This is a genomic window from Pseudomonas sp. PDM17, assembly GCF_014851985.1.
Taxonomy (GTDB): Bacteria; Pseudomonadota; Gammaproteobacteria; order Pseudomonadales; family Pseudomonadaceae; genus Pseudomonas.
Window position 1 is genome coordinate 286576 of sequence record NZ_JACVAT010000006.1, and the last position, 113414, is coordinate 399989.

The 113414-nt window shown below is 63.9% G+C and carries 108 protein-coding genes and 1 pseudogene (2 of these 109 only partly in view); 64 read left to right on the forward strand and 45 right to left on the reverse strand.

The window, feature by feature from the left end:
- Together IB256_RS22435 and dapC are read left to right on the forward strand one after the other, a co-directional pair.
- Window positions 1-252, forward strand: partial view of a [protein-PII] uridylyltransferase gene (locus tag IB256_RS22435; RefSeq protein ID WP_192210123.1) — the 3' end only. 2448 nt of this gene lie to the left of the window's left edge; only the last 252 of its 2700 coding nucleotides appear in the window; the start codon falls outside the window, past its left edge; its stop codon occupies window positions 250-252.
- 39 nt (window positions 253-291) lie between these two features.
- Window positions 292-1488 carry a succinyldiaminopimelate transaminase gene (dapC, locus tag IB256_RS22440; RefSeq protein WP_192404101.1) on the forward strand — a complete coding sequence of 399 codons (1197 nt, stop codon included), beginning with the start codon at window positions 292-294 and terminating at the stop codon, window positions 1486-1488.
- A 137-nt stretch (window positions 1489-1625) separates the two neighbouring features.
- On the opposite strand, the gene IB256_RS22445 is transcribed toward dapC, so the two are convergent.
- The gene (locus IB256_RS22445) at window positions 1626-3290 is read right to left on the reverse strand and encodes a Na+/H+ antiporter (protein WP_192289355.1); all 1665 of its coding nucleotides are present in this window, start codon (window positions 3288-3290) and stop codon (window positions 1626-1628) included.
- A gap of 172 nt (window positions 3291-3462) precedes the next feature.
- Here IB256_RS22445 and IB256_RS22450 point away from each other — a divergent pair, with 172 nt between their 5' ends.
- From IB256_RS22450 to IB256_RS22470, 5 genes are all read left to right on the forward strand, one after another.
- Window positions 3463-3813 (forward strand): ArsC family reductase, encoded by a 351-nt coding sequence (locus IB256_RS22450; RefSeq protein ID WP_192289357.1) that lies wholly within the window; start codon window positions 3463-3465, stop codon window positions 3811-3813.
- Window positions 3814-3824: 11 nt separating this feature from the next.
- A complete protein-coding gene (locus IB256_RS22455; RefSeq protein WP_192404103.1) occupies window positions 3825-4451 on the forward strand; it encodes a LysE family translocator in 627 nt (208 codons plus the stop codon).
- Between the two features lie 42 nt (window positions 4452-4493).
- Window positions 4494-5528, forward strand: a complete 1035-nt coding sequence (gene dapD, locus IB256_RS22460) for a 2,3,4,5-tetrahydropyridine-2,6-dicarboxylate N-succinyltransferase (protein ID WP_192404105.1) — start codon at window positions 4494-4496, stop codon at window positions 5526-5528.
- A 94-nt stretch (window positions 5529-5622) separates the two neighbouring features.
- Window positions 5623-6828, forward strand: coding sequence for an aminotransferase class V-fold PLP-dependent enzyme (locus tag IB256_RS22465; RefSeq protein ID WP_192404107.1), 1206 nt, complete (start codon window positions 5623-5625; stop codon window positions 6826-6828).
- On the forward strand, window positions 6825-7232 hold the full coding sequence (locus IB256_RS22470) for a SufE family protein (RefSeq protein WP_192289363.1): 408 nt from the start codon (window positions 6825-6827) through the stop codon (window positions 7230-7232). The genes IB256_RS22465 and IB256_RS22470 overlap by 4 nt, the downstream gene beginning before the upstream one ends.
- A gap of 93 nt (window positions 7233-7325) precedes the next feature.
- Here the strand turns inward: IB256_RS22470 and tcdA are convergent, their stop codons facing one another.
- On the reverse strand, window positions 7326-8132 hold the full coding sequence (tcdA, locus tag IB256_RS22475) for a tRNA cyclic N6-threonylcarbamoyladenosine(37) synthase TcdA (protein ID WP_192404109.1): 807 nt from the start codon (window positions 8130-8132) through the stop codon (window positions 7326-7328).
- 301 nt (window positions 8133-8433) lie between these two features.
- Between tcdA and IB256_RS22480 the strand changes: the two genes are divergently transcribed.
- The 5 genes from IB256_RS22480 to IB256_RS22500 all read left to right on the forward strand — a co-directional run bounded on the left by IB256_RS22480 (window position 8434) and on the right by IB256_RS22500 (window position 13651).
- Window positions 8434-11034, forward strand: coding sequence for a glycosyltransferase (locus IB256_RS22480; RefSeq protein ID WP_192289367.1), 2601 nt, complete (start codon window positions 8434-8436; stop codon window positions 11032-11034).
- A gap of 83 nt (window positions 11035-11117) precedes the next feature.
- Window positions 11118-12275, forward strand: a complete 1158-nt coding sequence (gene dapE / locus IB256_RS22485; RefSeq protein ID WP_192289369.1) for a succinyl-diaminopimelate desuccinylase — start codon at window positions 11118-11120, stop codon at window positions 12273-12275.
- The gene (locus tag IB256_RS22490; protein WP_081517874.1) at window positions 12272-12466 is read left to right on the forward strand and encodes a hypothetical protein; all 195 of its coding nucleotides are present in this window, start codon (window positions 12272-12274) and stop codon (window positions 12464-12466) included. The genes dapE and IB256_RS22490 overlap by 4 nt, the downstream gene beginning before the upstream one ends.
- The gene (locus IB256_RS22495; RefSeq protein WP_192404111.1) at window positions 12460-13269 is read left to right on the forward strand and encodes a putative RNA methyltransferase; all 810 of its coding nucleotides are present in this window, start codon (window positions 12460-12462) and stop codon (window positions 13267-13269) included. The genes IB256_RS22490 and IB256_RS22495 overlap by 7 nt, the downstream gene beginning before the upstream one ends.
- Before the next feature lie 10 nt (window positions 13270-13279).
- The gene (locus IB256_RS22500) at window positions 13280-13651 is read left to right on the forward strand and encodes a hypothetical protein (protein WP_192289373.1); all 372 of its coding nucleotides are present in this window, start codon (window positions 13280-13282) and stop codon (window positions 13649-13651) included.
- A 66-nt stretch (window positions 13652-13717) separates the two neighbouring features.
- Here IB256_RS22500 and IB256_RS22505 read toward each other — a convergent pair whose 3' ends face one another.
- Together IB256_RS22505 and IB256_RS22510 are read right to left on the reverse strand one after the other, a co-directional pair.
- Complete coding sequence (locus tag IB256_RS22505) at window positions 13718-13927, reverse strand: cold-shock protein (RefSeq protein WP_045209986.1); 210 nt, start codon at window positions 13925-13927, stop codon at window positions 13718-13720.
- Between the two features lie 556 nt (window positions 13928-14483).
- The gene (locus IB256_RS22510) at window positions 14484-14954 is read right to left on the reverse strand and encodes a YMGG-like glycine zipper-containing protein (protein ID WP_192289375.1); all 471 of its coding nucleotides are present in this window, start codon (window positions 14952-14954) and stop codon (window positions 14484-14486) included.
- Between the two features lie 169 nt (window positions 14955-15123).
- Between IB256_RS22510 and plsB the strand changes: the two genes are divergently transcribed.
- The 24 genes from plsB to IB256_RS22630 all read left to right on the forward strand — a co-directional run bounded on the left by plsB (window position 15124) and on the right by IB256_RS22630 (window position 41147).
- Window positions 15124-17634 carry a glycerol-3-phosphate 1-O-acyltransferase PlsB gene (plsB, locus tag IB256_RS22515; protein ID WP_192404113.1) on the forward strand — a complete coding sequence of 837 codons (2511 nt, stop codon included), beginning with the start codon at window positions 15124-15126 and terminating at the stop codon, window positions 17632-17634.
- Between the two features lie 92 nt (window positions 17635-17726).
- Complete coding sequence (locus IB256_RS22520) at window positions 17727-18173, forward strand: low molecular weight protein-tyrosine-phosphatase (RefSeq protein ID WP_192404115.1); 447 nt, start codon at window positions 17727-17729, stop codon at window positions 18171-18173.
- A 149-nt stretch (window positions 18174-18322) separates the two neighbouring features.
- A complete protein-coding gene (locus IB256_RS22525; RefSeq protein ID WP_192289381.1) occupies window positions 18323-19375 on the forward strand; it encodes a glycosyltransferase family 4 protein in 1053 nt (350 codons plus the stop codon).
- Window positions 19376-19713: 338 nt separating this feature from the next.
- Window positions 19714-20160: a low molecular weight protein-tyrosine-phosphatase gene (locus IB256_RS22530; protein ID WP_192289383.1), complete on the forward strand. Its 447-nt coding sequence runs from the start codon at window positions 19714-19716 to the stop codon at window positions 20158-20160.
- 19 nt (window positions 20161-20179) lie between these two features.
- Window positions 20180-22426, forward strand: coding sequence for a polysaccharide biosynthesis tyrosine autokinase (locus tag IB256_RS22535; protein WP_192404299.1), 2247 nt, complete (start codon window positions 20180-20182; stop codon window positions 22424-22426).
- A gap of 36 nt (window positions 22427-22462) precedes the next feature.
- Window positions 22463-22960, forward strand: coding sequence for a transcription/translation regulatory transformer protein RfaH (rfaH, locus tag IB256_RS22540; RefSeq protein WP_192404117.1), 498 nt, complete (start codon window positions 22463-22465; stop codon window positions 22958-22960).
- A gap of 174 nt (window positions 22961-23134) precedes the next feature.
- A complete protein-coding gene (locus IB256_RS22545; RefSeq protein WP_192404120.1) occupies window positions 23135-24460 on the forward strand; it encodes a UDP-glucose dehydrogenase family protein in 1326 nt (441 codons plus the stop codon).
- Window positions 24461-24495: 35 nt separating this feature from the next.
- Window positions 24496-25794: a flippase gene (locus IB256_RS22550; RefSeq protein WP_192404122.1), complete on the forward strand. Its 1299-nt coding sequence runs from the start codon at window positions 24496-24498 to the stop codon at window positions 25792-25794.
- Window positions 25791-27002: a polysaccharide pyruvyl transferase family protein gene (locus IB256_RS22555; RefSeq protein ID WP_192404124.1), complete on the forward strand. Its 1212-nt coding sequence runs from the start codon at window positions 25791-25793 to the stop codon at window positions 27000-27002. Before IB256_RS22550 ends, IB256_RS22555 begins: the two co-directional genes overlap by 4 nt.
- Window positions 26995-27846 carry a glycosyltransferase family 2 protein gene (locus IB256_RS22560; protein WP_192404126.1) on the forward strand — a complete coding sequence of 284 codons (852 nt, stop codon included), beginning with the start codon at window positions 26995-26997 and terminating at the stop codon, window positions 27844-27846. Before IB256_RS22555 ends, IB256_RS22560 begins: the two co-directional genes overlap by 8 nt.
- On the forward strand, window positions 27846-29273 hold the full coding sequence (locus IB256_RS22565) for a hypothetical protein (RefSeq protein WP_192404128.1): 1428 nt from the start codon (window positions 27846-27848) through the stop codon (window positions 29271-29273). Before IB256_RS22560 ends, IB256_RS22565 begins: the two co-directional genes overlap by 1 nt.
- Entirely contained in the window at window positions 29200-29643 is a 444-nt protein-coding gene (locus IB256_RS31030; protein ID WP_192289396.1) for an oligosaccharide biosynthesis protein Alg14, read from the forward strand. Before IB256_RS22565 ends, IB256_RS31030 begins: the two co-directional genes overlap by 74 nt.
- On the forward strand, window positions 29640-30134 hold the full coding sequence (locus IB256_RS22575) for a glycosyltransferase (RefSeq protein ID WP_192404131.1): 495 nt from the start codon (window positions 29640-29642) through the stop codon (window positions 30132-30134). Before IB256_RS31030 ends, IB256_RS22575 begins: the two co-directional genes overlap by 4 nt.
- Window positions 30135-30156: 22 nt before the next feature.
- Complete coding sequence (locus IB256_RS22580; RefSeq protein ID WP_192289400.1) at window positions 30157-31572, forward strand: undecaprenyl-phosphate glucose phosphotransferase; 1416 nt, start codon at window positions 30157-30159, stop codon at window positions 31570-31572.
- 176 nt (window positions 31573-31748) lie between these two features.
- Entirely contained in the window at window positions 31749-32855 is a 1107-nt protein-coding gene (locus IB256_RS22585; RefSeq protein ID WP_192289402.1) for a polysaccharide biosynthesis/export family protein, read from the forward strand.
- A gap of 9 nt (window positions 32856-32864) precedes the next feature.
- Window positions 32865-33521, forward strand: coding sequence for a YjbF family lipoprotein (locus tag IB256_RS22590; protein WP_192289404.1), 657 nt, complete (start codon window positions 32865-32867; stop codon window positions 33519-33521).
- Window positions 33518-34291 (forward strand): capsule biosynthesis GfcC family protein, encoded by a 774-nt coding sequence (locus IB256_RS22595; RefSeq protein ID WP_192289406.1) that lies wholly within the window; start codon window positions 33518-33520, stop codon window positions 34289-34291. The genes IB256_RS22590 and IB256_RS22595 overlap by 4 nt, the downstream gene beginning before the upstream one ends.
- Window positions 34288-36387 (forward strand): YjbH domain-containing protein, encoded by a 2100-nt coding sequence (locus IB256_RS22600; RefSeq protein ID WP_192289408.1) that lies wholly within the window; start codon window positions 34288-34290, stop codon window positions 36385-36387. The genes IB256_RS22595 and IB256_RS22600 overlap by 4 nt, the downstream gene beginning before the upstream one ends.
- Window positions 36388-36467: 80 nt before the next feature.
- Window positions 36468-37526 carry a dTDP-glucose 4,6-dehydratase gene (rfbB, locus tag IB256_RS22605; RefSeq protein WP_192289410.1) on the forward strand — a complete coding sequence of 353 codons (1059 nt, stop codon included), beginning with the start codon at window positions 36468-36470 and terminating at the stop codon, window positions 37524-37526.
- A complete protein-coding gene (gene rfbD, locus IB256_RS22610; RefSeq protein ID WP_192404132.1) occupies window positions 37523-38428 on the forward strand; it encodes a dTDP-4-dehydrorhamnose reductase in 906 nt (301 codons plus the stop codon). The genes rfbB and rfbD overlap by 4 nt, the downstream gene beginning before the upstream one ends.
- Entirely contained in the window at window positions 38425-39306 is an 882-nt protein-coding gene (rfbA, locus tag IB256_RS22615) for a glucose-1-phosphate thymidylyltransferase RfbA (protein ID WP_192404134.1), read from the forward strand. Before rfbD ends, rfbA begins: the two co-directional genes overlap by 4 nt.
- Entirely contained in the window at window positions 39306-39854 is a 549-nt protein-coding gene (gene rfbC, locus IB256_RS22620) for a dTDP-4-dehydrorhamnose 3,5-epimerase (RefSeq protein WP_192404136.1), read from the forward strand. Before rfbA ends, rfbC begins: the two co-directional genes overlap by 1 nt.
- 105 nt (window positions 39855-39959) lie before the next feature.
- Entirely contained in the window at window positions 39960-40361 is a 402-nt protein-coding gene (locus IB256_RS22625; protein ID WP_192289418.1) for a YbaY family lipoprotein, read from the forward strand.
- 108 nt (window positions 40362-40469) lie between these two features.
- Complete coding sequence (locus IB256_RS22630; protein ID WP_081517852.1) at window positions 40470-41147, forward strand: DUF4197 domain-containing protein; 678 nt, start codon at window positions 40470-40472, stop codon at window positions 41145-41147.
- A 76-nt stretch (window positions 41148-41223) separates the two neighbouring features.
- Here IB256_RS22630 and IB256_RS22635 read toward each other — a convergent pair whose 3' ends face one another.
- Together IB256_RS22635 and IB256_RS22640 are read right to left on the reverse strand one after the other, a co-directional pair.
- Complete coding sequence (locus IB256_RS22635; RefSeq protein WP_192289420.1) at window positions 41224-44292, reverse strand: efflux RND transporter permease subunit; 3069 nt, start codon at window positions 44290-44292, stop codon at window positions 41224-41226.
- A 6-nt stretch (window positions 44293-44298) separates the two neighbouring features.
- A complete protein-coding gene (locus IB256_RS22640; RefSeq protein WP_192404138.1) occupies window positions 44299-45402 on the reverse strand; it encodes an efflux RND transporter periplasmic adaptor subunit in 1104 nt (367 codons plus the stop codon).
- A gap of 97 nt (window positions 45403-45499) precedes the next feature.
- Between IB256_RS22640 and IB256_RS22645 the strand changes: the two genes are divergently transcribed.
- Window positions 45500-46132: a TetR/AcrR family transcriptional regulator gene (locus IB256_RS22645; protein WP_138212639.1), complete on the forward strand. Its 633-nt coding sequence runs from the start codon at window positions 45500-45502 to the stop codon at window positions 46130-46132.
- Window positions 46133-46171: 39 nt separating this feature from the next.
- Here the strand turns inward: IB256_RS22645 and IB256_RS22650 are convergent, their stop codons facing one another.
- The 8 genes from IB256_RS22650 to ppc all read right to left on the reverse strand — a co-directional run bounded on the left by IB256_RS22650 (window position 46172) and on the right by ppc (window position 54189).
- On the reverse strand, window positions 46172-46954 hold the full coding sequence (locus tag IB256_RS22650) for a class I SAM-dependent methyltransferase (RefSeq protein ID WP_192289424.1): 783 nt from the start codon (window positions 46952-46954) through the stop codon (window positions 46172-46174).
- A 54-nt stretch (window positions 46955-47008) separates the two neighbouring features.
- Entirely contained in the window at window positions 47009-47701 is a 693-nt protein-coding gene (locus IB256_RS22655) for an extensin family protein (RefSeq protein WP_225601900.1), read from the reverse strand.
- Between the two features lie 3 nt (window positions 47702-47704).
- Window positions 47705-48532, reverse strand: coding sequence for an isocitrate lyase/PEP mutase family protein (locus IB256_RS22660; RefSeq protein WP_192404140.1), 828 nt, complete (start codon window positions 48530-48532; stop codon window positions 47705-47707).
- Window positions 48533-48606: 74 nt separating this feature from the next.
- Window positions 48607-49467 (reverse strand): DUF72 domain-containing protein, encoded by an 861-nt coding sequence (locus tag IB256_RS22665; protein WP_192290627.1) that lies wholly within the window; start codon window positions 49465-49467, stop codon window positions 48607-48609.
- Entirely contained in the window at window positions 49464-49811 is a 348-nt protein-coding gene (locus tag IB256_RS22670; RefSeq protein WP_192289430.1) for a hypothetical protein, read from the reverse strand. Before IB256_RS22670 ends, IB256_RS22665 begins: the two co-directional genes overlap by 4 nt.
- Before the next feature lie 67 nt (window positions 49812-49878).
- A complete protein-coding gene (tsaB, locus tag IB256_RS22675) occupies window positions 49879-50553 on the reverse strand; it encodes a tRNA (adenosine(37)-N6)-threonylcarbamoyltransferase complex dimerization subunit type 1 TsaB (RefSeq protein ID WP_192289432.1) in 675 nt (224 codons plus the stop codon).
- 103 nt (window positions 50554-50656) lie between these two features.
- Window positions 50657-51304: an adenylate kinase gene (adk, locus tag IB256_RS22680; RefSeq protein ID WP_081517842.1), complete on the reverse strand. Its 648-nt coding sequence runs from the start codon at window positions 51302-51304 to the stop codon at window positions 50657-50659.
- Between the two features lie 248 nt (window positions 51305-51552).
- Window positions 51553-54189, reverse strand: a complete 2637-nt coding sequence (ppc, locus tag IB256_RS22685) for a phosphoenolpyruvate carboxylase (RefSeq protein ID WP_192404142.1) — start codon at window positions 54187-54189, stop codon at window positions 51553-51555.
- A 205-nt stretch (window positions 54190-54394) separates the two neighbouring features.
- On the opposite strand from ppc, the gene IB256_RS22690 reads away from it, so the two are divergent.
- Window positions 54395-54730, forward strand: coding sequence for a pilin assembly protein (locus IB256_RS22690; protein WP_192289436.1), 336 nt, complete (start codon window positions 54395-54397; stop codon window positions 54728-54730).
- A 322-nt stretch (window positions 54731-55052) separates the two neighbouring features.
- Here the strand turns inward: IB256_RS22690 and cadR are convergent, their stop codons facing one another.
- Window positions 55053-55520, reverse strand: a complete 468-nt coding sequence (cadR, locus tag IB256_RS22695; RefSeq protein ID WP_192404144.1) for a Cd(II)/Pb(II)-responsive transcriptional regulator — start codon at window positions 55518-55520, stop codon at window positions 55053-55055.
- Window positions 55521-55607: 87 nt separating this feature from the next.
- Here cadR and IB256_RS22700 point away from each other — a divergent pair, with 87 nt between their 5' ends.
- From IB256_RS22700 to IB256_RS22715, 4 genes are all read left to right on the forward strand, one after another.
- Entirely contained in the window at window positions 55608-57944 is a 2337-nt protein-coding gene (locus IB256_RS22700) for a heavy metal translocating P-type ATPase (protein WP_225601901.1), read from the forward strand.
- Between the two features lie 189 nt (window positions 57945-58133).
- A complete protein-coding gene (locus tag IB256_RS22705) occupies window positions 58134-58553 on the forward strand; it encodes a DUF4398 domain-containing protein (RefSeq protein ID WP_192289438.1) in 420 nt (139 codons plus the stop codon).
- 37 nt (window positions 58554-58590) lie between these two features.
- Window positions 58591-59382 (forward strand): OmpA family protein, encoded by a 792-nt coding sequence (locus IB256_RS22710; protein ID WP_192404146.1) that lies wholly within the window; start codon window positions 58591-58593, stop codon window positions 59380-59382.
- A gap of 166 nt (window positions 59383-59548) precedes the next feature.
- Window positions 59549-59998 carry a hypothetical protein gene (locus IB256_RS22715; protein WP_192404148.1) on the forward strand — a complete coding sequence of 150 codons (450 nt, stop codon included), beginning with the start codon at window positions 59549-59551 and terminating at the stop codon, window positions 59996-59998.
- An 18-nt stretch (window positions 59999-60016) separates the two neighbouring features.
- On the opposite strand, the gene IB256_RS22720 is transcribed toward IB256_RS22715, so the two are convergent.
- From IB256_RS22720 to IB256_RS22790, 15 genes are all read right to left on the reverse strand, one after another.
- Entirely contained in the window at window positions 60017-60526 is a 510-nt protein-coding gene (locus IB256_RS22720; protein ID WP_192381862.1) for an O-acetyl-ADP-ribose deacetylase, read from the reverse strand.
- 38 nt (window positions 60527-60564) lie between these two features.
- On the reverse strand, window positions 60565-60891 hold the full coding sequence (locus IB256_RS22725) for a hypothetical protein (RefSeq protein WP_081517833.1): 327 nt from the start codon (window positions 60889-60891) through the stop codon (window positions 60565-60567).
- Window positions 60888-61826 (reverse strand): alpha/beta hydrolase, encoded by a 939-nt coding sequence (locus IB256_RS22730; protein WP_192404150.1) that lies wholly within the window; start codon window positions 61824-61826, stop codon window positions 60888-60890. The genes IB256_RS22725 and IB256_RS22730 overlap by 4 nt, the downstream gene beginning before the upstream one ends.
- Before the next feature lie 162 nt (window positions 61827-61988).
- Window positions 61989-63293: a flavohemoglobin expression-modulating QEGLA motif protein gene (locus tag IB256_RS22735; RefSeq protein WP_138212624.1), complete on the reverse strand. Its 1305-nt coding sequence runs from the start codon at window positions 63291-63293 to the stop codon at window positions 61989-61991.
- Window positions 63290-63853, reverse strand: coding sequence for a hypothetical protein (locus IB256_RS22740; RefSeq protein WP_138212623.1), 564 nt, complete (start codon window positions 63851-63853; stop codon window positions 63290-63292). The genes IB256_RS22735 and IB256_RS22740 overlap by 4 nt, the downstream gene beginning before the upstream one ends.
- 107 nt (window positions 63854-63960) lie before the next feature.
- The gene (locus tag IB256_RS22745) at window positions 63961-64677 is read right to left on the reverse strand and encodes a TetR/AcrR family transcriptional regulator (RefSeq protein WP_138212622.1); all 717 of its coding nucleotides are present in this window, start codon (window positions 64675-64677) and stop codon (window positions 63961-63963) included.
- A 316-nt stretch (window positions 64678-64993) separates the two neighbouring features.
- Window positions 64994-66499, reverse strand: coding sequence for a lysine--tRNA ligase (gene lysS / locus IB256_RS22750; protein WP_081517829.1), 1506 nt, complete (start codon window positions 66497-66499; stop codon window positions 64994-64996).
- A gap of 82 nt (window positions 66500-66581) precedes the next feature.
- Window positions 66582-67677 (reverse strand): peptide chain release factor 2 gene (gene prfB, locus IB256_RS22755; protein ID WP_138212621.1). Its coding sequence is split into 2 segments (ribosomal slippage): window positions 66582-67604 and window positions 67606-67677, totalling 1095 coding nucleotides; the frame shifts between segments, so codons are not numbered across the junction.
- Between the two features lie 119 nt (window positions 67678-67796).
- Complete coding sequence (locus tag IB256_RS22760; protein ID WP_139791560.1) at window positions 67797-68807, reverse strand: response regulator; 1011 nt, start codon at window positions 68805-68807, stop codon at window positions 67797-67799.
- Window positions 68808-68845: 38 nt separating this feature from the next.
- On the reverse strand, window positions 68846-69853 hold the full coding sequence (locus IB256_RS22765; RefSeq protein WP_081517827.1) for a chemotaxis response regulator protein-glutamate methylesterase: 1008 nt from the start codon (window positions 69851-69853) through the stop codon (window positions 68846-68848).
- Window positions 69850-72120, reverse strand: a complete 2271-nt coding sequence (locus tag IB256_RS22770; RefSeq protein WP_192404152.1) for a hybrid sensor histidine kinase/response regulator — start codon at window positions 72118-72120, stop codon at window positions 69850-69852. The genes IB256_RS22765 and IB256_RS22770 overlap by 4 nt, the downstream gene beginning before the upstream one ends.
- On the reverse strand, window positions 72117-72818 hold the full coding sequence (locus tag IB256_RS22775; protein ID WP_192289452.1) for a chemotaxis protein CheW: 702 nt from the start codon (window positions 72816-72818) through the stop codon (window positions 72117-72119). Before IB256_RS22775 ends, IB256_RS22770 begins: the two co-directional genes overlap by 4 nt.
- Window positions 72811-74046 (reverse strand): CheR family methyltransferase, encoded by a 1236-nt coding sequence (locus IB256_RS22780; protein WP_192289454.1) that lies wholly within the window; start codon window positions 74044-74046, stop codon window positions 72811-72813. Before IB256_RS22780 ends, IB256_RS22775 begins: the two co-directional genes overlap by 8 nt.
- Window positions 74043-74555 carry a chemotaxis protein CheW gene (locus IB256_RS22785; RefSeq protein ID WP_192289456.1) on the reverse strand — a complete coding sequence of 171 codons (513 nt, stop codon included), beginning with the start codon at window positions 74553-74555 and terminating at the stop codon, window positions 74043-74045. Before IB256_RS22785 ends, IB256_RS22780 begins: the two co-directional genes overlap by 4 nt.
- Entirely contained in the window at window positions 74530-76149 is a 1620-nt protein-coding gene (locus IB256_RS22790) for a methyl-accepting chemotaxis protein (RefSeq protein WP_192404153.1), read from the reverse strand. Before IB256_RS22790 ends, IB256_RS22785 begins: the two co-directional genes overlap by 26 nt.
- Window positions 76150-76352: 203 nt before the next feature.
- On the opposite strand from IB256_RS22790, the gene IB256_RS22795 reads away from it, so the two are divergent.
- From IB256_RS22795 to IB256_RS22805, 3 genes are all read left to right on the forward strand, one after another.
- Window positions 76353-76790: a YqaA family protein gene (locus IB256_RS22795; protein ID WP_192224887.1), complete on the forward strand. Its 438-nt coding sequence runs from the start codon at window positions 76353-76355 to the stop codon at window positions 76788-76790.
- 156 nt (window positions 76791-76946) lie between these two features.
- A complete protein-coding gene (locus tag IB256_RS22800) occupies window positions 76947-78569 on the forward strand; it encodes a methyl-accepting chemotaxis protein (RefSeq protein ID WP_192404155.1) in 1623 nt (540 codons plus the stop codon).
- A 118-nt stretch (window positions 78570-78687) separates the two neighbouring features.
- Window positions 78688-79080, forward strand: a complete 393-nt coding sequence (locus IB256_RS22805) for a hypothetical protein (RefSeq protein WP_192289462.1) — start codon at window positions 78688-78690, stop codon at window positions 79078-79080.
- A 301-nt stretch (window positions 79081-79381) separates the two neighbouring features.
- Here the strand turns inward: IB256_RS22805 and IB256_RS22810 are convergent, their stop codons facing one another.
- A complete protein-coding gene (locus IB256_RS22810; protein WP_081517818.1) occupies window positions 79382-79666 on the reverse strand; it encodes a hypothetical protein in 285 nt (94 codons plus the stop codon).
- Between the two features lie 266 nt (window positions 79667-79932).
- Here IB256_RS22810 and IB256_RS22815 point away from each other — a divergent pair, with 266 nt between their 5' ends.
- From IB256_RS22815 to IB256_RS22845, 7 genes are all read left to right on the forward strand, one after another.
- Window positions 79933-80523, forward strand: coding sequence for an amino acid synthesis family protein (locus IB256_RS22815; RefSeq protein ID WP_192289464.1), 591 nt, complete (start codon window positions 79933-79935; stop codon window positions 80521-80523).
- Between the two features lie 23 nt (window positions 80524-80546).
- On the forward strand, window positions 80547-81380 hold the full coding sequence (locus IB256_RS22820; protein WP_081517816.1) for an alpha/beta fold hydrolase: 834 nt from the start codon (window positions 80547-80549) through the stop codon (window positions 81378-81380).
- The gene (locus IB256_RS22825; RefSeq protein ID WP_192289466.1) at window positions 81377-82858 is read left to right on the forward strand and encodes an aldehyde dehydrogenase; all 1482 of its coding nucleotides are present in this window, start codon (window positions 81377-81379) and stop codon (window positions 82856-82858) included. Before IB256_RS22820 ends, IB256_RS22825 begins: the two co-directional genes overlap by 4 nt.
- Before the next feature lie 13 nt (window positions 82859-82871).
- Entirely contained in the window at window positions 82872-83360 is a 489-nt protein-coding gene (locus IB256_RS22830) for a flavin reductase family protein (protein WP_192289468.1), read from the forward strand.
- A gap of 172 nt (window positions 83361-83532) precedes the next feature.
- The gene (locus tag IB256_RS22835; protein ID WP_081517813.1) at window positions 83533-83922 is read left to right on the forward strand and encodes a carboxymuconolactone decarboxylase family protein; all 390 of its coding nucleotides are present in this window, start codon (window positions 83533-83535) and stop codon (window positions 83920-83922) included.
- 82 nt (window positions 83923-84004) lie between these two features.
- Complete coding sequence (locus tag IB256_RS22840; protein ID WP_081517812.1) at window positions 84005-84757, forward strand: GntR family transcriptional regulator; 753 nt, start codon at window positions 84005-84007, stop codon at window positions 84755-84757.
- 4 nt (window positions 84758-84761) lie between these two features.
- On the forward strand, window positions 84762-85325 hold the full coding sequence (locus tag IB256_RS22845; RefSeq protein WP_192404157.1) for an NUDIX hydrolase: 564 nt from the start codon (window positions 84762-84764) through the stop codon (window positions 85323-85325).
- Between the two features lie 192 nt (window positions 85326-85517).
- Here the strand turns inward: IB256_RS22845 and IB256_RS22850 are convergent, their stop codons facing one another.
- From IB256_RS22850 to ribBA, 5 genes are all read right to left on the reverse strand, one after another.
- Window positions 85518-86660 carry an ABC transporter ATP-binding protein gene (locus IB256_RS22850; RefSeq protein WP_192404159.1) on the reverse strand — a complete coding sequence of 381 codons (1143 nt, stop codon included), beginning with the start codon at window positions 86658-86660 and terminating at the stop codon, window positions 85518-85520.
- 17 nt (window positions 86661-86677) lie between these two features.
- Window positions 86678-87487 (reverse strand): ABC transporter permease, encoded by an 810-nt coding sequence (locus IB256_RS22855; protein WP_081517808.1) that lies wholly within the window; start codon window positions 87485-87487, stop codon window positions 86678-86680.
- Between the two features lie 3 nt (window positions 87488-87490).
- Complete coding sequence (locus tag IB256_RS22860; protein ID WP_192289474.1) at window positions 87491-88441, reverse strand: ABC transporter permease; 951 nt, start codon at window positions 88439-88441, stop codon at window positions 87491-87493.
- Entirely contained in the window at window positions 88426-89451 is a 1026-nt protein-coding gene (locus IB256_RS22865) for a polyamine ABC transporter substrate-binding protein (protein WP_192224884.1), read from the reverse strand. The genes IB256_RS22860 and IB256_RS22865 overlap by 16 nt, the downstream gene beginning before the upstream one ends.
- 322 nt (window positions 89452-89773) lie before the next feature.
- A complete protein-coding gene (gene ribBA / locus IB256_RS22870) occupies window positions 89774-90883 on the reverse strand; it encodes a bifunctional 3,4-dihydroxy-2-butanone-4-phosphate synthase/GTP cyclohydrolase II (RefSeq protein WP_081517805.1) in 1110 nt (369 codons plus the stop codon).
- Between the two features lie 88 nt (window positions 90884-90971).
- On the opposite strand from ribBA, the gene IB256_RS22875 reads away from it, so the two are divergent.
- Window positions 90972-91265: a DUF1330 domain-containing protein gene (locus tag IB256_RS22875; protein WP_081517804.1), complete on the forward strand. Its 294-nt coding sequence runs from the start codon at window positions 90972-90974 to the stop codon at window positions 91263-91265.
- Window positions 91266-91843: 578 nt separating this feature from the next.
- On the opposite strand, the gene IB256_RS22880 is transcribed toward IB256_RS22875, so the two are convergent.
- On the reverse strand, window positions 91844-93241 hold the full coding sequence (locus tag IB256_RS22880; protein ID WP_081517803.1) for a purine-cytosine permease family protein: 1398 nt from the start codon (window positions 93239-93241) through the stop codon (window positions 91844-91846).
- A 334-nt stretch (window positions 93242-93575) separates the two neighbouring features.
- Here IB256_RS22880 and IB256_RS22885 point away from each other — a divergent pair, with 334 nt between their 5' ends.
- Window positions 93576-94061: a flavin reductase family protein gene (locus IB256_RS22885; protein WP_151186231.1), complete on the forward strand. Its 486-nt coding sequence runs from the start codon at window positions 93576-93578 to the stop codon at window positions 94059-94061.
- A 276-nt stretch (window positions 94062-94337) separates the two neighbouring features.
- On the opposite strand, the gene IB256_RS31035 is transcribed toward IB256_RS22885, so the two are convergent.
- Both IB256_RS31035 and IB256_RS31040 read right to left on the reverse strand, forming a co-directional pair.
- A complete protein-coding gene (locus IB256_RS31035) occupies window positions 94338-95066 on the reverse strand; it encodes a methyl-accepting chemotaxis protein (RefSeq protein ID WP_405306969.1) in 729 nt (242 codons plus the stop codon).
- 129 nt (window positions 95067-95195) lie between these two features.
- Window positions 95196-96329 (reverse strand): annotated as a pseudogene (locus IB256_RS31040) (cache domain-containing protein); the annotation flags it as partial.
- Between the two features lie 157 nt (window positions 96330-96486).
- Here IB256_RS31040 and IB256_RS22895 point away from each other — a divergent pair.
- Window positions 96487-97530 (forward strand): LLM class flavin-dependent oxidoreductase, encoded by a 1044-nt coding sequence (locus tag IB256_RS22895; RefSeq protein ID WP_192289481.1) that lies wholly within the window; start codon window positions 96487-96489, stop codon window positions 97528-97530.
- A 283-nt stretch (window positions 97531-97813) separates the two neighbouring features.
- Here the strand turns inward: IB256_RS22895 and IB256_RS22900 are convergent, their stop codons facing one another.
- The 3 genes from IB256_RS22900 to IB256_RS22910 all read right to left on the reverse strand — a co-directional run bounded on the left by IB256_RS22900 (window position 97814) and on the right by IB256_RS22910 (window position 101731).
- Entirely contained in the window at window positions 97814-98152 is a 339-nt protein-coding gene (locus IB256_RS22900) for a DUF5713 family protein (RefSeq protein ID WP_192404163.1), read from the reverse strand.
- A gap of 150 nt (window positions 98153-98302) precedes the next feature.
- Entirely contained in the window at window positions 98303-99940 is a 1638-nt protein-coding gene (locus IB256_RS22905; protein WP_192289485.1) for an MFS transporter, read from the reverse strand.
- Between the two features lie 126 nt (window positions 99941-100066).
- Window positions 100067-101731, reverse strand: coding sequence for a GMC family oxidoreductase (locus tag IB256_RS22910; RefSeq protein ID WP_192404165.1), 1665 nt, complete (start codon window positions 101729-101731; stop codon window positions 100067-100069).
- Window positions 101732-101855: 124 nt separating this feature from the next.
- Here IB256_RS22910 and IB256_RS22915 point away from each other — a divergent pair, with 124 nt between their 5' ends.
- Window positions 101856-102761 carry a LysR family transcriptional regulator gene (locus tag IB256_RS22915; RefSeq protein WP_192404167.1) on the forward strand — a complete coding sequence of 302 codons (906 nt, stop codon included), beginning with the start codon at window positions 101856-101858 and terminating at the stop codon, window positions 102759-102761.
- A 95-nt stretch (window positions 102762-102856) separates the two neighbouring features.
- On the forward strand, window positions 102857-103585 hold the full coding sequence (locus IB256_RS22920) for a WGR domain-containing protein (RefSeq protein ID WP_192404169.1): 729 nt from the start codon (window positions 102857-102859) through the stop codon (window positions 103583-103585).
- Between the two features lie 195 nt (window positions 103586-103780).
- On the opposite strand, the gene eco is transcribed toward IB256_RS22920, so the two are convergent.
- The 3 genes from eco to IB256_RS22935 all read right to left on the reverse strand — a co-directional run bounded on the left by eco (window position 103781) and on the right by IB256_RS22935 (window position 106122).
- Entirely contained in the window at window positions 103781-104263 is a 483-nt protein-coding gene (gene eco, locus IB256_RS22925; protein ID WP_192404171.1) for a serine protease inhibitor ecotin, read from the reverse strand.
- 109 nt (window positions 104264-104372) lie between these two features.
- Window positions 104373-105110: a tellurite resistance TerB family protein gene (locus tag IB256_RS22930; RefSeq protein ID WP_192289495.1), complete on the reverse strand. Its 738-nt coding sequence runs from the start codon at window positions 105108-105110 to the stop codon at window positions 104373-104375.
- Between the two features lie 289 nt (window positions 105111-105399).
- Window positions 105400-106122 carry a tellurite resistance TerB family protein gene (locus IB256_RS22935; protein WP_192289497.1) on the reverse strand — a complete coding sequence of 241 codons (723 nt, stop codon included), beginning with the start codon at window positions 106120-106122 and terminating at the stop codon, window positions 105400-105402.
- 245 nt (window positions 106123-106367) lie between these two features.
- Between IB256_RS22935 and IB256_RS22940 the strand changes: the two genes are divergently transcribed.
- The 7 genes from IB256_RS22940 to IB256_RS22970 all read left to right on the forward strand — a co-directional run.
- Window positions 106368-107279, forward strand: a complete 912-nt coding sequence (locus IB256_RS22940) for a LysR family transcriptional regulator (RefSeq protein ID WP_081517787.1) — start codon at window positions 106368-106370, stop codon at window positions 107277-107279.
- A gap of 277 nt (window positions 107280-107556) precedes the next feature.
- The gene (locus IB256_RS22945; protein WP_412547971.1) at window positions 107557-109011 is read left to right on the forward strand and encodes a gamma-aminobutyraldehyde dehydrogenase; all 1455 of its coding nucleotides are present in this window, start codon (window positions 107557-107559) and stop codon (window positions 109009-109011) included.
- 119 nt (window positions 109012-109130) lie between these two features.
- Window positions 109131-110276: a putative ABC transporter substrate-binding protein YdcS gene (gene ydcS / locus IB256_RS22950; protein ID WP_138212586.1), complete on the forward strand. Its 1146-nt coding sequence runs from the start codon at window positions 109131-109133 to the stop codon at window positions 110274-110276.
- Window positions 110277-110469: 193 nt separating this feature from the next.
- Window positions 110470-111498: an ABC transporter ATP-binding protein gene (locus IB256_RS22955; RefSeq protein ID WP_192224872.1), complete on the forward strand. Its 1029-nt coding sequence runs from the start codon at window positions 110470-110472 to the stop codon at window positions 111496-111498.
- 1 nt (window position 111499) lies between these two features.
- The gene (locus tag IB256_RS22960) at window positions 111500-112450 is read left to right on the forward strand and encodes an ABC transporter permease (RefSeq protein WP_192210090.1); all 951 of its coding nucleotides are present in this window, start codon (window positions 111500-111502) and stop codon (window positions 112448-112450) included.
- Window positions 112440-113261, forward strand: coding sequence for an ABC transporter permease (locus IB256_RS22965; RefSeq protein ID WP_192289502.1), 822 nt, complete (start codon window positions 112440-112442; stop codon window positions 113259-113261). Before IB256_RS22960 ends, IB256_RS22965 begins: the two co-directional genes overlap by 11 nt.
- 104 nt (window positions 113262-113365) lie before the next feature.
- Window positions 113366-113414, forward strand: the beginning of a protein-coding gene (locus IB256_RS22970) for a gamma-aminobutyraldehyde dehydrogenase (protein WP_192404175.1). It continues 1376 nt past the right edge of the window; the window shows 49 of its 1425 coding nt (coding positions 1-49); its start codon is at window positions 113366-113368; its stop codon lies off the right edge, out of view.

Consider the following 113414-nt stretch of genomic DNA (forward strand, 5'->3'; position numbering starts at 1 on the left):
CTGGAAGTCACTGCGCCGGATCGCCCCGGCCTGCTGGCGCGTATCGGCGGATTGTTCCTGGACTTCGACCTGTCGGTACAGAACGCCAAGATCGCCACCCTGGGCGAGCGCGTGGAGGACGTGTTCTTCGTCACCGATGCGCACAACCAGCCGCTCTCCGACCCGGAGCTGTGCAAGCGCATCCAGACGGCCCTGGTGGACATCCTCTCGGATGGCGGCCAGCCGAGCATGCCGGTCCGTATCAGCATCTAGCCCGCTATTCAGTCAGAATCAGAAAGAAAGAGCCTTGCCATGAACCCTGCCCTCGACTCGCTCCAGCCCTACCCCTTCGAGAAGCTCCGCGCCCTGCTGGCCGGCGCCCAGCCGCCGGCTGAGCTGAAGCCCATCGCGCTGTCCATCGGCGAACCCAAGCACCGCTCGCCGGACTTCGTCGCCAAGGCCCTGGCCGACAGCCTCGACCAATTGGCCGTCTACCCGACCACCCTGGGCATCCCCGCCCTGCGCGAAGCCATCGCCGCCTGGTGCGAGCGCCGCTTCAAGGTGCCGGCCGGCTGGCTGGACGCCGCGCGCCACGTGCTGCCAGTGAACGGCACCCGTGAAGCGCTGTTCGCCTTCACCCAGACCGTGGTGGACCGCAACGCCAAGGGCCTGGTGATCAGCCCGAACCCGTTCTACCAGATCTACGAAGGCGCAGCCCTGCTGGCCGGCGCGGAGCCGCACTACCTGCCCTGCCTGGAAGACAACGGCTTCAACCCGGACTTCGACGCCGTCCCGGCGGACGTCTGGGCGCGCTGCGAGATCCTCTTCCTCTGCTCGCCGGGCAACCCCACCGGCGCGCTGGTTCCGCTGGAAACCCTGAAGAAGCTGATCGCCCTGGCCGACGAGCACGATTTCGTGATCGCCGCCGACGAGTGCTACAGCGAACTGTACTTCGACGAACAGAACCCGCCGGCCGGCCTGCTGACCGCCTGCGCCGAACTGGGCCGCTCGGATTTTGCGCGCTGCGTGGTGTTCCACAGCCTGTCCAAGCGCTCCAACCTGCCGGGTCTGCGTTCGGGCTTCGTCGCTGGCGACGCCGAAGTGCTGAAGAAATTCCTCCTGTACCGCACCTACCACGGCTGCGCCATGCCGGTTCAGACCCAACTGGCCAGCGTCGCGGCCTGGAACGACGAAGACCACGTGCGCGCCAACCGCGACCTGTACCGCGAGAAGTTCGACGCAGTACTGGACATCCTCGGCGGCGTGCTCGACGTGCAGCGCCCGGACGGCAGTTTCTACTTGTGGGCGAAAACCCCGGTGGCCGACACCGAGTTCTGCCGCGGCCTGTTCGACCAGCAGCACGTCACCGTGGTGCCGGGCTCCTACCTGTCCCGCGAAGTGAACGGCGAGAACCCTGGCGCCAACCGGGTGCGCATGGCGCTGGTGGCCCCGCTGGCCGAATGCGTGGAAGCGGCCGAGCGCATCAGGCAGTACGTGCAGAGCCTGTAAGTAGCAATCGTAGGGCGCATAACGCGCCAGCGTTATCCGCCGCGCAGGTTACGGCGGATAACCTGTGCCAGGTTATCCGCCCTACAGCCCAACGCCATCCTGTAGGAGCGAGCTTGCTCACCCCTACGAAGAGCTCGTCACACCCAGCGTCCCGCCTTGCTGGTCACCCAGGCCTCCTGGTTATCCAGCTCGCCCAGCACCTCGCGCATGGTCTCGTCGTCGATCTCGTGCTCGCGGCGCATCCGGTACAGCTCCAGCCGCTGTGCGCGCAGGGCCTTGATCCGCAGCGCCTGATCAGCCAGTTCCAGGGCGCGAGCGCGCTCGCGGGCCTCCTTGCTGTCCGGTGCCGGGTCCAGCTCGTGGCGATACTCGGCCATCAGCCTGGCCTTCATCTCCGCCAGCCGTGCCGTCTCATCGGCATCGCCGCCACCCTCGCTGGCAGGCACCTCCTCGCTCTCCAGCATGTGAATGGCCGCTGCCGCGGTCTTGCGCCAGACCCCCTGCACCTCCAGCTCGCGCTGGTCGTTGCTGGCCGCCGGCAAGCCACGCAACAGGATCGGCAGGCCAATGGTGGCCGCAATCAGCGACACCAGGATCACCCCGGCAGCGATGAAGATGATCAGGTCACGCTGCGGGAAGGCCGAACCGTCCAGCAACAGCAAAGGAACCGACAGCACACCGGCCAGGGTCACCGCCCCGCGCACTCCGCTCAGCGCGGAGATCGCCGACAGCCGCAGCACTGGCTCGCCCGGCTTGCCGCCCAGCTCGATACCCCACCACTGCTCGAAGCGCACGGAAATCTTCCAGTAGCACCAGACCCAGCCAAAACGCAGCGCGAGCAGCACGGCGAATACCGCGAACACGTAGAAGGCCAGCAGCGACGAGCGCCACATCACGTCGTCGGCGTGATGCGCGACGGACTTGAGGATGTCCGGCAGTTGCAGGCCCAGCAGGAGGAACACCACGCCGTTGAAGGTGAACTCCAGCATCGACCAGACGCTGCGGTTGAGCAGGCGGGTGTTGGTCTGCCGGGGTAGCAGGTCGACCCAGCTCTGCATCATGCCCGCCGCCACCGCCGCGAGGATGCCGGAGACGCCCAACTCCTCGGCGATCATGTAGCAGGCGAAGGGCAAAAGCAGCATCAGCACCACGTGGGTGGCCGGGTCGTCCCAGCCACGACGGATCATCCAGGCGCGGATGCGCCCCAGCAGCCAGCTGAGGAACACGCCGCTGGCGAGGCCGCCGATGGCTACCAGGAGGAAGTTCAGGCTGGCGTCCATCAGCGAGAAGGTGCCGGTCAGGGCCGCGGCGATGGCGAACTTGAACGCCACCAGGCCGGAAGCGTCGTTCATCAGCGCCTCGCCCTGCAGCACGTGCATCAGGCGCTTGGGCAGGCGGTTCTGGGCAATGGCCGAGACCGCCAGCGCATCGGTGGGCGACAGCACTGCCGCGAGGGCGAAGGCCGCGGCCCAGGGAATCTCCGGGATCAGCAGGTGGATGAACACGCCGCCGCCGACCACGGTGAACAGCACCAGGGCAAAGGCCAGGGTTAGGATCGGCCAGCGCATCTTCCAGAACTCGCCCTTGGGCATGCGCCAGCCATCGGCGAACAGCAGTGGCGGGATGAACAGGAACATGAACAGTTCCGGGTCCAGGCCGACATGCAGCCCCAGGCTCGGCCACGCCAGCATCGCGCCGGCGGCGATCTGGATCAGCGGCAACGGCAGCGGAATCAGCTGCGCCGCAAGCCGGGTCCCGCCCACGACCAGCAGCAGGATGAGTACGGTGTAAACGGTTTGCATCGACGAACTCCCAGCACAGCTCTCCATTGAAGCACCCGTAGCGCGGCGGATCAGCCCCGCATCGGGCAAAAAACTGTTGCAATCCACCGACCTCCCGGCGGCGTCCCGCAAGCGCTGCGGAAATGGCATAATCCCGCGCCTGAAAAAAAGCATCGAAAAGGAGTAGCGCCCCGTGAGTGAGCGGACGCTGTATGGAATCAAGGCTTGCGACACCATGAAGAAAGCCCGCGTATGGCTGGAAGAGCATGGCGTCGACTACGCCTTCCACGACTACAAGAGTAGCGGCATCGACCGCGAACACCTGCGCCAGTGGTGCAACGAGCATGGCTGGGAAACCGTCCTGAACCGCGCCGGCACCACCTTCCGCAAGCTGGAAGATGCGCAGAAGGCCGACCTCGACCAGGACAAGGCCATCGAACTGATGGTCGCGCAGCCGTCGATGATCAAGCGTCCGGTGCTGGACCTGGGTGACCGTACCCTGGTCGGCTTCAAGCCCGACGCCTACGCCGCCGCGCTGGCCTGAGCAGTACCACGATGAGCATCGCCTGGGCCCTGTTCCTCCCCGCCTGCTTCGCCCTGAATATGGCGCCGGGACCGAACAACCTGCTGTCGCTGAACAACGCCGCACGCTTCGGCCTGCTGCGCGCCACCGTCGCGGGCGGCGGCCGGCTGGTCGCCTTCGCCGGCATGCTGGCACTGGCCGCCTCCGGGCTGGCGCTGGTGCTGCAGGCCTCGGCGTGGCTGTTCCTGGCGATCAAGCTGGTGGGCGCCGGTTACCTGTTGTGGCTGGCCGTACAGCTGTGGCGTGCCCCGACGGCGAACTTGTCGGTGGACGGCACCCCGGCTCCCGCCACCAGCCTGTGGCGCCTGGCTCGCCAGGAGTTCTGGGTGGCCGCCGGCAATCCCAAGGCAATTCTCATCTTCACCGCTTTCCTGCCGCAGTTCGTCGATCCGCGTCAGGCCGTGGGCGCCCAGTTCGCCCAACTCGGCGCAGCCTTCCTGCTTCTGGAATGGCTGGCCATCGCCCTTTACGGGCTCGCCGGGGTCCGCCTCGGCAAGCTGCTCGCCGGCGCACGCGCCCGGCGCCTGTTCAACCGTGGTTGTGCCGCGCTGCTGGGCAGCGCCGGGCTGGGCCTGCTGCTCAGCCGCCGTCCGGCCTGACCGAATTCGCTATTCGAGAATCTCTTTCAAGGAATCCCCCACATGTCGAAATCCCTGTTCAGCATCGCCTTCGGTGTCGGCACCCAGAACCGCCAGGGCAACTGGCTGGAAGTCTTCTACGCGCAGCCGCTGCTCAACCCCAGCGCCGAACTGGTCGCTGCCATCGCCCCGCTGCTGGCCTATGAAGGCGGCAACCAGGCGATCGCCTTCACCGCTCACCAGGCCTACCAGCTGGCCGACGCCGTCGAGACCGTCGACGCCGCCCAGGCAGCCCTGCTGAACCGCCTGGCCGAGAGCCAGAAGCCGCTGGTCGCCACCCTGCTGGCCGAAGACGCCGCCCCCAGCTCCACCCCGGAGGCGTACCTGAAGCTGCACCTGCTGTCGCACCGTCTGGTCAAGCCCCATGGCCTGAACCTGACCGGCATCTTCCCGCTGCTGCCCAACGTCGCCTGGACCAACCAGGGCGCCGTCGACCTGGCCGAACTGGCCGAGCTGCAACTGGAAGCGCGCCTGAAGGGCAAGCTGCTGGAAGTCTTCTCCGTCGACAAATTCCCGAAGATGACCGACTACGTGGTCCCGGCCGGCGTGCGCATCGCCGACACCTCCCGTGTACGCCTGGGCGCCTACGTCGGTGAAGGCACCACCGTGATGCACGAAGGCTTCGTCAACTTCAACGGCGGCACCGAAGGCCCGGGCATGATCGAAGGCCGTGTCTCCGCGGGCGTGTTCGTCGGCAAGGGTTCGGACCTGGGCGGCGGCTGCTCCACCATGGGCACCCTGTCCGGCGGCGGCAACATCGTCATCAGCGTCGGCGAAGGCTGCCTGATTGGCGCCAACGCCGGTATCGGCATTCCGCTGGGCGACCGCAACATCGTCGAGGCGGGCCTGTACGTCACCGCCGGCACCAAGATCGCCGTGCTGGACGACCAGAACAACCTGGTGAAAGTGGTCAAGGGCCGCGACCTGGCCGGTCAGGCCGACCTGCTGTTCCGCCGCAACTCCCAGACCGGCGCAGTCGAGTGCAAGACCAACAAGACTGCCATCGAGCTGAACGAGGCGCTGCACGCGCACAACTAAGCTGGGCGCCCCGCTCCCGCGGGGTACGCACTAAGCTTTGAGAAGCGGGGGCTGCGGCCCCCGTTTTCCATTCTCCACAACCGGCCGCACGCCCATGTCCATTCCCTCGCCCTGGCGCACCGACTTCCCGGCCCTCGCCGCTTTCGAGGCCGAAGGCCAGACCTACCTCGACAGCGCCGCCACCGCGCAGAAGCCGCGCGCCATGATCGACGCCCTCGCCGGCTACTACGCCAGCGGCGCCGCCAACGTGCACCGCGCCCAGCACCTGCCCGGCGAGCGCGCCACCCGAGCCTTCGAAGCGGCCCGTAACCTGGCCGCCCACTGGCTCAATGGCGGCAGCCCGGCGCAGATCATCTTCACCCGCGGCGCCACCGAAGCGCTGAACCTGCTGGCCTACGGCCTGGAAGGTCAGTTCCAGGCGGGCGACGAGATCGCCGTAAGCGCGCTGGAGCACCACGCCAACCTGTTGCCCTGGCAGCAACTGGCGCAGCGCCGCAGCCTGAAGCTGGTGGTGCTGCCGCTGGACACCGACGGTCGTATCGACCTGAACCGCGCCGCCAGCCTGATTGGCCCGCGCACCCGCCTGCTCGCCGTCAGCCAGCTGTCCAACGTGCTCGGCACCTGGCAGCCGCTGCCGGAACTGCTGCGGATGGCCCGTCGGCATGGCGCTCTGAGCGTGGTCGATGGCGCCCAGGGCGTGGTCCACGGCCGACACAACCTGTCGGCGCTGGGTTGCGACTTCTACGTCTGCTCCAGCCACAAGCTCTATGGCCCGGAAGGCCTCGGGCTTCTCTGGGGCCGCCCGGAAGCGCTGGAGCGCCTGGCGCACTGGCAGTTCGGCGGCGAGATGGTGCGTGTGGCGGACTACTTCGACGCACAGTTCCATAGCGCGCCCATGGGCTTCGAGGCCGGCACCCCGCCCATTGGCCCGGTGATCGCCCTGGGCGCCACGCTGGAATGGCTGGCCAGCCTGGACAGCGCCGAAGTCAGCGCCCACGAGGACTTCCTCCATGCCCGCCTGCTGGCCGGCCTGCGCGCCCGTGACGGTGTGCGCGTGCTGGGCGAGCCGGAAGTGGCGCTGGTCAGCTTCGTGGTCGAGGGCGTGCACGTCTCCGACCTCGGCCACCTGCTCACCGAGCAGGGCATCGCCGTGCGCGCCGGGCACCACTGCGCCATGCCGTTGATGAAGACCCTGGATGTCGCGGGCGCCCTGCGCGTTTCCCTCGGCCTGTACAACGACGGTGCGGATATCGAGCGCTTCTTCGGCGCGCTGGACAGCGCCCTGGAACTGCTGCGATGAGCCTCCCCATCGCTGCCGCCGAGGCGCTGGAGGCCTTCACCGCCCTGCAGGGCTGGGAACAACGCGCCCGCCTGCTGATGCAGTGGGGCGAACGCCTGGAGCCGCTGGGCGAAGCCGAACTGGGCGACGAGCAGCGCGTGCAGGGCTGCGAAAGCAACGTCTGGCTGGTGGCGGATCGTCGTGACGAGCGCTGGCACTTCCGCGCCTACAGCGATGCGCGCCTGCTGCGGGGGCTGCTGGCGTTGCTGCTGGTGCGGGTGGAAGGCTTGCCGGTGGACGAGCTGTCCACCATTGATCTGCCGGGCTGGTTCGAACAACTGGGGCTGGGCCGGCAACTGTCGCCGTCGCGCAGCAACGGCCTGAACGCAGTCCTGAAGAAGATGCGGGATTTGATCTCTGCCTGAAGCAGTTGCCTATGCGCAGGAGCGGACTTCGTCTGCGATAGGTCCGCATCGCGCCGGAGACCATCGCGAACAAATCCGCGCCTACAGATGCCGTCAGCTTGCGGTGCGTTCCGAAGGCCGCCGCGCCCCGGCAATGATCTTGTCCACAGCCCGCGCCGCCGCGACCATCCCGAAGGTCGCGGTGACCATCATCACCGCGCCGAAACCACCGGCGCAGTCGAGTTTCACCCCCTCGCCGACAAAGCTCTTGGACTGGCATACGGTGCCGTCCGGCTTGGGATAGCGCAGCTGCTCGGTGGAGAACACGCACTGCACGCTGTAATGCCGGCCCGGCGTACGGGAGAAGTTGTAGTCGCGACGCAGCGTGGAGCGCACCTTGGCCGCCAGCGGGTCGTTGAAGGTCTTGTTCAGGTCGGCGACCTGGATCTGCGTCGGATCCACCTGCCCACCCGCACCGCCGGTAGTGATGATCTGCAGCTTGCGGCGCTTGCACCAGGCGATCAGCGCGGCCTTGGCGGCGACGCTGTCGATGCAGTCGATCACGCAGTCCAGCTCGGGGGTGATGTAGTCCGCCATGGTTTCGCGGGTGACGAAATCGGCTACGGCGTGCACGACGATGCCCGGGTTGATCGCCTTCAGGCGCTCAGCCATGACCTCGACCTTGGGCTTGCCCACGGCGCCCTGGATGGCATGCACCTGACGGTTGGTGTTGGTGACGCAGACGTCGTCCAGGTCGAACAGCGAGATCTCACCCACGCCGCTGCGCGCCAGAGCCTCGGCCGCCCATGAGCCTACGCCGCCGATCCCGACCACCGCCACATGGCTGGCCGCCAGCCGCTCCAGGCCCTCACGGCCGTAGAGCCGCGCGATTCCGCCGAAACGCTGTTCATCCAGTTGCATCGCCCACACCTCATCTCGAAACGACCGGCATTCTATAACGACCGGGCCCCTGTAACGACCGCGCCCCTTTAACAATCGGTCTGGGCCCGCCTGCAACAAAGCCCGATTGCCGCAGTCTCAGTCACGCGCCTGCCACACATTCTAAACTGTCGGGAAATGCCCACGAACGCCTACGCGGCGGACGGCGCCGGCAACCTGTACAGCCCCCGGAGTGCGGGGTAGGATGCGCCCCGACCGGGCTATCCCGTACAGCGACTGCCCCGGCCCCTCCCCGTTCCACCCTTTGGAACCCGATCGCACCATGCCTGCACGCAAGTTCGGCCTCAACCTGGTGGTGTTCGTTGCCCTCGCGGCACTCTTCACCGGCTTCTGGGCCCTCTATAACCGCCCCGTCAGCGTTCCCGACTGGCCGGAAAGCATTTCCGGATTCTCCTTCTCGCCCTTCCGCCTGAATCAGAATCCGCAGAAGAACCAGTTCCCCAGCGACGACGAGATCCGCTCGGACCTGGAGCTGGTTTCCAAGAGCACCGACAACATCCGCACCTACTCGGTGAAGGGTTCGCTGGCCGATATCCCGCGCCTGGCCGAGGAGCTGGGCATGCGCGTCAGCCTCGGCATCTGGATCGGCCCGGACGAAGCCGAGAACGAAGCCGAGATCGAGCGCGGCATCGAGATCGCCAACAACTCGCGCAGCGTGGTGCGGGTGATAGTCGGCAACGAAGCGCTGTTCCGCCGCGAGGTCACGGTCGAGCAACTGACAGCCTACCTGGACCGCGTGCGCAAGGCGGTGAAGGTGCCAGTGACCACCGCCGAGCAGTGGCACATCTACGAGAAGTACCCGGAGATGGCCAAGCACGTCGACCTGATCGCCGCCCACGTGCTGCCCTACTGGGAATACACAGCGATGAACGATGCCATACCGTTCGTCCTCGAGCGCGCCAAGGAACTGCGCGCCAAGTTCCCGCGCAAGCCGCTGCTGCTGGCCGAAGTCGGCTGGCCGAGCAACGGCCGCATGCGCGGCGGCGCCGACGCCACCCAGGCAGACCAGGCCATCTACCTGCGCACGCTGACCAATGCGCTGAACAAGCGCGGCTACAACTACTTCGTCGTCGAGGCCTTCGACCAACCGTGGAAAGTCGGTGACGAAGGCTCGGTAGGCGCCTACTGGGGCGTCTACAACGCCCAGCGCCAACCGAAGTTCAACTTCGACGGGCCGGTAGTGAACATCCCGCAGTGGCGCGCCCTGGCGGTCGCCTCGGTGGTGATGGCGCTGCTCGCCCTGACCCTGCTGATGATCGATGGCAGTGCCCTGCGCCAACGCGGGCGGACCTTCCTCACCGTGGTCGCCTTCGCCGGCGGCTCGGTGCTGGTGTGGATCGCCTACGACTACAGCCAGCAGTACAGCACCTGGTTCAGCATGACCGTCGGCGGCCTGCTGGGCATCGGCGCGCTGGGCGTGTTCATCGTCCTGCTCACCGAGGCCCACGAACTCGCCGAGACCGTCTGGGTACGCAAGCGCCGCCGGCCGTTCGACCCGGTCCTCACCGATACCGGCTACCGGCCCAAGGTCTCGGTGCACGTGCCCTGCTACAACGAACCACCGGAGATGATGAAGAAGACCCTGGATGCGCTGTCCAGGCTCGACTATCCGGACTTCGAAGTCCTGATCATTGACAACAACACCAAGGACCCGGCGGTCTGGGAACCGGTGCGCGATTACTGCGAAGTCCTCGGCCCACGCTTCCGCTTCTTCCACGTCGCGCCGCTGGCCGGCTTCAAGGGCGGCGCGCTGAACTACATCCTGCCGCACACTGCGCCGGACGTCGAAGTCGTGGCGGTGATCGACGCCGACTACTGCGTCGAGCCGAACTGGCTCAAGCAGATGGTGCCGCACTTCAGCGATCCGAAGATCGCCGTGGTGCAGTCCCCGCAGGACTACCACGACGGCGAGGAAAACGTCTTCAAGAAGCTCTGCTACGCCGAGTACAAGGGCTTCTTCCACATCGGCATGGTCACCCGCAACGACCGCGACGCGATCATCCAGCACGGCACCATGACCATGATCCGGCGGACCGTGATGGACGAGCTGAAATGGGCCGACTGGACCATCTGCGAGGACGCCGAACTGGGCCTGCGGGTGTTCGAGAAGGGCTATTCGGCCGCCTACTCGCACCAGAGCTTCGGCAAGGGCGTGATGCCCGACACCTTCATCGACTACAAGAAGCAGCGCTTCCGCTGGGCCTACGGCGCCATCCAGATCATGAAGGGCCACGCCCGCGCGCTGTTCCAGGGCAAGGACAGCAAGCTCACCCTCGGCCAGCGCTACCACTTCATCGCCGGCTGGCTGCCGTGGATCGCCGATGGCATGAACATCTTCTTCACCGTCGGCGCGCTGCTCTGGTCCTCGGCGATGATCATCGTGCCCAAGCGGGTCGACCCGCCGCTGCTGATCTTCGCCATCCCGCCGCTGGCGCTGTTCTTCTTCAAGTTCGGCAAGATCATGTTCCTCTACCGCCGCGCGGTGGGCGTCGACCTGTTGCGCTCGTTCCAGGCGGCGGTGGCCGGCCTTGCGCTGTCCCACACTATCGCCAAGGCGGTGCTCTACGGGACGTTCACCAAGACCATCCCGTTCTTCCGCACCCCGAAGATGGCCTCCAACCACGGCCTGCTGGTCGCACTGGCCGAAGCCCGTGAGGAGGTCTTCATCATGCTGCTGCTGTGGGGCGCGGCGCTGGGCATCGTGCTGGTGCAGGGCGTGCCGAGCCGCGACATGATGTTCTGGGTGGCCATGCTGCTGGTGCAGTCGCTGCCCTACCTCGCCGCTCTGGTGATGGCGCTGCTGTCTGCCGCGCCCAAGGCCCAGGAAGCACCGGTAGCCAGCCCGGCGACACCGGCGGCCTGACCGCCCATCCGTAACCAAGAACGCCGGCCATGCGCCGGCGTTTTTGCTTTAAGATGGGCGCCTTTTTCCGTTCCACCCCCAGGATGCCCTCAATGCCCCTCTCGCCGACACTGGCCCTCGCCTGCGAGCTGATTCGCCGTCCCTCCGTCACACCGGTCGATGCCGACTGCCAGCAGATGATGATGCAGCGCCTGGATGCCTGCGGCTTCGCCCTGGAGCCCATGCGCATCGAAGAGGTGGATAACTTCTGGGCCCTGCGCCAGGGTCGCGACGGCGCCAACGGCCCCGTGCTGTGCTTCGCCGGCCACACCGACGTAGTCCCCACCGGCCCCGAGCAGGCCTGGCAGCACCAGCCGTTCGACGCCCTGATCGACGCCGACGGCATGCTCTGCGGCCGTGGTGCGGCCGACATGAAAGGCAGCCTGGCGTCGATGATCATCGCCACCGAGCGCTTCGTCGCCGACCACCCAGACCACCGCGGCAGCATCGCCTACCTGATCACCAGCGACGAGGAAGGCCCGGCCCATCACGGCACCAAGGCCGTGGTCGAGCGCCTTAAGGCCCGTAACGAGCGGCTGGACTGGTGCATCGTCGGCGAACCGTCGAGCACCACCCTGGTCGGTGACATCGTCAAGAACGGCCGTCGCGGCTCCCTCGGCGCCACCCTCAGCGTGCGCGGCAAGCAGGGCCACGTGGCCTACCCGCACCTGGCGAAGAACCCGATCCACCTCGCCGCCCCGGCCCTCGCCGAGCTGGCCGCCGAGCACTGGGACAACGGAAACGACTACTTCCCGCCGACCAGCTTCCAGATCTCCAACATCAATGGCGGCACCGGCGCGACCAACGTGATCCCCGGCGAGCTGAAGGTGATCTTCAACTTCCGCTTCTCCACCGAATCCACCGTCGAAGGCCTGCAGCAACGCGTCGCGACGATCCTCGACAAGCACGGCCTGGACTGGCACATCGACTGGGCGCTGTCCGGCCTGCCGTTCCTCACCCAGCCGGGTGAGCTGCTCGATGGCGTGGCGGCGGCGATCCGCGCGGTCACCGGCCGCGAGACCACGCCGTCGACCTCCGGCGGCACCTCCGATGGCCGCTTCATTGCCACCATGGGGACCCAGGTGGTCGAGCTCGGCCCGGTGAACGCCACCATCCACCAGGTGGACGAACGCGTGCTGGCCAGCGACCTCGATGTACTGACCGAAATCTATTACCAGACCCTGGTGCGACTGCTGGCATGAGTGGACCGAACAAAGGCTTCTGCCTGGGCGCCGTACAGCCCGACACCCCACCGCCCGCGCCAGCCGCCGAGCGTCGTTATTCCCTGCGCGTGTACCAGATCGCCCAGCGCCGCCGTTCCCTGCCCACCGTGCTGCGTAATGACTTGCCGCAGCCGCTGGTGCCGCCGCCGCAAGGGAAGAAAGGATGCTGATCTGCCCGCTGTGCCGCGAGGCGCTGACCGAGGTCGACAACGGTGTCGCCTGCTCCGCTGGCCATCGCTTCGACCGAGCCCGCCAGGGTTACCTGAACCTGCTGCCGGTGCAGCACAAGAAGAGCCTCGATCCAGGCGACAACGCCGCCATGGTCGAGGCGCGCCGGCACTTCCTCGGTGCCGGCCACTATGCCCCGCTGGCCAGACGCCTGGCAGAACTGGCCGCTGAGCGCGCTCCGGGGCGCTGGCTGGATATCGGTTGCGGCGAGGGTTACTACACCGCCCAGCTGGGTGAAGCCCTGTCGCAGGCCGACGGCTATGCGCTGGATATCTCCCGCGAGGCTGTCAAACGCGCCTGCAAGCGCGCTCCGCAGCTGACCTGGATGGTCGCCAGCATGGCCCGCGTACCGCTGGCCGATGCTTCCTGCCAACTGCTGGCCAGCGTGTTCAGTCCGATTGACTGGAAGGAAGCCGCTCGCCTGCTCACTCCCGGCGGAGGCGTGCTGCGCCTGGGCCCAGCGCGCGATCACCTGCTGGAACTGCGCCAGCGCCTGTACGACGAAGTTCGCGAGTACGTCGAGGACAAGCACCTCGCCGACCTACCCGAAGAGCTGAAACTGGCGCACAGCGAACAACTGAGCTTCAAGCTGCCGCTGCACACCCGCGAAGCCCGCGAGCACCTGCTGGCGATGACGCCCCACGGCTGGCGGGTCAACCCCGAGCGACGCGAGCGCATCCTTGCCGAGCCCTTCGAGGTGACGGTCGCGGTACGCTACGATTGGCTGCAACGCCAAGAACCCTGACGAGGACGCCATGCGCCAACCGGATATCGAGATCTACATCAAGGATGCCGACCAGGCCGCCGTCGGCGCCTGGCTGGAGAAGGCCCTTGGCCCCTGCTCCGAATGGCGCGCCCAGGGCGAGACCCTCAAGTGCACCGCCGGCAGCATTCCCGCCACCTGGCTGCCCAAGGCCGTGGGCAAGTGGAACAGCCTGTTCCTGGACAGCGACAAGACCCCATGGGATGACGATGTCGCCTGCGCTCGCGATGCCTGCGCCGCTCTGGAAGTGGAGGTGCGCTGCGCACCGGGCAGCTGGAGCGAGGATCAGGGCGAGGAAGACGCCGACCGCTGGCTGAAAGTGACCGCCGCGGGCGTCGAAGAGATTACCTGGCGCACGGGCTGAAACCGCCGCTGGCAGAGTGTGAAAATCAAAGGCCCGTCCATTGGACGGGCCTTTGATTTCGGGGGCTCAGACCTTCGACACGTCTTCTGCCTGGAGGCCTTTCTGACCCTGGATCACCGAGAACTCCACTTTCTGGCCTTCGACCAGGGAGCGGTGACCATCGCCACGAATGGCACGGTAGTGAACGAAAACGTCCGGACCGCTATCGCGTTGAATGAATCCATAACCTTTGGCGTCATTGAACCACTTGACGGTTCCGACCTCACGATCAGCCATTACCACACTCTCCAACTTGCCTATTATTTTTGGATGGCCCCCGGGAATGAGGACTTCGGCAGTCGCCGGCTGAACGCTTTCCTTATCATCCGACCCGCGCCGAAAGGCACGTAGGAAGGTAATTCGAATAACGCCCAAGGGCGACAGCGCTCCCGAGTATATAAATCAAAAGTTACAGCTGAAAAGCACTTTTTCATCAGCTTCCCGAGCCTATGACCAATCAGGCCAAAGTGCCATTTTTCGGGGCCTGCAGAGCCATTTTGGTGCTCGTTACCCTGCGTAACGAAAGTGTTTCGAACGTGGACCCTTTCGCACTTTGGCGCATTTACGGCGGGTAGTTTCGTTCCCGTTGATGCATTTTCAACGATCTCCGGAAAAGTCTTTCAGACGCAGTCGGAGTGCGCCCTGCAGTTTCTGCCGCGGCAATATGCCCAATCATTTATCTGCTGAATTGGCAGTCCGCCAATCCATTGCACCTGATGAATAACGGCCATGGAATACTCCCCTGGCCGCACTCATGTGCCGTCAGTCGTGCACCATCACAGGACTCGCACGCTCAGGGGCTGACCTGATAGCCCCGCCCCTGCAGACAACCGCTGTAGGCGCTGGCACTGGCAGTGTTCTGCGCCTCACTCTGGGTGCGGCGATCCTCCCGGCGGTCCTGGCGCTGGCGCGAAGCGCCCACGACGGCACCCGCCGCAGCCACGTCGCCAGCGCGGTTCTGCCGGTACTGCTGCTTGGCATCGTCACTGGCGCGATCGTAAACCTCATCATGCCGCTGCCCACGCACTTCCGCCGCCACGGCGCCGGCCGCCGCTCCCCTTGCTGCGCCGCGAACCCGGCCGCCGACATTCGGGTCGGAACTGGTGGTGGCGCTGCTCGCCGCGTTGGCGGCGACGCTGTTGCACTCAGTCATGTCCTGCTGCATCTGCTGGCTGCTCTGGCCCTTGAGCGGGACAACGGTCTGGGCCGCGACGGGCAGCACAACCGACAAGGCGAGCAGGCATCCCCAGGTGAACGTACGCATCGCGGAACCTCCATAGAATGTCATCCCCTAAATGGCAGGATAGCCGCAGTCCACGGGGTGTCCGCCCGCGCCGACCAAGCGCTCGTGACTTTGCTGGCGGGGGCCTAATCCGGCAAACTAGCCGGCCTGAGCAATCGCTCGTTTTACCTACGCCAGCCATAGGGCCTGTATGCCTCGTTACCCGTTCCGCCGCTTCGGTTTTGGTGCACTGCGCCGCCTGCTGTACCTCTGGGTGCGCTCGGAAACCATCAACCAGTCGGCCTTCAGCCTGAAGATCGACCGCAGCAAACCGGTCCTCTACGTCCTGCAGCAGCCCTCGGTGACCGACCTTGCCGTGGTCGATACCGAGTGCCGCAAGGCCGGCCTGCCGCGTCCGGTGATGCCGGTGGCAGTGGGTGAATCCATCGAGCCGGCGGCCTTCTTCTACCTGACGCCCGAGCCCGACTGGCTCGGCCGCCAGGACAAGCGCGGCGCGCCGCCAGCGCTGGTGCGCATGCTCGGCGCCATCGGCCAGAACGGCATCGACGACGCGCAGATCGTTCCGGTCAGCGTGTTCTGGGGCCAATCCCCGGACAGCGAGAAGAGCGCCTGGAAGCTGCTGTTCGCCGACAACTGGGCCGTCACCGGCCGCCTGCGCAAACTGGCACGTATCCTCATCCTCGGCCGCAAGACCCGCGTACAGTTCTCCGCGCCCATCCACCTGCGCGAGCTGGTAGAACAAAACAAGGGCCACGAGCGCACCCTGCGCATGGTCCAGCGCATCCTGCGCGTGCACTTCCGCAACCAGAAGACCGCAGTAATCGGCCCGGACCTCTCCCACCGCCGCACCCTGGTCAAGGGCCTGCTGCGCGCGCCGCTGGTGCGCCAGGCAATCCAGGAAGAATGCGAGACCCAGAAGATCTCCCAGGACAAGGCCGAGGCCGCCGCCCTGCGCTACGCCAACGAGATCGCCGCCGATGTTTCCTACCCGGTGATCCGCTTCCTTGAAGTGACCCTGACCTGGTTCTGGAACAAGCTCTACGAGGGCGTGAAGGTCAACCACATCGAGCGCGTGCAGGAAGTCGCCCAGGGCCACGAGATCGTCTACGTGCCCTGCCACCGCAGCCACATCGACTACCTGCTGCTGTCCTACCTGTTGTTCCGCAACGGCCTGACCCCGCCGCACATCGCCGCCGGCATCAACCTCAACATGCCGGTGGTGGGCTCGATCCTGCGTCGTGGCGGTGCCTTCTTCATGCGCCGCAGCTTCAAGGGCAACCAGTTGTACACCGCGGTGTTCAACGAATACCTGCACACGCTGTTCAGCCGCGGTTTCTCCACCGAGTACTTCGTCGAAGGCGGCCGCTCCCGCACCGGGCGCATGCTGCACCCGCGCACCGGGATGCTGGCGATCACCCTGCGCAGCTTCCTGCGCGACTCGCGCCGGCCCATCGTCTTCGTCCCCGTGTACATCGGCTACGAGCGCGTGCTCGAAGGCCGAACCTACCTGGGCGAACTGCGCGGCGCGACGAAGAAGAAGGAGTCTATCTTCGACATCTTCAAGGTCATCGGCGCGCTGAAACAGCGCTTCGGCCAGGTCTGGGTGAACTTCGGCGAGCCGATCCACCTCGACGACTTCCTCGACCAGCAGCAGCCTGACTGGCGTCAGCAGGACCTGGGCCCGGAATACCGCCCGGCGTGGCTGTCGGAAACCACCAACCACCTGGCTCGCGACGTCGCCCGTCATCTCAACGACGCTGCGGCGATCAACCCGGTGAACCTGGTCGCCCTGGCGCTGCTCTCCACCACCCGCCTGGCCCTGGACGAAACCGCCCTGGCTCGGGTGATCGACCTCTACCTCGACCTGCTGCGCAAGGTGCCCTACTCGCCCAGCGCCACGCTGCCCGAGGGCGACGGCCACCAGCTGATTGAGTACGTGAAGAGCATGAACCTGCTCAGCGAGCAGAAGGACGCGCTCGGCCGCATCTGCTACCTCGACGAGCAGAACGCGGTGCTGATGACGTACTACCGCAACAACGTGCTGCACATCTTCGCCCTGCCGGCGCTGATCGCCAGCTTCTTCCAGAACAGCGGGCGGATCAGCCGCGAGCAGCTGCTGCGCTACACCCGCGCGCTGTACCCGTACCTGCAGGCAGAACTGTTCATCCGCTGGAGCCTGGATGAGCTGGACGCAGTGGTCGATCAGTGGCTGCAGGCCATGGTCGCCAGCGAACTGCTCAAGCAGGAGAACGACACTTTCATCCGACCGCCGCCCAGCTCGCGCCAGTACGTGCTGCTGACCCTGCTGGCCCGCGCCATCGCACAGACCCTGCAGCGCTTCTACATGTCCATCTCGCTGGTACTCAACGCCGGGCAGAAGCAGCTCACCGCCGAGGAACTGGAAAATCTCTGCACCGTGATGGCTCAGCGCCTGTCGGTCCTCCACGGCCTCAATGCCCCGGAGTTCTTCGACAAGAGCCTGTTCCGCCACTTCATCCAGACCCTGCTGGACGAAGGCGTGCTGCGCAAGGACGAACACGGCAAGCTGAGCTACCACGAGCTGCTCGGCGAACTGGCCGAAGGTGCCGCCAAGCGCGTGCTGCCGGCGGAGATCCGACTGTCCATCCGCCAGGTCGCCCTCGAGCGCCCGCCCCAGGAAGACAGCGCCCCGGCCGAGCCGCCAGCGGCCGGCCAGGGCTGATCCGCCCTCCCTGCCGGCGGCTTGACGCCCCTACACCGCGACCGTTAGATTTCTGACGATCTACCATCGGTCGCGGTCAGGGACGCTCCTTCGTGTTCAACAGGATTCTGATCGTCTGCGTCGGCAACATCTGCCGCAGCCCCATCGCCGAACACCTGCTGCGCGAATCCCTGCAGGGCAGCGACATCGCCGTGGCCTCCGCCGGGCTCAGCGCGCTGGTCGGCCACTCCATCGACAACACCGCCCTCGCCATCCTTCGCCGCCACGGCCACCATCCCCAGCCGCATCGCGCCCGCCAGCTCACCGCCGAACTGGTCCACGAGGCCAACCTCGTCCTGGTGATGGAGCAATCGCAGATCCAGAGCGTTATCCGCCTGGCCCCCGAGGCTCGCGGCAAGACATTCCTGCTGGGCAAGTGGCAGACCGACCAGGAGATTCCGGACCCCTACCGCAAAGGCCCGGATGCCTTCGAGCGCGCGTACTCGCTGATCGAATCTGCGGTCGCTCCTTGGGGCGATCGACTGCGGGTTCGCCGGTAATTTGACGACTCATTGCCGGCCCGACAAAAGCGTCAGAAAACCTTACAAAAACATGATGAAAAAGGCTACGCTCTAGCCCAGCAAGACCATATTCAGCTGTTTGGTCTCCCAGTTACGACAAGTAATTTTCCAGGGGCCTACATCGCTTTATGAAGATCCTGCACATCACCGAGTCTTTCGGTGGCGGCGTCACCTCGGCCATCAACTCCTACATCCTCAACTCCCAGCAGCATGAGCACTATCTGCTGGCCTCGGTGCGCAAGGGCGACACCACCGGAGAGGAAAGTCAGGGCCTGTTCAAGCACATGGAGCTGGTGCCCCGCCGTCTTTCCAGCCTCGCCCGGGTGAAACCGTACGTCGATCGTGTGCAGCCGGATGTCATCCATCTGCACAGCACCTATGCCGGTGCGCTGATCCGCGCCCTGCCCTTCATCCCCGCACAGAAGATCGTCTACACCCCCCACGGCTTTGCCTTCCTGCGCGGCGACCATCCAATGATGCTCAAGGCCTATCGGGCCATCGAATCGCTGCTGGCGAAGCGGACGGCGGTGATTGCAGGCTGCGGCCTGGACGAACAGCGCATCGCCGGGGAGCTGATCGAACCGACGCACACCCTGGGACTGGTGAATGTCTGCGACGACCTGCCGGAAGTGCCTGCCGTACGCAGCCTCACCAGCAAGCCCGTGATCGGCATGGTTGGGCGTATCAGCCGGCAGAAGGGCCATGAGTACTTCCGGGCGCTGGCGCAAAGCTGTGCAGACATTGCGCACTTCAAATGGATCGGTGGCGGGGATGCCCAGGCCATGACGGAGATGGTTCAAGCCGGTATCGAAGTGACCGGGTGGCGCACACGCGGCGAGGTCATCGCACATATGAAAGGGCTCGACCTGTACTTCCACACTGCTGCCTGGGATGGCTTCCCTATCTCGGTGCTCGAAGCGGCGAAGCTCGACCTCCCCATTGCACTCCGCCGCATCGGCCCCTTCGTCGCCGAAGGCCTGTCTACCGCCCAGGACCTGTCGGAGGCACAACGACAGGTCATTGCCTTCGCCAAAGGCGACCCGACCGCTCTGGCTGAGCTGGCGCGAAATAGCCAGAGCATTCAGCGCCTGCACTCTGGCGAACAGCTGCAGTCTTCGCTGGAACACCTCTACTCCCGCTTCACTCCGCAACATCCCGTCAATCAGCTCGCGGCCGGCTGAACGCGAGGCCTGCCCCTGGGGGTAGGCCAGGCCCCTCTGCCCGACGGAGGCTCCCTCCAGACCTTCTGCCTCTGGCAGGAGCATGCCTTTCCGTTGTTTCGTGCCTCTTCGCTGCGCCTTCCACCAGCAGAAATTGATCCCGCGGACAACAAACGGCAGCGGCATTGCGCCACCAGAATTGTCCGCCCTCACCTGCGATTTGAAGGGATTCCCTTTAAGCCTCCTCAGAGAATTCCTAAAGCCCTCAAACGGGGGGGAACACGCATTGAATCGTTCTGACGCGCGGCTTAATTTTCGCGGCCCATAGGTAGCGATCAATCAACGCAGCGGTGGTCAGCGTGTTCAAGAACGTACTGGTTATCTGCGCAGGAAATATCTGCCGCAGCCCGACAGCTGAACATCTGCTTCAGCGCAATCTCGCCGGTACTGGCATCCGTGTCAGCTCTGCTGGCCTTACCGCTGTGGTGGGTCACCCGTTCGAGCGCAACGCTCTCGAGACCCTGCAGCGACATGACCAGCAGCCCTCTGAACATCAGGCACGGCAACTGACGCCGCAAATCCTAAAGGCTTCCGACCTCGTGCTGGTCATGGAGCGCCGGCAACTGCAGGACGTCATCCGGCTTTCACCGGCATCACGCGGTAAGACCTTCCTCTTGGGTAAATGGCAGAGCGAGCGGGAGATCCCCGATCCCTACCGCCAGTGTCCGGCAGCCTTCGAGCATGCGTACTCCCTGATCGAGGAAGGCGCTGATGCCTGGTCCCGCCGCCTCCAACCTCAACGCTGACTACTTCAAGAAGCCTCTCATGCAATACCCTCAAGCGCCCGCCCTTCCGCCGGCCGTCAGCGATGACGATGAAATCGACCTGCTCGCCCTGTTCGGCACCCTGATCGATCACAAGTGGCTGATCGCAGGCATCACGGCCGGCTTCATGCTCGTGGGCGCTGCCTATGCCGTGCTCAGCGCACCGATCTACCGCGCTACCGCGACCATCCAGGTAGAGCAGAAGAAGCCGGGTATTCCTGGACTCTCAGCGGACATGAGTGACTTGCTGGGCGCGCAGTCTCAGGCAGTCACCGAGATCCAACTCCTGACCTCGCGCAGCGTGATCGGAAAAGCCGTGGACGCGCTCAAGCTGGATATCGATATCCAGCCGTCGCTATTTCCGGTGATCGGCAACTTCCTGCAGCGCCGCTACACCCCGGAGCATGAAGGTGACGTGGCCACGTCTCTGCTGGGCATGAGCCACTTTGCCTGGGGCGGGGAGACCTTGAAGATCTTTCAGCTCGAAGTTCCCGACGCGCTACTCGAGAAGAACCTGAAACTCATCGCAGGCAAAAAGGGCAGATTCACCCTGTTCGATGATGACGACAACACCCTCGTTGAGGGGCAAGTCGGCCAGCTCGCCGAGCACAATGGCGTCAAGCTGCAGGTCGAAGCACTGAACGCGAACCCCGGAACGCGGTTCACGGTCGTCCGTGAGCGTCGCCTGAGCGCCACTCTCGATTATCAACAGGCTCTCAATGTCAGCGAGACAGGCAAGGAGTCTGGCATCCTCACCTTGTCAGTGGATGACGAAAAGCCGGCTCAGGCGCTCGCCGTCCTCAATGCCATCAGCCAACAGTACGTGCTGCAGAACGTTGAACGCGCCTCCGCCGAGGCCGCCTCCAGTCTTGACTTCCTGCGTGGCCAGCTGCCGGAAGTACGGCATGACCTGGAGCTGTCGGAAAACGCCCTGAGCGGTTATCAGGCCCGCGCCAAATCAGCGGACATCAGCCTGGAAACAAAGGCTCTGCTGGACCAGATAGTCGCGCTGGACACCAACATCTCCCAACTGAAGCTCCAGCAAGCTGAAATGGACCACAAGTTCACCCGCCAGCATCCGGCCTATCAGGCACTGATGCGGCAGATTGGCGAGTTGACCAGCAAGCAATCCGAGCTCGCCAAACGCGTAGAGGCCCTGCCAGAAACCCAGCAAGACCTTCTGCGCCTGACCCGCGACGTGCAAGTAAGCACCGCCATCTATACGCAAATGCTGAACAAGGCCCAGGAGCTCGATGTCATGCGGGCCGGCGCTGTCGGCAACGTACGCATCATCGATTCGGCCGATGTCGACGTCACCCTGCCGGTGAAGCCCAAGAAGATGTTGATTGTCGCTATCGCGACATTGCTCGGCCTGTTTGTCGCCATTGCTCTCGTGCTGCTGCGCAGGGCATTGAACCGTGGCATCGAGAATCCGGAAGCGATTGAACAGCTCGGACTCCCGGTGTATGCCTCGATTCCCTACAGCGCACTTCAGCAGTCGGAAGAACGCCAGCGAAACAAAGAGAACAAGAAACATAACGGATCCTTCAATCCCGCCCCGCTGCTTGCGATAGACCACCCAACCGATCTCGCCGTGGAGTCTTTACGCAGCCTGCGCACGAGTCTCCACTTCGCCATGCTGGAGTCGGGCGACAACCGCCTGATGATCTCCGGTCCCAGCCCCTCGATAGGCAAGTCATTCATCTGTGCCAACCTGGCCGCAATCATTGCCCAAGCCGGGCAGAAAGTACTTTTGATTGATGTCGACATGCGCAAAGGCTATCTGCACAAGGTTATGGGAGTTAGAGAGCAACCGGGGCTTTCCGATCTGCTGATTCGAAGGTGCGAGTTCGATGATGCCGTTCAAGCAACGAAAGTGGAAAACCTCAGTGTCATCACCCGGGGGCAGATTCCACCCAACCCATCCGAACTGCTGATGCACCCAAACTTCACTGACCTGTTGGAGAGCGCCAGCAACCAGTATGACCTGGTCATTCTGGATACCCCTCCCCTTCTGGCGGTTACCGATGCGGCCATCGTGGGCCGCCAGGCAGGTACGAGCCTGATCGTAATCCGCTTCGGTCAGAACGCCCGCAGAGAGATCGAATTGACCGCTCGCCGTTTCGAGCAGAATGGAATCGAACTGAAGGGGGCGATATTCAATGGCGTCGAAAGGCGAGCAACGGACTACTACCGGAACGGGGTAAACAGTTCCTATCAGTATGAATACCTTTCAGACAAGAACTGACTGGTATCGCAGGATCAATGCCCCGCGGAGATCAAGATGGATGCGAAGCCTGATAAGCGCTGGTACCTGGTGCAATGCAAACCCAGGCAAGACTTCCGCGCTCTGGAACATCTGCAGAGCCAGGATTATAACTGTGTGCTGCCGAAGCATAGAGTTGAATATCTAAGAAAAGGGCAATGGCAAGTCCAGGAGGAGCCCCTGTTTCCCGGTTATTTATTCATTGAACTGGATACGCTACACGACAACTGGATGCCCATCCGATCGACACGTGGCGTCAGTCATATTGTGCGCTTTGGCACAAAGCCACTGGCAGTTCCAGAAAGGGTTGTCGAACGGCTACGCCACATAGATAAGGCTTCCGAGTCGTCCATACAAGAAGGAGATAAGGTTCAGATCCTCTGGGGTGATGAACACTGGCTAGAAGCTATATTCCTGGCCCGCGACGGAACAGACAGAGTGCTACTGCTCCTGAAATTGCTACAGCAAGAATTTCAAATAAGTGTTCCGACCAGGGCTATCACCAAAGCCAGCTGACCAAAACCCTCACTGCCAAGCCACACCCATCCTATGTCTACGTCTCGGGAATTAAACGTAAAGAATCCCAGGGCGGCAGCGTGCCTAAACGATGTCTGGCCACTTCCAGATCAAGCCAGCGATCCAGCGTACTTACTCACTTTAAAATTATTCACCGATATCAAGAGACAGCAAATGAAAGTAACCATATATGGGGTAGGCTATGTTGGTCTTGTTCAGGGAGCGGTACTGGCAGAGGTAGGCCATGATGTGCTCTGTGTGGACATCGATGAAAGCAAAGTAAGTGATTTGAAAGAAGGACATATTCCAATCTACGAACCCGGCTTGGAATGCCTCGTAAAGAATAACTTCCAAAAAGGCAACCTCAAATTCACCGCAAACCAACAGGAAGGTGTAGATCACGGTGGCATCCAGTTCATTGCCGTTGGAACACCGCCGGATGAGGATGGATCTGCTGACCTTAAATATGTGCTAGCTGTTGCGAAAAACATCGCAAGCCACATGTCAACGTCGAAGATTATCGTAAACAAGTCGACGGTCCCCGTAGGAACGGCGGACAAAGTCAGGCAGGTCGTTCAGGCAGAGCTCAACCGGCGAGAGAAGCACAATCTTGATTTCGATGTGATTTCCAACCCGGAATTCCTGAAAGAGGGCTCTGCCGTTACGGACTGCATGCGCCCGGACCGCATCGTTATCGGCACATCCTGCTCGGCGTCAGAATCGATAATGCGGGAACTCTACGCCCCCTTCAATCGAAACCATGAAAAGATAGTCGCCATGGATGTGCGCAGTGCAGAACTGACTAAATATGCAGCCAACTGCCTACTGGCCACAAAAATCAGTTTCATGAACGAAATTGCAGGGCTTTCTGAACTACTCGGTGCTGATATCGAGATGGTAAGGCACGGAATAGGATCTGACCCGAGAATCGGCTACCAGTTTATTTACCCAGGCGCCGGCTATGGAGGTTCCTGTTTCCCGAAGGATGTACAAGCCCTGATTCGCACTGCCGAATCACTGGACTTTGACGCCGGCATACTTAAGTCGGTTGAAAAAAGAAACAAAGAACAGAAAAAAGTAGTCTTCAGAAAAATACACGAATTCTTTAACGGCCAAATAAGCGGCCGAACATTTGCGCTATGGGGGCTCTCTTTCAAACCCAACACAGATGACATGCGCGAAGCGCCAAGTCGTATTCTTATCGAGGCACTCTGGGCAGCAGGCGCCTCCGTACGAGCTTATGATCCTGAAGCAATGAACGAGGCCCGCCGAATTTACCGAGACGATAAAAACCTAGTACTTTGCGAAGACAAATACGCAACCCTGAAAGGGGCAGATGCACTCATAGTCATCACAGAGTGGCCCGAATTCAAAGCACCGGACTTTGAGAAGATAACAAGCAAGCTGTCGACTCCAGCAATATTTGACGGCAGAAATATTTACTGCAAAACAGAACTAGAAAAACTTGGAATCTCATATGTATCCATAGGAAGAAAATAACGCGCCGCACTCCGTTCAGTAGGCATCACACCATAATGAGAACCCGGCTAACTACCACATTGATATCCAACTCGGCCTGGGCACTACTGGATCAAGTTCTCAGGCTTCTGGCAGGAATACTGGTCGGAATCTACACAGCCCGCTATCTTGGACCGAATGACTTTGGGATATATAACTACTGCCTTTCCATCGCAACGATCTGCATTACGTTGTCGCGTCTCGGAATGGACTCAATCCTAGTAAGAGAACTAGTATCAACCCCCAACCAAAAAGACTCCCTGCTGAGCACCGCCTATATTCTTGTACTGTGCTCAGGAACACTGATTTGCGCGCTATCAACAACTGCACTATATCTTCTCGAGGACTCTAAAGAACTCAAAATTTTCATTCTTACAATATCATTGGCACCCATACTATCCTCACTCTCCATCATAGACTTTTATAACCAATCACAACTTAAAACACGAACATCAACAATCTGCAAGACCCTTACCCTATTAATATCTTCAGCAATAAAATTAGCCCTGATACACTGGAAAACTCCCACCCACTTCTTTATTTTGTCAATTCTCTTTGACCAGGCGCTACTCTCCGCTTTTTTGCTCATCCTCTTCCGAAACTCCTCAAGCCTGAGATTGCTTTCCTGCTTCAGCAAGGAAACCGCAAATAGGTTACTGCGCAGTTCCCTACCTATGGTCCTCGCCTCAATCGCTGCACTTTTGTACACGCGAATCGATCAATTCATGATCCGTGGACTTATGGGGCTCGACGCATTGGGAGTTTACTCAAGCGCAGCCAAGTTATATGAGGCATGGGTAGTTTTTCCTTTTGCACTAAGCATCTCTTTGATACCGGCAATTACAAGACTTAAAACAGGAGATCCTGAAAAATACACAAAACGACTTACTCAACTTTTCAGGGTAGTTACCTGGGGAAGCATCTGTATTTCAGCCATTTCCATCCTGTTCGCCGACTCCATAATCAAACTGGCTTTTGGGAATGAATACTCAAACGCCGCGATGCCATTCAAGTTTCTGATGGCGGCATCCGTATTTACTGCCATTGGTTCCGTTACGGCTCGCTACTTGAGCATTGAGCACATGGAGAAGAAGATAGTAATACGATCAGGCATAGGCGCCCTGCTGAAAGTCATGCTGAACCTCGTTCTAATCCCGAGCTTTGGATTATCCGGAGCTGCAGCCTCCACCTTAGTATGCGCCTTAACAGTCAATATTCTTCTGGATTGGACAGATAGAGACCTGATGCGCCTCAGAAAAATAAAGAAAAATATTATCTGGCCAATAGGCAACCCCACAGGACCACTTCAAAAATGACCACCTACCACATCCTAGGCGCCTTTGACAGGCATAACTACGGCGACATCCTCTTCCCGATCATACATACCCGATTTATTAGGCGGTCATGCCCAAGCGCTGAAGTACGCTACTACTCCGTGCGAGAGTATTCTTCAGAACAGTATGGCGGCGTCAGCAACAGTTCCATACGAAGCCTTTTATCATCACAACAAGAAGCAGAAGACCGAATAATAATCAGTGGCGGCGAGGTGTTGCCGACCGACTGGATTACAATGACAGGACACATCTCAAGCAGTACAACCTACAACACCCTCAGGGCATTAAAACTTGCCATTGGAACTAAGCTTTCGAACAAGATAATCCAACGCATTACAGGCCAAAAAAACGATTTCCCCTACATAATCCCACGATCTGCAACCTCGGCAAAAATTTTCTACACAGCCGTCGGTGGGGCAAATTTCTCCAACCCTAGGAACAAACACCAACTCCTAAAAATTGCGTGCGACCTCAAGCAGTCCGACGAGGTTACTGTACGCGACAAGTTAACACAATCCAACCTAATAAGCGCCGGAGTCAACTGCAAGCTAATACCTGACACGGCACTGATCATGTCAAACCACTTCGACTTGAGAGAACTGAAAGAGCGCAACTGGAAATCCAAAATAGAGAAGTCACAGCTTTTCCCGGAAGATAACTACTTCGTATTTCAGGCCGCAAAGCGTTATATCCAATCGGAAATAGACAACATCGTCCGACAGTTAATTTTCATCCAGGAAACGTCGGGAAAAGCAATTCTTCTGCTTCCAATTGGCAGAGCCACCGGGCATGAAGACCATATTGTCTTATTTGAAATATTCAAACGTATACGTGAAAAGAACCCAAGCGTCTATTTCCAGAACAGTCCACACATCCTCGACATCATGGCGTCACTGGCAATGTCCAAAGGATATATAGGAACCAGTCTTCACGGAGCCATAACTGCCTACTCTTATGGAGTTAAAGTTTGTGGAATCAATACTAGAAAAGTCAGGAAACTGGGCTCATTCCTCGAAACCTGGATGTTGGAAAACGACTTCAAATCCGTTGCCTCACTCGATTTCTCGGATGCGTTCCTGGGCCTCACGTCAACTGGCCACAAAATCACAGGAAAAGCTGAACTTACGGAACAAAAGAAATTGATTGAGGCCACCTTGAAAAACTACATACAAGCGAATAGCCATGAATAATCACCCGCGCATTCTTATTTGCCTGGTAAACTTTAACTCCATTGAGGACTCAGTGTTATTTCTTGAAAATTTCTCAAACTTTCCCAATCAAGAAAACACCACCCTGATATTTCATGATAACGATTCAAAAATCTGCACTAGCGAAAACAAGAAAATATTCCAAGAAGCCGCCAAGAGACTAAACCTGAACATCAACATCCTTTTCTCCTCATGCGCCCAGAACCTTGGATACTTGGGCGGATTTCGTTACGCCTTAACACATGACGACATTGCAGTCGAAGACTACGATTTCATCTGCCTGAGCAATCCCGACATCGAATTTGACTCAAATAAATTATCGACAAGCCTCGCCCCAAAAAAATCTGACACCTATGCCATCATTGCACCAAGGATTGTTTCAAAGCTAAGTGGCCATGAACAAAACCCTTATCTCTCCAAAAAGCCACCAAGAATAAAAGTTATATTTTTCTCCATACTTTTCAAGTCATCTTTAGCAACTGGAATCTACCGATTACTAATGAGCAAAGTTAGAAAATCACTCAGTACCGGGCGCATCAGGGCGACATCCACTTCACCTAGGGATATTTACGCCGGCCACGGATCATTTGTTATATTTACGAGAACCTTCTTCAGCAGAAAAGTTTCTCTATCGATGAGCAACTTCCTGTTTTGCGAAGAGAACTACCTCGGCCACAAAGTCCAAGAAAGCAAACTAAAGACCCTCTATGCTCCGGATATAGAGGTCATGCACCGCGAACACTCGAGCACGAAAATCTTCCCTAGCAAGACTATCTGCACCCACCTCGCCGACGCTCACGCTACAGCAGCCAAACAATATTATTAATGCGCAACTCAAAACTCCTGCTCAGTTTTGTCTCGGCGACATTCATCATATTCTTCTCGTTCTTTGACTTTCGCCTTGGACTTGCTACTTTACTGGCAGCTCTGCTCATCAGCACCCTAGACAGAAACTATAAACCACTCCTTATATTTCTCCTGATCGGACTACTGTTATTCAAGAACATACTTACATCTTCTCTGTCCTACCATTTCGATAACGAACTCACCAAAATATCACTCACAATAAACCAAGGCCTGGATTTCATTCTGTGCGTAACCGCACTCATCTACCTTTCTGCCGCTCGCCCCAAGCTACTAATTCCTTCAAAAAGATTTTTACTATACATCCTTTCAATATTTTTCTGCTATGCGACCGCACTACTCAAAGTAGATATATCATCAGCAACCATCAGCCTAAGGATGCTTCTCTATCCGCTGGCTCTCTATCTGACGGGGCGAATCACCATCAGCCTTGGCGTTAAAAAATATGATATATTCCAGACCTTCGTATCATTTGGGGTAATTTCAGTAATATTCATAGCATTCGAAGTATCCTTCCCAGATCTTGTCTACGAGATAACCGGCGCACACCAGTACATCTCCTTAAAGCTTGGCTTGCCATTCCCCTTGTCTGCTGAGCAGTTGGTACAACGAAATACACGATATCTATTCAATTCTGAACTCCTCAAGAACATAAGCATGCTGAGACCCTTGGGCACGTTGCTACATCCGATCTCCCTTGGTTATCTCCTCTCATTCTGCTCACTTCTCCTGATCTCGAAAGGCAAGGTAATAACTCCAATAGTCTTGATGTTAGGAATAGCTATCCTGGGGACCAAAGGACCATTACTGACTTGGTTCATCTGCGTGCTCCTCTACTGGATCCCGCATAAAGGGAAGCATGAAAACCGCATATTCATAACTTCACTCATTCTTCTACTCACAACATACGTGGCCACAACCTTTTCCTTGGGGCTATCTTCAGGCAATCCACATATGGTGAAGCTTCTTTGGGCTATCGGACAACTACCCAGCGTCCTGTTCGGACGAGGCCTTGGCTCAGCGGGCGTTCAGAGCTCCATTGCTAGCGGCAGCGACGAAGTAGGGTTCAGCGATACAGGGCTGGGAGTTCTGATCGGGCAGTTCGGAATCTTCTCAATTTTAATCTACCTATTCTACTTATCGCTTGCCACTGCTGGAATCACATCAAGAGACACGTCGGAACGAATGATTTCACTCTTTGTTATCTGCGTACTCGCAAACAGCATCTTTCAAGAGGAAGGTTTCTCGCCCTACTCGCTGGGAATAGGTTTGTTTTATCTGGGCTCGTGCTCGCTCACAAAATGGAAACACAAGCGTGAAGAAGATAGCTTTAGTCGCCAGCAACGGTGGCCACTGGATTCAACTGTTAAAAATAACGGAAAATCTTAGCAAGGACTACTCGACAATAAGAATATCGACATCCAGCAAGAACTCAGCTGACGGAAGTTTCTATCTCATCCCTGACTTTTCCGGATTCTCTCCCTTTGCCTTTCTTAGAACACTGGCCCATGGTGTCCGGATACTGAAGAGCAACACTCCAACTACAGCCGTAATTTCAACTGGCGCCCTGCCAGGCTTGGCAGTCTGCCTTGCTGCAAGAATTCTCGGAGTAAAGTCGATCTGGATTGACTCGATCGCCAACGTCACCAAACTTTCCTTATCCGGAAGACTTGCGAAGCACATTTGCAGCAAAACGTACAGTCAATGGCCTCACCTGTGCGATGGGAAGTTAGTATTTTATAGCGGACGAATACTATGAAGATCTTTGTGACAGTTGGAACACAACTCCCCTTCCCCAGGTTGATTAAACGTATCGATGAACTAGCCTCCTCACCTCAGGGAGCGAGCTTTTATTTTTCAGCGCAAGTAGGTAATGACCCTGAGCCCTACAATACTATTCAGACCAAGTCATTTCTAGATGAAGAGGAATACGATCTAGCACTTAAAGACTGCGACCTTATTATATCGCACGCCGGCATGGGGACGTTGCTGTCCGCCAAGGAACGAAATATCCCCCTGCTGATAGTTCCGCGAAACCATCTACTCCACGAGCATCGAAACTCGCATCAGGCCGATACAGCAAGATGGCTTGAGCAAGAGCATATCTGCCGGATAATCTGGGACGTTTCCGAGTTAACCATTGATTTTCTAAAAAGATTCATAGGCACTCGAAGCTCTCATTCAGATGTCATTGACCGCACCAATCGAGACCGACTGCTTCGCGCAATTGAACTCGACATTCAATCCTAATTAGTAAATTTCGGATCTGATAATGAACAGACGAGATAGAGGAATTTTACGCCCGCATCAGGCCAGTATTTCAGTTTTGCAGAGGCTACTGGACCTGATGGTAATCTTCTTAGGTATGACTGTCGTGCTCACTTCCAATGGCACGCCGTGGGACTACGCCTCGGCTATTGCTACTTTGTCATCCCTGGTCATCTTCTATCTGCTCAGCGACTTCGCCCAGTTGTATACCTCATGGCGGGGAGAAAGAACACAGACAGAACTACGTAGGGTTTGCAGTGTCTGGACGATAAGCGTCACCGGTGTCGTCTTGATCGATTACCTCGTCCCCAGGTTCACGCTCCTTGATGCCGCTGGCCAATTTCAGTGGTTTTCTCTCGTGCTGGGAGGGCTTAGTGGATACCGCGTTCTACTGCGCCTTGCGTTGCACGCCCTGCGTCGCCGCGGCTTCAATACTCGCTCGGTTGCCATCGCTGGCGCAGGTACGCTAGGGAAACGCCTGGGATCCAGTATTGCCAATGCGCCATGGATGGGACTTGAACTCGTCGGTTTTTACGATGACACGCGGTTGGAGCCAGTCGGCCTCGGATATCGAAAAGTGAAGTTGCCTGTATCAGGCGTGTTGGAAGATCTCGTCGAAAGGGCACGCTCAGGTGAACTGGACAGGATCTACATCACCTTGCCGATGCGTAGTGAGTCCCGCATTAAGTGGTTGGTTCAGCAGTTAAGCGACACAACGGCGTCTGTGCATATCATCCCTGATGTATTCATCTTCAACCTGCTCCACGCCCGTACGCAGAACATCGATGGCATCCCCACCATCAGCATCTTCGACAGCCCCATGGTCGGCGTCGGTGCGTGGGTGAAACGCCTGGAAGACATAGCACTTTCCTCGCTCATTCTGTGCCTGATTGCCCTCCCCATGTTGTTGATCTCTGCGGCGGTGAAGCTCACCTCGGCCGGACCGGTGCTCTTCAGGCAGAAGCGCTACGGCATCGACGGCTGCTCCATCGAAGTCTGGAAGTTCCGCAGTATGCGGGTGATGGAAAACGGGGCAACGGTAACTCAAGCGACGCGCAACGATAGCCGCATCACCCCGGTTGGAGCCTTCCTGCGCCGCACCTCTCTGGACGAGCTTCCGCAGTTCATCAACGTGCTCTTGGGCGATATGTCCATCGTGGGCCCGCGCCCTCATGCGATAGCCCACAACGAGGAATATCGCGGGCAGATCAGCAGCTACATGCTGCGCCACAAAGTCAAACCGGGCATAACCGGATGGGCCCAGGTCAACGGCTGGCGCGGCGAGACGGATACCCTGGAGAAGATGCAGAAGCGGGTCGAGTTCGACCTCGCCTACATCAATAACTGGTCACTCTGGTGGGACCTGAAGATTGTCTTCCTGACCCTGTTCAAGGGGTTCGTGCACCAGAACGCCTACTAGTCATAAGCGCCCTCAGTTAAAGAATTCCCTGTCGCACCTCGCCATCCTTTTCCTACATCCGCCTCCAAGTCCCATTGCTAACCTGCGCAGCCTCCTGACCGCCCCCACCCGAGCCAGGAATACCGACGCTGAAAGGTTCCCGCGTCATCCTCTTCATCTCTCCCGTGTAGCCTTCCATGATCCGTTCACTGTCTGTTGCTGTCCTGTCCGCCCTCGTGCTTCAGGGGTGCATGTTTTCCCCTGGCCAGAATCTGGCTACAGGGCGATTGATGCAGGAGGATTCGGCCGAATCCAGCCGTATCCAACTGGTGCAGATCACGCCGAAGCTGCTCATCGTGGAGGCCGCAACGCAGCAGCATGAGCAGGTTCCACCCGAACTGCTGGCTTATGCGCCGGAAAGCTATCGAATAGGTGCCGGTGACCTGCTCTACATCACCGTGTGGGACCATCCGGAGCTGACCTCGCCAGCCGGGCAGCAACAGCAGATCGACGCCAACGGCCGCCTGGTGCGCCCCGACGGCACGCTGTTCTATCCCTATGTTGGACAGATCAAGGTGGGAGGCCGGACGATCGAGGAAGTTCGCCACCACATCAGCGAGGCGCTGGCCGATTACATCGAGCAACCGCAGGTCGACATTGCCGTGATGCGCTATGCCAGCCAGCGCGTGGTGCTCAATGGCGCTTTCTTGAAGGCAGGACAGCAACCCATTACCGCAACGCCCCTGACATTGATGGAGGCAATCGGAGCCGCCGAACTGGACACGGCCAACGCGGACCTCTCCGGGCTGACGCTGCAGCGCAGCCAGCAGATTTATCGCCTGAACCTGGATGCTCTCAATACCGCACTGGGTTCAGACCTGTACAACCTGTACCTGAAGGACGGTGATCGCATCTACCTGCCCTACAACGACCGCAAGAAGGTCTATCTGATGGGCGAGGTCAACGCACCACGCGCCCTGACCTTCAAGACCCGCGAGATGAACCTGGCCGATGCTCTGGGCAGCGTCGGCGGCCTGAACCAGACCACCGCCAACGGCAAGGCCGTCTATGTCATTCGTGGCGTGGAGAACCTGGAAACCGAGCGCGCCACGGTGTTCCAGCTCGACGCAAACTCTCCGACCGCGTTCATCCTCGCCCAGCAGTTCCAGCTGCGGCCTCAGGATGTTGTGTACGTTGGCCCGGCAGGGGTCACCCGCTGGAACCGGCTGATCAGCCAACTGGTGCCCTCCGCCGGCATGGTCGGCACCGGCTCAACCGTACAGCGCAACCTCAACAACAACTGATCCGGCGCCATGACTGCCCTTCGTCTGATCATGCTCGCCGCATCGGCTGCTTCAGTGAGCGCCTGCAACCCATTGATGCAGGGCTCCCTCGATACATTGGGCGCCAGTCTGCACCGCCCTGCTGGTCTGGAAGTCACGCAGGCTCAGGTCGACTCCCTCCCCTACTACCAGATCCAGGTCACCACCGAGTTTGGCTCGGCGGTGATGGCGCTGGTGCGCGTGCAGGGCAAGCTGCAGTACTGGCGGGCCAACTCCAACCAGCTATTGCTACTGGAGGATGGCGTCATCGTACGCACTCTCGGTTTCCCGAATGATCTCCTGGGGACACGTTTGGCCGCGGGCTCGCCCTTCCCTCGTGAGTTGCAGCGCGTTGCAGACGGGCAGCCGAGTCATCGCTGGATCGACCTCGCTTCGAGCATGCAGTTCGACATCCCCCTCAGCGGGGCTTTCCACCCAGCCGGCATCGAGACGGTCCGCATCCTCGAGCGGGACTACACCCTGCTGCGCATCGATGAAGTCCTGAAATCTCCGATCGCGGGCATGTCTTCGACCAACCACTACTGGGTCGACCCGCAAGACGGCTTCGTCATGCAGAGCCGCCAGCAGGTCACGCCAATCCTGAGCGTCACCCTCACCCAGCTGCGGCCACTGCGGGGGCAACCATGAAGCTTGCGCCAATCGGCTGTCTGCTGCTGGGTCTTGTTCTCGGCAACACGCTGCTTGCCAGTACCCGCATAGAAGTGCTGGGGGCGGTGCCCGCTCCCGGGGAAAAGGAAATTGCTGAAGGCCTGCGCCTGGGCGATCTGATAAGCCAGTTGCGCGTCGACCCGCTGGGCTACTGGCTTGGCGCGTCCTGGCAAAGCGACAGCTTGAAGCAGGGCCAACAACGCCTGAAGGCAGGCGTCCTGTTCGACCTGATCCAGATCGAACGTCTCGCAATGCTTCAGAACGAGCCAGGGCTTGCCGCCGCAGCCCAGCGACTGAATGAGCAGGTGAGCCGACTTCCGATCACCGGACGACGCTTGTACCGGCTCGATCCCTTGGCTGTCGAACTGAACGCCCTGCACTCCCCCAAGCTTCAGGGCGGCGACCGACTGATATTCCCGCCGCGGCCGGACAGCATTCGTGTCACCGGCGCGGTGTCGAACGACTGCAAACTCCCATTCGCCCCGCTGCAACAGGCCTACCGGTATGCGCAACAGTGCCCCGCCCTGGCGGAGGCCGACCCGGACTACCTCTATCTGATCCAGCCCGACGGGCAGGTTTCCCGCCTGGGCAGAGCTCTGTGGAATCGCGAGGAAACCGCTCCTCCAGCCCCTGGCGCCATCCTGCTGATCCCCCTGGATGCCACACGAGTGGATGCGATCGCCGCTGACCTGAACAGTGAACTGGCCAGGTTCATCGCTACTCAGCCGTTATCCATGGAGTTGCCATGAACTGCCGTCACGGACTCTGCCTGCTGCTGGCGGGCGCGAGCCTGGCAGGTGCCGAGCCACGCTACACCCAGAACGATTTCGGCGGAGTAGGCCTGCTACAGACGCCGACCGCGCGCATGGCGCCAGCAGGCGAAATCAGCATCAACGCCAACCGTACCGATCCGTACTCGCGCTACAGCTTCTCGCTGCAACCTTTCGATTGGATGGAGGGCACTTTCCGCTATACGTCGATCAGCAACCGCCAGTACGGCGCGAACGACTTCAGTGGCGACCAGAGCTACAAGGACAAGGCCTTCGACGTCAAATTCCGTCTGCTTCAGGAAAATCGCTGGGCACCGGAAATAGCTTTGGGTGGCAGGGACATCGGCGGAACGGGGCTGTTCTCCAGTGAATATTTGGTCGGCAGCAAACGCGTCGGCGATCTGGATTTCAGCCTGGGACTAGCCTGGGGCTACATAGGGAACCGTGGCGAGTTGAATAATCCACTGGGCTGGATTGACGACCGATTCAGGAGCCGCCCCGCGCCAACGGGCACGGTCGATTCCGCGGGCTCGGTAAATTCGAATTCCTACTTCCGCGGCCGCCCCGCTCTCTTCGGCGGCATCCACTGGCAGACGCCCTGGAAGCCGCTGTCCTTCAAGCTCGAGTACGACGGCAACGACTATCAGCATGAACCGCTGGACGACAACCAGAAGCAGAGCTCGCCCTTCAACATCGGCATGGTCTTCAAGGCCACCGATGCTATCGACCTGACTGCTGCGTTCGAGCGCGGCAACACTGCTATGTTCGGCATTACCCTGCACACCAACTTCACCACCCGTACCGCGCCGGCTAAGGTGAACGATCCCGCTCCCGAAGCCTTGATACAGCGGGTTGGTCAGAAACCAACCGAAGCGACTGACTGGGCCGACGTCTCCCGCCGTCTGGAAGCAAACGCCGGTTACAAGGTGGATCGCATTACCCGGAAGAACCGCGAAGTCGTGGTCTACGGCGAACAGACCCGCTACCTCTACACGCCCGAAGCGGTCGGGCGTGCGGCGCGTATTCTCGACAACAGCACCAGCGACGACGTCCGATGGTTCACCGTCGTCGATACGCGCTACGGCCAGCCTGTCGTCGAAACCAGCGTACCGCGCCGGATGTTCGAGGATGTGGCCAACCAGGAACGACCACTGGAAGACCTGCGCCGCACTACCGAGCAGAACACCCCACTGCCACAGCAGGAGCAGATGCTCTATCAGCAGAAACCCGCCCCACTCACCTACAACGTTGGCCTGGGCTATAACCAGAGCATCGGCGGTCCCAACGACTTTCTTCTCTATCAGATCACCACCGACCTCGACAGCGAGTACCGCTTCACATCCAGCCTATGGGCGAACGGCCTGCTCAGCGTCAATCTGTTCAACAACTTCGACAACTTCACCTACGACGCTCCCAGCAACCTGCCGCGCGTACGCACCGACATTCGCCAATACATGACGACCTCCAACGTCATGCTGCAAAGCTTCCAGCTGAATAAGACCGCACGGCTCGACCAGGATCTCTACGCCATGGTCTACGGCGGCTACCTGGAAAGCATGTTCGCTGGTGTCGGTGGCGAACTGCTGTACCGGCCGTTGGGTGAAGACTGGGCACTGGGCGCCAACCTCGATCTGGTGCGCCAACGCGAGTTCGACCAGCATTTCGGTCTGCGCGACTATCAGGTGGCGACTGGCTTCGTCACCCTCTACTGGCAGACCGGTTTCCAGGACATCCTGGCCACCGTCAGCGCCGGCCGCTACCTGGCGCGCGACTGGGGCGGCACCCTCGATATGTCCCGCCAGTTCAGCAACGGCGTGCGCTTCGGCGCCTGGGTCACGCTGACGACCGCCGACAAGGAAGCCTACGGGGAAGGCAGTTTCGACAAGGGCATGTACGTGTCGATCCCCTTCGATGAACTGATGAGCAGTTCCACCATGCGCCGTGCCAACCTGACCTGGGACCCACTGACCCGCGACGGCGGCGCAAGGCTCAATCACGACTACTCGCTGTATGACCTCACGGACGGGCGGGACCAGGTCATGTTCCAGAACCTCTTCGGCAGGATCGTGGAATGAGTTGCTCCCTCCGATTGAGTGCCACTCCGCGGCGGGCAGTCGCAGCAGCTTTCGCCTAACCACGCAACAGGATCTACTCCATGACGATTCTAGTCACCGGAAGCGCCGGCTTTATCGGCTCCAACTTCGTGCTCGACTGGCTGGCAGCTCATAACGAGCCTGTCGTCAGTCTCGACAAGCTGACTTACGCGGGAAACCGCCAGAATCTCGAAAGCCTGAAAAACGATCCCCGGCATCTCTTCATCAAAGGAGATATCGGCGACGCGGCGCTGATCGAGCAAATAGTGCAAGCACATCGCCCCCGCGCCATTCTCCATTTCGCTGCGGAGTCCCATGTCGATCGCTCGATCCACGGCCCGGATGAATTCATTCAGACCAATATCGTCGGCTCATTCAGGCTGCTGGAGTGCACACGTGCTTACTGGCAACGACTCTCCGGCAATGAACAGGCGACCTTCCGCTTCCTGCATGTTTCCACGGATGAAGTTTACGGTTCCTTGATGCCAAAGGCGCCGGCATTCACCGAACAGCATCGCTACGAACCCAACAGCCCTTACGCAGCTTCCAAGGCTGCGTCCGATCATCTGGTACGCGCCTATCACCACACCTATGGGCTGCCCGTCCTGACGACCAACTGCTCGAACAACTATGGGCCCTATCACTTCCCGGAGAAGCTGATCCCGCTGGTCATTCACAACGCCTTGGCGGCGAAGCCCTTGCCGATCTATGGGGACGGCCAGCAAGTCAGGGACTGGCTGTACGTGAAGGACCATTGCAGTGCCATACGGCGTGTCCTGGAGGCGGGCGTGCCGGGTGAGACCTACAACATCGGCGGCTGGAACGAAAAAGCCAACATCGACGTGGTACAGACGCTCTGCGACATCCTCGATCAGGAGCACCCAAGACACGACGGCCAGAGCTATCGCCAACAGATTGCGTTCGTCAAGGATCGCCCGGGTCATGACCGCCGCTATGCCATCGACGCCACCCGGCTGGAGCGGGAGCTCGGCTGGAAACCGGCAGAGACCTTCGAAACCGGCATTCGAAAAACGGTTCGCTGGTACCTCGAGAATCAGGCCTGGGTAACCAGCATCACCAGCGGCGCGTATAGCGACTGGATCGGCAGGCAATACATATGAAAAGGATTCTTTTATTCGGCGCCAACGGCCAGGTCGGCTGGGAACTGCAGCGCGCCCTGGCTCCGCTCGGCATGCTCATCTCCTGTGATCGGGCAATGGCTGATCTGAACGACATCAAGGCCGTGGACAACCTGATCGCCAAGATCCGTCCTCAGTTCATCGTCAACGCCGCTGCCTACACTGCCGTGGATAAGGCCGAATCTGACGAGGCTGGCGCTCGCCGTATTAACAGCGAAGCCGTCCAGGCAATGGCAGTCGCCGCCGCAAAATCGAATGCCTGGCTGGTGCATTACTCCACCGATTACGTCTTCAGCGGCGACGGGAATTCTCCCTACGCCGAAACGGACGTGACTGGCCCCCGGAATATCTACGGCCGAACCAAGTTGGACGGCGAGGAGGCGATTCGAGCCAGTGGCTGCCGGCACCTCATTTTCCGCACCAGTTGGGTGTATGCGGCCCGAGGGAACAACTTCGCGAAAACGATCCTGCGGCTCGCTAGTGAACGCACCGAACTCAAAGTGATAGCCGATCAAGTGGGTGCCCCCACCAGCGCCGAGCTGATCGCGGACATCACGGCACTGGTACTCGCGCGACTAAGCCAGGAATCGCAGCTGAACGATAAAGCCAGCGGTACCTATCATCTGGTCGCCGGGGGCGAAACCAGTTGGTACGGATTTGCGCAGTTCATCGTGAAACAAGCATTGCAACTGGGCGTTGCCCTGACTTGCCCAGCAGACCAGGTGTTACCGATCAGTACTGCGGAGTACCCACTACCGGCTCACCGACCTGCCAACTCACGGCTGTCGACACGCAAGCTGCAGAGCACTTTCGGCGTGGCACTGCCTGAATGGCAACACCACGCGCAACGCCCGATTCACGAATTAGCAGGGGCCATCCAATGACACGCAAGGGCATCATTCTCGCCGGCGGTTCAGGCACACGCCTGCACCCCGCCACATTGGCCATTTCCAAGCAGCTGCTGCCGGTTTATGACAAGCCAATGATCTACTACCCCCTCACGACACTGATGCTGGCAGGGATACGAGACATTCTGATCATCTCCACGCCACAAGACACTCCACGCTTCGAACAGCTGCTCGGCGATGGCAACAAGTGGGGACTGAGCCTGCAGTACGCCGTCCAACCCTCCCCCGACGGCCTTGCACAGGCCTTCCTGATAGGCGAGCAGTTCATTGGACAAGATCGCTGCGCACTGGTGCTGGGCGACAACATCTTCCACGGCCATGACTTCCCCGAGTTGTTGCGCAACGCAACGCAACAGGAGACCGGCGCCAGCGTGTTCGCCTACCACGTCCAGGACCCGGAGCGTTATGGCGTCGTGGAGTTCGACTCGACCGGCAAAGCCATGAGCCTGGAAGAGAAGCCCCGCGCCCCCAAATCCAACTACGCCGTGACCGGTCTGTACTTCTACGACAATCGAGTCGTGGACATCGCCAAGAGCATCAAGCCGTCCGCCCGCGGAGAGCTGGAGATCACCGACCTGAATCGCTGCTATCTGGAATCTGGCGACCTGACGGTGAAAATCATGGGGCGCGGTTATGCCTGGCTGGATACCGGTACCCATGACTCCTTGCTCGAAGCCAGCCATTTCATCGCCACACTTGAGCATCGTCAGGGGCTGAAAGTTGCCTGCCCGGAGGAAGTTGCTTTCCGTCATAAATGGATTGATGCCGAAACGCTGGAAAAGCTGGCGGAACCTCTGTGCAAGAACGACTACGGCAAGTACCTGAAGCACCTGCTTAAAGAGGCTGTTTACTGATGAGAGCAACTCCACTGGCACTTCCGGAGGTCTTCAAGATCGAACCCAGGGTCTTCGGCGACGACCGAGGGTTCTTCTTCGAAAGCTTCAACCACAGACACTTCGAAGAGGCCATCGGCCGCCGGGTGCAATTCGTTCAGGACAATCATTCCCGATCCGCGAAACGCGTGCTGCGTGGATTGCACTATCAGATACAGCAGCCACAAGGAAAGCTGGTGAGGGTTGTCAGCGGTACGGTGTTCGACGTCGCCGTCGACCTGCGTCGCTCCTCGCCCAACTTCGGCCGATGGGCAGGTGCAGTGCTCAGTGCCGAAAACAAACACCAGCTGTGGGTGCCCGAAGGATTCGGCCACGGATTCATCGTCATGAGCGACTCAGCGGAGTTTCTGTACAAGACCACCGACTATTACGCTCCCCAGCATGAGCGTTGCATCCGCTGGGACGACCCCGACCTGAAGATCGATTGGCCGTTGGAGGAGAAGATGCCCCTTCTCTCGGCCAAGGACCTAGAGGGCAAGCTTCTGGTCGACGCTGAAACCTACGCCTAGACAAACAGCATGGCTCTCAGGGCAATCGTCATTGAACAAGTCATGTGCGAAGCAACTATCGCCGTGCACAATGGTCTGACGCCCCTTGGTTCAAAGGAGAGCTCCATGAAGAAAACCCTTCCCCTGCTGCTGATGACCGGCCTGCTCGCCGCCTGCAGTGCCACTTCCTCCGGCGACAAGGCTTCGCTGGATGGTGAAGTCTTCTACCTGCAGCGCATCGCCCTGCCGCCGACCGCCCAGGTCACCGTCAGCCTGCAGGACGTATCGCTGGCCGATGCCCCGGCCGTCGATCTGGCCCAGCAGCAACTGGAGCCTGGCCGCCAGGTGCCGCTGGCGTTCCATCTGGATTACGACCGCAACCAGGTCAAACCGGGACACACTTACGCCGTCAACGCGCGCATCGAGGACGGCGGCCGCCTGCTGTTCATCACCACCGAGCGCCACAGCGTCAAACTCGACGGCAGCGACTCGCAACCGCTTCGCGTCCGCGTCGATCCCGTGCGCTGATTCACCGCGCCGCCGGGTTTTCCCCGGCGGCCATCCTCCGTTAATCTCCCCCCTCCATTCTCCACCTCGGCGGTACGCAAGCCGCCGGGTTTCGCCAAGGAAGTACCGATGCTGCGATTCCCCGTTCTGCTGGCCGGCGCCCTGCTGTCCGTCAATGCCTTCGCCCTGTCCCTCTCCGACCTCAGCCAGAGCGACGCCACCGGCGGCCTGAAGGATGCGCTGACGCAGGGTGCACAGGTGGCCGTGAAGCAGCTCAGCCAGCCCGGCGGCTTCAGCAATGACCCGGCCGTGCGCATCGAACTGCCCGGCAAGCTGGGCAAGGCCGCCAAGACCATGAAGCAGTTCGGCATGGGCGCCCAGGTCGACCAGCTCGAGGCAAGCATGAACAAGGCAGCCGAGGCCGCCATGCCGCAAGCGCAGGCGCTGCTGGTCGATGCGGTGAAGAAGATGAGCGTGACCGACGCCAAGGGCATCCTCCAGGGCGGCGACCACTCCGCCACCGACTACCTGAACCGCAGCAGCCGCGATCAACTGCGCGCCAAGTTCCTGCCGATCATCAAACAAGCCACTGACCAGGTTGGCGTGGCCAAGCAGTACAACGCCTTCGCGAGCCAGGCCGCCGCCTTCGGCGTGGTCGATGCGAAGAACGCGAACATCGAGAACTACGTGACCGAGGAAGCGCTGGACGGTCTGTTCAAGCTCATCGCCGAACAGGAAAAGACCATCCGCCAGAACCCGACTGCAGCGGCCACCGGTCTGGCGAAGAAGGTATTCGGGGTGCTCTGAGTCTCGCCAGAAAACAAAAGAAAAGCCCGGCAACCGCCGGGCTTTTTCATGCCTGCCCCCACTGGGAAAGCCGGGGCTAGACTTCCTTTTTCACCCTGAACCACGCCGCATAGAGCGCCGGCAGGAACAGCAGGGTCAGCGCCGTGGCGACGATCAGGCCGCCCATGATCGCCACGGCCATCGGCCCGAAGAACACGCTGCGCGACAGCGGGATCATCGCCAGTACGGCGGCCAGGGCGGTCAGCACGATGGGGCGGAAGCGCCGCACCGTGGCCTCGATGATGGCGTGCCAGGTGTCCAGGCCGTGGGCGCGGTCCTGTTCGATCTGGTCCACGAGGATCACCGAGTTGCGCATGATCATCCCCGCCAGGGCGATGGTGCCGAGCATGGCGACGAAGCCGAAGGGCTTCTGGAACACCAGCAGGAACAGGGTCACGCCGATCAGCCCCAGGGGCGCGGTGAGGAACACCATGATCATCCGCGAGAAGCTGCGCAGCTGGATCATCAGCAGGCTGAGCACCACCACGATGAACAGCGGCACACCGGCGTTCACCGAGTTCTGCCCCTTGGCGGAATCCTCCACGGTGCCGCCGACGTCCAGCAGGTAGCCGTCGGGCAGCTCGGCGCGGATCGGGTCCAGCGTCGGCGAGATCTGCTTCACCAGGGTCGCTGGCAGCGAGTCATCGTAGATGTCGGCGCGAATGGTCACCGTGGGCAGGCGGTTGCGCCGCCAGATGATGCCTTCCTCGAAGCCGTACTCCAGCGTCGCCACCTGCGACAGCGCCACGCTGCGCCCGCTGCTGGTCTGCATCGACAGGCTGGGCAGTTGCGAGAGGTCATGCCGACCACGCTCGTCGCCACGCAGCAGGATCTCGATCAGCTCGTTGTCCTCGCGGTAGTAGCTGACGGTGGAGCCGGTCAGCGAGCTCTGCAGGAACTGCGAGATGTCCGAAGTACTCACGCCGAGGGCGCGGGCGCGTTCCTGGTCGATGTCGAGGAAGATCGCCTTGCTCGGCTCTTCCCAGTCCAGGTGCACGTTCACCACGTGGGGGTTCTCGCGCATCTTGTCGGCGACCTTGCGCGCCAGTTCGCGGACCTCCGGGATGTGCTCGCCGGAGACGCGGAACTGCACCGGGTAGCCCACCGGCGGGCCGTTCTCCAGGCGGCTGATGCGGGTACGCAGGGTCGGGAAGTCTTCGTTCATGTGCTTGATCAGCCACTGGCGAATCTCTTCACGGGACTCCAGGCTCTTGGCCAGGACCACGAACTGCGCAAAGCTCGCCGCCGGCAGTTGCTGGTCCAGCGGCAGGTAGAAGCGCGGCGAACCGGTGCCGATATAGGCTACGTAGTTGTCGATGCCCGGATGCTCGGCGAGCATTTTTTCCAGGCGGTTGACCTGCTCGGTGGTGGCGGTCAGCGAGTCACCCTCGGCCAGCTTCAGGTCCACCAGCAGTTCCAGGCGCGCCGAGGGCGGGAAGAATTGCTGCGGCACCAGGCGGAACAGCATGATCGAGCCGATGAAGGCCGCCACGGTGAGCAGGATCACCGTCTTGCGGTAGCGCACACACCACTCCACCACGCGACGGAAGCGCTGGTAGAAAGGCGTCGAATACGGGTCGTGTCCCTTGTCGCTGCCGCCGTGCTTTTCCGCGTGGCGCTTGGCGAGGTCGGGCAACAGCTTCTCGCCCAGGTAGGGCACGAAGACCACGGCGGCGATCCAGGAGACCAGCAACGCGATGGTCACCACCTGGAACAGCGAGCGGGTGTACTCGCCGGTGCCCGACTGCGCGGTAGCGATGGGCAGGAAGCCGGCGGCGGTGACCAGGGTGCCGGTGAGCATCGGGAAGGCCGTGCTGGTCCAGGCGTAGCTCGCCGCCTTGAGCCGGTCGTAGCCCTGTTCCATCTTCACCGCCATCATCTCCACGGCAATGATCGCGTCGTCCACCAGCAGGCCCAGCGCCAGCACCAGCGCGCCGAGGGATATCTTGTGCAGGCCGATGCCGAAGTAGTACATGCAGGCGAAGGTCATCGCCAATACCAGCGGGATCGACAACGCCACCACCAGGCCGGTGCGCAGGCCGAGGGAGAAGAAGCTCACCAGCAGCACGATGATCAGCGCCTCGGCCAGCACGCGGACGAACTCGCCCACGCCTTCGCGCACCGCCGCCGGCTGGTCGGACACCTTGCGCAGCTCCATGCCCGCCGGCAGCGTCTGCTGCAGGCGTTCGAACTCGGCGTCGAGCTTCTTGCCCAGCACCAGGATGTCGCCGCCGTCCTTCATGGCCACGGCGATGCCGATGGCGTCCTCGCCCATGAAGCGCATGCGCGGAGCGGGCGGGTCGTTGAAGCCGCGATGGACCTCGGCGACGTCGCCGATGCGGAAGGTGCGATCGCCGACACGGATCGGGAAGGAGCGGATGTCCTCCACCGAATCGAAACGTCCGGAGACGCGCAGTTGCACGCGGTCGGTCGCGGTCTCGAAGAAGCCGGTGGCGGTCACCGCGTTCTGTTCTTCCAGCGCCTTCTGCACGGCCGCCAGCGGCAGACCGAGGGTGGCGAGCTTGGTGTTGGACAGGTCGATCCAGATCTTCTCGTCCTGCAGGCCGACCAGCTCGACCTTGCCGACGTCCTTGATGCGCTGCAGTTGCAGCTGCAGGCGGTCGGCGTAGTCCTTGAGCACTGCGTAGTCGAAGCCCTTGCCCGACAGCGCGTAGATATTGCCGAAGGTGGTGCCGAACTCGTCATTGAAGAACGGCCCCTGGATGCCCTGAGGCAGGGTGTAGCGGATGTCGTTGACCTTCTTGCGGATCTGGTACCAGAGCTCGGGAATGTCGCGGGAGTGGAAGTCCTCTCGAGCGACGAAGGTCACCTGGGATTCACCGGGGCGGGAGAAGGAGATGATGCGGTCGAAATCACCGGTCTCCATCAGTTTCTTCTCGATGCGCTCGGTGACCTGGCGCGAGACTTCCTCGGCGGTCGCGCCCGGCCAGTTGGTCTTCACCACCATGGCCTTGAAGGTGAACGGCGGGTCCTCGCTCTGCCCAAGCTTGGAGTAGGACAGCGTCCCGACGATGCCCAGCAGGAGCATGAGGTACAGGACGATGGAGCGGTTCTGCAGCGCCCAGGCGGAAAGGTTGAATTGCATCGGGCGTTACTCCTTCGCCACCAGCTTGACCGACCGGTTCTCCCGGTCGACAGGCCGTATCTCCTGACCTTCACGCAGCACCTGCACACCCGCTGCCACCACCCAGTCGCCATCCTTCAGGCCTTCGAGCACCGGCACGCGGTCCTCGGCGTATGGTCCGATGCGCACCAGGCGGCGATGCAGGGTGGAGGTTTTCGGATCGACTACCCAGACGAACGGCTGGCCAGCTTCGGACGTCAGCGCGGCGAGCGGCACGGCGAGCGGCACGGTGCCCTCGGCATGGATGTAGACGCGGGCGCTCTGGCCCAGCTCGGCCGGCACCTTGGCGTCGTCGAACGCCACCCGCGCGGCAAAGGTGCGCGACTGGGGGTCGGCAGCCGGCGATAGCTCGCGGATCTTGCCGCTGAAGCGCTTGTCGCGCTGCGACCAGAGTTCGACGCTCACCGCCTCGCCGACGCGGAAGCGTTCGAAGGCGTGTTCGGGGAAGCTGATCAGCACTTCGCGGTCACCATCGGCGGCCAGGGTGAAGACGGTCTGCCCAGCGGCAACCACCTGCCCCACTTCCACCCGTCGAGTGGCGATCACGCCGTCCTGGGGCGAACGCAGCACCGCGTAGCCGGCCTGGTTGCTGGCCACGTCGTACTCCGCGCGGATCTGCTTCACCCGCGCCTCGCCGGCGCGGTAGGTGTTCTCGATGTTGTCGAACTGCGACTGGCTGACCAGCTGGCGCTCCAGCAGGGTCTTGTAGCGGGCGTATTCGGAGCGCACCGTCTGCAGGTTGGCTTCGGCTGCGGCTACCTGGGCCCGCGTGGCCTCGAGCTGCAGGCGAACGTCTTCAGGATCGAGTTCCGCCAGCGGCTGGTCCTTCTTCACCCGCTCGCCGGTTTCCACCAGACGCTTGCTGACTTTTCCGCCGATACGAAAGGCCAGCTCCGGCTCATGGCGCGCATGCACTTCACCGGGATACGCCTCGGTGATATCCCGCGCCGGCAGCGGCTGCACCACGATGGCAGGGCGCACCGCGGGCTTCGGCGGTTCGCCGTTACCGCAGGCGGAAAGGGAAAGGATGAAGGCAGCAGGCAGCGCGACAGACAGAGCATGGCGGAACATGATGTGTGACCTTTCGCAAAACGCGGTTGGAATTCTTATACTCGCCGGTATAGTAAAAATACAGAACCCATCAGTCCAGTATTAGAAATGTAAAGACATGTCACCAACGAACTCATCGAACGGACCGGGTCGCCCCAAGGATCCGGCCAAGCGCAAGGCCATTCTCGAAGCCGCCAAGGAGCTGTTCGTGCGCTACGGCTACGACGGCAGCAGCATGGAGGCCATCGCCGCCGAGGCCGGGGTGTCCAAGCTCACCGTGTACAGCCACTTCACGGACAAGGAGACATTGTTCGTCGAGGCAGTGCAGGCCAAGTGCGCCGAACGCATGCCCGAGCTGTTCGCCGAGCCGCCGGCCGACGCGCCGCTGGAAAGCCTGCTGCTGAACCTGGGCCGCGGCTTCAATCAGTTGATCAACAGCCCCGAGGCGATTGCCCTGAGCCGGCTGATGGTGGCCCAGGGCGCGGGCAACCCGCATCTCTCGCAGCTGTTCTTCGAGGCCGGCCCGCAGCGCGTGCTGGACCAGATGGAGCGCCTGCTGGAGCAGGCCCGCCAGCAGGGCAAGATGAAGATGGACTGTCCGCGTCGGGCCGCCGAGCACTTTCTGATGCTGGTGCAGGGCTGCGTGCATTTCCGCCTGATGATTGGCTGCGAGAATCCACCGACCCCGGAAGAGTCCGAGGCCCATGTGCAGGAAGTGGTGGCGTTGTTCCTCAGGGCCTTTGCACCCTGATGCACCCGTGACCGCGAGTCACACCGACAGGCGCGGCTCTCAGCCCTTCAGGCTTTTCAGCGGATAGATGTCATAGCGGCTGGACTTGCCTTCCAGGCTGTAGCCGGGTTTCTGACCCTCAATGATCGGCGCCTTGCGCGGGCGCTTGACCACCACGCGGTGGCTGGCCAGCTTGAGTGCGGCTTCCAGCAGCGCCGGAGCGTCGAGGTCATCGCCCACCAGCGGGCGGAACAGACGCATTTCCTTCTTCACCAGCGCACTCTTGTCGCGGTGCGGGAACATCGGGTCGAGGTAGATCACCTGCGGCGCCTCCCCTTCCCACGCGGCCATGCGCTCGATGGAGTTGCCCTGCAGCAGGCGCATGCGCGCGACGATCGCGCCCACCTCGAAATCCCCCGCTGCACGGGCCAGGCCGTCTTCCAGCAGCGCGGCGATGATCGGCTGGCGCTCGGTCAGATCCATCTCGCACCCCAGCGTCGCCAGCACGAAGGCGTCCTTGCCCAGCCCGGCGGTGGCGTCCAGCACACGGGGACGAACGCCCTGCTGGATGCCGACGGCCTTGGCGATCATTTGCCCGGCGCCGCCGCCGAACTGCCGGCGATGCGCAGCAGACCCTTCGAGGAAATCCACCCGCACCGGGCCGGGCGAATCCGGCCCCAGCTGCAGCAGCTGCAAGCCGTCATCCCCCAGCTGCAGGGCGAAATCGGCATCGCCCTCCCCCATCGGCAGACCGAGTCGCTGCGCCCACTGCTCGGCGGCGGCCTGCCAGGCAGGCGCCAGCGCCTGGACGACGATGCGCGGCGGAGTGAGGACTTCGGTCATGACGGGCGATCCTGGGAAAAGCCGCCATTCTACCGCAGCACGCAGCGGGCGGGCTCAACGGCAGATCTGCCAGCCGCCCAGGTCGAGGTGGAAGTGATCGTGGTGCGCCCGGTTGTAGTCCGGCCCGAGCACGCCGTCGAAGTTGCCGCATGCGCGGTCGCGCACGGAGCGCAGGAAGCGCGCGGCGTCGCCATCCCCGCTCCAGTCCTTCGCTACCACGATGCGCCGGCCATCGGCCAGGCGGAAGGCGGCAATGTCCAGCGCATTGGCAGTGGCGTGCTGGCTGCGCCGGGCATCAGCGCGGCCATAGATGTTGCGGCAGGCGAAGCTGCCCAGGTGCTCCACTGCTACCACCGGCTGGCCGTAGACTTCCCGCGCGGCCGCTTGCAGTGAGTGACGCTCGAACAGCGAAAAACTCACCGCAAGCGGGCAACTGGCGAGGAAGCTGCTGCTCAGCTTCACCCCGGCAGCCTGCACGCGCCAGACGTTGTGCAACGGACAGCCGACCACGGGTTCGCTGTCGGCCATGGCCTGCGCCTTGAGGTCGGAGCTTTGCAGTGCCAACTGGCAAAGGTCGGCATCATCACGCAGGCGCCAGAGCTTGTAGCGGGTCAGCAGGTTCGGCTGATCGCGCACGTCCAGCGGCGCCCAAGGATTCCAGCGGATGGGCAACTCGATCCAGCGTTGCTGCAGCGCCAACGCCAGGCCGGTGCATACGACAACGAATCCGAGCAACCACCAACGCAAGGCTCAGCCCCGGAACATCCCGTTGATCCGGTCGAACGGCATGGCGCTGTGCATGGGCTTCAGGTCACCCTCGGCCAGCGCTTGCGAAGCACTGAAGAACGCCCCGTAAGCCGCGCGCGCCAGGCAGGAGCCGACGCTGACGCGCTTCACGCCCAGTTCGGCGAGCTCATCCAGATTCAACTGCAGCGCCGGCGAGCCCACCAGCACGTTGACCGGGCGCGGCGCCACGGCGCTGACCACGGCGGCGATTTCCTCGCGGGTTTTCAGGCCCGGCGCGTAGAGCACGTCAGCACCGGCTTCGGCAAAGGCCACCAGGCGGCGGATGGTGTCGTCCAAGTCGACGCGGCCGTGCAGGAAGTTCTCCGCCCGCGCCGCCAGTGTGAAGGTGAACGGCAACGTGCGGGCGGCCTGCACGGCGGCAGCGACGCGCTCTACTGCCAGCTCCAGCGGGTAGATCGGCGCATCCGGGCGGCCGGTGGCGTCTTCGATGGAACCGCCAACCAGCCCGCAAGCAGCGGCCAGACGGATCGTTTCAGCGCAGTCTTCCGCTGCATCGCCGTAGCCGTTCTCCAGATCGGCGGCCACCGGCAGAGGCGTCGCCTCGACTATCGCGCGGGCATTGGCCAGCGCTTCGTCACGGCTCACCGTACCTTCGGCGTCGCGCCGTCCAAGGGCGAAGGCCAAGCCCGCGCTGGTGGTCGCCAGGGCTTCGAAACCCAGGTGGGCGAGCATCTTCGCCGAGCCGGCATCCCAGGGATTGGGCAGGACGAACAGGCCGTCGCGCAGGTGCAGCGCGCGGAAGGCGTCACCACGTTGCTGTTGGTTGGTCATGGCGGTCTCCTTGCCGAACGGGGAAGGAGCAGGTTAGTCCCCTCGCCTGCAGCGCGCCATGCACAGTTGGCGGCTCAGAGCAGGCCGAGCTGTTCCACTTCCGGCTTGGGCTCGAAAAGCGGTGGCAGCCCCGGCAGGCGCTCTCGCAGCAACGCGTGGAAGCGCTGCGCCTGTTCGGCGGCGCGGTGGTTGTCCGGGGTGTGGAGGAAGACATAGGGCGTCAGGCCCTGTTCGATCCACTCGGCGACCTTGCCGATCCAGGGCGTGAGATGGACGAGATTGGCGTCCAGGTCCGGCCCGCCGATGAAGCGCACCTGAGGGCTGTCGCTGAAGGCTGCCGGGCGCACTGGCACCTTGGGCTTCTTCGACTGGGCATGGAGCACGGCTGGATCATCGGACTGCACGGCAAACAACGCCCGCGAGTCCAGGCAGATGCGCTCGACCCCACGGTCCAGCAGCAGTCGGTTCAGCGCCCGCTCCTCGTCACCCTTGGCGAAGAACGCCGGGTGGCGCACTTCCACGGCGATGCGCCGCTCGGAGAACTCATCCAGCCAGGCCGCCAGCTCGCCCAGGCGATCCGGGCCGAAACTCGCGGAAACCTGCAGCCACAGCGGCGCCACCCGCTGGCCCAGCGGCGCCAGCAGCGCGAGGAAGTCCCGGGTATTTTCCAGCTGGCCGCGCAGGTCGCCCTCGTGGCTGATGTCGCGCGGCAGCTTGGCACAGAAGCGGAAGGTCTCCGGCATGGTCTGCGCCCAGCGCACGAGGGTGTCGGTGTTGGGGCGGGCGTAGAAAGTGGTATTGCCTTCCACGGCATTGAATACCTGGGAGTAGAAGGACAGTGTTTCAGCGGGGCGCAGGTCGGCGGGATAGAAAGTGCCGCGCCAGGCGGGCTCGTTCCACGAAGGGCAGCCCAGGAAATACGGCAGTTGCATCAGGCGTAGAGGTCGAGACCGACGACTTCCTGGCCTTCGTACTGACTGACCATGCTGGCGGTGCTGGTGTAGCTGGCGAGCGCCTGGGCGGCGCGGGAGGTCAGCGGGCGCTGGTACTCGAGGTTGTCACGCAGGGTCGCCGGCAGGTTGTAGCTGCTGGCGTTGGACGACTCCACGCGGCGGGTCTGCGACTGCGAGTCGAGCCCCTGGCTGGCCGAGGTCGGCGCGGGCTGCTCGCGGCGAGTCTCGACGTCACGCTGCACTTCCCGGAACGGCGTAACAGCAGTGCCCGTGCGGGAACTGCGCTCCGTGGTCTGGGATGTGGAGGTAAAGCCGTCGATACGCATGGCGAAAACTCGGTGGGAATGCCCATCACTCTAGCGACCGCGCGCGACTGCGGTCAATTGGCACAGGTCAGGCTTTCTTGGGCGTCGCCACGTTGTCGCGCAGGTAGATCGGCTGGGCCTGCTCTGCGTCAACCGCATCGCCCCGCACCCAGGCGAATTCGGCCAGGGTCAGCAGGTCTTCGGAGTGCGGCAGCAGGCTGGCATCACAGGCGGCAACCTTCACCGCCAGGCGCTCCTCGAAGCCCCAGCCAGTGCCGGAACCGAACCAGTCGCCCTGGGCACCGCTCGGCAGCTCGACACGCTCGGGCGGCAGGACGGCTTCGGCGCCAGCCAGGCGCATCTCGCCCTGCTCCAGCCGGTAGCAACCCCAGTACACCTCGTCCATGCGCGCATCGATGGCCGCAGCCACCTGACGGGCACCGTGTTCGCGGTAAGCGCGCTGGGCCAGCACCGCCAGGTCGGAAATCGGCAGCACCGGCTTCTGCAGCGCAAAAGCCAGGCCTTGCACCACGCCGATGGCGATCCGCACGCCAGTGAAGGCGCCGGGGCCGCGGCCGAAGGCGATGGCGTCGACGGCGGACAGCGCGATGCCGGCCTCGCCGAGGATGTCCTGCACCATGGGCAGCAGGCGCTGGGCGTGCAGGCGCGGGATCACCTCATGGCGCACGAACCGGCGGCCGTCATGCAGCAGAGCGACGGAACAGGCTTCGGTCGAGGTATCCAGGGCCAGCAGCGTGGGCATGGTGTTTTCCATAGGACGTTGAGAACAGGGCGATAAAAAACGGGCGGGCATTATAAACGCCAAAGGCCCGCGTGTGCGGGCCTTTGGCTGATACGGCGATGGATCAGTTCAGAGCGCCTAGCACCTTGGAGGTGATCTGCTCGACCGAACCGACACCCTCGACGCGGGTGTACTTCGGAGTGCCCTGGGCGTCGGCCAGCTTCTGGTAGAAGTCGACCAGCGGCTTGGTCTGCGAGTGGTAGACCGACAGGCGGTGACGCACGGTGGCTTCCTTGTCGTCTTCGCGCTGGATCAGCTCTTCGCCGGTCTCATCGTCCTTGCCAGCCACTTTCGGCGGGTTGTGCTCGACGTGGTAGACGCGACCCGAGGCCGGGTGAACGCGGCGACCGGCGATACGGCCGACGATTTCCTCGTCGTCCACGGCGATCTCGACCACGTGGTCGATGGAAACGCCCGCTTCCTTCATGGCCTCGGCCTGGGGAATGGTGCGCGGGAAGCCGTCGAACAGGAAACCCTTGGCGCAGTCGGGCTGGGCGATGCGCTCTTTGACCAGGTTGATGATCAGGTCATCGGAAACCAGGCCGCCGGCGTCCATTACGCTCTTGGCCTGCAGGCCGAGCTCGGTGCCAGCCTTGACCGCTGCACGCAGCATGTCGCCGGTGGAAATCTGCGGAATGCCAAACTTCTCAGTGATGAAGCGAGCCTGGGTACCTTTGCCGGCACCGGGCGCCCCGAGCAGAATCACACGCATCGATATGCTCCTTAATACTTGTTAAGCGAAATCACGGATCCGCCTCGTGGGGCCAATCTCATCATGCTTGGAATGGCGCAGAGGTGCGCCGAAAGGTTGCTCACGATACACAGCGGTCCCACACCACACAAGCCGGCCATGGGGACTGCGCACGCCGATCCCGGGCCAGTTTTGCACCCGGGATCAGCCATCAAATTAATCTCAATTGGCAGCGCGGCAATCCACCTTTGGTGGGGGGTTGCCGACCCTCAGCCGGTATTTCGCAGCCCCGCCGCTATACCGGCCACTGTCACCAGCATGGCTTGCTCCAGACCGCCGCAGGCATCGCCCGTGCAGCGCCGCGAGCGCGCCAGAAGCTCGGCCTGGAGCAGGTGCAGCGGGTCCAGGTAGGTGTTGCGCACACCGATGGATTCGCGTGTCTCGGCGGCGTGGGCGAGCAGCTGCGATTGCCCTGTAAGCCCCAGCACCACTCGCACCGACTGCGACAATAGGTCGCGTAAATGCGCACCTAATGGTCGCAGTTCCGATTGCACCAGTCGCTCGTCGTAGAGTTGGGCGATTTCCCGGTCGGCCTTGGCCAGCACCATCTCCAGCATGTCGATCCGCGTGGTGAAGAACGGCCACTCCTTGCGCATGCGCCCCAGCAGTGCACCTTCGCCGCGTTCGATAGCCTTGAACAGGGCATCCTCCCAGCCCAGCCAGGCCGGCAGCATCAGGCGCGTCTGGGTCCAGGCGAAGATCCAGGGGATCGCCCGCAGGCTTTCCACGCCGCCCTCGCGGCGCTTGGCCGGGCGGCTGCCCAGCGGCAGGCGGCCCAGTTCCTGCTCCGGCGTCGCCTCGCGGAAGTAATCGACGAACTGCGGGTTCTCCCGCACTACCGCACGGTAAGCGAGCACGCCATCGGCAGCCAGACGGTCCATCTCCTCGCGCCAGGCCAGCTCCGGCACCGGCGGCGGCTGCAGGGTGGCTTCCAGCACGGCGGCGAGGTAGAGGTTGAGGTTCTGCTCGGCGATGTCCGGCAGGCCGAACTTGAAGCGGATCATCTCGCCCTGCTCGGTGGTACGGAAACGCCCGGCCACCGAGCCCGGCGGCTGCGAGAGGATCGCCGCGTGGGCCGGGCCGCCGCCACGGCCGACAGTGCCGCCACGGCCATGGAACAGCAGCAGCTCGACGCCATGGTGGCGGCAGAGGTCCACCAGCGCCTCCTGCGCGCGGTACTGCGCCCAGGCCGCCGCCAGGGTGCCGGCGTCCTTGGCCGAGTCGGAGTAGCCGATCATCACTTCCTGCGGCCCGGCCAGACGGGTGCGGTAACTGTCCAGGCTGAGCAGGCGGTCGATACAGGGGCCGGCGCTGTCCAGGTCATCCAGGGTCTCGAACAGCGGCACCACGCGCATCGGCCGCTCCAGCCCGCATTCCTTGAGCAGCAGCTGGACGGCGAGCACGTCGGACGGCTGCCCGGCCATGGAGATGACGTAGGAACCCAGCGAAGCGGCCGGCGCCTGCGCCACCACACGGCAGGTGGCGAGGACTTCGGCGGTCTCGGCCGAGGTCTGGTAACTGACCGGCAACAGCGGGCGGCGGCTGGCGAGTTCTTCCAGGAGGAATTCCTGACGCACGCTTTCGTCCCACTCGGTGTAATTGCCCAGGCCCAGGTGCTCGGTGATCTCGGCCATGGCGTTAGCGTGGCGCGTGGAGTCCTGGCGCACGTCCAGCCGTGCCAGGAACAGCCCGAAAGTGGCGGCGCGGCGCAGGGTATCGAGCAGGTCGCCATCGGCGATCACGCCCATGCCGCAGGCCTGCAGCGAGCGATAGCAGAGCTGCAGTGGTTCCAGCAGTTCGCAGTTGTCCTGCAGCACCTCGGCGCCCGGTTCCTCGCTGTTGTGGATGGCGCGCTCGGCCCAGGCGCGGGTGGCCCGCAGGCGTTCGCGCAGTTGCTTGAGCAGCGCGCGATAAGGCTCGGCGAGGTCGCCGACTTCAGCCCGCAGCTCATCGCTGGCCTGCTGCATGGAGAGCTCGGCGGCCAGGCTGTCCACGTCGCGCAGGTAGAGGTCGGCCGCCATCCAGCGCGCCAGCAGCAGCACTTCGCGGGTGATGGCGGCGGTGACGTTGGGGTTGCCGTCGCGGTCGCCGCCCATCCAGGAGGCGAAGCGGATCGGCGCGGCGCTCAGCGGCAGGCGCTCCCCCAGGGTTTCCTGCAGGGTTCGGTCCACATGGCGGAGGAAGGTCGGCAAGGCATGCCAAAGGGAATGTTCGATCACCGCGAAACCCCATTTCGCTTCGTCCACCGGGGTCGGACGGGTACGGCGGATCTCGTCGGTGTGCCAGGCCTCGGCGATCAGGCGCTGGAGTTTTTCCTGCACCGCCTGGCGCTCTTCGGGCAGCAGGTCGGAATGGTCTCCGGCGGCCAGTTGCCCGGCAATGGCGTCGTACTTCTGGATCAGCGTGCGGCGCGCCACCTCGGTGGGGTGCGCGGTGAGCACCAGTTCGATTTCCAGGTCTGCCACCTGACGTGCCAGACCCTCGGCGCCCAGGCCGGACTTGCGCAGGCGGCCCAGCAGCTCGGCGAGCACACGATTTTCGAAGGGCTCCGGCTCCTTGGGCGTGCGCCGGCGGATGCGGTGGTACTGCTCGGCGATGTTGGCCAGGTTGAGGAACTGGTTGAAGGCGCGCGCCACCGGCAGCAGTTCATCTTCGCCCAGGCCGTCGAGGGTCGCGGTGAGCTGCTTGGCGCCTTCGGCGGAGCCGCGCCGGGCGGCCTTGGCGCCAGTGCGGATCAGCTCGATCTTGTCGAGGAAGCCTTGCCCGTACTGGGCGCGGATGGTCTGCCCGAGCAGCTCGCCGAGCAGGTGAACGTCCTCGCGCAAACGCGCGTCGATATCCGGCATCACGGTCTCCTTGGTGTGAGAGTCCTTGATTGAAAGGGCGTCGCTTGATTTCACAGTGCCGCCGACGCAGCCGGCAGGCAAGCGTTCGACGAACGCCCGCAATCCTGCTCGGACAACGTCTAGGCTGAAAGTTATCCCCATCGATGGGAAAACCTGCGGCGACCTCACGAGGGCCGACCGCCACGTAACGACCCTAGAGGTGAACATGAAAATCCGCGAGCTGGTACGCCATTGGGAAAAGAACGCCAGGGGGCGCATGACCAACCACCAGTACAGCATTCCGCTGGACGTCGAGACGGCCGCGCGTCTGGCCGCGCTGCATGACATGTACCCCAAGCGCAGTGTCGAGGAACTGCTGGGGGAACTGGTCAACGCGGCGCTGGAAGAGCTGGAAGCGAGCTTCCCCTATGTGCAGGGGACCAAGGTGGTGGCGCAGGACGAACAGGGCGACCCGATCTACGAGGACATCGGCCCTACGCCGCGTTTCCTCGCGCTGTCACGCAAGTACCTGCATGAGCTGACGGAGGCCGAGCACTCCTGAATGCAAACACCCCGGCAGATGCCGGGGCGTTTGGTTTTTCGTAGGGCGCATAACCTGGAACAGGTTATCCGCCGGCTACTCAATCGGCGGATAACGCTGGCGCGTTATGCGCCCTACGACTGGTAGTTCCGTGTTTGTGCTTTCCCCCTCACCCCAGCCCTCTCCCTCAGGGAGAGGGAGCAAATCGTGCCGGCTGACGCTGTGGTTTCATCCGGCACCGAACGGTCCCCTCTCCCCCTGGGAGAGGGTTAGGGTGAGGGCCGATCCGAGCACAGATCTATCCGGTAGGAACGGGCCCATAGCGCGCTCCCACCGGATGCGATCAATGCCGGCCGTGAACGCCGGGCACATGCAAATGCCCCGCCTCCGCGCAGGCCTCCGGAATCACCGACGGCTCCGCCGGCTGCTCCAGCTCGCGCAGGATGCCGCAATCCTCGCTGCTGCCCTCTCCCTGGCACTGCGCGCGCAGGTCGCGCAGTTGCTGGCTGAGCGACTGCAGCTCGGCGATGCGCACCTCGACGTGGTGCAGGTGCTCGTCGATCAGCCGGTTGGCGGTGCCGCAGTCGGATTCGGGGCGGTCGCGCAGGCCGAGGAGAATGCGGATCTCCTCCTGGGTCATGTCCAGCGAACGGCAATGGCGGATGAACGACAGCCGCTCGACGTGGCTGGCATCGTACTGCCGGTAGTTGCCTCCGCTGCGCGATGGCGCGGGCAGCAGGCCTTCGCGCTCGTAGTAGCGGATGGTCTCCACCGGGCAGCCGGTCAGTTTCGCCAGTTCACCGATCTTCATTTTCGACTCCTCGCCAAGGGACGCTTGACTCTGTAGTTGCTACAGGGTGTGCAATCGACAGCAACTCGTCAAACAGGAACGGACGACATGACTGTCAATCGCCAGGGGCCGACCATTCACGGCCCTGTACAGGACCGTGAACATGACGCCGCCGATTGCTGCGGCTGCGACAAAGGCGCGCTGCTGCGCGCCCCGGCTACCGAACCTGCCCCGCACAAGCATGACCACGATCACGATCACGATCACACCCATGATCATGGCGACGATCGCAGTGCGCGTGCCAAAAGTGCCGCCACGGCCGCGGCCGGTTCGGCCAGCGGCGAACTGCGCTGGACCAGCCTGCGCATCGAGGCCATGGACTGCCCCACCGAGGAACGCCTGCTGCGCGACGCGCTGGGCCGCGTGTCCGCCGTGGAGGACCTGGACTTCAACCTGATGCAGCGCCTGCTGCGCGTACAGCACCGCTTCGACAGCATCGAACCGCTGCAGAAGCTGGTGGCCTCCCTCGGCATGCAGGCCGAACCGGTGGATGAAAACGCTCCCGCGTCCGCGCCGCCTGCCAAGCAGAAACCCTGGTGGCCGCTGGCCGCGGGCGCCGTTGCGGCCGCCGCAGCGGAGTTCTTCGAGTGGTTCGCCATCGGCCCGCAATGGCTGGTGGCCGTGCTGGCCGTCGCTGCCATCCTCGGTGCAGGTCTGCCGACCTACCGCAAGGGCTGGATCGCCCTGAAGAACCGCAACCTCAACATCAACGCCCTGATGAGCATTGCCGTGACCGGCGCCATGCTGATCGGCCAGTGGCCGGAAGCGGCCATGGTGGCGGTGCTGTTCGCCATCGCCGAGCTGATCGAAGCCAAGTCGCTGGAGCGCGCGCGCAACGCCATTCGCGGCCTGCTGCAGCTGGCCCCGGAACAGGCCACCGTGCAGGTGGAGGGGCAGTGGCAGGAGGTTTCCGCCAAGTCGGTCGCCCTCGATGCTCGGGTGCGCGTGCGCCCCGGCGAACGCATCGCACTGGACGGCGAAGTGCTCGACGGCCGCTCCAGCGTCAACCAGGCACCCATCACCGGCGAGAGCCTGCCGGTGGAAAAACAGGTCGGCGACACCCTGTTCGCCGGCACCATCAACGGCGAAAGCGCGCTGGAATACCGCGTCACCCGCGTGGCCGACGACAGCACCCTGGCGCGCATCATCCACGCCGTGGAAGAGGCCCAGGGCTCGCGCGCGCCGACCCAGCGCTTCGTCGACCAGTTCTCGCGCATCTACACACCGGTGGTGTTCCTTATCGCCATAACCACCGCGCTGCTGCCGCCGCTGTTCTTCGGCGGCGCCTGGCTGGACTGGGTGTACCGCGCGCTGGTGCTGCTGGTGATCGCCTGCCCTTGCGCGCTGGTGATTTCCACGCCGGTGACCATCGTCAGCGGCCTGTCGGCGGCGGCTCGCCTGGGCATCCTGATCAAGGGCGGGGTGTTCCTGGAAATGGGCCGTTCGCTGGAGTGGATCGCCCTGGACAAGACCGGCACCCTCACCGAAGGCCGCCCGCGCCAGACCGACTTCACCGCCCTGCGGGAATCCGCTGCCGGCGACGTACGCGCCCTGGCTGCCAGCCTCGCCGCGCGCTCGGACCACCCGGTGTCCCACGCCGTAGCCCAGGCCGCCGAAGCCGACAACGTAGCGCTGTACAGCGTCGGCGAGCTGACCGCCCTGCCCGGTCGCGGCGTGAAGGGGGAGATCGACGGCCGCACCTTTCACCTGGGCAACCACCGCCTGGTGGAGGAACTGGAGCTCTGCTCGAAGGAGCTGGAAGCCCGCCTCGACGCCCTCGAACAGCAAGGCAAGACGGTTATCGTGCTGCTCGATGCGCAAGGCCCGCTGGCGCTGTTCGCCGTGGCCGATGGCGTCAAGGAAACCAGCCGTGAAGCCGTCGCCCAGTTGCACGACCTGGGCGTGAAGACACTGATGCTGACCGGCGACAACCCGCACACCGCCAACGCCATCGGCGCCCAGGTCGGTATCGACGAGGCGCTGGGCAACCTGCTGCCCGAGGACAAGCTGCGCGAAGTGAAGCAGCGCCAGGAAGGCGGAAAACGCGTCGGCATGGTCGGCGACGGCATCAACGACGCCCCGGCCCTGGCCCGCGCCGACATCGGCTTCGCCATGGGCGCGGCCGGTACCGACACAGCCATCGAAACTGCCGGCGTCGCGCTGATGGACGACGACCTGCGCAAACTGCCGTCCTTCATTCGCCTGTCGCGCCAGACCCACCGGGTGCTGATCCAGAACATCACGCTGGCGCTGGGCATCAAGGCGGTATTCCTCGCCCTCACCCTGGCCGGCGAAGGCACCCTGTGGATGGCGGTGTTCGCCGACATGGGCGCCAGCCTGCTGGTGGTGTTCAACGGCCTGCGGTTGCTGCGCCATCGCGGCTGATCGACGCCGATTGCCGAAGAATGCCCGCCTGCACGGCGGGCATTTTTTTTGAACCCCCTGACAAAACACTTAGTCCCCTAAACAGATGCCCACTCTCTGCCACGCAGAACCGCGCCGGAGAGCGGCCCGCATCCGCCGGCAATCGAAACGCCGAGGGAACCCCCTACCAATCGTCAGAGGATTCACCCAATGGAACTGAAATCTCAGAGCGCTCGAACCGTCCCGTCCCTTTCCTCCTGTGCCTCGCTGCGCAGCTGGCGCCTGGGGCTGCTCGCCCTTGGCAGCGCCGTGCTGCTGGCCGGCTGCGCCGGCAACCCGCCGAGCGAGCAGATGGCCGTCACCGAGTCCGCGGTGAACGCTGCCGTCAGCTCCGGCGGTCCGGAATACGCGCCAGTCGAAACCAAGAACGCCCAGGACAAGCTCGCCCAGGCGCGCATCGCCCTGAACGACAAGGAATACGACCAGGCCCGCAACCTGGCCCAGCAGGCCGAGTGGGACGCCCGCGTGGCCGAGCGCAAGTCCCAGGCCGTGAAGGCCCAGAACGCGGTGAAGGACGCCCAGCAGGGCGTGATGGAGTTGCGTCAGGAAGGCCTGCAGCAGGCCCAGTGATCCCGCCCCTACGCCCGGTCATATAAGGAATTTCGACATGAACAAACTCATCGTACTGCCCGCCATCTCGACCCTCGCCCTGGCCCTGGCCGCCTGCTCCACGCCGCCCAACGCCAACCTGGAGAAAGCCCGTGGCGACTTCCAGGCCCTGCAGGCCGAGCCCCAGGCCACGCAGCAGGCCGCCTTGGAAACCAAGGACGCCGGCGACTGGCTGGCCAAGGCCGACCAGGCCTACCGCGACGGCGCCAACCAGAAGGAAGTGGACCAGTTGGCCTACCTGACTCAGCAACGCATCGAACTGGCCAACCAGACCGTGGCCCTGCGCGACGCCGAGGATCAGCTGAAGAACACCTCCGCCCAGCGCGCCCAGGCCCGTCTCGACGCCCGTACCGCACAGCTGAACAAGCTCAAGGGCGAGCTGAACGCCAAGCAGACTTCCCGCGGGACCATGGTGTCCTTCGGGGACGTGCTGTTCGATCTCGACCGAGCCGAACTCAAGCCGGGCGCGATGACCAACGTGCAGAACCTGGCGGGTTACCTGCAGCAGAACCCCGAGCGCAAGGTGATCGTCGAGGGCTACACGGACAGCAGCGGCTCGTCCTCCTACAACCAGGGCCTGTCGGAGCGTCGCGCCGACGCCATCCGCCTGGCGCTGCTCAGCCAGGGCGTGACGCCGGACCGCGTCGTCGCCCGTGGCTATGGCAAGGAATACCCGGTATCGAGCAACGGCACTGCTGCCGGCCGCGCCATGAACCGCCGCGTCGAGGTGACCATTTCCAACGACGCCAATCCGGTGCAGCCGCGCTCCTCGGTGAGCGGGGCCTACTGATCCGGCCGAACGCCCGCTCCTACTCACACGGTAGGAGCGGATCGCCTTTTTGAAGAGCGTATTGAGCGCGATCGCGCCCATGGGGCCCGTCTACGATGAGCCCCATCGCCAACCACGTGCTTACCGATCTGGCAGAATCAGCGGCCCAACTGCAGTCGGAGCTCCCATGAAATACGATGACGCCTCCTGGCACTACGAAGGCGACTTCCCCGAAGACCTGCCGCCGTCCGCCGCCGCCACCCACATCGGTATGTTCCTGGCCTGGCTGATCCTCAATGAAATGGTCAGCGAGGAGTTGCTCGAGGATGCCGCCGAGGCAGTGGCGGCGCTGCAGAGCAAGGACATGACCGGGGCCCGGTTCCTGATCGAGGTGCTGGACGAGAAGCTGATCGGTGAAGACCTCGCTGCGCATGGCAACGCCTTCACCATTGCCTACTACCGGGGCCTGGATCATGACAGCCGCTATATCGATGACTACTTCGAGACGTTCGGCGTGGACGAAGAGGCTCTCTATTCGGTGACCGACAACTGGGACAACTACGCAAAGCTGAGCCCGGCCATCGACGCGCGTTATCAGCGCTGGATTGACGACGGACGCCCGGAATACGTGGCCTGAGCCGGACCTGCCGTTGATCTAGGCCAGCAAGCGCCGATACAGCTCTGCCATCTCCGCCGAGAACGGCACCAGCACCAACTCCTTCAACGAACTCCCCTGCCGCCGTGGACGACGCAGCTCATCCACGGCGACCTGTGCTGCCTCTTCGGCGGGATAGCCGTAGATGCCGGTACTGATAGCGGGGAACGCGACGCTGGCGAGGCCCTTGTCTTCGGCCAGCTGCAGGCTGTTGCGGTAGCACTGGGCGAGCAGCTCCGACTCGCCGTGCTCGCCGCCGCGCCAGACCGGCCCGACGGTGTGGATAACGAAGCGCGCCGGCAGGCGGAAGCCGGCGGTGATCTTCGCCTGGCCGGTCTTGCAGCCACCCAGCGGGCGGCAGGCGTGGACCAGGTCCGGGCCGGCGGCCCGGTGGATAGCGCCGTCGACGCCACCGCCGCCCAGCAGCGAACTGTTGGCGGCGTTGACGATGGCATCGACGTCGAGGCGGGTGATGTCGCCCTGCCAGACGCGGATCTCGGGATGGCTCACTGTGCTTGCTCCCTTGGCCTGCGACGGCGGGCTCGCCGTCACTTGACCTCTTGCGGGGTCTGCTCGCCCATGCAGCGCACGGCGCGCTTGCGGCCGTCGACCAGTACGCCGGTGAGGCCCTTCTGGCTCATGTCGAACATCACCAGCACGCCATCGATGCACTGCGCCTGCTGGTCGGCCGGGTCCAGGGAGAGCTTGGTGCTGTCCTGGCCGGGGATGCTTTTCAGCATGGTGAACTGGGTCAGCTCCAGCGCGTCCTCGGGCTTGGCGAAATGCAGGTAGCCGTAGTACCAGAGCGTGCCGACCGAGACGAAGATGGTGGCGATGACGGTGAGGATGTAGGAGATCGGGTTGCGCTCGTTCATGGGTTGCCTTGTTGTTTCGGGTCCGCCTGCGATTCCTGTGGCTTCGCCGGAGAGGGATAGTTCGGGACTTCAGCCAGGCGCCGCAAACCGGTGAAGTGCTGCGGGTCGTCGAGGAAGCGCAGCATCACTTCGCGCCACACGGGTTCGCCGAAGGTTTCCACATGGTTGCCGCGCGTCAGCTGGAAGACCTTCGGCGGCTGCTTGGCCTTGTAGAGGCTCAGGCCGTTGTCCAGGGGCACAATGGTATCGTCGATGCTGTGGAAGAGCAGTACGGGTGCGCCAGAAAGTCGCGGCATGGAGCGGATCGCGCTATCGCCGTCGGGCACCAGCCAGGACAACGGAACCTGCAACGGCCAGGTCAGCCAACTGGTGGAGAGGGTGTACTGCGCCACATCGCGGTAGCTGGCGGGTACGCCGTCGAGCACCACCGCGTGCAGCTGCTTCTGCCGCTCCGGGTGCAGGCCCAGGTAGTGCACGGCCATGGCGCCACCCAGGCTCTGGCCGAGCAGGATCACCGGCTTGCCCTGCACTTCCGGCGCCTTGTCCAGCCAGGCGAAGGCGGCGTCGATGTCCTGGTAGATCGCCGGCAGGCTCGGTTCGCCCTCGGAATGCCCGTAGCCGCGGTAATCCACCATCAGCACCTGGTAGCCCTGCTCCGGCAGCCAGTAGGCTCCGCCCAGGTGCCAGGCCATGTTGCCGCCGTTACCATGCAGGTGCAGCACGGTGCCCTTCACCGGTACGCCCGCCTTCGCCGGCAACCACCAGCCGGCGAGTTTCACGCCGTCGGCGGTGGTCAGGGTGACGTCACGGTAGTCGAGCTTGGCGCGGGCGGGGGTGATGGCGACATCGTCGCTGGGGTAGAACAGCAGCGAACTGCAGCCGCCGAGTGCGAGGAGCAGCGAGACAGCAACAAAGCGGAAACAGCGGTTCAGCATGGGTTCATCCATGGAATACGTCGCACCCTGATTGCAAGGAAGCACCTCACGTAGGATGGGTGGCGCTTGCGATACCCATCACCCGGCAGCGCCGAAATATCGATGGGTATCGCTTCGCTCCACGCCATCCTACGACCGAGGCCCGTTTTGAACGCATGGCGGTCAAAGGATATTGGCGTAATCCGCCTCGATGCGGTCGAGGCTGAGGTGGTTGAGGAAGTTGGAGAAGCACATCCACGCCGACAGTGCGTTGAGGTCGCGGAACTGCGGCGGCAGGTACTTGGGCGGCACCACCAGGCCCTCGTCCACCAGCTGGCGCAGGGTGCGCATGTCTTCCAGGGTGGCCTTGCCGCAGAACAGCAGCGGGATCTGCTCCAGCTTGCCCTTGCGCACGGCGAGCTGGATGTAGTTGTAGATCAGGATGAAGCCCTTGAGGTACGACAGGTCCTTGGTGAACGGCAGGCCGACCGGGGTCGAGCCACGGAACACGCGGCTGGCGTTCTGGTAGCTGCTCTCCACGCTGTAGTTCTGCTCGCGGTAGAACTGGAACACCTCGAGGAAATCCGCCCCCTCCTCGGCCATGTGGATGGCGCGGGTGCGGTTGGTGAGCTTGCGCAGGCGCGTCGGGTAGGAGGCGAAGGCGATCACTTCCATCAGGATCGCCAGGCCTTCCTGGGTCACCGTGGAGGACGGCGGCCCCTTGGCGAGGAAGGTGCAGATCGGCTGGTTGAGGCCGTTGAGCGTGGTGCCGACGTGCACCAGGCCTTCATGGACTTCCAGCGCGCGCACGTCGCGCTCGTTGAACATGGCGTCGGCGCGCACCTTGATGTAGTCGGCGCCGGCCGCAGCGTCGGCGACGATGCCGTCGGACTCGAAGACGCGGATGGTGTCTTCCTTACCGTCGAACACCTTGTTCAGGCGCTCCTGCAGCATCTTCACCGCGTCGCTGGCGGTGAGGGTCTTGGGTTCGTCCTTGAGGTCGCCGCGGTCGGCGATGTTGTTCAGGTAGTCCGAGAGCATCAGGCCGAGGTCTGCCAGGGTCGGGTCGCCGGCATGGAAGGCGTCGGAGGCCGAGCCGTAGAGCTCCTGGGAGATCAGGCCGAAGTCCTGGGTGCCGCGCGCTTCGAGCATGCGGATGACCATGCGGTACTCCTTGCACATGCGCCGCATGATCTGCCCGACCGGATTGAACTGCCCCAGGTGGCGGGTGATGTCGCGCTCGATGTTCTGGAATTCCTGCTTTTTCGCGCTGCTGTCGAAGGACAGCGGGCGGCTGTCGTAGTAGGCGCGGTCGACCTTGGGCGCGTGCTTGCCGCGGCCCTTGAGGAAGTCGTCGCGGACGCCGTCGTCCCACTTGATGGCGTCGAGCACGCGGATCGGTGTCTGCGCCTCGACGATGCGGTCGGACAGGCCGCGGATGATCTGCTGGTACTCGTTGGGCGTGGACTTCTTGCGCCGTGGGGTCATTGCTTTTCTCCCGGGGTCACGCGCGAAAAGCGCAGCGCTTCGATGAACACGTCGGAGTTGGCCGGATCGTTGAGGTAGGCGATGACCTGGGGCAACTGGCTGGTCACCAGCGCGCCGGCACCCTGTTCGGTATCGACCTTCTCGCCCTTGAGCGCGCCTTCCTTCATGTCCTGCAGGATGTGCTCGACATCCAGGTTATAGATCACCAGTTCGTCCTTGTCGGTGATCTCGAAGCCGGCCAGGGCGAAGTTGCCGCCCATGCTCTTCGGCAAACCGGCCGACAGGTACCAGCGCTTGCCGTGGTGGGCGACGGTGAAGCCGAAGTCCTCGACGCTGTCAGTGTTGTCCTTGCTGTCGACGTAGCTCAGAGCGCGGTAGAGATTGGATCCGGAGCGGGTGACTTCGAGGAACTGCTCCTCGCCGTACTCGTCCACACGCGACCACTGGCCCAGCAGGTGAGCCGGCGCGGGCTCATTGGCCGGAATCGGGTCCTTGAACGTCACCAGACAGCCACTGAGCAGGCCGATGCTCAACAGCAGCAGTGCACGCCAGACTTTCATCACGCCCTCCTTAGGTCCGGATGCCTTTGCATGCGATGCGCAAGGGCGTCCGGAGTTCCGACACGAAAACCCCGCCGGATGGCGGGGTTGGAATGCAGTAGCCGGGGCTACAGGCCCATCACCAGGTCGAGATAGCGGCTAAGGATGGCACGCATTTCCTCGATCTGCAGGTGGTCGGCCCCGTCCAGCAGGCCCTGATACTCCATCTGCAGGATGATGGCCGTCAACACCCGGGCATCCTGCTCGGGCTGTCTGGAACCGAGCACTTCGAAGAAATGCACCACGCCCAGGGAAAGAATCCGCCGGTGACGCTGTGCCAGATCGCTGAGGCTGGGGTTGAGCAGCGCTTCCTGGCGGAAGGCCTGTTCGGCCAGCAGGTGCTCGCGGCGCTCGTTGAGCTGGACCATGACGTACTGGATCGCCAGCTCGACGATATTGGCCGTCAGCTCGCGGCGAGCCTGCGGGTCGTCCTGGCCGAGGCCGGCGGCCATGGCCTGGAGGTCGCCCTCGACGCTGGTCCAGAAGGTCGACAGGGCTTCGGCGCTGCGTTCGACGAAGAGCGCGAAGGTGTCGGTGATGAGGTCCTGGATGTCCTTGAAGTAGTAGGTGGTGGCCGATAGCGGCACACCGGCCTCGGCGGCCACGGCACGGTGGCGCACGGCGCGGACGCCATCACGCACGATGATCCGCAGGGCGGCGTCGAGGATCGCCTGGCGGCGCTGCTCGCTGCCCTGGCGGCTGGCCTTGCGGCCCTGGTATTTGACACTTTCTGCGATGGCGCTGGCGACTTGCGCTGCGCTGTCTCGCGGGGACACTTGGGTCACTGGCATTACCTCCGGCGGCGCGGCCTGATGGCTCATTGTTCGAGCTTTTCTGTGGGAAAACAATTGCCGCTTTGCAGCTGCGACACCGGCGCACGGAACGGGCCGCGAGGCAGAGCAGGCGGCTGGGAATCAGGCCTGGGAGTGAGACGTGCCACAGCGTGGCCGAGCCACGCAAATGACATGCATTTCGTCGGATGGTATACCGCAAGTTTCCATCCGTTCGTAGGTGCGAACTTGCTCGCTCCTACGAAAAGCTGTCGGGTGCGGAAACGAAAAAAGGCCGCCCGAGGGCGGCCTTTCTCTCCTGTTCCTGCGCTTACGCCTGCGGGCGCATGTGCGGGAAGAGGATGACGTCACGGATCGACGGCGAGTTGGTCAGCAGCATCACCAGGCGGTCGATGCCGATGCCTTCACCGGCGGTGGGCGGCATGCCGTATTCGAGGGCGTTGACGAAGTCGGCGTCGTAGTGCATCGCCTCGTCGTCACCGGCGTCCTTCTCCTTGACCTGCAGCATGAAGCGCTCGGCCTGGTCTTCGGCGTCGTTGAGTTCGGAGTAGGCGTTGGCGATCTCGCGGCCACCGATAAACAGCTCGAAGCGGTCGGTGACGCTCGGGTCGTTGTCGTTGCGGCGGGCCAGCGGAGACACTTCGAACGGGTACTGGGTGATGAAGTGCGGCTGCTCCAGCTTGTGCTCGACCAGCTCTTCGAAAATCATCACCTGCAGCTTGCCCAGGCCTTCGTGGCCGAGGACCTTGGCGCCGGCCTTCTTGGCGATGGCGCGGGCCTTCTCCAGGTCGGTCAGGTCAGCCGCGGTGAGCTCCGGGTTGTACTTGAGGATGGCGTCGAACACGGACAGGCGGGCGAACGGCTCGCCGAAGTGGAAGACCTTGTCGCCATACGGCACGTCGGTGCTGCCGAGCACGGCCTGGGCCAGCTCGCGGAACAGCTCTTCGGTCAGGTCCATGTTGTCTTCGTAGTCGGCGTAGGCCTGGTAGAACTCGAGCATGGTGAACTCGGGGTTGTGCCGGGTCGAGACGCCTTCGTTACGGAAGTTGCGGTTGATCTCGAAGACCTTCTCGAAGCCCCCGACCACCAGGCGCTTGAGGTACAGCTCCGGGGCGATACGCAGGAACATGGCCATGTCCAGCGCGTTGTGGTGGGTTTCAAAGGGCTTGGCCGCCGCGCCGCCTGGGATGGTCTGCAGCATCGGGGTTTCCACTTCGAGGAAGCCGCGATCGGACAGGAAGCGACGGATATGGGCGATGACCTGGGAACGCACGCGGAAGGTGTGGCGGGTTTCCTCGTTGACGATCAGGTCGACGTAGCGCTGGCGGTAGCGCTGCTCGGTGTCGGTCAGGCCGTGGTGCTTGTCCGGCAGCGGGCGCAGGGATTTGGTCAGCAGGCGCACGTTGGTCATCTCGACGTACAGGTCGCCCTTGCCCGAGCGGGCCAGGGTGCCTTCGGCACCGATGATGTCGCCCAGGTCCCAGGTCTTGATCTCGGCCAGGGTCTCTTCGGGCAGGGTCTTGCGGTTCACGTAGACCTGCAGACGGCCGCTGCTGTCCTGCAGGACGATGAAGGAGCCGCGGTTGAGCATGATGCGACCGGCAACCTTGACCGGGATGGCAGCTGCTTCCAGCTCTTCCTTGGTCGCGGTTTCGTACTGTTTCTGCAGGTCCGCGAAGTAGTTCTCGCGGCGGAAGTCATTGGGGAAGGCAATGGCCTTGGCTTCACGCACGGCGGCAAGCTTTTCCTTGCGCTGGGCGATCAGCTTGTTTTCTTCCTGTTGCAGTTCGGTAGCGTCGAGTTGTTGGTCGCTCATGGTCGTCTATCTGCCTGGCGTCTTGATCAATAGGGGTTACTGGCGGGGCCGGGCCGCGCGGCCCGCCCCGCAGGGGGTGCTGTTACAGGCCTTGTTTCAGGCTGGCTTCCAGATACTCGTTCAGGTCGCCGTCGAGCACCTTGTCGCAATCGCTGCGTTCCACGCCGGTACGCAGGTCCTTGATGCGCGACTGGTCGAGCACGTAGGAACGGATCTGGTGACCCCAGCCGATATCGGACTTGGTGTCTTCCAGCGCCTGCGAGGCGGCGGTGCGCTTCTGCATCTCCTGCTCGTACAACCGGGCCCGCAGCATTTTCATGGCGGTGTCCTTGTTGGCGTGCTGGGAGCGCTCGTTCTGGCACGCCACCACGGTGTTGGTCGGCACGTGGGTGATACGCACCGCGGAGTCGGTGGTGTTCACATGCTGACCGCCCGCGCCGGAGGAGCGGTAGGTGTCGATGCGCAGGTCGGCCGGGTTGATCTCGATCTCGATGTTGTCGTCGATTTCCGGCGACACGAACACCGCGGTGAACGAGGTGTGCCGACGGTTGCCGGAGTCAAACGGGCTCTTGCGCACCAGACGGTGCACGCCGATCTCGGTGCGCAGCCAGCCGAAGGCGTACTCGCCCTTGATGTGCACGGTGGCGCCCTTGATGCCGGCGACTTCACCCTCGGACAGCTCGACGATCTCGGCGCTGAAGCCGTTCTTGTCCGCCCAGCGCAGGTACATGCGCAGCAGCATGTTGGCCCAGTCCTGGGCTTCGGTGCCGCCAGAGCCGGCCTGGATGTCCAGGTAGGCGTTGTTGGGGTCCATCTCGCCGCTGAACATGCGGCGGAACTCGAGCTTCTCGAGGATTTCGCGCAGGCGCTGGACTTCAGCCTCGACGTCGCCGACGGCGCCCTCGTCATTCTCCTCGACCGCCATGTCGAGCAGGTCGCGGGAGTCGGCCAGACCGCCGGTGAGCTCGTCGAGGGTCTCGACGATCTGCGCCAGCATGGCGCGCTCGCGGCCCAGGTTCTGGGCGTATTCGGGCTTGTTCCAGACCGCCGGGTCTTCCAGTTCGCGGTTTACTTCGATCAGACGATCATGTTTCAGATCGTAGTCAAAGATACCCCCGAATCGAATGGGTACGGTCGGAGAGGTCCTTGATGCTGTTGAGGATCGGTTGGATTTCCATGGCGGGCATCTCTCACGGGTAAAGGGCGTAGAAAAGCCGGCAAGTATACGTGATTTTTTGTCGCCCTTTCAGGCTTTACGACAAAGCACGCTCACCGTTTCCGCGCCCTCCCCGCCCTTTCAGCCGGCGATGGCCACCTGGTTGCGCCCGCCGTGCTTGGCGTTGTAGAGCGCCTGGTCGGCCAGTTCGATGAGCTGGCGACAGGCCTGCCCGGCCTGGGGGATCAGGGTCGCCACGCCGATGCTGATGGTCAGCGACGAACCCGGTGTCGGCAGCTCGTGGCGGATGTTCAGGTCCTGCACCAGGCGCCGCAGCTTCTCCGCCAGCAGTCGCGCGCCGCCGGGCGAGGTGTTGGGCAGGACCATGACGAACTCCTCGCCGCCGTAGCGCGCCGGCAGGTCAGAGGGGCGGCTGGCGCTGGCGCGGATGGCCCCGGCCACCTGGCGCAGCGCCTCGTCGCCCTGTACGTGGCCGAAGGTATCGTTGTAGGCCTTGAAGTGGTCCACGTCGATCAGCAGGATCGACAGCTGGGTCTGCTCGCGCAGGGCGCGGCGCCACTCCATTTCCAGGTACTCGTCGAAGTGCCGGCGGTTGGACAGCCCGGTGAGGCCGTCGGAGTTCATCAGGCGCTGCAGCACCAGGTTGGTTTCCAGCAGCTGCTGCTGGCTCTCGCGCAGGGCGCGGTAGGCCTCGTCGCGCTGCTGCAGGGCGAGGTAGGAGCGCGAGTGGTAGCGCACCCGCGCGATCAGTTCGATGGCGTCGGGCAGCTTGACCAGGTAATCGTTGGCGCCGGCACTGAACGCCGCGCTCTTCACCGCCGGGTCTTCCTTGGTCGACAGGACGATGATCGGCAGGTCGCGGGTCGCCGGATTGGCGCGGTACTCACGCACCAGCGAAAGACCGTCGGCGCCGGGCATCACCAGGTCCTGGAGGATCACCGTGGGCTTGATCTGGATCGCCAGGGCGATGGCCTGGTGCGGATCGGAGCAGAAGTGGAAGTCGATGCTGGGGTCGTCCGCCAGCGCGCGGCGCACGGCTTCGCCGATCATTGGCTGGTCGTCCACCAGCAGCACCATGACTGCTGTATCGCCTGGGGTCGTCACGGGGTAGTCACTCTGGCTTGAGTTCATGGATAGGGGGTTCATGCAATCAGCTCCGTAGCCCGCGCTCAGGCGCAGACCTCAGCGAGTCGTCGGGCGATGTCGCCCAGCGCGCGAATCTCCACTGCGGCGCCGATCGCCGCCGCAGCCTTGGGCATACCGTACACGGCACTGCTTTCCTGATCCTGGGCCAGGGTCAGGTAACCTCGTTCGCGCATGTGTTTCAGGCCCTCGGCGCCGTCCCGGCCCATGCCGGTGAGCAGCACGCCGACGGCGTCGCCCACCCAGTACTCGACCACGCTGTCGAAGAACACGTCGATCGAGGGCCGGTAGATGTGGCTGCTGGGCTCGGCGGTATAGGCCAGCTCGCCGCCCTTGAGCAGGCGGATATGGTGGTTGGTGCCGGCCAGCAGCACGCAGCCCGGCTGCGGCGGCTCGCCGTTGCGCGCCAGGCGCACGGGAATCTTCGACTGGGTCGAGAGCCATTCGGCCATGCCGGCGGCGAAGACTTCGTCGACGTGCTGGACGACCACGATGGCGGCGGGGAAATCTTCCGGCAGGCGGGCGAACAGGTCAGCCAGCGCCGCCGGGCCGCCGGCCGAAGAGCCGATGGCGATCAGCTTGCGCGCGCCGCTGCCCTTGCGCGCCGGCACTGCGTTGATGGCCGGCCGGCTGTCACGCGGGGCGTTGAGCCAGGCCAGGTTCTGCAGCTTGCGCAGCAGTGGACGTGCCGCTTCAGCGGGGTCGCCGGTGCCCATGACCGGCGTGTTCACCGCGTCCACCGCGCCATTGCCCATGGCGTCGAACACGCGGCTCATGTTGCGCTCCAGGTCCACCGTCACGACGATGATCGCGCAGGGGCTCTGGGCCATGATCCGGCGGGTCGCCTCGACGCCATCCATCACCGGCATCAGCAGGTCCATGAGGATCACGTCGGGCTTGTGCGCGGCGCACATCTCCAGTGCCTCCGCGCCGTTGGCGGCGACCCAGACGATGCGGTGCGCCGGCTCGAAAGCCAGCGCGCGGCGCATCGCCTCGACCGCCAGGGGCATGTCGTTGACTATCCCTATCTTCACCCGTGGGCTCCTCCGATCAGATCGACCACCGCATCCAGCAGGGCCTCGTCGTGGAAGCTGGCCTTGGCCAGATAATAGTCGGCGCCGGCATCGAGCCCGCGCCGCCGGTCTTCTTCGCGGTCCTTGTAGGACACCACCATCACCGGCAGCGACTGCAGGCGGGTGTCGCGGCGGATCAGGGTCACCAGCTCGATACCGTCCATGCGCGGCATGTCGATGTCGGTGATGACCAGGTCGAAATGCTCCGAGCGCAGCGCGTTCCAGCCGTCCATGCCATCGACCGCCACGGCGACATCATAGCCGCGCCCCAGCAGCAGCTTGCGTTCCAGTTCACGCACGGTGAGCGAGTCGTCCACCACCAGCACGCGCTTGCGCGCCGGGCCGGTAAGGCGACCGGTGGGATCGATGCGTTCCAGGCGACCGGTGGCCAGGAGTTTTTCCACCGAGCGCAGCATGTCCTCGACGTCGAGGATCAGCACCGGCGTGCCGTCGTCCAGCAGCGCGCCGGCGGAGACGTCCTGCACCTTGCCCAGCCGGGCATCCAGCGGCACCACCACCAGGGTGCGCTCGCCGATGAATTTCTCCACCGCCACGCCGTAGGCGCTTTCCCGTTCGCGGATGACCACTACCGGAATCTCGTCGGGCGTGGCTTCGCCGTCGGGGCGCTGCAACAGCTGGCTGGCGGACACCAGGCCGACATGCCGGCCCTCGTGCCAGAACTGCTGGCGGCCTTCGAGCTGGACGATCTCGTCCGGCGCCAGACGGCGCATGCGCTCAATGTGCGCCAGTGGGAAGGCATAGGCTTCACCGCCAATGCTGACGACCAGGCTGCGCACCACGGACAGCGTCAGCGGCACTTCCAGGTGGAAACGCGCGCCCTGCCCGCGCACCTGTTCCATGCGGATGCCGCCGCGCAGCTGGCGCACCATGTGCTGCACGGCGTCCAGGCCGACGCCACGGCCGGACACTTCGGTGACCTGCTCGCGCATGCTGAAGCCGGGCAGGAACAGGAAGCTCAGCAGCTCTTCCTCGGTGAGGCGCGCCACGGTTTCCTCGGTGGACAGCTGGCGGCGCACGATGGCCGAGCGCAGGCGGTCGAGATCGACACCGCCGCCGTCATCCTGCAGTTCCAGCACCAACATGCCGGCGTGATGGCGGGCCAGCAGCTGGATCGTGCCCTCCTCCGGCTTGCCGTTGCGGGCGCGCACTTCGGCGGACTCGATACCGTGGTCGACGGCATTGCGCAGCAGGTGGGTGAGCGGCGCTTCGAGCTTCTCCAGCACGTCGCGGTCCACCTGGGTGGTGGCGCCCTGGATGTCCAGGTTCACGGTCTTGCCCAGCGAGCGACCGAGGTCGCGGACCATCCGCGCCTGCCCGGAGAGCACGTCGGAGAACGGCCGCATGCGGCAGGACAGCGCGGTGTCGTAAAGCGACTGGGCGCGCTGGCCGGCCTTGAAACTGAATTCGTCGAGCTCGGCGATCTGCTCGCTGAGCAGTTGCTGGCACTCACCGACCAGTCGCCGCGCGTCGGCCAGATAGGCCTGCGCCTCGGCGTCGAGATTCGCCGTGCTGGCGGCATCGCGGGCGCCGTCGAGCACACGGCTGGCGCTGGCCTGGATGCGCTTGAGGCGCTGCAGAGAATCGAGCAGCGGCTTCAGGCGCTGGGATTCCACCAGCGACTTGCTGGAGTAGTCGAGCAGTTGGTTGAGGCGCTCGGCGGTCACTCGCAGCACGCGTTCGCCGGCTTCATCGCTGTCGCTGGAGCGGCGGCGCTGGGGGCGTTCGGCGGGAGCCGGCGCGGGCGGTTCGACAGTTACCGGTGAGGGCTCGGCGGGCACTGGAACAGACGGTGCCGGCTGCGCCGGGGCCTTTCCGGAAACCAGCGCCTGCAGGCGTTCGACCATGGCCGGCACGCCTTGCTGGGCCTGTTCGGCACGCTCGGGCTGGGCGTCGGCGATATGCAGGAGGATATCGGTGCCGGCCAGCAGCGCGTCGATATGCCCGGAGGTCAGCAGCAGGCGGCCTTCCTGGGCGCCAACCAGGCAATCCTCCATGACGTGGGCGACCTGCACGCCGGCATCGAGGCCGACGATGCGCGCAGCGCCCTTGAGCGAGTGCGCGGCGCGCATGCAGGCTTCGAGCTGGTCGGCCTGGGTCGGGTTGCGCTCCAGCGCCATCAGCCCATGAACCAGCACCTGCGTCTGGGCCTCCGCCTCCAGGCGGAACAGCTCCAGCATCGACGCGTCCTTCATCTGGTCCGGGGTCATGCGAGGCTCCGGGTGGCGGCGTCGAGCAGGGCTTCCTGGTCGAGCAGGCGGATGCTGCGGTTGCGCCACTGCATCACCCCACGGGTGAAGCGATCGTTGGCGGCGTGACTCTGGGACGAGGCTTCGACGATGGCCTTCTCGTCCAGCTCGTGGATGCCGTCCACTTCATCCACCGGCGAGATGATCGGCCCGCCGACCGCCGCCAGGATCAGCATGCGCGGCACGATGCGGGCGTCGTCGCGGGCGGCCGCGCGGCTGTCGAGACCGAGCAGTTCCCCCAGGGAAATGCACGCCACCAGCGTGCCGCGCACGTTGGCCACGCCCAGCAGCGCCGGCGAGCGCTGATGCGGCAATGAATGCACTCCGCAGGCCGGAGCGACCTCGGCCAGCGCTCGGGTGGGCAAGCCCAGCCATTCCTCGCCAAGGCGGAAGATCAGGTGCGGACGGCCTTCCTCGACCACCGCTTCGGCGACTTCGACGGGAGCCAGGTGTGCGCCTTCGCTGCCCAGCGCGTAGCGGTCCAGCAGGCTGATGGCCGCGGCGGCATGCACCGGACAGTTACGGCAATGAATGTGCTCGGCCAGCTTCGGGCAGCTGCGGTCGCCGCGCACGCCGATGCGGTTCCAGCAGTCGTCCACCGTCGGCAGGTCATCGCCGATGGATGAGCCATCGATGTAAGACGGGCCGCGTTCAACCATTGCGCTTCACTCCTCGCGCGGCGCGCTCCTGCAGACGGCGGGCGCCGGCTGCATCGCCCTGGGCCGCGAGCAGCGCGGCCAGGTGTTGCAGGCTTTCCTGGTGATCGGGTTGCAGATACAGGGCCTTGCGGTAGTACGCCTGGGCCTCGCTGCCCAGGCCCTGGGCGTCGGCCAGCAGGCCGAGCCAGTAGAAGGCTTCGGCGTTCGGGCCCTTCTCGGCCAGCAGCGCCTCGCAGCGTTGGCGCGCTTCGGCGGCCTGCCCGGAATTGGCCAGCCGGGCGATCTCCTCCAGCGCGTTGCCGGCGGCAGCTGCGGGCGGCTGTCCGGGCTGGCTCGCCGGACGCGGGCGCACCGGTGCGGGCTTGGGCGGAGCCGGGCGGGGAATCGGCGGGGGCGCCGTCCAGTTCAGCGGAGCCGCACGCGGCGCCGGCTCGGCATCCTGCAATGGGAAGGCGAAGGACTGCGGCACACCCAGCGGACGCAGGCCGATACGCGACATCAGGCTGGCCTCGGCCGGGCCGATGAACAGCACGCCGTCGGGCCGCGCGAGCCGGCGCAGCACGTCCACCACCTGCTCCTGGGTCGGGCGGTCGAAATAGATCAGCAGGTTGCGGCAGAACACGTAGTCATAGGGTGCTTCGCCAGCCAGAAGACCCGGCGCGAGCAGGTTGCCGACGCGGAAGCGGACCTTGCGGCGCACCGCCTCGGCCAGTTGGTAATCGTTGCCGTCGGCGCTGAAGTAGCGGTCACGGAATGCCAGGTTGGAGCCACGGAACGAGTTGCGCCCGTAGCGCCCCTCCTCCGCCCGCTCCAGTACCGCGCGGCTGACGTCCAGCGCGTCGACCTGGAAGGCGGCTGGGGCGAGCCCCGCATCCAGCAACGCCATGATGATGGAGTACGGTTCCTCACCGGTGGAGCACGGCAGACTGAGGATGCGCAGCGGCCGGGTGCCGGCCAGCTCCAGCACTCGCCGGGACGCGAGGTCCGCCAGCGCGCCGAAGGATTCAGGGTAACGGAAGAACCAGGTTTCCGGGACTATCACCGCCTCGATCAGCGCCTGCACTTCCTCGGCAGAACCTTGTAGCTGCATCCAGTAATGTTCGGCGTTGCCACCGCTGACCTTGTTGCAGCGCTGGCGCACGGCGCGCTCGATCACGGCGTCGCCGACCGACTCGGCATCCAGGCCGATGCGTTCCTTGAGCAACTGGGCGAAGCGCGGATCGGTCATGCCGGCGCCCCGCCGGAATCGCGCAGCAGGCGCGCGCGGGCTTCGTCGCTGAGCAGCTGATCGACGCCCACGCGCTGCAGCAGGCCCTGCTCGTCCTCCAGCACGGGGCCGAGGTAGCGGGCGCTGCCATTGTCCAGTTCGTAGTCGCGGAAGGCCGCCGGATCACGACGCAGAGTGTGGGTCGCCTGTTCGAGGATCAACCCGAGGCGCTGCTCCGGGCCCTCGCCTGCGGCGCGGTAATGCACCAGCACCAGGCGCGTGCTGGTGCGCCGTGGCGCGCTGTGCCCGAAGGCCAGTTGGCTCATGTCCAGCACCGGCAGCAGTTCGCCACGGTGCGGGAACAGCCCGGCAACCCAGGCCGGCGCTTCCGGCACGCGCTTGAGCGCAGGCACCGGCAGCACCTCGATGACGTCATGGACGTCCAGCGCATAGCGGTCCGCGCCCAGGCGGAACTGCAGGTAAAGCCTGCCCGCCGCGGCGGCGTCAGACCTTGAAGCGGGAGACGCCATTACGCAGTCCGTTGGCCACGAGGTTCAGCTCGTCGATGGCGAAGCTGGCCTGGCGCAGGGATTCCACGGTCTGCCCGGTGGCCTCGCCGAGCTGCACCAGCGCCTGGTTGATCTGCTCGGCGCCGGTGGCCTGGGCCTGCATGCCTTCGTTGACCATCTGCACGCGCGGCGCCAACGCCTGCACCTGCTGGATGATCTGCGAGAGCTGCTCGCCGACCTGGCCGACTTCCGAGATGCCGCGACGCACCTCCTCGGAGAACTTGTCCATGCCCATCACGCCGGCAGACACGGCGGACTGAATCTCGCGGACCATCTGCTCGATGTCGTAGGTGGCCACGGCAGTCTGGTCGGCCAGGCGGCGCACTTCGGTGGCGACCACGGCGAAGCCACGTCCATACTCGCCGGCCTTCTCCGCCTCGATGGCGGCGTTGAGCGAGAGCAGGTTGGTCTGGTCGGCCACCTTGACGATGGTGGTGACCACCTGGTTGATGTTGCCGGCGCGCTCGTTGAGGATCGCCAGCTTCGCGTTGACCAACTCGGCGGCACCCATCACGTGGTGCATGGTCTCTTCCATGCGCGCCAGGCCCAGCTGGCCGGAGCCGGCCAGGGTGGAAGTCTGCTCGGCGGCCGAGGACACCTCGGTCATGGTGCGCACCAGGTCGCGCGAGGTGGCGGCGATTTCCCGCGAGGTGGCGCCGATCTCGGTGGTGGTGGCGGCGGTTTCGGTGGCGGTGGCCTGTTGCTGCTTGGAGGTGGCGGCGATCTCGGTCACCGAGGTGGTCACCTGGATGGCTGAGCGCTGCGCCTGAGATACCAGGCCCTTGAGTTCCTCGGCCATGCCGTTGAAGCCGGTCTCGATCACCGCGAACTCGTCATTGCGCTCCATCGCCAGGCGCGTGGTGAAATCACCGCTGCCCATGACCTGCAGGCCCTTCACGACCTGACGCACCGGCTCGGTGATAGCGCGCATCAGCAGCAGCCCGCAGACCGCTGCGGCGACGATGGCCAGCAACAGGGAGATGAGCATGATCGCCTTGGCGGTGGCGACCTCGCTGACGATGTCGGCGGCGGCCGCGTCGGCGATTTCCTTGTTCAGTGAAATCAGCTGGTTGAGCGTCTTGCGACCGTTTTCCCACAGGGGTTCGAGACGTTCCAGCAGCAGGCGCCGGGCGCCGTCACGGTCGGTGGTGTAAAGCTGCAGGACCTGCCCCAGCAGGGCATCGTATTCGGTCGCCTGCTGCTTGAAGCGGCCGAGAATTTCCTTGTCACGGGAATCGTTGACGGTCCGCTCGTAGAGCGCGATGCGTTCGATCAGTGCATCGTGGATAACGCGGAACTCCTGCCGGCGTGCTTCATCGTAGGGCTTGCCGTCACTCAGGCCGACCAGCACCTGGGTCAGCAGGATGCTGTCGGTCCAGGCCGAACGCACTGTGGTCAGTGCGTAGGTGCCGGGCATGGCATCTTCGCTGACCCGCTGCGTGCTGTGCTCCACCCGCAGAAGACGGGTGTAGGAAATCACCACCATCAGCAGCATGATCGCGACGACGACGGCAAAGCTGGCCAGGATGCGTTGGCGTAGAGTCCAGTTCTTCACAGCGTTCCCCAGAAGAGTTGTGGCGTGCCGACGGACTTTTCACTCGGGCGCGCAGTCGCCGCGAATGTAAATTCCTACCAAGTCCTCAGCAAGATAGGACATATAGTATCTGGACATACCGGAACCTCATCTCTTTATTCCGAATTTTTAGTACGCCGGTCCTCCTCATTCTCCCAGCCCATTAACCACCCTCGATCGACCCGATGCTCAGCCTCGCCCTGGCCGCCCACGCCGGCCTCTTCCTCTCCGCCTTCGTCGCCGCCACCCTGCTGCCGCTGCAGTCGGAAGCCGTGCTGGTCGGCCTGCTGCTGGGCGACCAGTACCCGCTGTGGTCACTGCTGCTGGCGGCGAGCCTGGGCAACGTGCTCGGCTCCCTGGTGAACTGGCTGCTGGGGCGCGGAATAGAGCGCTGGCACGGCAGCCGCTGGTTCCCGGTGAGCGATGCGGCGCTGGAGAAAGCCCAGCGCCACTACCGGCGCTTCGGCTGCTGGTCGTTGCTGCTGAGCTGGGCGCCGGTGATCGGCGACCCGCTGACGCTGATCGCCGGCGTCATGCGCGAGCCACTGTGGCGCTTCCTGCTGCTGGTCACCGTCGCCAAGGTCGGGCGCTACGCGGTGCTGGCCTGGCTGACGCTCGTCTGAATGATCCCCTCATCAAAAGCGGACAGGTTTTTCGTCTGCTAGTCCTGTTTTGCCACTGCCGCGAAAAAATGGCGCCCAGTAATATCACGGAGCCATCACTGCGCATGGCGGAGCCCAAGAGCTCCACACACTGGATGAAGAAAAGGGAATTTCACGATGTTCAGAAGCATGAGTATTGGCCGCCGCGCGTCCCTGGGTTTCGCAGTCATGGGCCTGCTCCTGGTGTTTCTCGGGTTGTTCTCCCTGTACAAGCTCTCGACCCTGCGCGCCGCATCCGAAGAGATCGACAGCAACTGGCTGCTGAGCATCAACCACATGAACCAGCTGTCGGGCGACATCGCCCGCATCCGCCTGGAATCCATGCGCCTGCTGGTCAACCATGACAGCGCCGCCCGCGAACGCAGCCTGGGGCTGATCGCCGAGGCACGGCAGGACAAGGACAAGGTGCTCGCCGACTACCACCGACTGATCCTCAGCGCCGAGGAGCAGCAGCACACCGACGAGCTGCGCCAGGCGCTGGATGGCTACCTGGGCTACGTCGACCAACTGGTGGAGAAGATCCGCCAGAACGACGACGAAGGCGCGCTGCACATCCTCAATGGCAGCATCGCCCAACAGGGTGCCGAACTGAACAAGCGCCTCACCGCGCTGATCGATCTCAACCGCAATGGTGCAGCGGCCGCCGCCCAGCGCGCCGTGGAGCAATACCAGGGCGGCCGGCTGGTGGTCAGCGCGGTCCTGCTGCTGAGCGTCGGCCTGACCCTGCTGCTGGCCTGGCAGCTCACCCGCAGCATCGTCGTACCGCTCAACCAGGCGGTGCGCGTAGCGCAAACCATCGCCAGCGGCGACCTCAGCCAGCGCTTCACGGTCGAGGGCCGCGACGAGCCGGCGCAACTGCTCAACGCCCTGGCGGACATGCAGAACAGCCTGCGCGAGACCATCCGCGGCATCGGCAACTCGGCCAGCCAGCTGGCTTCCGCCGCCGAGGAAATGCACAGCGTGATGGAGGAAAGCAGCCGCGCGCTGCAGCAGCAGAGCGACCAGATCGAGATGGCCGCCACCGCCGTCAACCAGATGACCAGCGCCGTGGAGGAAGTGGCCAGCAACGCCGCCTCGACCTCCGCCGCCTCCCGCGAGGCCATCGACGCCGCACGCAGCGGCAGCGAGCGGGTCGACGAGACCTCCAATGCCATCGGCACCCTGGCCGGTGAAGTGAGCCAGGCCTCGCAGCAGGCCGAGGTCCTGGCCAACCAGGCGCAGGACATCGGCAAGGTGCTGGAGGTGATCCGCAGCGTCGCCGAGCAAACCAACCTGCTGGCGCTCAACGCTGCCATCGAAGCTGCCCGCGCTGGTGAGGCCGGGCGTGGCTTCGCGGTGGTCGCCGATGAGGTTCGCTCGCTGGCCCAGCGCACCCAGAGCTCGACCCGCGAGATCGAGGAACTGGTCTCGGCCATCCAGAACGGCAGCGACCGTACCGTCACCGCCCTGCTCAGCAGCACCGCCCACGCCGAACGCACCGTCAGCCGCACCGGCGAGGCCGGCGCGTCGTTGCAGGTGATCCTCGAGCGCATGTCGCTGATCAACGAACGCAACCTGGTGATCGCCAGTGCCACCGAGGAACAGGCCCAGGTCGCCCGCGAGGTGGACCGCAACCTGCTGAACATCCGCGACCTGGCGACCCAGACCTCGGCCGGCGCTACCCAGACCAGCGCGGCGAGCCAGGAACTGTCGCGTCTGGCCGTGGACCTGAACGGAATGGTGGCGCGCTTCGTGGTCTGAAGGCTCGCAGTCCTTCTCCCGTTTCGCCAACTTGATAGCGAAACGGGAGTGGTCGGCAGGGAATTTTTCCGGCCTTTTCCTATCCAATGGCCATCATGGAACGCCACAGGGTGGATAGATGAACGTATTGAAATTGTCAGCCGTGCTGGCCACTGCCGCGCTGCTGAGCGCCTGCGGAGGCAACGAGGCCAAGGTCTGCGGCTCGGACGATGTGAAGAACCAGTTGGTGAAGATTTTCCTGTCCGGCGCACTTTCCGCGCAGTCCGACGCACTGAGCAAGGCTGAGCTGAAGGACGTGGCCATCATCGACAAGGACCCGGACAGCGGCGTGCTCGAATGCGTCGGCACCCTGACCGTGCCGGTGGTCGGCCAGGTGGCCTCGGGCACCCTGAAATACCAGATCGCCCCGGCGGCCAAGTCCGAGCACGACTACCTGCTGCTGCTCGCCGACGGCCCGCTGGCGAACGCCTTCGCCAAGCGCATCCAGGGGATGGTCCCGCAGCAGCAGTGAGGGTTATCCACAGACACTGAAAAACCGGCCTATGTGGCCGGTTTTTTATTGGGCGAGCCGATCAGGCTCGGAACCACACTGCAGGAGCGGGCTTGCTCGCGAACCGCTTGGTGCCGTTCCCCCCGGTGAGCGCTTACGTAGAATGGGTGGAGCTTGCGATACCCATGCTGTCGGTACGCGAGAATCGATGGGTATCGCTTCGCTCCACGCCATCCTACGTTGGTGCATCAGTGTGATTTCGGTGTGGGTGGCAACTCTGATCGCGGACAGGCCCTCTCCCGCGAATGCCGAAACGACGGGATTAGAAGCCTTCCAGATCGATCAGCTCGCCTTCGAAGCGAATCGACCCACCCTCCGCGTTCGCCTCACCGCCCTGGATCTCTCCGTAATAAGAGAGCCCGTTCTCCAGCGTCACGCAGACGTGGGTCGGCTCATCCGGCGCATCCAGCTGGCCCTTGAAGCTCACCTCGATCACACCCTCCTGCGGCGCGCTAAGGGTCACCGTCACGCGGGCGTTGTCCACCGCTTCGGCCTCGCGGCCCCAGTGCTCGGCGCTGACGGTCACGGTGGCTATTTCCTGTTTCATACTCGAAGACTCTCCAACAAGGCTCCGGCGCCATGCGCGCCGGCTGATGGCGCCAAGGATACCGCGCCGCCGAAGCCGCCGAAACGGCGGTTTTTCCCTGCGACCGCCCGTCGCCTGCCCTCCCCGCACTTCCACGCACCGCCCGCCACTGCTGGCTCCGGGCGCTCCGCCCCCTAGGCAAATACGCCTTGCGCAAACTGTATTATGGTATACCATGATACCGAATCCCTTCCCCAACCCAGCCGAAGTCACAACTGGAGCGACCCATGAGTTTCGAGATTCGCAAGATCGTCACCTACAGCGAGCAGACCTTCATCGAAGCCGGCAAGGCCACCGACACCCCGGTGACCATGGTCGGCCTGGCCGTGGTGATCAAGAACCCGTGGGCCGGTCGCGGCTTCGTCGAAGACCTCAAGCCCGAGATCAAGGCCAACTGCTCCGAGCTGGGTGCGCTGATGGTCGAGCGCCTGACCGCCGCCATCGGTGGCGCTGACAAGATCCAGGCCTACGGCAAGGCCGCCGTGGTCGGCGCCGACGGCGAGATCGAGCACGCTTCTGCCGTCATCCACACCCTGCGTTTCGGCAACCACTACCGCCAGGCCGTGGACGCCAAGAGCTACCTGAGCTTCACCAACAAGCGCGGCGGGCCGGGCACCTCGATCCAGATCCCGATGATGCACAAGGACGACGAAGGCCTGCGTTCGCACTACATCACCCTGGAAATGCAGATCGAAGATTCGCCGCGCGCCGACGAGATCGTCGTGGTCCTGGGCGCCGCCGACGGTGGCCGTCTGCACCCGCGCATCGGCAACCGTTACATCGACCTGGAAGAACTGGCCGCCGAACAGGCTCAGTGATCCACACCGTGCAGGAGCGCTCCATGATTCGGCTCACCGCTGAACGCACACCGGCCGGCACCAGTTACCTGGCGACCGGCCAGGGCCACCCCGTGGTACTGATCCACGGCGTCGGCCTGAACAAGGAAATGTGGGGCGGCCAGATCGTCGGTCTGGCCCCGCATTTCCAGGTCATCGCCTATGACATGCTTGGCCATGGCGCGAGTCAGCTGCCGCAGCCGGACTGTGGACTGGTCGGTTACGCCGACCAGCTGCGCGAGCTGCTCGACCACCTGGGCGTGACCAGTGCCACGGTTATCGGTTTCTCCATGGGTGGTCTGGTGGCGCGGGCCTTCGCCCTGCACTACCCCGAGCGCCTGGACGGCCTTGTGGTGTTGAACAGCGTGTTCAACCGCAGCGCCGAACAGCGCGCCGGCGTGATCGAGCGGACCCGCCAGGCCGCCGAACACGGCCCGGACGCCAACGCCGAGGCCGCCCTGTCGCGCTGGTTCAGCCGCGAGTACCAGGCCGCCAATCCGGCGCAGATCGCCGCGATCCGCCAGACCCTTGCCAGCAACGATCCGCAGGGCTATCTGACTACTTACACCCTGTTCGCCACGCAGGACATGTACCGCGTGGACGACCTGGGCAGCATCAAGGTGCCGACCCTGGTCGCCACCGGTGAGCTGGACCCGGGCTCGACGCCGAAGATGGCCACCGAGCTCGCCGAACGCATTCCGGGCGCCAAGGTGACGGTGCTCGACGAACAGCGCCACATGATGCCGGTGGAGTCGCCGCGGCTGGTCAACCAGATGCTGCTCGACTTCCTGCAACAGGCGCAGGTTTCCAAGAATCACGTACAGGGGAATGTCGCATGACCCTCGCACGCTTCCAGATGTTCATCGATGGCCAGTGGGTCGACGCTGTTTCCGGCAAGACCTTCGAGAGCCTCGACCCCGCCCGCGCGCAAGCCTGGGCCGAACTCCCCGATGCCGATGAAGCCGACGTCGAGCGCGCCGTGCAGGCCGCCCAGCGCGCCTTCAACGACCCGGCCTGGCGTGGCCTCACCGCCACTGCCCGCGGCAAGCTGCTGCGCCGCCTGGGCGATCTGATCGCCGAGAACAAGGAACACCTGGCGCAGCTGGAAAGCCGTGACAACGGCAAGCTGATCCGCGAGACCCGCGGCCAGGTCGGCTATCTGCCGGAGTTCTTCCACTACACCGCGGGCCTGGCCGACAAGCTCGAAGGCGGCACCCTGCCGCTGGATAAGCCCGACCTGTTCGCCTACACCGTGCACGAGCCGCTGGGCGTGGTAGCCGGGATCATCCCGTGGAACAGCCCGCTGTACCTGACCGCGATCAAGCTGGCCCCGGCCCTGGCCGCCGGCAACACCATTGTGCTCAAGCCTTCGGAACACGCCTCGGCGACCATCCTCGAACTGGCCCGCCTGGCCACCGAGGCCGGTTTCCCGGCCGGCGTGGTCAACGTGGTTACCGGCTTCGGTCCGAGCACTGGCGCTGCGCTCACCCGCCACCCGCTGGTACGTAAGATCGCCTTCACCGGCGGTGCCGCCACCGCGCGCCACGTGGTGCGCAGTAGCGCGGAGAACTTCGCCAAGCTATCGCTGGAGCTGGGTGGCAAATCACCCAACATCATCTTCGCCGACGCCGACCTCGACAGCGCCATCAACGGCGCCGTGGCCGGCATCTACGCCGCCTCCGGACAGAGCTGCGTCGCCGGCTCGCGCCTGCTGGTGCAGGACGAGATCTACGACGAGTTCGTCGCCCGCCTGGTGGAGCGCGCCCAGCGCATCCGCATCGGCAACCCGCAGGACGAACAGAGCGAGATGGGCCCCATGGCCACCGCGCAGCAGCTCGCCGTGGTCGAAGGCCTGGTCGCCGATGCCCTCGCCGAAGGCGCCCGCCTGCGCCTGGGCGGCAAGCGTCCGTCGATCGACTCCGAAGGCTGGTTCTACGAACCGACCCTGTTCGAGTGCGACAGCAACTCGATGAAGATCATGCAGGAAGAAGTCTTCGGCCCCGTGGCCTCGGTCATTCGTTTCAAGGACGAGGCGCAAGCGCTGGCGATGGCCAACGACTCCCAGTTCGGCCTCGCCGCCGGCATCTGGACCCGCGACCTGGGCCGCGCCCACCGCATGGCCCGTGGCGTTCGCAGCGGGATCATCTGGGTCAACACCTACCGCGCGGTGTCCGCCATGGCGCCCATCGGCGGCTTCCACAACAGCGGCTACGGCCGCGAGAGCGGCATCGATTCGGTGCTGGCCTACACCGAGCTGAAGACGGTGTGGATCAACCTCTCGCCAGCGCCCATGCCTGATCCCTTCGTGATGCGCTAAGAGGAGCGACGAGATGATCGAACCTGGCATCTACAAAGAAGTGATGGGCTCCTTCCCGTCCGGCGTCACCGTGGTCACCACCCTGGATGCCGATGGCGAGATCGTCGGCATCACCGCCAGCGCGTTCAGCGCGCTGTCGATCGACCCGGCGCTGGTGCTGTTCTGCCCCAACTACGGCTCGGACACCTACCCGATTCTGCGTGACAGCAAGCAGTTCGCCATTCACTTGCTGTGCTCCGACCAGCAGGCCGAGGCCTACGCCTTCGCCAAGAAGGGCAAGGAGAAGGCCAAGGGCATCGAGTGGCGCCTGAGCGAACTGGGCAACCCGCTGCTGACCAAAGCCACCGCGATCATCGAATGCGAGCTGTGGCGCGAGTACGACGGCGGTGACCACGCGATCATCGTCGGCGCGGTGAAGAACCTGATCCTGCCGGAGCAGGAGGTCACCCCGATGGTCTATCACCGCGGCAAGCTCGGCGCGCTGCCGGAGATAGCCAGCTGACGCTTTCCAAGGCCGCTCGCCATCACCCTCGGCAGCGGCCTTTTTTATTCCAGCCCAGGGGCTGGTGCTTTTCGTAGGAGCGAGCTTGCTCGCGAACGGATTTCCCGGCGACACCGATGCTGGACGGGGTCGCGAGCAAGCTCGCTCCTACAGGGATAGAAAGGAGCTACCGATGAGCAACGACAAATACGAGAAAGGCCTGGCGATCCGCACCCAGGTGCTGGGCGAGGCCTACGTGAACAAGTCGATCCAGAACGCCGACGACTTCACCCGCCCGCTCCAGGAGATGGTCACCGAGTACTGCTGGGGCCACGTCTGGGGCCGGGACGGCTTATCGCTCAAGGAACGCAGCATGATAAACTTGGCGATGATTTCGGCACTCAACCGCCCCCACGAACTCAAGCTGCACGTGCGCGGCGCTCTGCGTAACGGGTTATCCCGCGAGCAGATCCGCGAGATCCTCCTGCAGGTCGGCATCTATTGCGGGGTTCCCGCGGCGGTGGACAGTTTCCGCCTCGCCCGCGAAGCCTTCGCCGAGGCCGACGCCGAGGAACGTGGTTGATTGCTGGCCCGACTTGACGATGGAGCGCCCGAAGGTGCTCCATCGTTCTTCCTATGGACAGCCAGAACACAGAGCGGACCCCATGAAACGCTTGCCACTCGACGATAGCTTCAAGGTCAATCGCAACCCCGTCACCCTGCGCGAAATCGTCCTCGACAAGCTGCGCGGCGCCATCCTCAACTTCCAGCTGCTGCCGGGCGACCGCCTGGTGGAGCGCGATCTGTGCGATCGCCTGGGCGTCAGCCGCACTTCGGTGCGCGAGGCCCTGCGCCACCTGGAGTCCGAGGGCCTGGTGGAGTTCGCCGATGCCAAGGGTCCGCGCGTCGCCATCATCACCCTGGAAGACGCGGTCGACATCTATGAGCTGCGCTGCGTGCTCGAAGGCCTGATCGTTCAGCTCTTCACCTTGAACGCCAAGGCCCGCGATATCCGCAACCTGGAGCGCGCGCTGGAAGAGAACCGCCAGGCGCTGGAAGACGGCGAGCTGCAGCAGGTGATCGAATCGGTGCAGGGCTTCTACGACGTGCTGCTCGAAGGCTCGGGCAACCGCACCGCCGCCACCCAGCTGCGCCAGCTGCAGGCGCGCATCAGCTACCTGCGGGCCACCTCCGTGTCCCAGGAAAACCGCCGCGCCGCCAGCAACCAGGAAATGGAGCGCATGGTCGAGGCGATCAAGAGCGGCGACCCGGTCGCGGCTCACCAGGCCTCGGTCGACCACGTACGCGCCGCCGCCAAGGTCGCCCTGGACTACCTGCGTTCCAAGCAGGACGGTGCCGGCAACGTGCGCGACATCGCCACCCCCATCGCGCTCAAAGAGCCGCGCATAGGCCGCTGACGCCATGCCTGCCCCGCGCTTCTGTCCCGCTTGCGGCAGTGGCAGCCTCGGCCGCCACTGCCCGCCGGGGGATACCCATGAGCGCCTGATCTGCGCGGGCTGCGGCTACATCCACTACGAGAACCCCAAGGTCATTGCCGGCTGCATCATCGAGCGCGACGGCAAGTACCTGCTCTGCCAGCGTGGCATCCCGCCGCGCCCGGGTACCTGGACGCTGCCGGCCGGTTTCATGGAAAACGGCGAAACCACCGAACAGGCAGCCCTGCGCGAAGTCTGGGAAGAGACCGGCGTGCGCGCCGACATCGTCTCGCCCTACTCCATCTTCAGCGTGCCGAAGATCAGCGAGGTCTACATCATCTTCCGCGCCAGCGTGATCGAGGAAACCGGCGAGCACGGTCCCGAGACCCTGCAGGTGAAATTCTTCGCCCCGGACGATATCCCCTGGGAATGCATCTACTACCCGGCGATCCGGCAAATCCTCGAACGCTACATCGAGGAGCGCCAGGCGGGGGTGTACGGCATCTACATGGGCAATGACGACACCGGCAAGGTGCACTTCATTCGTTGACACCCAACGCTGCGGCGAACAACGAACCCCGTCACCCGACTCCAACCTGTAGGAGCGTGCCGCGCACGCGATCCGTCGGCAGGGCCGACGGCCGATACCGACGCCATCCCCACCCGCACAAAGCCGGGCAAAAAAATCCCCCGATTCCACAACGGAAGCCGGGGGTTCAAGGGATGAAACGTCAGAACCGAATCAGTGCGCGCCCTTGGTCAGGTCGCTTTCGTTCCACTGGTCATACACGCACGCATCGGCGGCAGCCCAGCGCACGCGGACTTCACTGCCGGGGGCCAGCGGCTGGGTGTTGCCGGAAAGCTCCTTCAGCGTCAGGGTCGCGCCGCTGGCGGTGACCACGCTGCAGGTCAGGCTCTCGCCGAGGAACACCGTCTCGGCCACCTTCGCCGGAATCTCGTTCCAGCCCGCCGCCAACGGCGTGGCGGCAGCCTGGGCCGGGCTCAGTACCTGGGCTTTTTCCGGGCGCACCATCAGCAGGATGTCCTGACCTTCGCGCAGGTTCGCGGTCGGGCGGATGGCCAGGGCGCGGCCTTCGAATTCCGCCGCGGCGTTGCCGTGGGCACGGGCGCGGAGGAAGTTGGAGTTGCCGAGGAACGAGGCCACGAAGGCATTCGGCGGGTTCTGGTAGAGGTCGAAGCCGCTGCCCAGGCCGACGATCTTGCCGTGGCTGAAGATGGCGATGCGCTGGGAAAGGCGCATCGCCTCTTCCTGATCGTGGGTGACGTAGACGATGGTGATGCCCAGGCGACGGTGCAGGTGGCGCAGTTCGTCCTGCAGGTCTTCACGCAGTTTCTTGTCCAGCGCGCCGAGGGGTTCGTCCATCAGCAGGATGCGCGGCTCGTAGACCAGCGCGCGGGCGATGGCGACGCGTTGCTGCTGGCCGCCGGAGAGCTGCGCGGGGCGGCGGTGGGCGAACTTGTCCAGCTGCACCAGCTTGAGCATGGCGTCGACGCGACGGTCGCGCTCGGCGCCCTTCTGCTTGCGGATGTCCAGCGGGAAGCCGATGTTGTCGCGCACCGAGAGATGCGGGAACAGCGAGTAGCGCTGGAACACCATGCCGATGTCGCGCTTGTGCGGCGGCACGTTCACCAGCGACTGGCCTTCCACCAGGATTTCGCCGCTGCTGGGCGTCTCGAAGCCGGCCAGCATCGACAGCGTGGTGCTCTTGCCCGAGCCGCTGGAGCCGAGGAAGGTGAGGAACTCGCCGTCCTGGATGTCGAGGGAGATGTTGTCCACGGCGGTGAAGTCGCCATAGAACTTGTTCAGGTTGCGCAGGCTGACCAGGGTCTGCTGCTCGCGGGATTCTTGGATCACGGCACTCATGGCATTTACCTCGGCGCTCAGGCGCGGATTTCGTTGCGCCGGCGCAGGGCGGCGGCGATCACCATCACCAGCACCGACAGGCCGATCAGCAGCGTCGAAGCGACGGCGATCACCGGGGTCAGGTCCTGGCGCAGGGTGGTCCACATTTTCACGGGCAGGGTCTGCAGGGTCGGGCTGGCCATCATCACGCTCAGCACCACTTCATCCCAGGAGACCAGGAAGGCGAACAACGCGCCGGCAACCATGCCGGGGCGGATCGCCGGGAAGGTCACCTTCATCACCGCCTGCAGGCGCGACGCCCCGCAGATCACTGCGGCGTCCTCGATGGACTGGTCGAACAGCTTCAGCGAGTTGATGATCGAGATGATGGTGAACGGCAGCGCGACTATCACGTGGCTGACCACGAAGGAGAACAGCGTGCCGGTGTAGCCGAGCTTGAGGAACAGCGCGTACACCGCCACCGCGATGATCACCAGCGGCACGATCATCGGCAGGGTGAACAGCCCGTAGAGCAGCTCGCGGCCGGGGAACTTGCCGCGCACCAGGGCAAAGGCGGTGGGCAGGCCCAGGGCGACCGAGCAGAGGGTGGTGAGGATCGCCACCTTCAGGCTGGCGAACGCTGCGCTCATCCACTCGGGGTTGGAGAAGAACTGGCCGTACCACTTCAGCGTCCAGCCCGGCGGCGGGAACACCAGCCACTGCGAGGAGCCGAACGACAGCAGGACGATGAACACGATGGGCAGCAGCAGGAAGGCCGCGATGGTGCCGGTCGTGAGGTAGAGGCCGACGCGCATGCGCCGGCTCATGGCATTGGGTGAGAGCAGCATGGCTTACCTCGCGCTACTGGAAGCCACCGGGGATTCCGGTTGCAGCTTCAGGTAGAGGTAGAACAGCACCAGGGTGATGGCGATCAGCAGCGCGGCGGCGGCGCTGGCCAGACCCCAGTTGAGGAAGGATTGCACCTGCTGGACGATGAACTCCGGCAGCATCATGTTCTGTGCCCCGCCCAGCAGCGCCGGGGTGACGTAGTAACCCAGGGACATGACGAAGACCATCAGGCCGCCGGAGAACAGACCCGGCCGACACAGCGGGATGAATACCCGGAAGAAGTTGGTCCAGGGGCTGGCGCCGCAGATCGAGCCGGCCTGCAGCACCATCGGGTCGATGGCGGCCATGGTCGCCTGCAGCGGCAGCACGATGAACGGGATCATGATGTAGCTCATGCCGATCACCACGCCGGTGAGGTTGTGCACCAGTTCCAGCGGCTGGTCGATGATGCCCAGCGCCATCAGGGTCTTGTTGATCACCCCCGAGGCCTGCAGCAGCACCAGCCAGGAGTACGTGCGCGCCAGCAGGCTGGTCCACATCGACAGCAGCACGATGTTCAGCAGCATGCGCCCCCAGCCGCGCGGGACCAGGGTGATCGCCCAGGCCAGCGGGAAGCCCAGCAGCAGGCTGATCACGGTGACCAGCGCGCCGACCGCGAAGGTGTTGAACAGCACCCGCGAATAGGCCGAGTTGGCGAACAGTTGGGCATAGTTGTCCAGGCCCAGGGTCGGCTCCAGCACGCCGCGCAGCAGCAGGCCGATCAGCGGGGCGAGGAAGAACAGGCCGAGGAACAGCAGCGCCGGCAGCAGGTTGCGGAAACCCCGCCAGCGGTGGGTGAGCAGTTCATCCTGTCGCATGGGTTCTGCCTTCGGGGCCGGCGAGCCGGCGGCGCGCTTGGCGCCCCCGGAGGCCTGGCCCGGCTGCATCACAGCCATTTTCACTTGACCAGCCATTCGTTCCACCGTGCGGCGATCGCCGGGCCGTTCTTCGCCCAGTAGGCGTAGTCGAGGGTGATCTGCTCCTGCGCGTAGGCGGTGGGCAGATTCGGCGCAAGATCAGCCTTGAGCTGGCCGACGCTGTCCAGGTTCACCGGGGCGTAGGCAGTCAGGTTGGCGAAGTCGGCCTGGCCCTTGGCGCTGCTGGAGTTGGCCAGGAACTTCATCGCAGCATCCTTGTTCTTGGCGCCCTTGGGCACCACGAGGAAATCGGCCATGACCAGGTTCTGCTTCCAGCTCACGCCCACCGGCGCGCCGTCCTGCTGCAGGGCGTAGATGCGGCCGTTCCAGAACTGGCCGAGGGTCGCCTCGCCGGAGGCCAGCAGTTGCTGCGACTGAGCGCCGCCGCCCCACCAGACGATGTCCTTCTTGATGGTGTCGAGTTTCTTGAAGGCGCGGTCCAGGTCCAGCGGGTAGAGCTTGTCCTTGGCCACGCCGTCGGCCAGCAGGGCCAGCTCCAGCACGCCGGGGCTCGGCCACTTGTACAGCGCGCGCTTGCCCGGATAGGTGGCGGTGTCGAACAGCGCCGACCAGTCCTGCGGCTGCTTGCCGCCGACCTTGCCCTGGTTGTAGCCGAGCACGAAGGAGAAGTAGAAGGAGCCGACGCCGTGATCGGAGACGAAACGCGGGTCGATGCGGTCGCGCTTGATGGTGTTGAAGTCCAGGGGTTCCAGCAGGCCTTCGGCGGCAGCGCGCAGGGCGAAGTCGGCTTCGACGTCGACCACGTCCCACTGGACGTTGCCGCTCTCCACCATGGCCTTGAGCTTGCCGTAGTCGGTGGGGCCGTCCTGCACGACGGGGATGCCGGTGGACTGGCTGAAGGGTTCGGCCCAGGCCTGCTTCTGCGCATCCTGGGTAGTGCCACCCCAGCTGACGAAGCTGAGGCTGTCGGCGCCGAAGGCAGCGGTGCCGGTTGCGCCGAGGAATGCAGCGGTCAGGACCGCGATCGCACGTTTTTTGAACACCATCTTGCTTGCCCTCATTGTTGTGATTGTTCACGGCGCTCTTCGTGGAACGCCTGTCTGGAGCAGGTGGCCGTAGCGTCGTCAGGTTGCGATGGAGTGGCACGCTGACTGGCAGAAATTGCAAGGCCTACGGGATGTCATATTATGGTATTCCAAACTTTCCGCAAGTCCTCGGCGACACCGGCCATCGTGGCAGCGAAGCTTGGGCGGACACCGCGTCGTTCCTCGTTCTGCTCAGGTTATTGATTGGAAAGGAAATCTTTTTTCACACTCGCCGTGCTGAAATATTCTGGCGAAAAGCCAGCACAGCGAGCGGACGAACGGATCAGCCCTCGAAGGGCAACGTCTCCACCACTTCCAAGTCGTAACCGGTGAGCCCGGCATACTTCAGCGGCGCGCCCAGGTGGCGGATCTTGCCAACGCCGATGTCCTGCAGGATCTGCGCGCCGGTGCCGACTTCCGAATAGATGCGCGACTGCGAGCGGGTGAACTGTCGCGGCGCCTGGGTGAGCTGCGGCACGCGGGCCAGCAGCGCCTGGGAGGATTCGTTGTTGGCCAGCACCACGACCACGCCGTGACCGACCTCGGCGACCTTCTGCAGGGCAGCCCAGAGGGTCCAGTTCTTCGGCCCGGTGTACTCGGCGCCGACCAGGTCGCGCAGCGGATCGATCACGTGCACGCGCACCAGGGTTGGCTCGTCGCGCTTGATGTCGCCCATGACCATGGCCATGTGCACGCCGCCTTCGATGCGGTCCTCGTAGGTGACCAGGCGGAAGGTGCCGTGCACGGTGGGCAACTCGCTCTCGCCGATGCGCGCGACGGTGTGCTCGTTGCTCAGGCGGTAGTGGATCAGGTCGGCGATGGTGCCGATGCGGATGCCGTGCCGCTTGGCGAAGGCTTCCAGGTCAGGACGCCGGGCCATGCTGCCGTCGTCGTTCATGACTTCGACGATCACCGAGGCCGGGGTCAGCCCCGCCAGGCGCGCCAGGTCACAGCCCGCCTCGGTGTGGCCGGCGCGGGTCAGCACGCCGCCTTCGCGGGCGCGCAGGGGGAAGATGTGGCCGGGCTGCACCAGGTCCTCGGCGCGGGCGCCCGGCTGCACGGCGGTGATCACGGTGTGCGAGCGGTCGGCGGCGGAGATGCCGGTGGAAACGCCGGTGGCCGCCTCGATGGACACGGTGAAGGCAGTGGAATAGGCGCTGCCGTTGGCCGGCACCATCTGCTCCAGGCCCAGGCGGGCGCAGTGCTCATCGGTCAGCGTCAGGCAGATCAGCCCACGTGCCTCGCGGGCCATGAAGTTGATCGCCTCGGGCGTGCAGCGCTCGGCAGCGAGCAGCAGGTCGCCCTCGTTTTCACGGTCTTCGTCGTCGACCAGGAGCACCATCTTGCCCTGGCGGTAGTCTTCGATGATGTCTTCGATGCGGTCGAACGGCATGGTGCGGTACTCGGCTGGATCGTGGATGAAAAAATCTGGTATACCATAATACATTTCTTATCCGAAACAGCAGCAAGCAGAGGTGAACATGAAGGCTTACTGGATCGCTCACGTCGATATCACCGACCCGGAGCAATACAGCGAATACACCCGCCGCGCCCCGGCGGCCTTCGCCAGGTACGGCGGCAAGTTCCTCGCCCGCGGCGGACGCTCGGAGGCCCTGGAGGGGCGCCCTACTCCTCAGCGTAGCGTGGTGATCGAGTTCGATTCCTATGAGCAGGCGGTGGCCTGCTACCGCTCGGCGGAATACCAGGAAGCCTGCGCGCACCGGCAGGGCGTGGCGAAGGCGGATATCGTCATCGTCGAGGGGTTCGAGGGGTAAGGCCCCGGCCAAGGGCGAGCGGGATTGCCGTCGGCCCTGCCGACGGATCGCGGGCAAGGCCCGCTCCTACAGGTTTAGGCCGACTCTTCCGCCGTAGGTGCGGACTCCATTCGCGATGCTTTGACCTGGGTGTTCCAGCGCCGCTTCGGTGTGCGCGCGGACTTCTGGTTTCGCCCCCTCGGGCGAGTTACTTTTCCAAACGCCGAAAAGTAACCAAAAGGCTTGCCCCTGCCATCCGGCTTTTCGCTTCGCGAAAAGTACCCTCGGTTCCTCGGAGTTCCAGGGGCCCGCGTTGACGGGCCATCCCTGGCCCGACAACGCTCTCGCGACATCCATGTCGCTCAACCCCTGAAACTCCGATCACCTTCGGCCTCCTGAAAGGGGCACTTCGGCGCGCGTGGATGTTCCACTGGAAGCCATCAAAGCAAGAGCGTGCTCCCTGTAGGAGCGGGCCATGCCCGCGATCCGCCGGCAAGGCCGGCGTCGATTGACCACTCGGCGTGTCCTGAAAAATCCGGACAAAAAAAAGCCCCACCGAAACCCGGCAGGGCAGAGAGTGTAAAACCCAGGTCGAAACCTTATTCCGCGATCCCCAGCGCCACCGGCTGGCCGACTTCGCGGGCCTGGCCGCGGGTGGCCAGGCAGTAGTACAGCGGGACGGTCACCAGCAGGCCGACCAGCCACGACAGGTCCACCCCGTCGATGTAGTTGGCGTACGGGCCGACGAACAGCGAGGTATTGGCGAACGGCAGCTGCACGATGATGCCGATGAAGTAGGCAATGATCGCGTGCGGGTTGAAGCGCCCGTACACGCCGCCGTCACGACGGAAGATCGAGTTGATGTCGTAGCGGCCGCGCTTGATCAGGTAGAAGTCGATCAGGTTGATCGAGGCCCAGGGCACCAGCACGATCAGCATCGCCAGGATCAGGCCGATGAACTGCGAGATGAAATTGGCCGAGGCGCCCAGCGCCATCAGGCAGCTGCCCGCCAGCACCACCGAAGACAGCACCACGCGCACCCGCACGCTGGGCGTCCAGCTGCCGGCGAAGGTCTGGATCGAGGTGACGATGGAGAGCACAGCGCCGTAAAGATTCAGGGCGTTGTGGCTGATGATGTTGAGCAGGAACAGCAGCATCAGCACCGGGCCGAACATACCGGTGGCCTGCTTGACCGCGACCATCGCGTCGGTGCCCTCCGGGGTCGCCAGCACGGCGACGGCGCCGAAGCTGAACGACAGGCTGGTGCCCGCCACCGCGCCGGCGAAGGTCGCCAGGAACGGCTTGCCGATACCGACGCTGGCCGGCAGGTAGCGCGAGTAGTCCGAGGTGTAGGGCGCGAAGCTGATCTGCCAGATGATGCCCAGGCACAGGGTGGCCAGGAAGCCGGACAGGTTGAAGGCGCCGCGGGAGAGGAAGTTCGCCGGCAGGTCGCCGCCGAGCATGATGACGAAGCCCAGCAGCAGCGCGCCGCCCATCACCCAGGTGCCGATACGGTTGAGGGTGTGGATGAAGCGATAGCCGATCACGCCGATGGCGGTGGCACTGAGTGCGCCGAGGATGATCGCCACGGGCGTCGGGGTCGCCGGCACCAGGCCCTGGATCGACTTGCCCGCCAGGACGATGTTGGAAATGAAGAAGCCGACGTAGATCAGTGCGGTGAAGAACACGATCAGCAAGGCGCCGTAACGGCCGAACTGGCCCCGGCTCTGGACCATCTGCGGGATGCCCATCTGCGGGCCCTGCGCCGACGCCAGGGCGAGGAACACGCCGCCGAACATGTGGCCCAGGACAATGGCGATCAGGCCCCAGAGCAGGTCGAGATGGAACACCTGCACCGCCATCGCGCCGGTGACCACCGGTAGCGGTGCGATGTTGGTGCTGAACCACAGCGTGAACAGGTCACGGGAGCGCCCATGACGCTCGGCCGGCGGCACGTAATCGACGGTATGGTTCTCGATCAGTGGAGTATCGGACATCGTTTTTGCCTTGCTTATTGTCTTTGTAAGGTCTGGTCATCCGGCGCCCTGAATCGGGCAGAAACGGCGCTGCGGTGATGGAGGCAATATTATGGTATTCCAAATACCAGGCAAGGTATTTCTGAGTAACCGTTGGTCGAATGGTAGCCAGCGGGGTGTCTGGCGGACACTCACGCTATCGGCGAAAGCCCCGTATTCCGTAGCCTCCAGCCGACAGTCGGCCTTTCACCGTCCATCCATCGGGAAAAGAAAGGGCTTGCTTTCGAAGTATTACGGTATACCATCAGACGAAACGACCACTCCCGATGGCCGGCTCACAAGACAGGTACTCGCAATGATCGACCACGCTGCCTACAAACAAGTCATGGGCTCCTTCCCGTCCGGCGTCACCGTCATCACCACGATGGACGACGATGGCCAGGTGGTCGGCCTCACCGCAAGTGCCTTCAGTTCCCTGTCGATGGACCCGGCACTGGTGCTGTTCTGCCCCAACTACAGCTCCGATTCCTACCCGGTGCTGATCCGCCGCAAGCACTTCGCCATCCACCTGCTCTCCGCCGACCAGAAGGGCGAGGCCTATGCCTTCGCCAGCAAGGGCAAGGACAAGACCCAGGGCATCGAGTGGACCCTGAGCGAACGCGGCAACCCGTTGCTGGAGAACGCCACCGCCATCATCGAATGCGAGCTGTGGCGCGAATACGAAGGCGGTGACCACGCCATCCTGGTCGGCGCCGTGAAGAACCTGATCGTGCCGGACCAGCAGATCACCCCGATGATTTACTGCCGCGGAAAGATGGGCGCGCTGCAGGCTTTCGCCTGACCGCCTGATCTTTCGCCGTCCGGCGCAGGCCCCTTCTTGCGGGAGTGAGAAGGGGCTTTTCTTTTGTCTGTTGGCTGGTCCTGATGCGCCCTACCTTCGCCAGCGGCGGAGCCACCATGAGGCGCAAACGTAGGATGGCGTGGAGCGCAGCGATACCCATCGATCCGACGCGCCGATGAGCCCGGCGCAGCGCCAGGTAGGCCAGGCGCGCTCCTACAGGGAACCACCTTTCTCAGCCGCAAAAAAAGGGCCCGCATTCGCGAGCCCTTTTTCCCATCAGGTCCTGAACCGCGACACCAGGCGGTTCAGCTCGTCCGACAGCCCGCTCAGGGTCTGCGCATCGCCCCGCGTGGCGTCCGCCAGGCTAGCGACTTCCTGGGCGTCACGGTGGATCTGGCTGATGTGCCGGTTGATCTCCTCTGCCACCTGGTGCTGCTCCTCGGCGGCGGTGGCGATCTGGGCGTTCATGTCGCGGATCACGTCCACCGATTCGCGGATCGCCCCGAAGCAAGCGCGCGCCTCACGGATCGAACCGACAGTGCGCTGCGACGCCTCCAGGCTCGACTGCATCTGCCGCCCGGTGTCGTGGGTGCGGCGGGCCAGGGTGCCGAGCAGGTTGTCGATCTCGCCGGTGGACTCCGCCGTGCGCCGCGCCAGCGCGCGCACCTCGTCGGCCACCACGGCGAAACCACGACCCTGGTCGCCCGCCCGCGCCGCCTCGATGGCCGCGTTGAGTGCCAGCAGGTTGGTCTGCTCGGCGATGGAGCGGATGGTGCCGAGAATCGACTGGATGTCGTTGCTGTCCTGCTCCAGCTGACGCATGGCGTCGGCCGAGTGGGCAATCTCGTCGCTCAGACGACCCACGCTGTCCACCGCCTCGTCGATCTGCAGTTGGCCATCGTGGGCCTGGCGCTGGCCGCTGTCGGCGGATTCCGCCGCCTGGCTGCAGGAGCGCGCGACCTCGTTGGCGGTCATGACCATCTCGTTGAACGCGGTGGAGACCATGTCCACCGCCTCACGCTGACGCGCGGCGGTATCGGCCAGCGCCTGGGAGGTCTCGCGGCTGCTGCCCGAGCTCTGGTGGATACTGCCGGCGGCGGTGCCGATGCTCTGCACCAACCGGCGGATCGCATCGAGGAACTGGTTGAACCAGCCGGCCAGTTGCGCCGTCTCGTCGCGGCCACGCACGGCAAGACGGCCCGTGAGATCACCGTCACCCTGGGCAATGCCTTCCAGGCCTGCTGCCACGGCGCGCACCGGACGCACTACCAACCCGGCGAACAGCGAGCCGAGGCCGGCGAACACCAGCGCAATGATCACCGCCACCAGGGCGATGCCCCAGGTCAGGCGTGTCGCCTTGCTCATCACCTCGCTTTCCTTGATCAGCCCGACGAAGCGCCAGCCCAGGGTCTCGGACGGCCAGACGTTGGCGAGGTAGGGCTCGCCGCCGATAGTCACTTCCACCAGCCCTTTCTGCGCACTGGCCAGGCGCTGGAAATCGCCGCCCAGCTCGCCCAGCTGTTTGAAGTTGTTCTCCGGGCTGTGCGGGTCGACCAGGATGGTGCCGTCGCCTTCCATCAGCATCAGGTAGCCGGATTCGCCCAGGCGGATAGCCTTGACGATATCGGTCAGGCGCTTGAGCGAGACGTCGATATTGACCACCCCGCCCTGCGGGCCGAACTGGTTGGCGAAGGTCCGCACGCTGCTTACCAGCACCACCTTGTCCGCGGCCCAGTAGTAGGCCTTGGTGCGCAGGGTCTTGCCCGGCTGGGCCATGGCCGCCTGGTACCAGGGGCGGGTGCGCGGGTCGTAGTTGGCCAGCTTGGCGTCGCCCGGCCAGAAGCTGTAGCCGCCCTCGCGGGTGCCGAGGGAAACGTAGGCGTAATCCGTATGGCTCTGCGCCAGGCCGGTGAAGAGGTCGAAGACGCGCTTGTCCAGCTCCCCGGTCGGGTGCTGCGCGGCGTCGGCGCCGATGTACTGCTTGAGGCTGCTGTCGATGGCCGCCAGCTGCGGATGGCTGGCGAGGTATTCGACGTTCTGGGTGATGCCGTCGAAGAAGATCTGCATGGCGTTCTCGACCTGGCGGATCTCCCGGCTACTGCCGTCGATGAAGCTTTCCCGCGCCTCGCCGCGCAGGTTGAGGATCACCAGCACGGCGACGAGGATCACCGGCAGGCTGGCGATGGCGGAAAAGGCGAGGATCAGTTTTTGTTTGAGGTTCATCCCTACTCCCTTGGTCTGCTCGCGGCAGAAACGCCTTGCAGACATCCCGTATTATGGTATACCAATATGCAACGGATTCCCTAGCGCGGAAAACGGCCACTCATCCCGCCGCCGCGCCTGACCGCCGAAAAGCAGCGATGCGTGCCTGCGCATCTCCCGCCGGCTGCCGCGCCGGATACAAGAAAGGTTCGAGGTAAGCGATATGAAGTTTTCCCTGTTCGTGCACATGGAGCGCTACGACGACCAGCCCAGCCACCGCCAGCTGTTCGAAGAGCTCACCGAGCTGACGCTGATGGCCGAGGCCGGTGGCTTCTCCACCGTCTGGATCGGCGAACACCACGCCATGGAGTACACCATCTCGCCGAGCCCGATGCCGCTGCTGGCCTACCTCGCCGCGCGCACCCAAACCATCCGCCTGGGCGCCGGCACCATCATCGCGCCGTTCTGGCACCCCATCCGCGTGGCGGGCGAATGCGCCCTGCTCGACGTGATCAGCAACGGCCGCATGGAAGTGGGCCTGGCGCGCGGCGCCTACCAGTACGAGTTCGACCGCATGGCCAACGGCATGCCGGCCGGCGACGGCGGCAAGTACCTGCGCGAGATGGTCCCGGTGGTGAAGGCGCTGTGGCAGGGCGATGTCGCCCACGAAGGCGAGATCTGGAAGTTCCCCACCTCCACCTCCTCGCCGCGCCCGATCCAGAAGCCGACCCCGCCGATGTGGATCGCCGCCCGCGACCCGGATTCGCACAACTTCGCCGTGGCCAACGGCTGCAACGTGATGGTCACGCCGCTGATGAAGGGCGACGAGGAAGTCGTCGACCTGAAGAACAAGTTCGAGGCCGCCCTGGCCAACAACCCGGATGTGCCGCGCCCGCAACTGATGGTGCTGCGCCACACCCACGTGCATACCGCCGACGATCCGGAAGGCTGGAAGGTTGGCGCCGAGGCCATCTCGCGCTTCTACCGCACCTTCGACGCCTGGTTCGGCAACAAGCAGACCCCGGTCAACGGCCTGCTGCCGCCCAGCCCCGAGGAGAAGTTCAAGGAGCGCCCGGAGTTCGAACTGGAGAACATCCGCAAGAACACCATGATCGGCACCCCGGAAGAAATCATCGCGCGCATCCGCCACTACCAGGAACTGGGCGTGGACGAGTTCAGCTTCTGGGCCGACAACAGCCTGCCGTATGCGCAGAAGAAGAAGTCGCTGGAACTGTTCATCAAGCACGTGGTGCCGGCTTTCCGCTGATCGTCGCTGCTTGCCACAAAGGGCGCCTTCGGGCGCCTTTTGTTTTTCTTCTCGCACCCACCGATATCGGGAAAAACCTCGAACGTAGGATGGCGTGGAGCGCAGCGATACCCATCGACTCCGGCGCATCGACAGCATGGGTATCGCTGCGCTCCCCCCATCCTACAAGGTGCCTCCCTCCCTGCCCGCGAACTACCCAGCTCCTACAGGCGGATTCCGGCGCCCCAACGAAAAGGCCCGGCATCAAGCCGGGCCTTCGTCATTTCACGGAAGCTCGAACGAGCTACCACTCGCGCGGCGCGATCAGCTCCTCGATATCGGCATCGAATCCGTAAGCCTCGGCGATGAAGGCGACATCCCCGCCGATGCTGTCGCGCGCCGCCGTCTCGATCTCGCTGCCCTGGTCCTCGAACTCCTCGCCCAGTGCATTGAAGGCCAGGGTGGTTTCATGGGTCAGCGCGTACAGCGCCTCCAGGTCCGCCGGCGCCTGCGCCTCGATGGCCTCGCACAGCGCTACCAGCAACTGCTGCCCCTTGGCGACCAGCTGCGGCGGGAAGTAACTGTCGCGCACCATGTCGTCGAGGAAGGTGTACTGACTCAGCTTTTCGTTCCTGATGGCCATGATCGTATTCGCTCCTTGAGTGATCCGGCGGTGTACCGGGCACGGCATCCTAAGGCGAAGCCGCAACCGATGCCACGCAGGACTCCCGCGCTGGCGACAGAGATGAAAAAAGCCCGGCAACCAGCCGGGCCCTTTCACCTCAGCCGGGGATCAGTCGGCGTGGATGTCGTTGTCCTTGGTCTCCTTCAGGAACAGCAGCGAGCAGACCAGGCTCATCGCCGTGATCAGCACCGGGTACCACAGGCCGTAGAAGATGTTGCCGGTGTACACCACCAGCGCGAACGAGATGGTCGGCAACAGTCCGCCGAACCAGCCGTTGCCGATGTGGTACGGCAGCGACAGCGAGGTGTAGCGGATGCGCGTCGGGAACAGCTCGACCATCAGCGCCGCCAGCGGGCCGTAGCAGCAGGTAGCGATGAAGATCAGCGCGACGATGATCGCCACCACCATCGGCCGGTTCACCAGCGAGGAATCAGCCACGGTCGGATAGCCGGCGTCCTTCACCGCAGCGCCCAGCGCGGCGGCGTCGAAGCCCTCGAGGCGCTTCTCGCCCACCGTCACCACCAGCTCGCTGCCGGCCGGCGCGGCCACTGTGCTATAGGGCACGCCGCCCTTCACCAGCAGGGTCTTGGCCTTGTCGCAGGCGCTGTCGAATTTGGCCTTGCCCACCGGGTCGAACTGGAAGGTGCAGGTGGCCGGGTCCGCCATCACGGTGACCGGCGCCTGGCGCGTGGCCGCATCGATCTGCGGGTTGGCGTAGTGGGTCAGCGCCTGGAACAGCGGGAAGTACAGCACCGTGGCCAGCAACAGGCCGGTGATCAGTACCGGCTTGCGCCCGACCTTGTCCGACAGCCAGCCCATGACCACGAACAGCGGCGCGCCGATCACCAGGGAGATGATCAGCAACCCGTTGGACAACGCCGGGTCCACCTTCAGCACCTGGGTGAGGAAGAACATCACGTAGAACTGCGCCGCGTAGAAGGTCACCGCCTGGCCCGCGTTGATGCTGAACAGCGCGATCAGGACGATCTTCAGGTTGCCCCAGTGGGTGAAGGACTCCTTGAGCGGCGACTTGCTCACCTTGCCCTCGGCCTTCATCTTCAGGAACGCCGGCGACTCGTGCATCGACAGGCGAATCCAGGTGGAGATGCCCAGCAGCACGATGGAGATCAGGAACGGCAGGCGCCAGCCCCAGGTCTCGAACTCGGCGCCGGTGAGCTGGCGGCAACCCCAGATCACTACCAGCGAGAGCAGCAGGCCAGCGGTGGCGGTGCACTGGATCCAGCTGGTGTAGGCGCCGCGCTTGTGGTCCGGCGCGTGCTCGGCCACATAGATCGCCGCGCCGCCGTACTCACCGCCCAGCGCCAGGCCCTGCAGCAGGCGCAGCACGATGAGGATGATCGGCGCCGCCACGCCGATGGTGGCGTAGGCCGGCAGCAGGCCCACCGCAAAGGTCGACAGGCCCATCAGCAGGATGGTGACGAGGAAGGTGTACTTGCGCCCGATCATGTCCCCCAGGCGGCCGAACACCAGCGCGCCGAAGGGGCGGACGAGGAAGCCGGCGGCGAATGCCAGCAGGGCGAAGATGAAGGCGGTGGTGTCGTTGACCCCGGCGAAGAAGTGCTTGGCGATGATTGCCGCCAGCGACCCGTAGAGGAAGAAGTCGTACCACTCGAACACCGTGCCGAGCGACGAGGCGAAGATCACCTTGCGCTCGTCGCGACGCGAGGTCGCGGGCCGCTCATAGGAGCTGGTCTGTGTCGCACTCGTGATTGCTGGATCGGTCATTGCGGGCTCTCCCGCCCCTTCTGGGGGCTTTTGTTTTTGTCAGCCTCGACTGCCACGGTTTTCACACCGCGCGATACCGTTGATTTGCTACACGCCAAATAAAAAAGTGGGCAGACGGGATCGCCGTCACGCCACCGGAGCTTCCTCCTGTGTGTGCCCACTGGAAGGGATGACCTCCGCGCCACGCGCGGGTTCGCTCAAAATCATCTGCGCGGCCTTTTCCGCGATCACCAGCACCGGAGAGCAACTGTTGCCGGAGGTCAGGCTGGGCATGATCGAAGCATCGGCGATGCGCAGGCCGGGGATGCCGTGCACGCGCAGCTGGCTGTCCACCACCGCGCCCTCGTCCTGCCCCATGCGGCAGGTGCCGGCCGGGTGGAAAATGGTGGTGCCGATCTCAGCAGCGGCGCGGTGCAGGTCTTCCTCGGTCTGGTAATCCGGGCCGGGCTTGAACTCCACCGGCTGGTAGCGCGCCAGCGCCGGCGCGGAGGCAATGCGGCGGGTCAGGCGGATGGCGTCGGCGGCCACGCGCAGGTCCTGCGGGTGACTCAGGTAGTTGGGCTGGATCACCGGTTTGTCGCGCGGGTCCAGCGAACGCAGCGTCACCGAGCCACGGCTCAGCGGGCGCAGGTCGCACACCGAAGCGGTGAACGCCGGGAAGCTGTGCAGCGGCTCGCCGAAGCGCTCCAGCGACAGCGGCTGCACGTGGTACTCGAGATTGGCCGAACGCTGGCCGGGATCGGACTTGGCGAATGCGCCCAGCTGGCTCGGCGCCATGGACAGCGGGCCGCTGCGCTTGAACAGGTACTCCAGGCCCATGCCCATCTTGCCCCACAGCGTCGAGGCGATCTGGTTCAGCGAGGGCGCGCCGTTCATGCGGTAGATCAGGCGCAGCTGCAGGTGATCCTGCAGGTTGCCGCCGACGCCGGAAAGCTCATGGCGCACGCCGACACCGTGTTTCTCCAGCAGATCGCGCGGGCCGATGCCGGAGCGTTGCAGCAGCACCGGCGTGTTGATCGCACCGGCGCAGAGAATCACTTCACGCCGGGCCCGCAGCTCGCGTCGCGCACCCTGCCAGTTCACTTCCAGCCCGGCGGCGCGACCGTTCTCCAGCAACACGCGCAGGGCCTCCACGTTGGTCAGCACAGTGAGATTGGGGCGGTTGGCGATGGGTCGCAGGAAGGCCTTCGAGGCGTTCCAGCGCACGCCGGAACGCTGGTTCACCTGGAAGTAGCCGCAGCCTTCGTTGTCGCCGCCGTTGAAGTCGTCCACCGGGCGCACGCCAGACTGCGCTGCCGCCTCGCGGAAGGCATCGAGGATGGTCCACGACAGCCGCTGCTTCTCGACCCGCCATTCGCCGCCCGAGCCGTGCAGCTCGCTCGACCCGCCGAAGTGGTCCTCCATCTTCATGAACAGCGGCAGCAGGTCATTCCAGCCCCAGCCGGCGTTGCCCTCGGCGGCCCAGCCGTCGTAGTCCAGTGCCTGGCCACGCATGTAGATCATGCCGTTGATCGAGGAGCAACCGCCCAGGGTGCGCCCGCGCGGGTACTTGATGGCGCGGCCGTTCAGGCCCGGCACCGTCTCGGTGTCGAAACACCAGTCAGTGCGCGGGTTACCGATGCAGTAGAGGTAACCGACGGGAATGTGGATCCAGGGATAGTTGTCCGGGCCGCCGGCTTCGAGCAGCAGCACGCGGTTGGCAGAGTCGGCGGACAGACGATTGGCCAGCAGGCAACCGGCAGGGCCCGCGCCGACGATCAGGTAGTCATAAGCATCCAGTGCCTGGGGCATGGAGAAGTCCCTCGTCGTGCTTGTTCTTTTTATCTGAGGACCGAGCCTAGTCGTTCGTTCGTGATAAAAGAACAGTCGTTTCGAGTCAGCTGCTGTGCGTTTTCTAACAACAAGGACTGCCGAGATGTTCGACTGGAATGACCTGCGCTATTTCCTGGAGCTGCACCGCAGCGGGCGTCTGCTGACCACTGCCAAGCGCCTGGGCACCACCCACGCCACGGTGGCGCGGCATATCGAGAGCATCGAGCGCGACTTGGGCACCCAGCTGTTCGCCCAGCACACCGGCGGCTACCAGCTCACCCCGGCCGGCCAGGCACTGCTCAAGCACGCCGAGGCCATGGAGAACACCGCCCTCCTCGCCCAGGAGGAAATGAGCCAGGCCATCTCGCCGCTGGGGCAGATCCGCATCGGCGTCACCGAAGGCCTGGGCACCATGTTTCTCGCCCCGCGCCTGGGCGAACTGATGCAGCGCTACCCCGGCCTGGAAGTGGAACTGGTGTCGGTGCCGCGCTTCGTCAGCATCACCAACCGCGAGGCGGACATCGCCATCACCCTGGAACGCCCGAGCGCCGACCTGGTGATCAGCCGCCGCCTGACGAGCTACCGCCTGAGCCTGTTCGCCAGCCCCGCCTACCTGGAAAACGCCCCGCCCCTGCGCGACCGCGAAGACCTCAGCCGCCACCCGTGGATCGGCTACGTCGACGACCTGCTGTTCAGCCAGGAACTGCTGTTCCACCACAGCTTCTGCCGCCACCCGCAGGTAGTGTTCCGCAGCACCAGCGTGGTCGCCCAGCAACAGGCCGCCCAGGCCGGCATCGGCATCGCCATCCTCCCGCAGTACATGGGCCTGCACGACCCGCGGCTGGTGCCGGTGCTGCCGGAAGAATTCATCGAACGGGAATACTGGATGTGTACCCGGCGCGAACTGCACCGCTCGGTGCGGCTGCGACTGGTGTGGGATTTCCTGGTGGAAGTCTGCGGGCGCGAACAGGGAATACTGGTGGGCGGTAAACCCGGAGTGAATGCGTAGGGCGGATAACCCCCTGGGGCGTTATCCGCCCTACATGCTCGACCATTCAGCCGGGAATTCAGATAATTCCCACCTGCAAACCAACTGAGGTCAGGATGAAGGCGTCACTGAAGTTCACGGAAGAAAAAGCGGACAAGTTCTGGCGCATCGAAACGCTGGGCTCGGAATTGCTGGTCAACTACGGCAAGAGCAGCACCAGCGGGCGCAACCAGATCAAGGAATTCACCTCCCCTGAAGCGTGCGAAGCGCAGGCTCGGAAGCTCATCCAGGGCAAGATGAAGAAAGGCTATGTCGACTTCCCCTTCGACTACGACAGCCACCGTTATTTCGACGACGAGGAAGTCGGGCTGCATCGCCTGACCTCGCACCCGCGCTTCGTTACCCACTTCGCCGATGACGTCTACTTCGACTGCTGCGATGAAGACGCGCCCTTCGGCAGCGACGAAGGCAGCGATGCCCTCAGCGAGCTTGCCGGTTTCATCCGCCCCCAGAAGAACCCGAACGTCGCGGACTTCCCCCGATGGCTGATCGAAACCCAGTGGGGAATGACCTTCATCGAGCCCGTTTCGATCGATATCGAAGACGCACTCAAGCCGGAAAACAAAGAACTTGAACCGGACATCTACCAGAGCTGCCACGTCGTCATTGCCGCCGCATTCGGGCAAATGAAGATCACCGGCAGCATGGACGCCTCGCTGAAAGCCTCCGCCATGGCGGCCATCGCGTGCCTCGACAGGATGGGCGTGCATCTGGGATGGGGCGACGGCAAGCCTTCGGTCATCCTCGCTCAGTTGAGAAAGGACCTCGCTGCATTCGTCCAGTAAAAGCCTCCCCGTAGTCGTGCCCCTGCAGGAGCGTGCCATGCGCGCGATCCGTCGGCAGGGCCGATGGTCGATCCGAACGCCACTCCCCCCGTCAAAGCGGGTGAAGCGAGTCGCGACTGTCCTTCCGGACACTGTCTGGATCCAACCACGCGTACTCGCGCGATCGCGGGCAGGCCCACCCCTGTCGGGAGCGGATTACTCCGCGCGAGCCTTCTCGACCTTCTCGGAGGCCGACCACAGGCGATAGCGCACTTCGACGTCTTTCGGCGCGTAGATCACAATGGGCAGCTTGCTGTTGTAGCGCAGCACGAAGCCGTCACCGACCACCGGGACGAAGTCCTGGCGGGTCTTGCCATCCGGGCAGGCCATCAGGGTGCTGGCCGGGCCACTGACCTTGTCCAGGCGGTAGTAGGAGTAGCCCCAGCCTTCCAGGGTTTTCTCTTCCAGGGTGCCGCCCAGGCGCTGGCGGTTGCAGTCGACGGTCAGCGTCTTGCCGGCGAGGATCTCGACCTTGAAGTTCTCTTCCTGCGCCTCCCTGGGCAGATGGATGACCTGACGCACAAAGCCGTCCTCGGCCTTGGGATAAGGCGCGACGTCTTCCAGCTTGGCGGCGTTGGCGAAGGTGGCGGTGGCGCTGAGCAGCAGCGCGGTGGGAAGGGTGAATCGTACGAACGGCATGAAGCCTCCTTGCAGAAATGAAGAACGAACGCACCGCGTGGGTGCGTTCGTCCGAGCGCTCTGACCGTTAAATTGTACGAACGCTCCTACAGCCGTGCGCTGAGTTGTATCAAGCTACTTCACCGCCGGCCTTGGCCTGCTGCTCCAGGTGGGCCTGGAGTTCCGGGGCGAGGTTGAGGTGGTAGGCGAGTTCGTCCAGGTAGGTGCGCTCGGTGCCCTGCTGGTCGTCCACCAGCATCACGCTGACCAGGTACATCTCCGCAGCCACGGCCGGGTCGCCCTGGGCGGATTCGGCGACTTCGGCAGCGTCCAGCGGCTTGCGCACCTCAGCATCCAGCCAGTCCTGCAGCTCCGGCTCATCGGTGTGGCGGGCGATTTCGGCCTGGATGGCGGTTTTTTCCTTTTCATCGATGCGCCCGTCGGCCTTGGCCGCGGCGATCATGGCACGCAGGATCGCATGGCTATGAGCCTCGGCCTCCGGGCCGGAGAGCTGGTCCACGGTCATCAGCGACTGCTGCTGAGGAGCCGCGGCCGGGTGCTGGCGCTGGTAATTCTGATAAGCCTGGAAGGCCATCATGCCCAGCGACGCGAGCATGGCGTAGTTGATACCGCCGCTGCTGCCCGTGCGGCCTTGCGGCGCGCCACCGCTGTTCATGCCGCCGCCGAGCATGCCGCCCAGTACGTCGCCCAGGCCGCCGAGCCCGCCACCGGCGCCGCCGGAGGAGCCGCCCAGCAACCCACCCAGCAACCCGCCGAGGCCACCCAGGCCTCCCGCGCCGCCGCCCTGTTGTCCCGATGCGCCTTGGCTGCCGCGCAGCAGTTGTTCCAGTAGATCTGCAGTGTTCATGGAGTGACCCTCGCCGGCTTGCGTGGCGCGCCGGGCGGCGTCGCCAACCTGTTGCAGCAATGAGCTCTGACCTGCCTTGAGCAGTTGATCGAAAAGAGAACCAGCATTCATGAGATGACAACTCTCGCTATGCGTTGGGCAACGATAGTCCCGCCACACCGATGCGCCAGCGCCGTTCGCCGGCCGGGTGTCAGGGCGGGACACCCGGGGCGAAGCCTGCCGCCGCGAGAGATTGCCAGCCAGGCGATTGCCGCCCGGCGCCGACTTCAGCCGGCGATTGCGAGGAAGGTCACGCGGGCACGGCGTCCAGCGCCTTCTGCGCCTGGGCTTCCAGCTCGACCTTGAGGCCGGCGTCGAGGCTCAGCTGGCGGGCCAGCTCGTCAAGGTAGGCGCGCTCCATGTAGCTGGTCTCGTCGACCATCAGCAGGCTGGCCAGGTACATCTCGGCCGCCATTTCCTCGCTGGTGGCGGCGCGGGCGACTTCGGCCGGGTCCAGCGGCTTCGCCAGCTCGCGCTCGAGCCAGCCCTGCAGCTCGACGTCGCCGGTGAGCTTGGCGATTTCGCCGTCGATCAGCTGGCGTTCGCGATCATCGATATGCCCGTCGGCCTTCGCGGCGGCGACGATGGCCCGCAGGATGGCGTGGCTGTGCTGCTCAGCCTGCGCCGGTGGCAGGCGGTCGACGGTCTGCGGCTCGCCGCGCGGGGCACTGGCCTGCTTCTGCTGCCAGTTGCCATAGGCCTTGTAGGCAAGCACGCCAAGCGCCGCGAGGCCGCCATAGGTGACGACGTTGCCGCCGATCTTGCGCGCCTTCTTGCTGCCCATCAGCAGGCCCAGCGCGCCCGCCGCCAGGGCGCCGCCACCGGCGCCGGAGAGCAGGCTGCCCAGATCAAGGCCGCCGCCCTTGCCGGACGAAGAGGACTGCTGAGCACCGTCCTGCCGGGCCACGCCCTTGTTCTGCAGGAGGTCCTGGCCGGATCTGAGGAGTTGGTCGAGCAGGCCGCGAGTGTTCATGGCGATCTCCACTGTCTATCGAAAATTGTGGATTCCGACTCTAGTCCAGCGCACGGTCGGGACGCAGCGACAGTGTGCTTCCGGATATTGCGGGCCAATGCCGGCGGGTCCGCAGCGCAAATAGGCCGCTTTCATTCGATTTAAAAGAATGCTCCTATAGATTTTCGATAATCAACAATGAAAAGCGCCGAGACCGGCTAGACAAGGCTCTAGATCGCGGCTCCGCGCACCAGCGGCCAATCACCATGATGACGCTCCGCCAGATTCGCCATTTCATCGCCGTCGCCGAGACCGGTTCGATTTCCGCTGCCGCCCAGGCGGTGTTCATTTCCCAGTCCACCCTGACCCTGGCCATCCAGCAACTGGAGGAGGAGATCGGCGTGCGCCTGTTCGACCGCCACGCCAAGGGCATGACCCTGACCCACCAGGGCCACCAGTTCCTGCGCCAGGCGCACCTGATCCTGGCCACGGTGGAGAACGCCAAGCGCAGCCTGCAGCAGAGCACCGACCAGGTGGCCGGCAGCCTCACCATCGGCGTGACCAGCCTGGTAGCGGGCTACTACCTGGCGGACCTGATCAACCGTTTCCAGCGCGCCTACCCCAACGTGCAGACCCGCGTGGTAGAGGACGAACGCCCGTATATCGAGCACCTGCTGGTGAGCGGCGAGATCGATGTCGGCGTGCTGATTCTCTCCAACCTGGAAGACCGCCACGCCCTGCAGACCGAGGTGCTGACCCACTCGCCGCATCGTTTGTGGCTGCCGGCGCAGCACCCGCTGCTGGAGCGCGACAGCATCGGCCTGGCCGATGTGGCGGGCGAACCATTGATCCAGCTGAACGCCGACGAGATGGGTCTGCATACTCAGCGCATCTGGTCCCGCGCCGGGCTGGTGCCGCAGGTGACGCTGCGCACGGCCTCGGTGGAGGCCGTGCGAAGTCTGGTGGCGGCGGGCCTGGGCCTGTCGATCCAGCCGGACATGACCTACCGCCCCTGGTCGTTGGAAGGCGACATCATCGAGGCGCGGCCGCTGGTGGACCTCTCCGAGCCGCTCGACGTCGGCCTGGCCTGGCGCCGTGGCACCGCGCGGCCGCCGCTGGTGGACCCGTTCCTCACCGTGGCCCGAGAGCAGCCCAACGCGAAGAAGCTTTCCATCTGAACGTAGGGCGCATAACCGCTTGCGGTTATCCGCCAACAGGATTCGGAGCGGCGCTGATGGCGGATAGCGCCTTGGGCGTTATGCGCCCTACGAGTTCGGTGCAACAAAGTCAGCCATTCGATTTAATCGAACGCCGCTTTCAGTAATTAGAATTTGTCGACCCCACGCCCGGACTCTAGTCTCTGCCCTCATACAAAGGGCCGGCTCCGGGGATCGCCCCATCCGGAGCACGCACATGGCCACCGAAAACAAGACAGATAAAAGACGAGTTTCCAAGATGACCGGCGTAACCCTGCACACCGCCATGCTGATCGACGGCCAACTGGTCGCCGGCGAAGGCATGGCCGAGCCGATCATCAACCCGACCTCGGGCGACACCCTTATCAGCATCGCCGACGGCTCCCTGGATCAGGTCGAGCAGGCCATCGCTGCCGCGCACCGCGCCTTCCCCGCCTGGGCCCGCACCACGCCCGCACAGCGCGCCACCGCCCTGCTCGCCATCGCCGATGCCATCGACAAGCGCGCGAATGACCTCGCCCAGCTGGAATCACTGAACTGCGGCAAGCCGCTGCACCTGGCGCGCCAGGACGACATCCCGGCCACCGCCGACGTGTTCCGTTTCTTCGCCGGCGCCGTGCGCTGCCAGCAGGGCCAGCTCGCCGGCGAATACGTGCCCGGCCACACCAGCATGGTGCGTCGCGATCCGGTCGGTGTGGTCGCGTCGATTGCGCCCTGGAACTACCCGCTGATGATGGCTGCGTGGAAGATCGCTCCCGCTCTGGCCGCCGGCAACACCCTGGTGTTCAAGCCGTCCGAGCACACCCCGCTGAGCATCCTGGCGCTGGCCCCGGCGCTGGCAGAAATCCTCCCCGCCGGCGTGATCAACATCGTCTGCGGCGGCGGCGAAGGCGTCGGCAGCCACCTGGTCAGCCACCCGAAGGTGCGCATGGTCTCGCTGACCGGCGACATCGTCACCGGGCAGAAGATTCTCCAGGCCGCCGCGCGGACCCTCAAACGCACCCACCTGGAACTGGGCGGCAAGGCGCCAGTGATCGTCTGCAACGACGCCGACCTCGAAGCCGTGGTCCAAGGCGTACGCACTCACGGTTACTACAACGCTGGCCAGGACTGCACCGCCGCCTGCCGTATCTATGCGCAGGCCGGTATCCATGACCGCCTCGTCGCCGAACTGGGCGACGCCGTGGCCAGCATTCGCTTCGCTCGCAAGCGCGATGCCGACAACGAGATCAGCCCGCTGATCAGCGCTCGCCAGCGCGACCGCGTCGCCAGCTTCGTCGAACGCGCCCTCGGCCAGCCGCACATCGAGCGCATCACCGGCGCCGCCGTGCATTCGGGCCCCGGCTTCTACTACCAGCCGACCCTGCTGGCCGGCTGCAAGCAGCAGGACGAGATCGTCCAGCGCGAGGTGTTCGGCCCGGTGGTCACCGTGACCCGTTTCGACCAGCTGGAACAGGCGGTGGACTGGGCCAACGACTCCGAGTACGGCCTGGCCTCCTCGGTATGGACGCAGAACCTCGACAAGGCCTTCCAGATCGCCAACCGCCTGCAGTACGGCTGCACCTGGATCAACACCCATTTCATGCTCGCCAGCGAGATGCCCCACGGCGGACTCAAGCGTTCGGGCTACGGCAAGGACCTGTCCAGCGATTCGCTGCAGGACTACAGCGTGGTGCGCCACATCATGGCGCGCCACGGCCAGCGGCTGGATTGAACCACCCGGCGGGGCCGCCCGCCGGCACATAAGAAACGCCCCGACGCCAAGCCGTCAGAGGGCTGTTGCTCGATTGAACTGCCCCACCAATAGAGACAACAACGAGAGGGAGACACCCGATGCGCAAGACCGCACTGCTCAGTGCCATCACCACCGCCCTGCTGGCCAGCGCCGGCGTCCAGGCCGCCGAGGCCCTGAAGGAAGTCGGCAAAGGCGAAGGCCGCCTGGACATCATCGCCTGGCCCGGCTACATCGAGCGCGGCCAGTCCGACAAGAACTACGACTGGGTCACCCAGTTCGAGAAGGACACCGGCTGCCAGGTCAACGTGAAGACCGCCGCCACCTCCGACGAGATGGTCAGCCTGATGGCCAAGGGCGGCTACGACCTGGTCACCGCATCCGGCGACGCCTCTCTGCGCCTGATTTACGGCAAGCGCGTGCAGCCGATCGATCCGTCGCTGATCCCCAACTGGAAGAACATCGACCCGCGCCTGAAGGACGCCGCCTGGTACGTGGTCAACGGCAAGACCTACGGCGCACCGTACCAGTGGGGCCCGAACCTGCTGATGTACAACACCAAGGTCTTCCCCACCGCGCCGGACAGCTGGAAGGTCGTGTTCGACGCCCAGAACCTGCCTGACGGCAAGTCGAACAAGGGCCGCGTGCAGGCCTACGACGGCCCGATCTACGTCGCCGACGCCGCGCTGTACCTAAAGGCGACCCAGCCGGAGCTGGGCATCACCGATCCGTACCAGCTCGACGAGAAGCAATACGCCGCCGTGGTCGAACTGCTGCGCAAGCAGCATGACCTGATCCACCGCTACTGGCACGACACCACCGTGCAGATGAGCGACTTCAAGAACGAAGGCGTCGCCGCTTCCAGCGCCTGGCCGTACCAGGCCAACGCCCTGAAGGCCGAAGGTCAGCCGATCGCCACCGTGTTCCCGAAAGAGGGCGTCACCGGCTGGGCCGACACCACCATGCTGCACGCCGAAGCCCAGCACCCGAGCTGCGCCTACAAGTGGCTGAACTGGTCGCTGGAACCCAAGGTGCAGGGCGACGTAGCCGCCTGGTTCGGCTCCGTGCCGGCCGTACCCGAAGGCTGCAAGGCCAGCACCCTGCTGGGCGGCGAAGGCTGCGCCACCAACGGCTACAACCAGTTCGACAAGATCGCGTTCTGGAAGACTCCGGTGGCCGAGGGCGGCAAGTTCGTCCCGTACAGCCGCTGGACCCAGGACTACATCGGGATCATGGGCGGCCGTTGATTCCGGCTCCCCTCTCCCGCTGGGAGAGGGGTTGGGGTGAGGGCCGGCAGTGTGCCGTGCCTTCCCTCCCCCCGGCCCTCTCCCAAAGGGAGAGGGCGTTCCCGCCCCACCCAATACGTACCGATACACCCGTATCTCAGATTCACGGGCAGGGCTCCCCTACGCCGGATTCCTGCCCCTTGGAGCGTGCACCATGACCACTCCCGCTGTTCAATTCACCCAGGTCTCCCGCCAGTTCGGCGACGTCAAGGCCGTTGACCGGGTGTCCATCGACATCAAGGACGGCGAGTTCTTCTCCATGCTCGGCCCGTCGGGCTCGGGCAAGACCACCTGCCTGCGCCTGATCGCCGGCTTCGAGCAACCCAGCGCAGGCTCCATCCGCATCCATGGCGAGGAGGCCGCCGGGCTGCCGCCCTACCAGCGTGACGTCAACACGGTATTCCAGGACTACGCACTGTTCCCGCACATGAGCGTGCTGGAGAACGTTGCCTACGGCCTGAAGGTGAAAGGCGTCGGCAAGGCCGAACGCCTCAAGCGCGCCGAAGAAGCCCTCGGCATGGTCGCCTTGGGCGGCTATGGCGTGCGCAAGCCGGTACAGCTCTCTGGCGGCCAGCGCCAGCGCGTGGCCCTGGCCCGCGCTCTGGTGAACCGCCCGCGCGTGCTGCTGCTGGACGAACCCCTCGGCGCCCTCGACCTCAAGCTGCGCGAGCAAATGCAGAGTGAGCTGAAGAAGCTGCAGCGTCAGCTGGGCATCACCTTCATCTTCGTTACCCACGACCAGAGCGAAGCGCTGTCCATGTCCGACCGCGTCGCGGTGTTCAACAAGGGCCGCATTGAGCAGGTCGACACCCCGCGCAACCTCTACATGAAACCGGCCACCCCGTTCGTGGCTGAATTCGTCGGTACCTCCAACGTGCTGCGCGGCGACATCGCCCAGGGCCTGACCGGCAACGCCCAGCCCTTCTCCATCCGCCCCGAGCACATCCGTTTCGCCAATGGCGAGCGCAGCGCCTCGGACATCGAGATCAGCGGCCTGCTGCACGACATCCAGTACCAGGGCGCGGCGACCCGCTACGAGATCCGTCTCGACAACGGCCAGAACCTCTGCCTCAGCCAGGCCAACAGCCAGTGGGCCGACATCGACCTCGCCCACCAGCCGGGCCAGCGCGTGACCGCTCGCTGGGCGCGCGAGGCGATGGTGGTGCTGAACGAGGGCGCGTGACATGGAACTGACGATGAACGCACCGGTACCACAGGCCAGCAATGGCCCGTTGCGCCGTCTGTGCAACCTGCTCTACCGCAAGCCGACGCTGTACCTCTCGCTGCTGCTGATCCCGCCGCTGCTGTGGTTTGGCGCGATCTACCTTGGCTCGCTGCTGACGCTGCTGTGGCAGGGTTTCTACACCTTCGACGACTTCACCATGACGGTGACGCCGGACCTGACCTGGGCCAACTTCGGCTCGCTGCTCAGTGGCTCCAACTTCGACATCATCCAGCGCACCGTACTGATGGCCGTCGCGGTGTCCATCGCCAGTGGCGCGGTGGCCTTCCCTATCGCCTACTACATGGCGCGCTACACCACCGGCAAGACCAAGGCGTTCTTCTACATCGCCGTGATGATGCCGATGTGGGCCAGCTACATCGTCAAGGCCTACGCCTGGACCCTGCTGCTGGCCAAGGGCGGCGTCGCCATGTGGTTCGTCCAGCACCTCGGTCTTGAGCCGGTGCTGAACCTGTTGCTGGGCATTCCGGGCATCGGTGGCAACACCCTGTCCACCTCCAGCTTCGGACGCTTCCTGGTGTTCGTGTACATCTGGCTGCCGTTCATGATCCTGCCGATCCAGGCCTCCCTGGAACGCCTGCCGCCGTCACTGCTGCAAGCCTCGGCCGACCTCGGTGCACACCCGCGGCAGACCTTCCTGCAGGTGATCCTGCCGCTGTCGATCCCCGGCATCGCCGCCGGCTCGATCTTCACTTTCAGCCTGACCCTGGGCGACTTCATCGTGCCGCAGCTGGTGGGCCCGCCGGGCTACTTCATCGGCAGCATGGTCTACGCCCAGCAGGGCGCGATCGGCAACATGCCGATGGCCGCCGCCTTCACCCTGGTGCCCATCGTGCTGATCGCCGTGTACCTCTCCATCGTCAAACGCCTGGGGGCCTTCGATGCACTCTGACTCTTCATCTCAAGGGCAGGCTTCCTGGGGCCTGAAAGCGGCCGCCTGGGGCGGGCTGGTGTTCCTGCACTTCCCGATCCTGATCATCTTCCTGTACGCCTTCAACACCGAGGACGCGGCCTTCAGCTTCCCGCCTAAGGGCTTCACCCTGCACTGGTTCAGCGTCGCCTTCGCGCGCCAGGACGTGCTCGAAGCCATCGAGCTGTCGGTGAAGATCGCTAGCGTCGCCACGCTGATCGCCATGCTCCTGGGCACCCTGGCCGCGGCCGCGCTGTACCGCCGCGACTTCTTCGGCAAGGAAGGCATCTCGCTGATGCTGATCCTGCCGATCGCCCTGCCCGGCATCATCACCGGCATCGCGCTGCTGTCGGCGTTCAAGACCCTTGGCATCGAGCCGGGCTTCCTGACCATCGTCATCGGCCACGCCACCTTCTGCGTGGTGATCGTCTACAACAACGTCATCGCGCGCTTCCGCCGTACTTCGCACAGTCTCGTCGAAGCCTCGATGGACCTGGGCGCCGACGGCTGGCAGACGTTCCGCTACGTGATCCTGCCCAACCTCGGCTCGGCGCTGCTGGCCGGCGGCATGCTGGCGTTCGCGCTGTCCTTCGACGAGATCATCGTCACCACCTTCACCGCCGGCCATGAACGCACCCTGCCGATCTGGCTGCTCAACCAGCTGGGCCGCCCGCGCGACGTGCCGGTGACCAACGTGGTGGCGATGCTGGTGATGATCGTGACCATGCTGCCAATACTCGGCGCCTACTACCTGACCAAGGGTGGCGAAGGCGTGGCGGGGAGCGGCAAGTAAGCCAACAGAACCCCTCAGGCCCGCCGGCCCCCTCGCCGGCAGGCCCCTAAAAAGAAACACCCCAACCGAATTTGCACCACGCTCCTGAACGAGAGGACTCAACCATGCAAACCAATCTGCTGATCAACGGCCAACTGGTCGCTGGCGAAGGCG

Excerpts from the sequence above, each read along its gene's own strand:
- IB256_RS22875 (WP_081517804.1), top strand. The coding sequence starts at position 90,972 with ATGAAGGCTTACTGGATCGCTCACGTCGATATCACCGACCCGGAGCAA.
- cadR (WP_192404144.1), bottom strand. The coding sequence starts at position 55,520 with ATGAAGATCGGTGAACTGGCGAAACTGACCGGCTGCCCGGTGGAGACC.
- IB256_RS22650 (WP_192289424.1), bottom strand. The coding sequence starts at position 46,954 with ATGACCGAAGTCCTCACTCCGCCGCGCATCGTCGTCCAGGCGCTGGCG.
- IB256_RS22550 (WP_192404122.1), top strand. The coding sequence starts at position 24,496 with ATGAGAACCCGGCTAACTACCACATTGATATCCAACTCGGCCTGGGCA.
- IB256_RS22795 (WP_192224887.1), top strand. The coding sequence starts at position 76,353 with ATGCTCAGCCTCGCCCTGGCCGCCCACGCCGGCCTCTTCCTCTCCGCC.
- IB256_RS22810 (WP_081517818.1), bottom strand. The coding sequence starts at position 79,666 with ATGAAACAGGAAATAGCCACCGTGACCGTCAGCGCCGAGCACTGGGGC.
- IB256_RS22865 (WP_192224884.1), bottom strand. The coding sequence starts at position 89,451 with ATGGTGTTCAAAAAACGTGCGATCGCGGTCCTGACCGCTGCATTCCTC.
- rfbD (WP_192404132.1), top strand. The coding sequence starts at position 37,523 with ATGAAAAGGATTCTTTTATTCGGCGCCAACGGCCAGGTCGGCTGGGAA.
- IB256_RS22690 (WP_192289436.1), top strand. The coding sequence starts at position 54,395 with ATGAAAATCCGCGAGCTGGTACGCCATTGGGAAAAGAACGCCAGGGGG.
- dapE (WP_192289369.1), top strand. The coding sequence starts at position 11,118 with ATGCCCTCAATGCCCCTCTCGCCGACACTGGCCCTCGCCTGCGAGCTG.
- IB256_RS22780 (WP_192289454.1), bottom strand. The coding sequence starts at position 74,046 with ATGACCGATCCGCGCTTCGCCCAGTTGCTCAAGGAACGCATCGGCCTG.
- plsB (WP_192404113.1), top strand. The coding sequence starts at position 15,124 with ATGCCTCGTTACCCGTTCCGCCGCTTCGGTTTTGGTGCACTGCGCCGC.
- ydcS (WP_138212586.1), top strand. The coding sequence starts at position 109,131 with ATGCGCAAGACCGCACTGCTCAGTGCCATCACCACCGCCCTGCTGGCC.
- IB256_RS22590 (WP_192289404.1), top strand. The coding sequence starts at position 32,865 with ATGACTGCCCTTCGTCTGATCATGCTCGCCGCATCGGCTGCTTCAGTG.
- rfbC (WP_192404136.1), top strand. The coding sequence starts at position 39,306 with ATGAGAGCAACTCCACTGGCACTTCCGGAGGTCTTCAAGATCGAACCC.
- IB256_RS22490 (WP_081517874.1), top strand. The coding sequence starts at position 12,272 with ATGAGTGGACCGAACAAAGGCTTCTGCCTGGGCGCCGTACAGCCCGAC.
- IB256_RS22915 (WP_192404167.1), top strand. The coding sequence starts at position 101,856 with ATGTTCGACTGGAATGACCTGCGCTATTTCCTGGAGCTGCACCGCAGC.
- IB256_RS22910 (WP_192404165.1), bottom strand. The coding sequence starts at position 101,731 with ATGCCCCAGGCACTGGATGCTTATGACTACCTGATCGTCGGCGCGGGC.
- ppc (WP_192404142.1), bottom strand. The coding sequence starts at position 54,189 with ATGCCGGATATCGACGCGCGTTTGCGCGAGGACGTTCACCTGCTCGGC.
- IB256_RS22635 (WP_192289420.1), bottom strand. The coding sequence starts at position 44,292 with ATGCAATTCAACCTTTCCGCCTGGGCGCTGCAGAACCGCTCCATCGTC.
- IB256_RS22835 (WP_081517813.1), top strand. The coding sequence starts at position 83,533 with ATGAGCAACGACAAATACGAGAAAGGCCTGGCGATCCGCACCCAGGTG.
- IB256_RS22940 (WP_081517787.1), top strand. The coding sequence starts at position 106,368 with ATGATGACGCTCCGCCAGATTCGCCATTTCATCGCCGTCGCCGAGACC.
- IB256_RS22830 (WP_192289468.1), top strand. The coding sequence starts at position 82,872 with ATGATCGAACCTGGCATCTACAAAGAAGTGATGGGCTCCTTCCCGTCC.
- IB256_RS22660 (WP_192404140.1), bottom strand. The coding sequence starts at position 48,532 with ATGACCAACCAACAGCAACGTGGTGACGCCTTCCGCGCGCTGCACCTG.
- rfbB (WP_192289410.1), top strand. The coding sequence starts at position 36,468 with ATGACGATTCTAGTCACCGGAAGCGCCGGCTTTATCGGCTCCAACTTC.
- IB256_RS22860 (WP_192289474.1), bottom strand. The coding sequence starts at position 88,441 with ATGGCTGGTCAAGTGAAAATGGCTGTGATGCAGCCGGGCCAGGCCTCC.
- IB256_RS22585 (WP_192289402.1), top strand. The coding sequence starts at position 31,749 with ATGATCCGTTCACTGTCTGTTGCTGTCCTGTCCGCCCTCGTGCTTCAG.
- IB256_RS22850 (WP_192404159.1), bottom strand. The coding sequence starts at position 86,660 with ATGAGTGCCGTGATCCAAGAATCCCGCGAGCAGCAGACCCTGGTCAGC.
- IB256_RS22640 (WP_192404138.1), bottom strand. The coding sequence starts at position 45,402 with ATGTTCCGCCATGCTCTGTCTGTCGCGCTGCCTGCTGCCTTCATCCTT.
- eco (WP_192404171.1), bottom strand. The coding sequence starts at position 104,263 with ATGCCGTTCGTACGATTCACCCTTCCCACCGCGCTGCTGCTCAGCGCC.
- IB256_RS22715 (WP_192404148.1), top strand. The coding sequence starts at position 59,549 with ATGAAATACGATGACGCCTCCTGGCACTACGAAGGCGACTTCCCCGAA.
- IB256_RS22505 (WP_045209986.1), bottom strand. The coding sequence starts at position 13,927 with ATGGCTGATCGTGAGGTCGGAACCGTCAAGTGGTTCAATGACGCCAAA.
- lysS (WP_081517829.1), bottom strand. The coding sequence starts at position 66,499 with ATGAGCGACCAACAACTCGACGCTACCGAACTGCAACAGGAAGAAAAC.
- IB256_RS22725 (WP_081517833.1), bottom strand. The coding sequence starts at position 60,891 with ATGAACGAGCGCAACCCGATCTCCTACATCCTCACCGTCATCGCCACC.
- IB256_RS22645 (WP_138212639.1), top strand. The coding sequence starts at position 45,500 with ATGTCACCAACGAACTCATCGAACGGACCGGGTCGCCCCAAGGATCCG.
- IB256_RS22905 (WP_192289485.1), bottom strand. The coding sequence starts at position 99,940 with ATGACCGATCCAGCAATCACGAGTGCGACACAGACCAGCTCCTATGAG.
- IB256_RS22575 (WP_192404131.1), top strand. The coding sequence starts at position 29,640 with ATGAAGATCTTTGTGACAGTTGGAACACAACTCCCCTTCCCCAGGTTG.
- IB256_RS22500 (WP_192289373.1), top strand. The coding sequence starts at position 13,280 with ATGCGCCAACCGGATATCGAGATCTACATCAAGGATGCCGACCAGGCC.
- IB256_RS22525 (WP_192289381.1), top strand. The coding sequence starts at position 18,323 with ATGAAGATCCTGCACATCACCGAGTCTTTCGGTGGCGGCGTCACCTCG.
- IB256_RS22815 (WP_192289464.1), top strand. The coding sequence starts at position 79,933 with ATGAGTTTCGAGATTCGCAAGATCGTCACCTACAGCGAGCAGACCTTC.
- IB256_RS22565 (WP_192404128.1), top strand. The coding sequence starts at position 27,846 with ATGCGCAACTCAAAACTCCTGCTCAGTTTTGTCTCGGCGACATTCATC.
- tsaB (WP_192289432.1), bottom strand. The coding sequence starts at position 50,553 with ATGCCCACGCTGCTGGCCCTGGATACCTCGACCGAAGCCTGTTCCGTC.
- IB256_RS22555 (WP_192404124.1), top strand. The coding sequence starts at position 25,791 with ATGACCACCTACCACATCCTAGGCGCCTTTGACAGGCATAACTACGGC.
- IB256_RS22825 (WP_192289466.1), top strand. The coding sequence starts at position 81,377 with ATGACCCTCGCACGCTTCCAGATGTTCATCGATGGCCAGTGGGTCGAC.
- IB256_RS22700 (WP_225601901.1), top strand. The coding sequence starts at position 55,608 with ATGACTGTCAATCGCCAGGGGCCGACCATTCACGGCCCTGTACAGGAC.
- IB256_RS22495 (WP_192404111.1), top strand. The coding sequence starts at position 12,460 with ATGCTGATCTGCCCGCTGTGCCGCGAGGCGCTGACCGAGGTCGACAAC.
- IB256_RS22630 (WP_081517852.1), top strand. The coding sequence starts at position 40,470 with ATGCTGCGATTCCCCGTTCTGCTGGCCGGCGCCCTGCTGTCCGTCAAT.
- IB256_RS22775 (WP_192289452.1), bottom strand. The coding sequence starts at position 72,818 with ATGGTTGAACGCGGCCCGTCTTACATCGATGGCTCATCCATCGGCGAT.
- IB256_RS22705 (WP_192289438.1), top strand. The coding sequence starts at position 58,134 with ATGGAACTGAAATCTCAGAGCGCTCGAACCGTCCCGTCCCTTTCCTCC.
- IB256_RS22580 (WP_192289400.1), top strand. The coding sequence starts at position 30,157 with ATGAACAGACGAGATAGAGGAATTTTACGCCCGCATCAGGCCAGTATT.
- IB256_RS22560 (WP_192404126.1), top strand. The coding sequence starts at position 26,995 with ATGAATAATCACCCGCGCATTCTTATTTGCCTGGTAAACTTTAACTCC.
- IB256_RS22445 (WP_192289355.1), bottom strand. The coding sequence starts at position 3,290 with ATGCAAACCGTTTACACCGTACTCATCCTGCTGCTGGTCGTGGGCGGG.
- IB256_RS22930 (WP_192289495.1), bottom strand. The coding sequence starts at position 105,110 with ATGAACACTGCAGATCTACTGGAACAACTGCTGCGCGGCAGCCAAGGC.
- IB256_RS22510 (WP_192289375.1), bottom strand. The coding sequence starts at position 14,954 with ATGCGTACGTTCACCTGGGGATGCCTGCTCGCCTTGTCGGTTGTGCTG.
- rfaH (WP_192404117.1), top strand. The coding sequence starts at position 22,463 with ATGGATGCGAAGCCTGATAAGCGCTGGTACCTGGTGCAATGCAAACCC.
- IB256_RS31035 (WP_405306969.1), bottom strand. The coding sequence starts at position 95,066 with ATGGTCTCCACCGCGTTCAACGAGATGGTCATGACCGCCAACGAGGTC.
- IB256_RS22845 (WP_192404157.1), top strand. The coding sequence starts at position 84,762 with ATGCCTGCCCCGCGCTTCTGTCCCGCTTGCGGCAGTGGCAGCCTCGGC.
- IB256_RS22465 (WP_192404107.1), top strand. The coding sequence starts at position 5,623 with ATGTCCATTCCCTCGCCCTGGCGCACCGACTTCCCGGCCCTCGCCGCT.
- IB256_RS22885 (WP_151186231.1), top strand. The coding sequence starts at position 93,576 with ATGATCGACCACGCTGCCTACAAACAAGTCATGGGCTCCTTCCCGTCC.
- IB256_RS22955 (WP_192224872.1), top strand. The coding sequence starts at position 110,470 with ATGACCACTCCCGCTGTTCAATTCACCCAGGTCTCCCGCCAGTTCGGC.
- IB256_RS22480 (WP_192289367.1), top strand. The coding sequence starts at position 8,434 with ATGCCTGCACGCAAGTTCGGCCTCAACCTGGTGGTGTTCGTTGCCCTC.
- IB256_RS22740 (WP_138212623.1), bottom strand. The coding sequence starts at position 63,853 with ATGAAAGTCTGGCGTGCACTGCTGCTGTTGAGCATCGGCCTGCTCAGT.
- IB256_RS22920 (WP_192404169.1), top strand. The coding sequence starts at position 102,857 with ATGAAGGCGTCACTGAAGTTCACGGAAGAAAAAGCGGACAAGTTCTGG.
- adk (WP_081517842.1), bottom strand. The coding sequence starts at position 51,304 with ATGCGTGTGATTCTGCTCGGGGCGCCCGGTGCCGGCAAAGGTACCCAG.
- IB256_RS22455 (WP_192404103.1), top strand. The coding sequence starts at position 3,825 with ATGAGCATCGCCTGGGCCCTGTTCCTCCCCGCCTGCTTCGCCCTGAAT.
- IB256_RS22545 (WP_192404120.1), top strand. The coding sequence starts at position 23,135 with ATGAAAGTAACCATATATGGGGTAGGCTATGTTGGTCTTGTTCAGGGA.
- IB256_RS22730 (WP_192404150.1), bottom strand. The coding sequence starts at position 61,826 with ATGCTGAACCGCTGTTTCCGCTTTGTTGCTGTCTCGCTGCTCCTCGCA.
- IB256_RS22535 (WP_192404299.1), top strand. The coding sequence starts at position 20,180 with ATGCAATACCCTCAAGCGCCCGCCCTTCCGCCGGCCGTCAGCGATGAC.
- IB256_RS22945 (WP_412547971.1), top strand. The coding sequence starts at position 107,557 with ATGACCGGCGTAACCCTGCACACCGCCATGCTGATCGACGGCCAACTG.
- IB256_RS22800 (WP_192404155.1), top strand. The coding sequence starts at position 76,947 with ATGTTCAGAAGCATGAGTATTGGCCGCCGCGCGTCCCTGGGTTTCGCA.
- IB256_RS22625 (WP_192289418.1), top strand. The coding sequence starts at position 39,960 with ATGAAGAAAACCCTTCCCCTGCTGCTGATGACCGGCCTGCTCGCCGCC.
- dapD (WP_192404105.1), top strand. The coding sequence starts at position 4,494 with ATGTCGAAATCCCTGTTCAGCATCGCCTTCGGTGTCGGCACCCAGAAC.
- IB256_RS22960 (WP_192210090.1), top strand. The coding sequence starts at position 111,500 with ATGGAACTGACGATGAACGCACCGGTACCACAGGCCAGCAATGGCCCG.
- IB256_RS22710 (WP_192404146.1), top strand. The coding sequence starts at position 58,591 with ATGAACAAACTCATCGTACTGCCCGCCATCTCGACCCTCGCCCTGGCC.
- IB256_RS22770 (WP_192404152.1), bottom strand. The coding sequence starts at position 72,120 with ATGACCCCGGACCAGATGAAGGACGCGTCGATGCTGGAGCTGTTCCGC.
- IB256_RS22805 (WP_192289462.1), top strand. The coding sequence starts at position 78,688 with ATGAACGTATTGAAATTGTCAGCCGTGCTGGCCACTGCCGCGCTGCTG.
- IB256_RS22895 (WP_192289481.1), top strand. The coding sequence starts at position 96,487 with ATGAAGTTTTCCCTGTTCGTGCACATGGAGCGCTACGACGACCAGCCC.
- IB256_RS22735 (WP_138212624.1), bottom strand. The coding sequence starts at position 63,293 with ATGACCCCACGGCGCAAGAAGTCCACGCCCAACGAGTACCAGCAGATC.
- IB256_RS22900 (WP_192404163.1), bottom strand. The coding sequence starts at position 98,152 with ATGGCCATCAGGAACGAAAAGCTGAGTCAGTACACCTTCCTCGACGAC.
- IB256_RS22595 (WP_192289406.1), top strand. The coding sequence starts at position 33,518 with ATGAAGCTTGCGCCAATCGGCTGTCTGCTGCTGGGTCTTGTTCTCGGC.
- rfbA (WP_192404134.1), top strand. The coding sequence starts at position 38,425 with ATGACACGCAAGGGCATCATTCTCGCCGGCGGTTCAGGCACACGCCTG.
- IB256_RS22840 (WP_081517812.1), top strand. The coding sequence starts at position 84,005 with ATGAAACGCTTGCCACTCGACGATAGCTTCAAGGTCAATCGCAACCCC.
- IB256_RS22670 (WP_192289430.1), bottom strand. The coding sequence starts at position 49,811 with ATGCGTATCGACGGCTTTACCTCCACATCCCAGACCACGGAGCGCAGT.
- IB256_RS22965 (WP_192289502.1), top strand. The coding sequence starts at position 112,440 with ATGCACTCTGACTCTTCATCTCAAGGGCAGGCTTCCTGGGGCCTGAAA.
- IB256_RS22785 (WP_192289456.1), bottom strand. The coding sequence starts at position 74,555 with ATGGCGTCTCCCGCTTCAAGGTCTGACGCCGCCGCGGCGGGCAGGCTT.
- IB256_RS22880 (WP_081517803.1), bottom strand. The coding sequence starts at position 93,241 with ATGTCCGATACTCCACTGATCGAGAACCATACCGTCGATTACGTGCCG.
- IB256_RS22820 (WP_081517816.1), top strand. The coding sequence starts at position 80,547 with ATGATTCGGCTCACCGCTGAACGCACACCGGCCGGCACCAGTTACCTG.
- tcdA (WP_192404109.1), bottom strand. The coding sequence starts at position 8,132 with ATGCAACTGGATGAACAGCGTTTCGGCGGAATCGCGCGGCTCTACGGC.
- IB256_RS22470 (WP_192289363.1), top strand. The coding sequence starts at position 6,825 with ATGAGCCTCCCCATCGCTGCCGCCGAGGCGCTGGAGGCCTTCACCGCC.
- dapC (WP_192404101.1), top strand. The coding sequence starts at position 292 with ATGAACCCTGCCCTCGACTCGCTCCAGCCCTACCCCTTCGAGAAGCTC.
- IB256_RS22855 (WP_081517808.1), bottom strand. The coding sequence starts at position 87,487 with ATGCTGCTCTCACCCAATGCCATGAGCCGGCGCATGCGCGTCGGCCTC.
- IB256_RS22760 (WP_139791560.1), bottom strand. The coding sequence starts at position 68,807 with ATGAACTCAAGCCAGAGTGACTACCCCGTGACGACCCCAGGCGATACA.
- ribBA (WP_081517805.1), bottom strand. The coding sequence starts at position 90,883 with ATGCCGTTCGACCGCATCGAAGACATCATCGAAGACTACCGCCAGGGC.
- IB256_RS22600 (WP_192289408.1), top strand. The coding sequence starts at position 34,288 with ATGAACTGCCGTCACGGACTCTGCCTGCTGCTGGCGGGCGCGAGCCTG.
- IB256_RS22935 (WP_192289497.1), bottom strand. The coding sequence starts at position 106,122 with ATGAACACTCGCGGCCTGCTCGACCAACTCCTCAGATCCGGCCAGGAC.